Consider the following 84,906-nt stretch of genomic DNA (forward strand, 5'->3'; position numbering starts at 1 on the left):
AAGTACAAAAATTCACAGCACCAGATAAAAAGCGCTGTCCTACGCCTTTTTCTTGTATCCCCTGTTTAACCAGATACGCAAGCACCCTAGGATCTATAGGCTCGCACATATCTCCACTTTCATAGTGCTTTTCAATGCCTTCGATCACTTTGTTTAGCTGCATTAAATCCCAGCTTTGTTCCGCATCTTGCTGATAAAAACGGGCTAAAAGCGCACGCAACAACATGGCTTTTTCACTTAGATTTGTGGTTTGCAGTAGTTGTGTCTTAGCATCGGTAAGCGCCTCAATAAAAGCAATTAATTTACTTAAAATATGAATGGCCATGCCTTCAACTAAATCAGCAGGGTATATGCCGTTAAACGCCCCTTCTTCATTTTCTGAGGCAACGCCAAGCAATAATCGATTTAAACCATGTAGCCATGTGTTAAGAGAGATTTCTGGTAACCCATGCTCAGATTTGTTCTGTGCATCTAAACCCCACTTAATAACAACTTGGTCTAGCCAATATTTTATCTGCTCAAATTCCGTCGCTTCTAATTCAAAGCGACTCGATATAGATTCAACAGCTAATAAATCTAAAATATCTGTTACGCCAAAACGGCTAAAGGGCAAGTTAACTAAAATCACAAACGATGATAAAACAGGCTTTTCTTGCTCAATAGCCATATCTGCGAGGGCATATGGCATATACCGTTTGCCTTGTGCGCTGCCAAATACCGCTTCAATATAAGGGCTATACGCACCTACATCTGGCATCATGACAATGATATCTTTAGGTGTTAAATCTGGATTTCGATTAAATAAATTAAGTAAATGATCATGCAAACACTCAACTTCTCTCAAAGCTGTATGGCAATCTTGTAAAAAAATACTATCGTCACCCTGTTGAACTTGCAGTTTCCCCTCTTCGCTCACAAACCAATTGGGATCAGCTTGTAAGGATTCACCTTTAAATGCCAACTGATAGATTTCACTTTGGATTTTTGACAACAAGGAGTTATTAAAATCTTCCACAAAGCCATCAAGCCAGCGAGCATCTAATTGCAATAACTGCTCTAGATAATCTCTGCCAAGCTTACCCCAAGAGGACAGCAATGGATTCCCAACATTGAAGTAATCGTTTTCCTCATCAAGACTTGCCTCAATTTCTGGGCGCTTTGCATATTTAGCTTGGATTTTTGCCTGTGTTTTTTCATCTACCAAGTCACCCCAATAATGCTCACTTGGATTGAAAAAAAACAGCAACACTTCGGTTTTACTGGCCAGCGCTTGAAACACTTCTAATTGACTTGTGGGCATCGCAGATAAGCCAAAAATTGAAATACGCTCAGGTAATTGATGACTGTGAGCATTTTCTAGAGCAGCCAATAACTGTTCATGCATATTGGCACGATTATAAGGGCTTTGCTCTAATTGATTTGTGTACTCGACCAAAGTACGCCATAAGTCAGGCTGCCAAGGCGCAATGGCGACATCGACATCAGGTAGCGCATCGGTGCCAGATTCCCAGTAGGCTAACCAATCTGGTCGGTACATCAGATATTGATCGTATACATCCGCAATTTTCTCGCATAAGGTAAATAGCTTTAAGCCATCTAAATCCCCCTGTTCTGCTGCTTCAGGATTATCAGCATATAAATAATTTGCTAACGGTATATACAAATCATGGTCCAGCTTGGATGGCAGTAAACTGTATAACTTCCAAGCCATATTGCCTTTATTATAAGGAGACTCTGCTGGGACATCTGGCAAAAACTGTTGATACAAACGCCAAATGAAGCTCAGCGGCAACGGGAAGTCGACCTGAGCTGCAACACCAATGTGTTTACTGAGTCCATTTTTCAACCACTGTGACATACCTGGCGACTGAACAAGAACGGTTTCTTGTACAAATGGGTCACTTAAGGGGGCTGTTTGCATTACAGTATTAAACTGCGCTTGCAAAGCTTCCATTCGATTAGATTGAATTATATGCAACATGTGAAATTAGCTGAAAATCAATTAGATTGAACAGTTTAAGAGAAATACACAGGGTATGACAGAAAAAAGTTCACAGACTCGTTTACAAGGCTTAGTTTCAGTACTCCTCAGTAGTTAACCAATTACTAAAACAAGTCTATATCACTGCTTTCTATGTGATCCTTTATTTGCTTGCGAGAAATAAGGTCCTCATAAAATCCGACCTGATCTCGCCCATGCTCTTTGGCAAAATAAAGTGCTTTATCCGCGTTTTCTAACACATTAATGGGAAAGTCATAAGGGCTAATGCGCGCAAGACCAACACTCACAGTTAACTTTTTGATAAAAGGAAAAGATGTTTGTCTCACAAGCTCTAAAAACGAGTTCATACGTTGCTTAATCGATTCATAATCTGCGGGTTCAAATACAATGACAAACTCTTCGCCGCCAAATCGAAACAACAAATCTGTGCTTCGAAAGAAATCCTGCATCCGCTGCGCCAATATCAACAATACCTCGTCGCCACAAACATGGCCGTAGGTATCGTTAACACTTTTGAAGTGATCAATATCCAACATAGCAAGCCAAGACGTTGCACCTTGATGTAAAGTCCGCAAGTCAGACCCATCTCGAATGGCACGGTTTTGCTCTAACATTTGCTTTTCAAGAAGCTGCTTTAGCTTTTTATCGAACGTTTGACGATTCAGTAGCCCTGTCAGCTTGTCACGCTCATTCTCACGCAATATCGTCAGATAGTTTTCATAGATACGAATAAAAGCATTCAGCATTACTTGCTGTGCACTATCCAAACCCTGACATTGCACTTCTATTGCGCCAACAGGTTTATCATGGATCACGATAGGTAGCCAACGCCTTTCTGCGCCCGCCGCGTCTTGCATAGTGATACTACATGCTGACTGCAAACAAGAACTCAGCTCTGCGTGAGGGTTGTCTAAAATCACCCTATCTAACCATTCATACTCTCCGACATCATGCACCATTAGCGCAAGACTGCGCTCCACAGTACATGGCCCATGCCCTTGAATAGTTTTGAACACTGAAATACGCTGACAATTTATAAACTCCTGTATTGTCGACAACAAACTATATTCCAATGAATCGATATCACGTGTTTTCGTTATTTTTATAACCGAATTTAATAGTTCTTCTTGCATCGCTTGCCTGTTCTATCTGTTCAGTTATATACCTTCATGATTTTCTTGCGTGAAGGTGTACTCGTACTAGACCCACCACAATTAAGTATTGGTCAGAAAGTGAGGAACAGCAATGTCACCAAGCAAATTACTCTAAATTACTCATCAAAATAATCCCCCCAGTACTACTTTCCCCGCTCAAGACAAGGTCATCTAGTGGCCCATTCGAATACATGGTCTATATGAACGCTAAAGCAAGCGGGCCCGTGTAATAGCATGTAATAAAGTATTCTTCTATTCTCATATTTACCCAAAGGGCAAGTAAATACTTGCATATGGCTCGACTTAAATAAATATAAAGGACATTACAAATGAACGATGTGATAAACGAGCTCAACCTAGAGCTGAAAAATAGTGATGAAGCCCAGTATTCGGGTTCTATTTTTGACTTCAGCGCGCAATTCAATCCGCAGAAAAGTGCAGACCAAGCAGTGATCACATTCGACCCTTCAACACCACAAAATGAAGCAATCAACTACGCCAATAACCCGTTTGAAGTAAAACTAAATGAAGATCAGTACCAATATGGCATTGCAGTGAACTTTTTGTATAAATTAGTTGATGATACAGCAAAAAATTACATCATTAGTGCAGCCAATATTAAACAGCTAGATCATGTAGAAAGTTTCAGTACAAGTATTCTCAACAACAGCACAAGTGGATTCAGCAAAAGTGTACTTAAGCTAGCCGTGATAGTACCAAAAGACCTCACATTAGATATCAAAACAGAGCTAAAATTCGATATCGTATTAGCTGACAGGGTATCAAGCACTCAACTTAACCCTAATTTGCCAACAGACACTGCAAACTTAATCATTGACCCGATACTCATCATTGGTCGCCCTATTCCGCCCAAATAGGCACAAATCCTCATGTGATGATTTAAATTGCGGGTACTTGCATAGTGGCGTAAACCAAGGCAAGTTAAACCAATTAGATGAATATCCACCTTTTATCGTCTCATGATAGTGGAGTAGCGCAGAGTGATGATCACCTGTGAGTGTAAAAATCACCGTTGCTCCATACGCGTATTCTATTTTGTCTGAGGTGAGCTTTATTACTTTATATAAATACTGTAGAGCATCGCTGTAGCGCTCTAGATGAGCCATTGCCTGGCCTGCAGCAATTAATTCATTGATAGACATATCTTCGCGCACACCATTGATTATCTGGTTGTATTGCTCTACAGCTAACTCGTTTTGCTCACCCAGTAATAACAAATCTGCATAGTTAAGTCTCATCGCAAGGTTTTCAGGACTTAGCTCCGTCGCTTGCTTTGCAGCAGACAATGCCATTTCAATTTCCCCAGAGTACAAATAAGCGAGAGAAAGGTTATTATAATCCTCAGAGCTTTTACTATTTTCTAAAACTGCTAGGTAACCTGCGGCGGCAGCCTGCCAGTGTCCATCAAACATATTAATATTTGCAATAAGCCGATGTGCCCTCGTAAAATCAGGGAATGTCTGAACAACTTCATGTAACAATGATTTAGATTCAATAACTTGACCATTATTAAGATACATGACGGCCAAATTATATTTATTGTTTAAATCAGGTTTGAGTAACACAGACTTCAAATACATCTCTATTGCTTTATCTATTTGATGTCGTCTATAGAAATAATAACCTTTTAGCTGATAACTCGATGCTGTCTCACCATAGACAGACAAACGGCGAAATAAATCGTCCGCGAGTTCTTGCTGCTGACTTTCAATTGCCAGCACAATCCTGTCAACCAGATAAGGCTTAGATGATTTGTAGCGCTTTGGTGCTGTGTCGAGTAGCACTGCTAACCTATCAATGTACTGCTGCTCTCTATCAATATGATAGCGCTCCAGCAATAAATCTCTTACAAGGCTATACAGTGGTAAATAGTTAGGGTCCTGCTCAATCAAATCAAGCGCACGAGACAAGTTGGAATGAGAAAGATCTCCTTTGATATTAACTTCATGATAAACAGTGAGGTATTCCTCAAAGAAGGCCGTCTCTGTAGAGATAACGCTTTGCCTTTCATCCTGCTGAGGCTGGCCAAGTAATTTAGTTGCAAACCGTTCATAGATTGAGTGAATAACAAAGTAATTATCTTTGCTCGTTTGCGTATTCAGTTCTCCCAAAACTAATTGGCTATCTCCACTGAGTAAGGAAAGGCGAACATTGCACTGAGTATGTTCGCACTTAACTTCAGGAAGAAATACCGCTGTCGCGCCGGTTGCCTTTGCCAAATCACCTACATCCTTGATATCACTATACTCTTTATGATTAATCAACTCCGCATTAGTCGCAGTTATAATGACTTGTCGAATTGCGCTATCAATTGTAGCGTGCAACAAATTAGCGCCAACTCTCTCACTATGGTCGCTAACTGTTATTTGCGGCTCAAGCACCAAGGCATAATGAAGCTCGCTTTTTGGCTTTAAAAAAGACCACCCTAAATACACAATTAAGCACAACACACTCAACACAAAACCACTATAAACATATTTTACTCGTATTGGCATCTTGAGCTCATGCCCCGGTTCTTGTGTAGTTGACAATATCGCCGTATCGTCCGCATCGGTTACTTCGAGTAACGCCAACGTTCTGCCAAGCACCGAGCACACTTCTCTCGCTGATGGACGTGACTCAGGCGATTTAGACAACATATTGCGTAGTAATTGAGTAAATTCAACGGGGGTATCAGGCGTTAAACTGCTAGGTTCAATAAACGCGGTGTGTTTGATGCACTCAGCCAGTTCAGAGCCTTTCGTTGTACCAAAAGGGTGGCAGCCAAAGAGAAACTCAAAGCAAAGCACGCCAAAAGAAAATACGTCCGTCGACTGTTCAACGGGCCTTCCTTCAAGTTGCTCTGGTGACATCGTACTTATACTGCCGAAACTCGCACCTAAGGGCTGATCTGATTTGTTGCTCTGTATCGAGTTTGCAATGCCAAAGTCAGACAGTTTTACCTCTGAGGTGTTGGAAATAAGGATATTGCTCGCTTTAATATCACAGTGAATAAGCCCTTGCTGGTGAATATAGCAAAGACCATTGGCTACCTTTTCCAACAACGCGAACTTATCAGCTACGGTTAGTAGCTTTTGCTTCATGTACTTAGCTAATGTTTGACCAGGTACGTATTCCAGTACCAGTAATAGTTCTGAGCCAACTTCAAGAATATCGTACAATTGAACAACATTTGGGTGATTAGCTTTGGCCATTAAACGCGCTTCGTAAAGCGCTCGCTCTCTCATTTTGAGGTCGTCTGATTGATTGCTTAACTTAATTCTTTTAACTGCAACTTGTCTATTTAGGCGAGTGTCATTGGCAAGAAACACATCTCCCATCCCACCCGATGCAATGTGCTTGATTGGCGCTAAGTATGTATCAGAAAAGCATTCTTCACTGCGCATGTATTCTACCTGCCTTGGCTCAAAACTATATGAGAACGTCTAATATTCTACCCTAACAATGAATTTAATAGTAAACATTGTAGACAAAAGGTCAGTTTTTTAACCTAGAGGTACAGTTGCATAAAATCAAAAAACAAACAACGCATGCTTTTAAAGTCTATTTTTACAATGAATCTATACAGTAGGTATCAAAAAGATTTTCTAACTTAGAAAATTGTATAAAAATCAAAACCACAGAAAGATACTAAGTGTTCAAAAGGAGTTGATTGACTAGGTTACAATTATGAAAAAATATAAGAAAGGGGAATTAATTTTTACTTTTTAGGTAAAGAAATGGCGGAGAGGGAGGGATTCGAACCCTCGATAGGGGTTAACCTATACACGAGTTCCAGTCGTGCGCCTTCAGCCACTCAGCCACCTCTCCGCACTGAAAGCGGGCGTAATACTATGAAAACCCCCGCCTTTTAGCAAGTATTTTTTTTGTAATCTGTGTTAACTGCACAGATTACAAACAAACTTGTTATTAACGCTTTAAACTCGCTGAGAAATCAAGCATACGATTAAGTGAGCGTAATGCACCTTCACGTAGCTCCATATCAACAAATACTTCTTTGCCTTCAGGGTTGATAAGTGCTTCTTCAATCGCCTGTAAGCCATTCATTGCCATCCACGGGCAATGTGCACAACTACGACATGTTGCACCTTCACCTGCTGTTGGCGCTTCGAAGAACTCTTTCTCAGGGCAAAGCTGCTGCATCTTGTAAAAGATACCGCGATCGGTCGCCACGATAAACTTTTTGTTATCCATATCCTGCGCAGCTTTAATAAGTTGGCTAGTTGAGCCCACTGCATCAGCTAAGTCAACAATTTCAGCTGGCGACTCAGGGTGAACAAGCACTGCCGCATCTGGGTGAAGCGCTTTCATGTCTTTCAGCGCTTGCGTCTTGAATTCATCATGGACGATACAAGCACCGTTCCACATGATCATATCAGCGCCAGTTTTCTTCTGAATGTAAGAGCCTAAGTGCTTATCAGGGCCCCAAATAATGGTTTCCCCTTCAGAATCCAAATGCTCCACGATTTCAAGAGCACATGAAGATGTGACAATCCAATCTGCGCGCGCCTTTACCGCGGTAGACGTGTTTGCATATACAACAACCTTTCTTTCAGGGTGCTGATCACAAAACTTAGAAAACTCGTCTATTGGACAACCCACATCTAATGAGCAAGTTGCTGCCAATGTTGGCATCACAACGGTTTTCTCCGGCGTTAAGATTTTCGCTGTTTCACCCATGAAACGAACACCGGCGACGATAATAATATCTGCATCTTCTTGCTTAGCACCAAAACGTGCCATTTCTAATGAATCTGCAACACAACCCCCTGTTTCCTCTGCAAGCGCTTGGATCACAGGATCTGTGTAATAATGGGCAACCAATACCGCGTTTTTCTCTTTTAACAATGACTTGATACGAGCTTTATACTGCTCTTTCTCTTCGTCATTTAACGGTGCTGGCTTTGGAGGAAATATATAATCCTCAGGCATGATTTGTTCTGCTAGACTCATTCTCTCGACCACATAGTCCACATTGCATAATTGCCGCGAATTATACGAAAAATACGGAGATAATCCTAGTAATAGACGATATTCACAAAGAATATTTAAGAATAAATGAATCGAAAAGATAATGGTGGGTCATGATGGACTCGAACCATCGACCAATGGATTAAAAGTCCACTGCTCTACCAACTGAGCTAATGACCCGCTCGAGGAGATTTTAAATCTTGAATGGTGGGTCATGATGGACTCGAACCATCGACCAATGGATTAAAAGTCCACTGCTCTACCAACTGAGCTAATGACCCGCTCGGGAAGTTTTAGACTTGAATGGTGGGTCATGATGGACTCGAACCATCGACCAATGGATTAAAAGTCCACTGCTCTACCAACTGAGCTAATGACCCGCTCAAGAAATTTTTTTAGCTTAATAATGGTGGGTCATGATGGACTCGAACCATCGACCAATGGATTAAAAGTCCACTGCTCTACCAACTGAGCTAATGACCCGCTCGGGAAATTGTTTAAGCTTAAATGGTGGGTCATGATGGACTCGAACCATCGACCAATGGATTAAAAGTCCACTGCTCTACCAACTGAGCTAATGACCCGCTCGGGAAATTTTAAGCTTAATGGTGGGTCATGATGGACTCGAACCATCGACCAATGGATTAAAAGTCCACTGCTCTACCAACTGAGCTAATGACCCGCTCTGATATCCAGGGTTAAGCTAATGGTGGGTCATGATGGACTCGAACCATCGACCAATGGATTAAAAGTCCACTGCTCTACCAACTGAGCTAATGACCCGCTCTGGATATGGATGTGCTTAAATGGTGGGTCATGATGGACTCGAACCATCGACCAATGGATTAAAAGTCCACTGCTCTACCAACTGAGCTAATGACCCGCTCGGGGATATGAATAACACTTAAAATGGTGGGTCATGATGGACTCGAACCATCGACCAATGGATTAAAAGTCCACTGCTCTACCAACTGAGCTAATGACCCGCTCGGGATATTTTAAGCTTAATGGTGGGTCATGATGGACTCGAACCATCGACCAATGGATTAAAAGTCCACTGCTCTACCAACTGAGCTAATGACCCGCTCATATCAAAATTAAGCAAAAGTGGTGGGTCATGATGGACTCGAACCATCGACCAATGGATTAAAAGTCCACTGCTCTACCAACTGAGCTAATGACCCACTCATTACAGCAAGATGTTTATAACGTATCGCCTGCTGCGGGCGCTTATAATACTTATTTAAAATTCTAGTGCAACTGAATTACGCTGTTTTTTTTAAATTTTATGCCTAAGCGCCTATTTTTACACCACAGTGTTCACAAAGCAGCTTATTACAGCTTAGATAAACGCTCTGTTGCCAATTTTGCAGCAGTGGTGCTTGGGTATTCTTTTATCAACGCATTAAACAATTGTGTCGCTTTTGCCTTGTCTCCAGCATTTGCAGCCAATGTGCCAAGCTTCAACATCGCATCAGGACGCTTGTTTGAGTCAGGGAACTGCTCAACAACAATGGTAAAGTGCTTAATCGCTTCGGCAGGCTTGCTTTTTATAGATTGTAGCTGGCCTAACCAATAATGCGCATTCGGAATATATACTGACTCTGGGAATTGTTGCAAAAAGCTTTGAAACTCAGGAATTGCCGCATCATAGCGCTTATCCTTCATGATCAGGGCAACCGCGCGATCATAAGCTTCATTCTCAGAGAGGTTAGAGCTCACCGCTTGTTCACCGACAGTAGGAATAGCCGTCGCAGCAATGTCAGATTTGGTTTGCTCATAAACTTGGCTAACGCGGTTTTCAATTTCTTGATAAAGCTCACGTTGGCGCTGCAATACTTTTTCCAGTTTATAGCTTTGCTCGTCGGTAAATCCACGAACTTGGCTGACTTCGTCTTGCAATTGCTGCAACTGTAATTGTAGGTCTGCCTGCACTCGATTTCGATTTGTCATCATTTTTTCAAGTTCGGCAACGCGCTGTTCAAGCGACTTTTGATTATTTGCAGCATCATAAACAGTAGCGGGAGCTGCCAAAACCTGGGAGCTCCCGCTAAGAAAGATGATGGCTGCCAAAATAGTTTTCGGCTTCATAACATCTCTTGTCTAAATTAGTATACCAATACCGCGCGACGGTTCTTAGCAAAAGCTTCTTCTGTGCGCGACTTAACCATTGGCTTTTCTTCACCATAACTCACTACAGAGATTTGGCTTTCAGAAACACCTAGGCTCTCAAGGTATTTAGCAACTGACTTACCACGGCTTTCACCTAGTGCGATGTTGTACTCAGGTGTACCACGCTCATCCGCGTGACCTTCAACAAGTACTTTTACACTTGGGTTTTTCACTAGGAAGTCTGCGTGTGCTTGTAGTAACTCAACATATTCGCTACGTACTGTAGAGCGGTCAAAATCGAAGTATACGATTTGCTCTTGACGCAAAGCTTCATACTTCTCTTGAAGTTTCTCTTCAGCAGTCTTTTGACGATCGATAGTATTTACATCTACCTTGTCATTGCTGTTTGAAGAAGCATTTGTCTGCTGGCTATCACCACCATCAACATTACCAGATGATGAGCTACATGCAGCTAAAGTCATTACAGGCAACGCTACCAATAAAGCCTTTAAAGTTTTGTTAAGTTGCATCGAGTATATTCCTATATCTTTATAAGTCTAACCAGTAAATATTACTGTAAAAACGGCGACCAGGCCGGTGCCTTCACTTGCCCGTCAAGTACTGGCAATCTCGCTTTAAAGCGACCGTCCATCGACACCAGGGCCAAAACCTGCTTATTATTATGCAGGGTACTGTAAATAATCATAGAGCCGTTCGGCGCAATACTCGGTGATTCATCGAGTCTCGTACGAGTTAACACCTGAAACAGCCCTGAATCAAATTCTTTCTTTGCTATATGGTACTGACCTAAAGTGCGATTTACCATTACTAATTGCTTACCATCTGGCGTTATTGAACCTGCTAAGTTCATATCGCCATCGAAAGTGACACGTCTAGATCTACCAGTATCTAAATTTAACTTATAAATCTGGGCATTACCACCCCTTTCAGACGTATACACAATTTCACGGCCATTTGGGTGCCAACTTGGCTCAGTATCTATACTTCTGTGCTTAGTTAAGCGCTTTTCGACGCGTGTTTCTAAGTCAATCAAGTACACCTCTGTCGCACCGCCTTTGTCTTTAGATAATACAACCAGCATTTGTGACCCATCTGGCGAGAACTGTGGTGCACCATTGATGCCAGGGTAGCTGGTTAACTTTTCACGTTTACCAGTGTATATATCTTGAACATAGACCTGAGATTGGCGGTTTTCAAAGGTAACATACGCTAATTTATTGCCATCAGGTGACCATGCAGGTGACATCAGTGGCTCTTTTGAGCGCAGTAATACTTGCTCATTAAAGCCGTCATAATCAGCAACCACAAGCTGATAAGGCTTATCTTGCTCTTCTCGCACAATCACATACGCAATTTTAGTTCTAAATGCGCCGCGCTCGCCAGTAAGGGCCTCATATACCACGTCACTTATCTGATGTGAGTAGTATCTAAATGAATCACTGTCAATCACACTCTGACGGCTTTCCAAGATATGATCTTGGCTTTTCATTAATTTGCCGTTACTCATCATACGCGTTTCGCCGCCTGTGATCTGCGCACGTAAAACATCAATCAATTCATATTTTACTAAATAGCGATTCGCTGGCTGTTGAGTAATAGTACCCACAATAATCGCTTCAACACCCAAGTTGACCCAGGCGTCATAGTCGACTTCTTCATCTGTGGTTGGCAGTTGCGGCATCTGCTCTTCAGACACCGCTTTAAACTTACCACTGCGCATCAAATCTGCTGCAACAACCGAACTAATCTCTGAAGGGGCTTCACCGTTACCTATGTATTTAAATGGCACCACCCCTAACGGGCGTGCACTGTCAACGCCTTCAGTGATGACAATTTCCAACGCCGCATGGGCAAGTGTTGTCATACCGAAAGCAAAAACCAGAACTATGTTTTTTAAATGCTTTAACATGGTTTTCCTTTAAAGATTGGGTTTAATCGTTAAATTAATATTCTTAAGTTGTTCAAACACATCTTTGTCTTTTGAAACAGGCAGTGTATCTGCCATACGAACCGCACGAAGTGCCGCTTCACACACTAACTTATCTCCACCTAACGAATTAGCTTGTGTAACCAAGCCATTGAAGCCTAAACGAATGTTCAAACGACACTGCTTACCCTTCATTTTTTCGTCTATTAATAGGTTAGACTGAATACGCTGCATGATCAGGGCTTTATATTTGTCCACTTCGCCAAGTACTTGTTGCTGCCTCACTTTCGCACGTGCAGCCTGCTCTTGTGCTAACTGCTCTTGCAAAAGCTGCTCTTGCAATGCTTTTTGACGTGCTTGCTCAGCGGCTTCTGCTTTGCGCTTCGCCTCTTCTTCTTGACGCTTACGTTGGGCTTCAGCTTGTCTTAAACGATCCTCTTCAGATTTACGTTTCTCGGCTGCCGCTTTTGCAGCTTGCTCAGCTTGTAGCCTTTCTTTTCTGGCCTTTTCTGCATCAGCGCGCTGCTTTTGCTCGACCTCACGGGCTTTTTTCGCTTGCGCTTCAGCTTTGCGTTTTTCAGCCAGCTTAGCTTGACGTTGCTGTTCAAGCTTTTTAATGCGCCTTGCTTCCGCTTCACGATCTTTGCGTGCTTGCACCGCGCGACGCTCTAAATCACGGATACGTTTTTCTTCTGCACGCTTTTGAGCATCTTCAGCTTGCTTGAGCTCTGCAATTTTGCGCTCGACTGCACGCTGGTCCACAGAAATCGCTGAAACCGCTTTTTCCTGCTCTTCTTGCATAACTGGATTTAATTGCACCTGCATTACCGTGGGCTTAGACATTTGCAAATTAGCTGAAGCAAACAACATACCCGCTAACGCGATGTGAAGCAGAAACGACTTGATAATTCCGCTTGTTAACGCATCCATTAAATATCCTCAAACGATTTAGTCATCAGGCCAACAGAAGGCACACCGGCATTTTTCAAAAAGTCCATAAGTAATAAAACTTCTTGATATGAAACTCGGCCAGAACCTTTAATCATCACTGGTGTATCCGGATTTTGTTGCAACTTTAATTTAATTACCGCCGCAACTTCAACTGCATCCATTGGCGCTTCAGGGTCGGTACCGACAGACACATAATAACGGCCTTCTGCATCGATACTGGCAATAATCGGCGGTGCATCTTTAGTCTCAACTAAATCAGACTCTTGCATTTGCGGTAAATCCACTTTTACACCATGGGTAATAAGTGGTGCTGTCGCCATAAAAATGATCAGCAACACAAGCATGACATCAATGTAGGGAACAACATTGATCTCTGCAACCGGTCTTCTTTTTTTAGGCTGATACATTGGCTTTTGTCTCCACTAATGTGGCAGCTTGACGATGCAAGATATTTGCAAACTCTTCCATAAAGTTGGCGTAGTTTACTTCAAGCTTTTCAACGTGTTTTGCGAATCGGTTATATGCCATTACCGCAGGTATCGCTGCAAATAAACCCATCGCTGTTGCAATCAGTGCCTCAGCAATACCTGGCGCGACCATTTGTAGCGTTGCTTGCTGAACATTACCCAAAGCGATAAATGCAGTCATAATACCCCAAACCGTACCGAATAGACCGATGTAAGGACTAATGGAGCCAACAGTAGCTAGAAATGACAAACTAGTTTCTAGTTTTTCTACTTCACGGGATAAAGCAACACGCATAGAACGATGCGTGCCATCTAAAATCATGTTCGCCGAGCCTGTATTATTCTTTTTATGTCTTGCAAATTCTTTGAATCCTGCAACGAACAGTGCTTCTAACCCTTTAGAACTCCCTGAGCGAGCAGTGATTTCATTGTATAATTTGCCTAAGTCCATACCTGACCAAAACTGTTGTTCAAACTTTCGAGCTTCGCTTTGCGCTTCTGCTATCACCGAACGGCGCTGGAATATAATCGCCCATGACGCGATGGACATACCAACGAGTGTCAACATAACAAGTTGAACCAACACACTGGCTTCTAAAATTAGATCGATGAAATTTAAACCCGATTCCACGTTTTAACACTCCTAATAATATTGTGTACCCGGCATGGCGCCTTTAAACAGATAGACTTCAAGCACGACAAAAGGTTCAGGTAGTTTAACCACACAAATAAGGCCTTACAACGACAAAGCTATAAAATTAGCTTAAATGTCGATAAATAACACAATGTCTAAGTTAGCAAGACTTTTATAACCCCATATGTTTGTTTCAGTATTTAAATCATTTTATTTTCCGTTTTCACCGGTTAATTAACATTTTTATTCCTAACCATCAGAGCGAGCGTAATTATTTACTCAGACTGCATAAAGTAAGGGATTTATTCACTTTGCACGAATAAATGCTCAAAACACCATTGGTAATACCAATTAACAACAAATTATCTAATATTCACATTTTGAGTATAAATAGTACAAGTCGAATTAAATCAACCAGATACAGATTCCCATATCGTCACAATTTACTAATGTAAAAAATGGTAAATAACATTCGGATTAGTTATTTTTATTTGAAAGATATAATTTTTCTAGTTTGATAATAATCCATAAGATCTCTAATATACACCCTGTACTGAGCGCACTGCTTAACGCAATGCAAAGCCAGTTACCGAGTGATAGAGTTCTGATTTACTCTGTTGCTTTTGATGAGAAACTTTTGGATAAAACCTTAACAGACTCATCAGTTCCCTGGATTACTTCCTTCAACTTGTTGTTTTCGCCCGCACATATGTGCGGGCTTTTTTTTGCCTGAAGTTTAAGTTCAGATTGAAGAATTAGTACATTAAGATAAATACCATTAAAAAAGCCATCGTGAATACGATGGCTTAATCGACGTTATTCTTTAGAAAGGTCAAAATGTAGGTATGCCCTGTCGGATACTATCCGCCCTCTCGGCGTACGTTGTATAAAGCCTTGTTGAATAAGATAAGGCTCTATTACATCCTCTATCGTCTCTTTTTCCTCACCAATTGCCGCAGCAAGGTTATCAAGACCCACAGGTCCACCTGTAAACTTCTCTATAATGGCCAGCAAGTACTTTCTGTCCATATAATCAAAACCACATTTATCGACATCAACCATATCTAATGCTTGGTTAGCAATGGTTTTATCAACGCTGCCATCTCCTTTTACATCAGCAAAATCACGGACACGGCGTAACAAACGGTTTGCGATCCTCGGCGTACCGCGTGCTCTTTTGGCAACTTCACGGGCACCTTCTTCGGTTGTTTCTAAATTTAAAAAATGTGCAGAGCGGCTGACAATTTGTGACAAGTCATCCACTGAGTAAAACTCAAGCCTTTGCACAATACCAAAACGATCTCTGAGAGGTGAAGTCAACGATCCTGCTCTGGTGGTCGCACCGACCAATGTAAATGGCGGTAAATCCAACTTAATAGAACGTGCAGCAGGCCCTTCTCCAATCATGATATCTAACTGATAGTCTTCCATTGCGGGATATAAAATCTCTTCCACTTGCGGGCTAAGACGATGGATCTCATCAATGAATAACACATCACCTTCTTCAAGATTAGTCAACATAGCAGCCAAATCACCCGCTTTTTCGAGTACAGGGCCTGATGTTGTTTTAATATTCACGCCTAGCTCATTAGCAACAATATTCGCAAGGGTTGTTTTACCTAATCCTGGCGGGCCAAAAATCAACAAGTGATCCAGCGCCTCTTCACGTGTGCGCGCAGCTTCAATGAAAATCTCCATTTGCTGCTTTACATGAGGTTGACCTGTGTAGTCACTCAGTAGCTTTGGGCGAATCGCTCTATCAATTTGTTCTTCGTTACCCTGAACTTCGGGTTCGATTAGTCTGTCAGCTTCTATCATAATTACATCATAGACCTAAGCGCTTCTTTAATAATGGTTTCAGTATCTAAACCATCGCCTTTTACTGCTTTAACTGCTTTTTGTGCCTGAGCAGCCTTATAGCCCAGGGCCAGCAGCGCCGCAATGGCATCATCAGCCGGTAAATTACCCACAGTAGGATCGTCCTGTGGCGGGATAACGGCATTATCACTAAATGGCGTAAACAAATCATGACCAAAGTCTTTTAACTTGTCTTTCATTTCTAAGACTAGACGCTCCGCAGTTTTTTTGCCCACACCTGGGATTTTCACTAATGTGGATGCATCACCATGATTTACACACTGCACAAATTGCTCAGCTGACATACCTGACAAAATAGCGAGCGCGAGTTTAGGGCCTACACCATTTGCTTTAATCAACTCTCTAAATAAAGCTCGCTCAGTTTTGTTATTAAAACCAAATAATAGCTGTGCGTCTTCACGGACAACAAAGTGTGTGAAAATAGCTGCTGGCTGACCAGCACTTGGCAGCTCGTAGAAACAAGTCATCGGCATTTGTACTTCATAGCCTACCCCATTTACATCAATGAGAATTTCTGGCGGCTGCTTTTCTAATAAAGTACCACTGAGTTTACCTATCATAATTATCTTAACCTTCCACGAACTGTCTTTTTAGCATTACCTGCTAAGCGAATTAAGTTTTGTTCAGAGTGTGCATGACAAATTGCAATTGCCAATGCATCAGCAGCATCTGCTTGTGGGGTGCCCGGTAATTTTAAAATGCGTTTTACCATTTCTTGCACCTGAGACTTATTTGCTCCACCGGTGCCCACCACAGCCTGTTTGATCTGCCTTGCCGAATATTCATGTACAACCACATTTTGCATGGTTGCTGCGACAATGGCGGCACCTCTAGCTTGTCCAAGCTTCAATGCTGAGTCTGGGTTATGTGCCATAAATACTTGCTCTATCGCAAAGCTGTCTGGAGAAAACTGCTCTATCAACTGACTAATGCCTTGAAAGATCATTTTCAATCGAGTCGGAAAATCATGCTCTCCAACTTTAATGCAGCCGCTACCCAAGTATTTAAATTTTGCACCTTGGTGCTCAATAACACCATAACCTGTAAATCTCGAACCAGGGTCTATGCCCAAAATAACTGCCAAGGCACTGCCCTCTTTGCTTTTTTCAACATCATGCCAAAATACTGTATGGATTTCCAGTTGTTAAACAAAAAAGGCGGCTATAAAAGCCGCCTTTTCGAAGTAAGTCAGTGATTACTGCTCTTCACTTTGTTCTTGCTGTGCTTGTACTGCAATTGCAAGCTCAGTCAGTGCATCCGGGTTTGCAACACTTGGTGCATTCGTCATCAAACAAGACGCTTGAGTTGTTTTAGGGAATGCAATCACGTCACGAATGTTATCTGTACCACATAGAAGCATTACTAGACGGTCAAGACCAAACGCTAAACCAGCATGTGGTGGTGTACCATACTTCAATGCATCAAGTAAGAAACCAAACTTATCTTGCTGCTCTTGCTCTTCAATACCTAAGATTCTGAATGCTGCTTGCTGCATTTCATTATTGTGGATACGAACAGAACCGCCACCGACTTCATAGCCGTTAAGCACCATATCGTACGCATCAGAAATCGCCACCGCTGGGTTTGCTTCTAACTCTTGTGCACTGATGTCCTTAGGTGCTGTGAACGGATGGTGTACCGCGTGCAAGTTACCTTCGTCATCTTCTTCAAACATTGGGAAGTCAACAACCCAAAGTGGCGCCCATTTATTCAGATCAGTGATCTCTCTGTCTAAACCGACTTTCAGACGCAGTGCACCCATCGCTTCGTTTACCACGTTGCGCTTGTCTGCACCAAATAGAATGATGTCACCTGTTTGCGCGTTAGTACGCTCTAGTAGTGCACTGATCACATCTTCGTTTAGGAATTTAGCGATAGGTGATTGCACACCTTCCATACCTGCGTCACGGTCATTAACCTTCATCCAAGCAAGACCTTTCGCGCCGTAAATACCAACAAACTTAGTATACTCGTCGATTTGCTTACGAGATAACTCAGCACCACCTGGTACTGTTAATACTGCAACACGACCTTTTTCATCGTTAGCAGGACCTGCTAGTACTTTGAACTCTACATCTTTAACAATATCAGCAACGTCGACAAGCTCTAATGGGTTACGTAAGTCAGGCTTGTCTGAACCAAATCGGCGCATCGCTTCGGCATATGGCATAGTTGGGAACTCACCAAGATCAACGTTCAGCAGCTCTTGCCACATTTCACGGATCATACGCTCAGTTACTTCACGCACTTGATCAGAACTCATGAATGACGTTTCTAAATCGATTTGAGTGAACTCTGGCTGTCTATCAGCACGTAAATCTTCATCACGGAAGCATTTTACGATTTGATAGTAACGGTCGAATCCAGACATCATTAGCAACTGCTTGAACAGCTGTGGTGATTGAGGCAATGCGTAGAAGCTACCTTTGTGTACACGGCTTGGTACTAAATAGTCACGCGCACCTTCAGGTGTTGCTTTAGTCAGTACTGGTGTCTCGATGTCTAAGAAATCATTGTTATCTAAGAAACGACGCACGAAGCTTGATGCTTTTGCACGTAGCTTAATACGATCGCTCATCTCTAAACGGCGAAGGTCTAAATAACGGTACTTTAGACGACGCTCTTCTGAGTTTTGTTGGTTAAAGTCCAACGGCAAAGGCTCAGAACGGTTAATGATCTCAAGGCCAGTGCCCAAGATTTCAACTTCACCAGTTGCCATGTCTTTGTTAACTTGGCTGTCAGGTCTTGCACGAACACTACCTGTCACTTTCACACAAAACTCTTGACGCAGCGTATTTGCAACGTCCATCAAGCCTTCAACTTCTGGGTCAAAAACAACTTGAACCAAGCCTTCACGGTCTCTTAAGTCGACGAAAATTAATCCACCTAAGTCACGGCGCTTATTGATCCAACCACATAATTCGACTTCTTGACCTACGTGGTCCTTATTTAAATTTCCGCAGTATATAGAGCGCATATCGTTCCTATTTGCTTAGGCTTGCATGAAAAAGTGCTATCCAGCCTATAGCTATCGTAATTAACAAAAATAATCGCCAATTATATAAAACTGGGGGGCTTTGTCATCCTTATAAAGCAAGGAATCTTCGCAAAGTTGATTTTTTTAGGTACTCTCAATTTGTTAAACTCAAAAAAAACACTAATGAAGAGAACTATGTTGTATTTAGGTTGCCCACAATGGAGCTCATCGCACTGGAAAGGGCGTTTTTTTAGTCAGCACTGTAGTAATGCCAATATGCTCAGTGAATATGCCACCATGTTTAATAGTGTTGAGGGCAATACAACGTTTTACGCTAACCCAAAACCTGACACTGTTTTACAATGGAAAAATGCCGTCTCAGATGACTTTAGGTTTACTTTTAAGCTACCTAAACAAATATCTCATGAATTAGCTTTGCAAAATTGTCACAAAGAGCTAGAAACATGGTTAACCCTATTTGCGCCACTATTCGAAAAAATAGCTATGGTCATGCTGCAACTACCTGCGAGTTGTGGACCAGAGCATCTCCCAAGGATGCAAAACTTTGTGGCTCAATTACCCAGTGAACTTTGTCTAGGTATAGAAGTACGCAACTTAGCATTTTTTCGTAAAGACGATAATGAAAAGCGCTTAAACCAATTTTTAATGAGTAAAGGTATTAATCGCATCATGATGGATACGCGCCCTTTATTTAGCGAAGCGCCAAGCACACCGGCGATTGAAGATGCACAGCGTAAAAAGCCCCGAGTCCCTGTCAACGTCATTGCTACCGGGGAGCGACCTATGTTGCGTTTTGTTGGTTGCTCTGCGCTAGAAAATAATCGTCCTTTTTATCAGCCTTGGATCAAAAAGATCCATGCTTGGCTCGCAGAAGGTAAAGAGCCCATCGTATTTTTTCACACTGCGGACAATTACGACGCGCCGTTGTTAGCGCGGCAATTTATTCAAGACTTAGGAGTTGACCACAAGGTGCTGCTGCCTTTCCCTGCGGAAAAACAACCGCAACAACAAACATTATTGTGAAATTTGACAGTGCAAACCTAAGATGGCATGTTGAACTTGATTATAATAAAAATAGTGAAGGATTAACCATGCTACTAAAACTACAAAAAAAACGAGTAAAAACTTTATCCTATGACAAAGCCAATTTGCCTAAAGCGCAAACCCATGATATTGCGGGCGGAAAGTCTGGTGGTAATTCACGCGCCTCGGACTGTTGTCAGGTCATCTTTGCTTTGCCAGGAGGCAACTCACGTGCCTCAGACTGTTGCACGTTAGAAACGGATTAATGCTATATGGTGAGTGCCTCGCACTCACCTATAATACAAAGCTACCTAAACGATTTCACTTCAAATCATTCAGTCATTGTGCTACCAATGATCTAGCATTTATCATAAAGTGCCCCCCTTTCCTTTTGAGCTGTAACGCTCAATTTATATCTGCCTATGATTTTCTCTTCATGCGCCCCGGTTCAAATTCTTCATAGTGTGGGATTTGGGCATTTATTTGATCCCAATTTGCTTTTGAAGCCATAAAATTATGGGATGCAGGTCGTTCATTAATGTCAGAATCGAGGATCCCGAGTCGGATCCGTAGCTTTTCGGGTAAATCCACATTAGAGCTAAACAAAGGAGATGCACAGTTACGACAAAAATGTCTCAACCTACCGGGTTTAAATGCGTAAGCATTTACCAACTCTTGGCCTGTAACAATTTTCAACGAGGATGTATCAATAAACCCATTTGTCGCATAAGCCGTACCACTTGATTTACGACATAAGGAACAGTGACAATGAATAATATTATCAATAGACCCATTAATCTCTAACTGTACACCCTTGCATAGACAGCTTGCTTTATACATTTGCATTATCCTTGCGCTATAATTCTGCGCTAGATTACCTATTAGAAGACAAAAAGCAAAATACAAAATGCAACAATTAAAGTATTTTCAGCACTATCCCGACAACTTACAAGCACAAATTGCATCTTTGATTAAAGAGCATAAATTACAAAACTATTTTAAAAATAAATATCCTTGTGGCCATCAACTGCAAAATCAGCAAGTGCTGTATCAATACTGTACTGATATTAAACAACGCTTTTTGAAAAATACTCCAAGATTAAACAATGTCAGTTTTACCAAACATACAGACATGATGAAGGGGACGCTTGGCACACACACTCACAAACAGCATCGCCACGGTCAAAAACTCAAAGCGCGTTACGACATAGCTTTAAACAACCAACTAAAATATGCGCCCGAAGCCATATTACGTGCACTCATTGTTCACGAATTAGCGCACTTTAAACATGCCGAACATGACAAAGCATTTTATAAACTGTGCTGCAACATGGAGCCCGATTATCATCAATTGGAGCTAGATCTACGCCTTTTTATCGTCTTAGATGAGTTAGCACTTAATTTTTATAAATTATCTTAAGCAAAGAAATCCTGTGCTAACTCAATGTAGCCTTACACACGGCACTGTGGGCTAAACCCCTTTTGTTTGGCAGTTCTGTACAAGGTGTTTGCCTCAGCCATTTTGCTGTTGAGCTTTTCGATCCGGTTATCCGGCGATGGGTGTGTAGATAAAAACTCCATTGGCCTGTCTCCACCTAGTTTTTCCATATTTTGCCAAAGCTCAACGGCCCCAATAGGTTTAAAGCCCGCCTTAGCCATCAGATCTAGCCCTATCACATCTGCTTCACTTTCATGTGCACGACCAAAAGGTAAGGTTAAACCCACTTGTGCACCTACACCAAGCCCTTGCATTATGGCGTTACGCGACTGAACGTTATTCATTTCCATCACGGTATTACTCAGTTGCAAGCCAGCCTGCACTAACCCACTTTGTGTCATTCGCTCATTGGCATGCTGCGCAATTACATGTCCTACCTCATGACCCATTACCGCTGCAAGTTGATGTTGGTCTTGCGCTACTTTTAATAAACCTGTGTGAACACCTATTTTGCCACCGGGCAGTGCAAATGCGTTTGCACTGTCATCTTTGAATACCACCACTTCCCAACTTTGTTCTGCATATTTGTTAGGTAATTGAGCAATTAGTGCATCGGCTATACATTTTACATACTGATTAGTCTTAGGGTCCGCTTCTACCGCCTGCTCAGCTTTTATTTGCTCAAAGCCCGCTGACCCTAACTCATTCATTTTTTGTTCTGAATGCAGCATAATCTGGGTTCTTCCGGTCGGAGATGTTTTACAGCCCGCTAAAAACATCACTGCAATAACACAAGCAACAACTCGTTTCATATTACTTCCTACTCATTTCTTTTATCGCTACTCTATCTTGTCAAATTGCATATCAATAAGACAATGCCCTCGACCAAAATAAAATAACTCTATTGCTGTTCCATTAATGATAAAGCACATTGGATTTAAGGTGAAAAAATTCCAATAAAAAAGCCCGCTTGATGCGGGCTTCTTTGGATCAAGGTACGGTTTATTCAGCCGCTTTTGATACCATAACCATGGCAGGGCGAAGTAAACGACCATTCAACGTATAGCCTTTTTGCATAACAGCTAGTACAGTATTTGGCGCGACATCGTTACTTGGCTGCATAGACATTGCTTGGTGGAATTCAGGTGAGAAAGCTTCGCCTTGCGGGTTAACTTCTTCAACGCCAAACTTACCAAGTGCGTCAGAAAAACTCTTCAGCGTCATTTCAATACCTTCAAGAATTGACTTCGTTGCTTCGTTGTCTTTATCAGCAAATTCGATAGCACGCTCAAGGTTATCGATCACAGGCAATAGTTCATTTGAAAACTTCTCTAGTGCAAACTTATGTGCTTTTTCAACATCCTGTGCCGCACGACGACGCATATTTTCTACTTCTGCTGCAGCGCGAACTACGCCATCTTTTTGGCCTTCAATCGTTTGCTTTGCAGCTTCAAGCTCAGCGTATAAACCAGCAATTTCTTCTTCAGGGCTTATTTCGCCTTGTTCAGACTGTGGCGCTTCTTCCTGTGCTTGCGCTTCAGCAGCTTGTTCTACTACTTCTTCTTGTGCAGTTTCTAGTTCCTGCTCTGGTGCTTTTGTCTGCTCAGACATGAAAGTTACTCTCCGATTCTTTACAACTGCCGTAATTATGGGGATTGATTTTTTAGTTTCAAGAGTCTTTTTGCTCTAACCGACTAAATTCGTCAATTATTGCTTCAATTGGTGCCTCAGCTGGACACACGACACAAAATCGACTTTGATATTCTTGGTCCATAAAATAGGGTACACTTAAAATAACGTACCGTGATAAATTATCCGCATCAACTTCGCTGCCAAGAATGACAGATAACCCATTACGAAAAGCCAACTTGTCCTCTATTTGATGTAAAAAAGGTACCCCTAAGCTAATCTCATTACTCTTGCCGAGCCGGTTGTAGATATGCCGCTCTCCAACCACAATGCTATTATCAGTCCCCAATTGTAAACTGAGCTCGCGAGTCCACTGTGTTAGTAACGCTCGACAATCTGGCATCGCTGTATTGGCCATTGCACGCATGCGATGTAGTCCCTCTTTTAGCGTATGCTGACTAAATACAGTGTTCATCCAAAGCGCAAATTGATAACGCATTTCATCAGAGTTGTCTGTAGGCTTGTTAATACAAATATTTTGTGACTGTCCAGCTTTATCTATAAGCAGCACTAACCAATGCTTGCGGTCAAAATCCAACACTTCAACACGAAACACCTGTTGGCTACTAACTTGAGGTAAACCGACCACACAACATACTTGATAATGCTGGCTCAATGAGTGCGCTAAGGTGACTAAATGTTCTTGCTCTGGCTGCCAATAGGTCGCTATGTTATCGAGCTCAAAATATTCTTGTAGCCAATACTTAATGCCAACATCTGATGGCACACGCCCCGCCGATGTATGGGGAGAGAAGAGTAGTCCATGGTTTTCTAGGCGCGCCATCGCATTGCGCACCGTTGCCGAGCAAATGGCCATGCCTTTCATTTTTGCAATTTTACTCGACGCGACAGGTAACCCCTCACCATTGCAGTAAAGCGTCATAACCGCGGAGAAAACTTGTTTATCACGAGCACTTAATTTCATAATTCTTTATGTTGGGACGAATTTCAAAGTTTCAAGCGCTTCAATTTTAAGATAATCTTGGAGGGAGTTTACACACCAAGGATTTGCGTTAAAAATGAGCACTCCATTTAACACCATCGGCCTTATTGGCAAACCGAATCATGACGGCGCGGCTCAGACCTTACATCGCCTTTATACATTTTTGCAAGCACTAGGCTATGAAGTTTTTGTAGAGCGTCGAGCAGGCAAACAACTGGACGCTCTGCAAGATGAACAGTTACTCGATCTGGTCGAACTTGGAGAGAAGTGTGACCTTGCTGTTGTTGTTGGTGGGGACGGTAACATGCTTGGCGCTGCGCGAGTGCTGGCTCGCTTTGATGTTGCAGTGATCGGTGTGAACCGCGGAAATTTAGGTTTTCTAACCGATTTAAATCCACATGATTTCGAACCGGCACTTGAACAAGTACTCAGTGGTAAGTTTGTTGAGGAGCATCGCTTTTTGCTAGAAGTTGAAGTGTATCGGCATGCACAACTAAAAAGTGCTAATTTGGCAGTCAATGAAGCTGTACTCCATGCCGATAAAGTTGCACATATGATCGAGTTTGAAGCTTTTATTGATGAGCAATTTGTTTTCTCACAGCGCTCAGACGGATTAATAGTAACCACTCCTACAGGTTCTACTGCATATTCATTATCTGGTGGCGGGCCCATCCTGACACCAGAGCTCAATGCGGTTGCCTTAGTACCCATGTTTCCGCATACACTATCCAGCCGACCTTTGGTCGTGGATGCGAATAAGCAAATAAAACTTAAGCTCAGCCCTGAAAATACCGCCAGTTTACAGGTCAGTTGTGACAGTCATGTAGTTTTAGCACTACTGCCTGGAGATGAAGTGGTGATTAAAAAAGCAGCACAAAAACTGAGGCTTATTCATCCAACTAGCTATTCCTACTACCATGTTCTTAGAGAAAAACTAAATTGGGGCAGTAGGCTTTACTAAAGTGAATTTGTTAAGCAAAATAGGACAGATTTATTTTCTAATTTAGGGAAAAGTAAGACAACATGACTTACATAGTGTTTGTATCGATAGTATTGCTCATCACTATCCTCGGCGTATACATGGTCATTGAAAACAATCGACAAAAAGCCCGTGACGCTGAGAAAAAAATTTTTAATGAGCGCGTAAAAGACATTACCTCTTTGTATAAAAGAAAAATAGCGGAGTATGTTGACTGTAAGCTGATTAGACCCAAGCATGCACCGAAATTTAATGCCATCGTTGGCAACTTTTTTGTTGTTCAAGCGCACAATGAAGAAAACTTGGCACGCCTAGAAAGGGTCAGTGAGCACTTATTAAGCCAAGTTGGTTCAGAGCTAAACAAATGCCGTAGCAATGACACCGTAGATTTACTAACCGAGCAACTATTTTTGTTTGCTGCTGAATTGCCATCAGCTGGCATTGCTTACAATAAAAACTTTTACACAGAAATTCTGCCAGCGTTGATTTCTCGCATACAGACACCTGATTCATACGAAACAACACATCCTGTCGTAGAACCAGAAGAACATGACAACACTGAAGACGCTGCCAACGACGATGCAGAACAATCTCAACTTCACCAAAGACAAGCAGACGCCATCAATTAAAAGTTGCTTTTTAAAGAGATGCTGTATAAATTAACAGTAAAATACTGTTTGGATATACAGCATGCTTACTAGTTTGCAAATTAAAAACTTTGCCATAGTCAGTGAACTAAACATCGATTGGCGTTCTGGCATGACAGCAATTACTGGCGAAACAGGTGCTGGTAAGTCGATAGCAATAGATGCCCTATCCCTTTGTCTTGGCGAGCGTGCTGATGCAAATGCGATCCGCCCAGAAAGTAGTAAAGCAGAAATTTCTGCGCAATTTGATATTCGCAAGTTACCTCAAGCACAAAAATTCCTTTCTGAGTTATTGCTCGACGATGAAGAACAAAACTGTATTTTACGTCGCGTGATCACACGAAATGGTCGCAGTAAAAGCTTTATTAATGGCTCCTCAGTAACGGCCGCTCAACTTAAAGAGCTGGGCCAAATGTTGATAGCCATTCACGGACAACACGCCCACCAATTGTTGTTAAAGCCCGAGCATCAGCTTGGCTTACTCGATGCGTATGCGGGTCACCATAACTTACTAAGCGCGGTTAAAACCCAATATAACCATTATCACAAGCTTCAAAAAGAACACGCTAGCTTGTTAAAGCAGCAGCATGCACAAGCAGCAAAAAAACAATTACTTGAATATCAAGTTGAAGAGCTCGATGAATTTGCGCTTCAAGAAGGTGAATTTGAGCAAATTGAAGCTGAGCATAACAGACTCAGCCACGCACAAACTTTGGTAGAGAGTTCGCAGCGTGAGCTAATGAGCCTGTATGAACAAGATGACCAAACAGTACTTGGTCAACTTCAACACAGTGTGCAAACTTTTAATGAGCTGAGTACGTTAGATAAATCTTTAGAAGGCATATCTCAAATGCTCAGCGAAGCGGCTGTACAACTAGAAGAAGCCTGTCGAGAGATCCGTAGCTATGGTGAAAGCGTTGAGCAAGATCCTATCCGTTTACAAGAAATCGAAGAGCGGATCACGCAAGCGATGGCACTTTCAAGAAAACACCAAATTCAACCAGATCAGCTCGCTGCTCACCACTTTGCTTTAAAACAAGAGCTAGATAACATCTGTTCAGATAACGCGCGTATCGACGACTTAGAGCATGAAATTGCAGAAGCATTACACGCTTATCACATTTCTGCTAGCCAACTCAGTGAAAGCCGTGCCGTTGCTGCGAGCACACTCAACACGCTAATCACAGACAGTATGCACGAACTTTCTATGGAAAATGGCCGCTTTGCCATTGAGCTCAGCAAAGAGACAAATAAACGCCCCAATGAACTTGGTATGGATAATATTGAGTTTTTGGTATCGACCAACCCGGGTCAACCGATGCAGGCACTCGCTAAAGTTGCTTCAGGTGGTGAATTGTCAAGAATAAGCTTAGCAATTCAAGTAATTATCGCAAATAAAGTCACCACACCAACTTTGATTTTCGATGAAGTAGATGTAGGTATCTCTGGCCCTACGGCGTCTCAGGTAGGAAAGCAATTGCGTTTATTAGGTAAATCGACACAAGTCATTTGTGTAACGCACTTGCCGCAAGTTGCCTGCAGTGGTCATCAACAGTTTTTTGTGCAAAAAGCAGTTGAAAATGCGCAAACTTACACCTCTATGGTACCGCTAAACGAGCAAAAACGAGTAGATGAAATAGCCCGCTTACTCGGTGGTGATAGCGTTAGTGATACCACGCGAGCCAGTGCCAAAGAGCTCCTCAGTGTACAGGGCTGTTAAGCCACTGTAGAAAAGCAAAGAGGTATCAAGATTGATACCTCTTATAAAATAATTAGGGTGCGCTTGAGGTCATTTTTTTAAGGGTGCGATCTTTTTTCACAAAATGATGGAACAATGCAGCACCAGCATGCCCGACAATCAATATCCACATAAGCCATGCACCTAATATTTCTTTATGAATAAAATCAATCGGCTTTTCAAACTCTTTGAAAGTCAGCCCCCAACTTTCAACTACAATATATTGAAACAGCACTGTATCAGAAAACTTTGGTATATCGAATAAAAAGAAAAACTCAGTATGCACCCCCGTTCCAATATACCCGGTGATCGGCGCAATAATCATGATTACATAGAGGGCGTAATGACCTAAATGCGCTGCTAAATGCTCCAAGTTAGTACCCGGCTCAGGCTTTGGTGATTTATTCATTGCTCGCCACACTAATCTCAGCAGCACAATAGCCATAATGGATACACCAAATGATAAGTGTAATTGCAATGCCGTCCAGTTCTCGGGGGTTTTAGCCTCTGTAAACCACTGGCGATAATATACGCTCACATATGCTGCTAAAAATAACATCGCCATGAGCCAATGGATCCACTTGGCAATACTGCCATAGTCTGTATCACTATTTTTAAACGCCATAGATACCTCAATCATTTTGCTACTTAAGTTTAATCTTAAAGCTTATGATAATGCTAAAAACAACCTCTGTATTGTGGTTAATTATGAACAAGTTATCCAAAAAATTAGAACGTAAGGCGAATGACCAGATTTTAACGTTCCTAAAAAAGCCCCATCATTGAAATGACGGGGCTTTAAGCAAAGTACTAAGTTATCTTAAATTTTGGTTATACTTCAAGGTAATCTAAAATACCTTCAGCGGCGTTCCTGCCTTCAAAAATTGCTGTAACAACCAGATCAGAGCCTCTTACTGCATCACCACCAGCGAAAATCTTGGGATTGCTCGTTTGATGTGTAAAGGCCCCCTGCTCTGGTGCGACGATCCCGCCCCAGTGATTAATTTCGACATCATACTGAGCGAGCCAATCGAGGTTGTGTGGTTTAAAACCAAACGCAAGAATGACTGCATCTGCATCAATGATATGCTCTGAACCAACGACTTCCTGAGCTCGTCTACGACCATTACTGTCGGGCTCGCCTAGCTCTGTTTTGACCATCTGTACACCAGTCACATTGCCCAGCTCATTTAATACTATGCCCTTAGGCTGCACATTGAATTGAAAGTTAACCCCTTCCTCTTTTGCATTTTTAACTTCACGCTTAGAGCCAGGCATATTTTCTTCATCACGACGATAAGCACATACCACTGATTTGGCTTTTTGACGCACAGAAGTTCTAACGCAGTCCATAGCAGTATCACCACCCCCCAAAACCACTACGCGCTTGTCAGCCATACTAATATAAGCTTGCTGAGACTCGTCATAACCCATCACGCGGTTTGTATTACCAATTAAAAATGGTAAGGCATCATACACCTGTTTAGCATCCTCATTCTCCAGGCCTCCGCGCATGTATTGATAAGTACCCACACCGACAAACACAGCATCATACTGGGAGATTAACTCATCCATTGTCACGTCTTTACCAACTTCCGTATTTAACTGAAACTCCACACCCATTTCAGTGAAGATCTCACGGCGCTTTTCCATCACCGTTTTTTCCAACTTAAAAGAGGGAATACCAAACGTAAGTAAACCGCCGATCTCAGGGTTTCTATCATAGACAACCGCTTTAACGCCATTTCTGACTAAAATATCCGCGCAGCCAAGTCCTGCCGGTCCAGCTCCAATAATGGCAACCTTTTTGTCTGTCCAAGTAACATACGAAAGATCAGGTTTCCAACCTTGGGCAAAGGCCGTATCGGTAATGTACTTTTCGATATTACCGATGGTCACTGCACCAAACTCATCATTTAAAGTACAAGACCCTTCACAAAGTCTATCTTGTGGGCATACTCGTCCGCATACCTCGGGTAAGCTATTTGTGCGATGAGATAGCTCTGCAGCTTCAAAAATCCGCCCGGTGCGGATCAGTTTTAGCCACTGTGGAATATAGTTGTGTACCGGACACTTCCATTCACAATATGGATTTCCGCAATCTAAGCAACGGTCTGCTTGTGAGTCGACCTGCTGCCCTGAAAAAGGCTCGTAAATCTCAACAAAAGAACTCTTGCGTGTTGATATTGGCTTTTTTCTTGGGTCAACGCGCTGAACATCGATAAATTGATAAACGTTTTCGCTCATAACTCCTCCTTTACTGCGCCTGCACTCTAAGTTCCGCACTACTGCGCGCTCGATGTCCAAGTAAGCTCTTTACATCACTTGACTTAGGTTTCACTAACTTAAACATAGGAACATATAATTCAAAGTTAGCAAGTACTTGCTCCGCTCTATCAGAACCAGTGCACTCCAAATGCTCAGCAATCATGCCTCTTAAATGCTCTTGATGAGAAGGCAAGTTATCTAACGTTAATACCTCTACCAATTCAGGATTAAAGCGTTTATCCATATCGTTTTCTTCATCTAAAACGTAGGCAAAGCCCCCTGTCATACCGGCACCAAAGTTCACACCAATTTGGCCAAGTACACACACTACGCCGCCTGTCATATACTCGCAGCCGTTATCACCTAAGCCTTCAACGACAGCATGTACACCAGAGTTACGTACAGCGAAGCGCTCACCGACTTTTCCAGCAGCAAATAATTTTCCGCCCGTTGCACCGTATAAACAGGTATTTCCAGCAATCGTCGCTTGATGAGACTTGAAGCTAGAACCAAGTGGTGGTCTGATTACCAACTTTCCACCTGCCATGCCCTTGCCAACATAATCATTTGCATCACCAACAAGAGTTAACTCCAAACCACCAGCATTCCAAACACCGAATGACTGCCCAGCAGTACCGTGTAGCTCAATTGCCACTGGATCTGCTGCCATTCCTTGGTTTCCGTATAAGTTAGCAATATAGCCTGACAGCATCGCACCCACAGATCGATCTGTGTTCTTAATCCGGCTGACTAGCGATGTGCCACTCTTGTCGTCGATGGCTTGCTGTGCCTTATTGAGCAAAGATTCATTTAACTCACCTCGATAGTGCGAGGTATTTTCTGCACTACAGTACAAGGTTTGATTACTTGGGTTATTCGGCGTGGCCAAAATTGGCGATAAATCTAGCTTTTGCTGCTTACTCGTCTTGCCTTCAAGTACTTCCAGTAAATCGGTGCGGCCAATTAAGTCCGTAAGTTTAGTCACACCTAAGCTAGCCATTAATTCTCTCGCTTCCTGTGCAATAAACTTGAAGTAATTCATCGCCATCTCTGGTAAGCCATGATAGTGACGCTGACGCAGCGTATCATCTTGTGTTGCAACACCTGTCGCACAATTATTTAAGTGGCAAATACGTAAGTACTTACAACCTAGTGCAACCATAGGGCCAGTGCCAAAACCAAAACTCTCTGCACCTAAAATAGCGGCTTTGATGATGTCTAAGCCCGTTTTTAAACCTCCATCAGTCTGCAAACGGATCCGATGACGTAACCCGTTTTCAACCAGTGCTTGCTGCGTTTCTGCAAGACCTAGCTCCCACGGACAACCCGCATATTTAACTGATGTAAGAGGGCTTGCACCTGTACCTCCGTCATAGCCAGCAATGGTGATCAGGTCAGCATAAGCTTTAGCTACCCCTGTTGCTATGGTGCCTACACCTGGTTCTGACACTAACTTCACCGAGATCATCGCCTTAGGATTAACCTGCTTCAAATCAAAAATAAGCTGAGCTAAATCTTCGATGGAATAAATATCATGATGAGGGGGAGGTGAAATCAAAGTAACACCCGGTACTGAATACCTAAGTTTTGCTATATATGGCGTGACTTTTTCACCGGGTAATTGCCCACCCTCACCAGGTTTTGCACCCTGTGCTACCTTAATCTGAATCACATCGGCACTTTGTAAATAGTGAGGTGTGACGCCAAACCGACCTGACGCAACCTGTTTGATACGAGAATTTTTTTCGTTACCAAATCGTAGCTTATCCTCGCCACCTTCTCCTGAGTTTGAAAAACCACCTAAACGGTTCATCGCTATTGCCAGCGCCTCGTGCGCCTCTGGAGAAAGCGCGCCAATACTCATCGCTGCAGAGTCAAATCGCTTATACAAAGCCTCTGCTGGCTCCACGTCTTCGATTGAAACCGCGTTATGTGCTGGTTTTAATTTCAATAAATCTCTTAGATTGGTGACTGGACGATTATTAACAATCTCTGCGTATTTTAGATAATCTTCATATTTCCCTGACTTAACAGCGACTTGTAATGATTGCACCACGTCAGGATTGTAAGCATGATATTCTCCACCGTGAACAAATTTAAGTAATCCACCATGACTTAATAGTTTACGTTTACTAAACGCCAATTGGTTTAATAGCTTGCTCTCAGCTTCAAAATCACTAAAGTCTGCGCCTTTTATGCGGCTCACCACACCTTTAAAGCACAGCTCCACAACATCATCAGCAAGACCTACCGCTTCAAACAACATAGAGCAACGATATGACGCAATGGTGCTAATGCCCATTTTCGACATGATTTTATACAGGCCTTTGTTTATTGCATTGCGATAAGCAAGCGTCACATCTCGATATGATTTTTTAATCACACCTTTATCACACAAGGAAACGAGCGTTTCATAGGCTAAGTAAGGGTAAATTGCTGTAGCGCCAAAACCGAGTAGTACAGCAAATTGATGCGGATCACGCGCACTACCCGTCTCCACAATAATATTAGAGTCACAGCGCAGGTTTTCATTCACTAAACGCTGTTGAATAGCACCTACCGCCATGGCCGCCGGTATTGGCAACTGGCCTTTAGCAATATCTCTGTCGCTCACTACAATCATCACACAGCCATTTGCAGCTTTTTGCTGAGCTTCATCACACACTCGCACAATGGCATTTTGCAAGCCTTCGTCTGGTGCATAATTAAGATTCACTTTACCAGCTTGATAGTGAGCGTCATCAGCTTCTGTAAGTTGCTTGATATCTGAATATGTCAAGATGGGTGAATCAAACTGCAATCGCTTAGCGTGACCTGTGGTCTCATTAAATACGTTTTGCTCACGACCGATGCATGTCGCCAATGACATCACGTGATTTTCACGCAAAGGATCAATTGGCGGGTTAGTTACTTGCGCGAACTTCTGCCTAAAATAGTCATAAATTGAGCGAGTCCCTTGTGATAATACAGCAAATGGAGTGTCATCGCCCATTGAGCCAGTAGCCTCTTGACCATTAGCGCCCATTACGCTTATCACCTGCTCAACTTCTTCATTACTGTAGCCAAATTGCTTTTGATAGGTCAGTAATGTTTCTTCAGAAAAGTCCCTTTGCCCTGCATCTTTTTCATCGAGCTGCTCAAATGGCGTTAAGCGCTGAACGTTTTGTTCGAGCCAAGCTCTATATGGATGTCTCGCTTTAAGATCTTGATCAATCTCTGAAGATTGCCAAATTTTACCATGAAGCGTATCAACGACCAGTAGCTCACCAGGCCCTACTCGACCTTTTTCAACCACCTCATCTGCTTCATAGTCCCAGATCCCAATCTCTGAAGCGACTGTGATAAAACCATCTTGTGTAACCACATAGCGCGCAGGCCGTAAACCATTTCTGTCAAGATTACATGCTGCAAAGCGCCCATCTGACATCACGATACCCGCTGGTCCATCCCAAGGCTCCATGTGCATTGAATTAAAATCATAAAATGCACGAAGGTCATCATCCATGGCGCGGTTTTTTTGCCATGCAGGCGGTACTAACATACGCATAGCACGAAAAATATCCATACCACCCGCTAAGAATAGCTCTAAAATATTATCTAAGCTGGATGAATCAGAACCGGCTTCATTAACAAAAGGCGCAGCCAGTTGCAGATCTGGTAATAGAGGCGATGAGAATTTGTACGCTCGTGCACGTGCCCACTGCCGGTTACCCATTATAGTGTTAATCTCACCATTGTGTGCCAAATATCTAAATGGTTGTGCTAGTGGCCACTTAGGTTGAGTATTTGTTGAAAATCGTTGGTGAAAAACACAAATGGCGCTAGTCATGCGCAGATCGGCCAAATCTAAATAGAAGTTTGGTAAATCAGCGGGCATCATCAGCCCTTTATACACAGTGACAAGACCAGACAGACTAGCAATGTAAAACTGCTCATCCGATGTAATGCGCTTTTCAATTCGCCGTCTTGCAATATATAAGCGGCGTTCTAAATCTTTTGGTCGCCAGCCTTCAGGCGCACTGACAAAAACTTGTTCAAATTGCGGTAATTGTGACTTAGCTATTGGTCCCAACATATCTGGTTGAGTAGGCACAACTCGCCATCCGACTATACTCAGCGTTTCTTTTTCTAATTCTTCATTAATAATGCGTTTAGCAGACTGCGCCAATGCATCATCAGCGTTTAGGAAAATCATACCAACTGCATAGTTTTTGCCTAATCGCCATTCGTTTTCGGCTGCTATAGCACGAAAAAAACTATCTGGCTTTTGCAATAGTAAACCGCAGCCATCACCTGTTTTACCATCTGCAGCTATCCCGCCTCGGTGCTGCATACGATCAAGACCCGTGATCGCTGTACGTATTAATTTATGGCTTGCTTGGCCTTGTGTATGTGCAATCAGACCAAACCCGCAGTTATCTTTTTCTAATGCCGAGTCGTATAACATAGACCCCTCCCCTTGCTACACCTGCCAGCTTGATTGACTTCGACGATTTACTGGCAGATATTCAAAACTAGCGCTGAAATCAAAGTGAGTCAACAAGATATCGAATAAATATTCACTACATTGAATATTTTTCAACGACCCCATAACGTAACCAAAATTTAATATAATGCACTAAACGGGCTTTTTAAGTTCCTTAAAAAGAATTGACACCGGTATCAAATGTTAAACTTTTGATTCAAAGAAAAGAAAACAGAGCAGTTTACGTAAACGTAAAGAAATGAAATATTGAATAAATATTCATTAAAACAATATTTGATATTTCTTCAACATATAGGGAGGAAAACAAGGTTGATTGAGTTTATAGATTGAAAAGTGAATACTGCAGACACAAAAAAGCCCGAAATAAATTCGGGCTCTTCAGAAATAACAACATGATTACTCAGCGGCTTCTTCTTTATATTTAGCAGCTGTCTCAGTGATCAGTGGTTGAAGTTCACCTTTTTGGAACATTTCAATGATGATGTCACAGCCACCGATTAACTCGCCTTCTACCCAAAGCTGTGGGAATGTTGGCCAGTTTGCGTAATGTGGTAACTCTGCACGGATATCTGGGTTTAAAAGGATATCTACATACGCAAATTGCTCTCCACATGCCATCAACGCCTGTGAAGCTTGAGAAGAAAAACCACAGTTAGGTAACTTAGGAGATCCCTTCATATATAGAAGAATTGGGTTTTCTGCAATTTGCTGTTTGATCTTATCAATGGTTTCCATATATACCTCAAATGACGATATTAACTGTTCGTACGCAACATTTTGCTCAAAATTAACGCATACGAAAAATTCACACTACAAGTCTTGGCCTCGGGCATTGCTGTTTACCAAAACTTGAGTAAAATACTCAGGAATTATAGTATCACTATATAGCACTAAAACGTACTTAAAAGTGCCCTAGCAATGGCATCTTTTTAACTGTTTAGAGTATCCAACATAAAAATGGAGATTAAAATGGCTTTTGAACTACCGTCACTTCCTTATGCTATCGATGCATTAGAGCCACATATTTCTAAAGAAACTTTAGAATTCCACCATGGCAAACACCACAACACATACGTTGTTAAGCTAAATGGCCTAGTAGAAGGTACTGACTTTGCAAACAAAACTTTAGAAGAAGTTATTGTTAGCTCTGAAGGCGGCGTTTTTAATAACGCAGCACAAATCTGGAACCACACTTTCTACTGGCACAGCCTTGCACCAAATGGTGGTGGCGAAGCTAAAGGTAAAGTAGCAGAACTGATTGACGCAAAATGGGGCTCATTTGCGGCATTCCAAGACGCTTTCAACGACAAAGCAGTAAATAACTTCGGTTCAAGCTGGACTTGGTTAGTTCAACTAGCTGATGGTTCTTTGGACATCATTAATACATCAAATGCAGAAACTCCGTTGACACAAGATGGTGTTACACCACTTATTACTGTTGACCTTTGGGAGCATGCTTACTATATCGATTACCGCAATGTTCGCCCTGAATACTTAAAGGGTTTCTGGTCGCTTGTAAACTGGGATTTTGCTAACCAAAATCTAGCTTAATTACAACAGTATAACTGTACCAATTTAAGCAATAAACAAGGCGCATAAGCGCCTTTTTTGACTCCCCTTAAAAACCTCTATCACATTAAATTCTCATATTTTTTAAGCAAATATCCAAGAACCTGACTAAGCTTTAAGTACGCCTAGCATTTTAGCCCACGCATTTTATTTAACAGGTTATTGGAGTTTGATATGACAATATTTGAGCATTACCAATCCCGATACGAAGCAGCAAAAGAAGAAGAATTCACAATTGCTGAATTTCTTGAAATCTGTAAAGAGGATAAGGCTGCTTACGCCAGTGCGCCTGAACGGTTGCTCATGGCGATCGGTGAGCCAGAAATGATCGACACGTCAACAGATGCAAGACTGAGTCGACTCTTTTCAAACCGTGTGATAGCACGTTATCCTGCTTTTAACGAATTTTATGGCATGGAGGATGCCATTGAACAAATCGTTTCATACTTAAAGCACGCCGCTCAAGGTCTAGAAGAGTGCAAACAAGTGTTGTATTTGCTCGGCCCCGTGGGCGGTGGTAAATCATCTATCGCTGAAAAGCTAAAGTATCTAATGCAGCAGGTGCCTGTTTATGCAATTAAAGATTCACCTGTTAACGATCATCCCTTGAGTTTGTTCAACCCTCAAGAGGATGGTGAGTTACTAGAAAAAGAATACGGAATTTCGAAACGTTACCTTAAAACGGTTATGTCTCCTTGGGCTACCAAGCGGTTACACGAATACAACGGCGACATCAGTAAGTTCAAAGTTGTCAAACGCTACCCTTCAATTCTTGACCAAGTTGCGATTGCCAAAACAGAGCCAGGTGATGAAAATAATCAGGATATTTCTGCACTGGTAGGTAAAGTGGACATCCGTAAACTTGAACATTTTGCCCAAAATGATCCAGATGCTTATGCCTATTCTGGGGCGCTATGTCTAGCAAACCAAGGCCTAATGGAATTTGTTGAGATGTTCAAAGCACCTATTAAAGTGCTGCACCCACTATTAACTGCAACACAAGAAGGTAACTACAACGGTACTGAGGGCATATCCGCATTACCATTTAATGGCATTATTCTCGCGCACTCCAACGAATCTGAGTGGCAGACCTTTAAAAACAACAAAAACAATGAAGCATTTTTGGACAGGGTATTTATCGTAAAAGTACCTTATTGTCTGAGAGTGTCTGAAGAAGTGAAAATTTATAAAAAGCTGCTTGAAAACAGTGAGCTTAAAGAAGCTCAATGCGCCCCAGGCACGTTAGAAACACTAGCTAAGTTTTCATCTTTGTCACGCATTAAAGAGCCTGAAAACTCTAGCATTTACTCAAAAATGCGCGTCTACGATGGTGAGAGCTTAAAAGATACCGATCCGAAAGCGAAATCTTATCAAGAATATCGTGACTATGCAGGTGTTGATGAAGGTATGAATGGCCTCTCTACACGTTTTGCATTTAAGATTTTATCTCGCGTGTTTAACTTTGATCACGCAGAAGTCGCCGCTAACCCAGTGCATTTATTCTATGTGCTAGAGCAGCAGATTGAACGAGAACAATTTAGCGCAGAAGTACAAGAGCGATATTTGAGCCACCTGAAAGGCTACTTAATCCCGCAATACGTCGAGTTTATTGGGAAAGAGTTGCAAACCGCATACCTTGAGTCTTATTCTGAGTATGGCCAAAATATTTTTGACCGCTATGTCACATATGCAGACTTTTGGATCCAAGACCAAGAATATCGCGACCCAGATACTGGTCAACTTTTCGATAGAGCAGCACTTAACGCAGAACTTGAGAAAATTGAAAAACCAGCAGGCATTTCAAACCCGAAAGACTTCCGAAATGAAATCGTCAATTTTGTCCTAAGAGCACGAGCACACCATAATGGCGATAACCCTGTGTGGACGAGCTACGAAAAACTTAGAACAGTCATTGAGAAGAAAATGTTCTCAAACACCGAAGACTTGCTGCCTGTTATTTCCTTCAACGCTAAAACATCGGCAGAAGATCAGAAAAAACATGAGGACTTTGTTAACCGGATGATGGAGAAAGGATACACCCAGAAGCAAGTACGTTTGCTTTCTGAATGGTATTTAAGAGTTCGGAAGTCACAGTAATCTAACGATTGGAGGGTGGTCAATGGCACATTTCATCGATCGAAGATTGAACGGTAAAAATAAAAGTACGCCAAATAGGCAACGCTTCATTAGACGCTATAAAAAGCAAATTAAAGAAGCAGTGTCAGATGCTATTAATAAACGCAGTGTGACGGATATTAGTAGCGGCGAGAGTATATCGATACCGCAACGTGATATTAGTGAACCTGTGTTCCATCAAGGTAAAGGTGGAAACCGTGAGCATATACACCCTGGTAACGATCAGTTTAGTACTGGCGACAAAATACAGCGCCCTCCCTCTGGCCAAGGGGGAGGTGCTGGAGAGGGCAATGCCAGTGATCAAGGTGAAGGCCAAGATGATTTTGTCTTTTCAATTTCTAAAGATGAATATCTTGATCTGTTGTTTGAAGATTTGGAGTTACCCAACTTACAAAAGAGTCAACTTGATAAACTGGTACAAATGAAAACGCACCGAGCTGGGTTTTGCAACGATGGCATGCCCAGCAATCTGGATATTGTTCGCTCGTTAAAAGGCTCTATTGCAAGACGAATAGCAATGACAGCTAGTAAGCGTAACAAGCTAAAGGAGCTCGAAGAAGAGCTTGAAGCATTATTGGCTGAGCCGGTGCCACCACAGCACAAAATAGAGACGCTTGAAGCAGAGATAGAGATCTTGAGAAGGCGCATTGCCGCTGTGCCTTTCATTGATAATTACGATCTCAGATTTAGAAACTATGAAAAACGCCCACATCCCACCAGCAAAGCCGTTATGTTTTGTTTGATGGATGTATCAGGCTCGATGGACCAAGCAACTAAAGACATGGCAAAGCGTTTTTATATTTTGCTTTATCAGTTCTTGACTCGAACCTACAAAGACATTGAGGTTGTGTATATTCGTCACCATACACAAGCAAAAGAAGTGGACGAGCAAGAGTTCTTTTACTCTCAGGAAACAGGCGGCACCATAGTATCCAGCGCATTAAAATTAATGGATGAAATCGTCGCTGAGAGGTATTCCCAAGGTGATTGGAACATTTATGCAGCACAAGCATCTGATGGGGACAATTGGGCAGATGACTCTCCTCACTGTACTGATATTCTTGCAAATAAGCTCCTTAAAGTAGTGCGTTATTACGCCTACATCGAGATAACAACAAGAGCACATCAGAGCCTTTGGAGAGAGTATCAAGGGTTATCTGCAGCCTACAACAATTTTGCTATGCAGCACATACGCTCCGTGGAAGATATCTACCCTATCTTTAGAGAGCTCTTTAAAAAGAACCGCCAAAAACAGCAGGGTGCAGCATAAACAGGAGGGGAAGCGCTAATGACCTATAACCCTTTGAATGATGGTCCAGATTGGACTTTTGAAAGGTTAGAAGTGTATCAAGCCGAGATTGCTCGTGTTGCAGAGCATTATCGACTTGATACCTACCCTAATCAAATCGAGGTAATCACCGCTGAGCAAATGATGGATGCCTACTCCAGTGTAGGAATGCCAATCGGTTACGCACATTGGTCTTATGGCAAAAAGTTCATTCAAACTGAGCAAAATTACAAACGTGGTCAAATGGGGCTTGCGTATGAAATTGTCATTAATTCTGATCCCTGTATTGCATACTTGATGGAAGAAAACACCATGCCAATGCAGGCATTGGTGATGGCGCATGCTTGCTATGGCCACAACTCTTTTTTCAAAGGCAACTATCTATTTAAAACTTGGACTGATGCCTCTTCAATAATTGACTATTTAGTATTTGCCAAAAACTACGTCGCAGAGTGTGAGCAAAAGTATGGCATTGAGGAAGTCGAAAATTTACTAGATTCATGTCACGCACTAATGAATTATGGTGTTGATAGGTACAAACGCCCACAGCAAATTTCATTGTTTGAAGAACAGAAGCGGCAAAAAGAACGTGAAGATTATCTGCAATCCCAGGTTAATGAGCTATGGAAAACAATTCCAAAAAGCAAGCAAGAGGATACCGAAGATTTACCTCAGTTCCCTTCTGAGCCTCAAGAAAATATACTGTACTTCATAGAGAAAAATGCACCTTTACTTGAATCTTGGCAGCGAGAGATCATTAGGATCGTAAGAAAGATCTCACAATACTTTTACCCGCAAAGACAAACGCAAGTCATGAATGAAGGCTGGGCTACTTTTTGGCACTACACCATTCTTAATCACTTATATGACGAGGGTAAGTTAAGTGATGCATTTATGTTGGAGTTTTTGCAAAGCCATACTAATGTCGTCTATCAACCGCCCTACAATAGTAAGTTTTATTCGGGTATAAACCCCTATGCCCTTGGCTTCAATATGATGGTTGATATCAGACGCATTTGCGAAAACCCAACAGCAGAAGACAAAGAGTGGTTTCCTGAGTTTGCAGGTAAAGACTGGCTAGACACACTACATTTTGCGATGGAAAACTTTAAAGACGAAAGCTTCGTTAGCCAGTTTTTATCGCCGAAGATCATTCGTGACTTCAAGCTATTTACAATATTAGACAAAGAGTCATCTCCTCACTTAGAGGTGAAAGCAATCCATGATGAGGCTGGCTATCAGAAAGTAAGAAATAGTCTATCTGCGCATTATAACCTCAGTAATAATGAGCCTAATATTCAAGTATATAAAGTTGATGTCCGCGGGGATAGATCTTTAACTTTAAGATATGTCCCTCAAGATAAAATCCCGCTAGCAGAATCGAAAATGGAAGTGCTCAAGCACCTATATAGACTCTGGGGCTTTGAGGTTAGGCTTGAACAAGTAGAGGATGATGGCAGTATTAATACGCTTGGTCAATGCCCACCAGCAAGCACTGACAGCGATTAAATCAAAATGGACTTACGATACAACTGTATTGTAAGTCCACTTACAACAAGTTTATAAAGCACTTCTCTAAAAATTATTTATATAATGTCTTTCCTACGCACTTCGGCGCTGAACTTAACAACTTCTAAAGACATTAGATGAGGATCGGACTAGAAAACAGTTTTGTGTTCATAGTTCAAGCGTTGTCCCACTAGTCTAGTATTGTGAATCCGACCCCGTTGCCATAAAGTTAAAGAAAGGAAAGAACTAGTATCATACCATTGAATATTAAAACTTTTCGATCGTCGTAGTTTTGTAAAATAAAACTACGACGTAATCTCGTTAAATATTAACTAAGTTATAATGCTTAAAAATATTTAACTACTGTGACATGCTAGGGTCATACACAGTGACTTTATTTCTACCAGTCTCCTTTGACTGATACAATGCGGTATCCGTTGCTTCAATCCACTGCTCATGCTTTTCAAACGCATCATCATAACAAGCAATACCCAAGCTTACGGTCAACTTGATTTCCTTATTATCATAATAAATGACAGAGTTTTCTATCATGCTACGAAGTCGCTCTGCAAAAATCAATGCACCATCAGCATCAGTATCAACAAGTGTCACGGCGAATTCCTCGCCACCATACCTACCAGCAACATCGGTTTCACGTAATGTCTTTTTCAACAGATCAGAAATATGCCGTATCGCCTCATCACCGCCACTATGACCGTATGCATCGTTAATTTTTTTAAAAAAGTCGATATCAAACATAAGCAGGCAACTTGTACCATGATTACGCTTTAATCGCTTGAATTCAGTTCTTGAGCATTCTTCCCAATATCCTCGATTGGATAACTTCGTCAAAGCATCTGTACGACTCATTTCCTCTAATGTCTTATTTGCTTTTTCTAACTCAAGCTTATTCATCGCTTCGTCAGTAACATCATACAGAATCACACAGATATGCCCCACTTCCCCAGTCAAAGTGGTAAGAGGAATAAATGTTGCATTTTGGTACATATATTCGGCTTTGCCTGTTATTGGCCGATAATTTTTAAACTTGAAGATATAAGGTTGCTGCTCCCAAATAGTAAATGAGCGATTTTTCAGTACAAATACAGGCTCGGCTTTTCCGCGAAACCACGATTCGTCGATACTAGGAAATAAATCAAATACATCTTTGTCTTTTACTGCGCTAGGCAACAAACCCGAGTGATTCTCCATAAAGCCGTTCCAGACACACACCCGATAGTCTCTGTCTAAAACAACTAACCCAACATCTACCGTGTTAAACATATCCATTAACCAATGGATTTCATTCATATCAAAATCAGATGCAGGCATAATTCTAATCTTCTAATAAGTATGCGACTTTGTATCTCAACGTCTTCAGAGAGTCTTCTGTGAACAACAACATCAAATCGCAGTTAATATTATGGTGTTCAATTCCGTAGCTAATTTCTATTGCCAATGTCCTCTGCCACCTTGATTTGTTGGCTTTAACCAACTCAGATACTTCACAGTGCTGGCCAAGAACGACAGGATGCCCTTGGCTAAAGGGCATGTCTAATTGCTTAGACAATCCCGTAAGAATGGCACCAATAAGGATATTACTAATATCCATTAGTAATTCCAGCTCAACTTTCTGGTTTAACTCCCCATCATATTTCATCAAAGATGCAATTTCTTTGAAGCTAGAGTCATTTAACAGCAGCAGCGCCTCTCCTGAAACCCCTCCGCCAATAAAGCCTTGGCAAACGCCGGATGTAGAAGCGTTTGCATCTATGGCTTGCAATGCCATATGCAATTCATTGACCTCAAGAACGTTTACATTCGGTATTGGCAGTTCAACGAACACATTGAGCAATCTGGCAAGTAAATCCCCAGCCTGCCCCATCGCGACATTCGCTATTTCTTGGTAAATGTCGCGCAATTCAGGTTCAACTTGCTCGCCTAATTTATGGACTAAACTTTCTCGGATCGCCTTATCTTTGATGCCATGTTGTGTGATTATTTCTTCTAACTTTTTAGCATCGCAAGGCTTTCTAATAAAATCTATAGCACCGAGTTCCATGACTCGCTGATGGGCGTTAGGTTGAATATCTCCTGATACCACAACAGTTAGTACATTTAAGTCTTGCTCTTGAATTGCTTGCAGTACTTCATAACCATCCATATGTGGCATATTGAGGTCTAAAAATAATATTTCAGGCGAGATCTGTTTAATTTTTTCAATACAATCCAATCCATGTTCTGCAAATTCTACTTTGATGTCCCAATCGTCAGGTAAAGAACGCGCGAGCTGCCTTCTTGCAAGTTTGGAATCATCACAGATTAGGACGGGTGTAGACATAAAAGCTCTCTATCTATTGGGTGCACTACCCAAAATTCTAATTATAGTTATCAAACAGCAGTGTTCAGATTAAATATGTTAATCAATGCATGATTAATTTACAATCCAAATTACTACCAAAGCTTGGTTATATAAAATCAGTATAATACACTGTCGTGAATTGCGAAAAATTTAAAAAGGAATACGTTATGCGTAAAGTCCCCTTTATTACTACAACCATATTCGCACTGAGCTGCTTTTCTGCCAGTGCATCCCTTGATGAGAACCAACTTGATAAGGGCAAAGTCACAGCTGGCGGCAAACCTGTAACCCTGCTTGGTTCTGGTGTAGAAATTGGTGATCAAGCGCCTAATTTTAAAGTCGTCAATGCTGACTTTACGCCCGTTGCGCTTTCTCAATTTGAAGGACAAGCAATTTTAATCAGTGTTGTACCAAGCTTAGATACGGGCATTTGCAGCCTACAAACTAAGTACTTTAATGAAAAAGTTGCAAGTGACTATCCGAATATTGCAATGCTCACAATAAGCACAGATTTGCCTTTTGCTCAAAAACGCTTTTGTAAACAAGAAGGTGTCGATAAAGTCCAAACGCTTTCTGATGCTGTATGGCGCAATTTCGGGGAGCAGTATGGTTTATTGATTAAAGATATGGGCTTATTAAGCAGAGCCGTATTTATCCTCGATAAAAAGCACAAAGTAAAATATAAACAACTGATAAGTAATCTCGCTTCTGAACCAGATTACCAAGAAGTGATAGACACGTTGAAAACACTCTAGTTCAAGCGTTTTTAATACCAAATAAAAGAGCCAGCATTTGCTGGCTCTTTTATTTTTAGCTGTTAGGGCTAACTAACCCCTATAATTAAAAAGCACACTTTCAATTTAAGGCATGCTTTCTAAAATTCAGCTCTTTATCTCTATTTACTTAGGTCTAGCATTAATTTGTTCAAGCGAGTTACAAACCCTACTGGGTCTTTCAAACTACCACGCTCTGCTAACAATGCTTGATCAAGCAGTACTTCAGACCACTGAGCAAATTTATCTTCATCTTGCTCATCGTTCAAATGCTTAACCAATTGATGTTCAGGGTTAAGTTCAAAGATAGGCTTGCTCTCTGGTGCAGACTGACCGATTGATTCCATCAATTTTTGCATTTGAGAGCTCATATCATGATCATCAACCACCACACATGCTGGTGAATCAGTTAGGCGATGAGTGAATCGGACTTCTTTTACCTTATCGCCTAGTGACGCAGTGATACGTTCAACAAGACCTTCAACCTCTTTTTCACTCTCCTCTTGCGCTTTTTTAGATTCCTCGTCTTCTAAATTACCTAAATCTAAATCACCGCGAGTAATTGACTGGAACTGCTTGCCATCAAATTCAGTAAGGTGGCCCATCATCCATTCGTCAACTCGGTCTGACATAAGAAGGACTTCAATGCCTTTCTTACGGAAAATTTCTAGATGCGGAGAGCTCTTTGCTGTTGCAAAACTATCTGCAACAACATAATAGATCTTATCTTGACCTTCTTGCATGCGTTCAATGTACTGTGCCAAAGATACGTTTTGTGTACTCTCGTCCGTATGAGTTGAACTAAAGCGAAGTAATTTTGCGATAGCTTCTTTATTTGCAGCATCTTCAGCTGGGCCTTCTTTGATAACTTGACCAAACTCGTTCCAGAACGTTTGATATTCATCAGCTTTGTTCTTACCCATTCTGTCTAGCATTTTAAGTACGCGAGATGTACAGCCTTTGCGGATAGCTTGCGTGATCTTATTATCTTGAAGAATTTCTCGAGATACATTGAGTGGCAGGTCGTTAGAATCAAGTAGACCTTTTACAAATCTTAAATAACTTGGCATGAACTGCTCAGCATCATCCATAATAAAGACACGCTGAACATAAAGTTTTAAACCAGTTTGACGGTCTCTATTCCAAAGGTCAAAAGGCGCTTTTTTAGGGATGTAAAGTAAGCTTGTATACTCAGTCTTGCCTTCTACTTTGTTGTGGGCCCAAGTCAAAGGTTCTTCCCAATCATGGCCTACGTGCTTATAAAACTCTTTATATTCTTCTTCAGAAACTTCTGACTTGTCACGCGTCCAAAGAGCTGTCGCTTTATTGATCGCTTCCCACTCACCTGGTTGTGCTTCAATTTTTTCACCGTCAGGACCTTCTGACTCAGGTACCGGCGCTTTGAACATTTCAACAGGAATAGAAATATGATCTGAATACTTAGTAATGATTGAACGCAAGCGGAACTCATCTAAAAACTCGCTTTCGTCTTCACGGAGATGCAATACAATTTCAGTACCACGCTCTGCTTTTTCAATTTCGACTAGGCTGTACTCACCCTCACCTTTAGATTGCCATTCAATCGCAGACTGCTCTCCAGCTTTGCGAGTACGAACAGTTACTTCATCAGCTACAATAAATGCGGAGTAAAAACCAACACCAAATTGACCAATTAACTGAGAGTCTTTAGCTTGATCGCCGGTTAAATTTTGGAAAAACTCAGCAGTACCTGACTTCGCAATTGTTCCTAAAGAATTGATCACTTCATCACGAGTCATACCGATACCATTATCAGAAATAGTAACCGTATTAGCATCTTTATCAGCACTAACTCTTACTTTAAGGTCTGCATCCCCTTCATACAAATCGCCATTTTGCAGGGCCAAATAACGTAACTTATCAGCCGCATCAGAAGCATTAGACACTAACTCACGTAAGAATATCTCTTTATTTGAGTATAAAGAGTGGATCATAAGGTTTAATAGTTTACCTACATCTGTTCCAAACTGATGGTTTTCTTTGTTTTTAATATCAGACATCGACTATATCCTAATCTATTTAGTACTCAGGGCTTAACCTGTTAATCGTAATATGAAAAGATATATTGTGCTGTGAAGTTATATTTCAAGAGTGGAAAGTAGATTTTTTTTTGATAATTCTGTTTGCTCAACAAGTTAAGCAAGCATATTTTGATACTGCACTCGCTCTTTGCAAGTACAGTACACAAATTCATAATGAGTCAGGGAAATTTAAGCGCTTCTCTTGTCCGCAAATGTGTTGCTTTGCACATCACACTGGTCGAGTAGCATTAAGAAGTTAGGCTTGCCGAATAGCATCATAACATCTAAAAGCTGAGATGCTGACAGCTCTGTTTTACCCGACTCCCAATTAGAAATGGTTGCCTGATCAACAGGTGTTACTAAACTCTTACCCAACTGCGCTTGAGTTAAGTTCATGTCTTGACGCATTCTACGTATCGTCATTTGAATGTAGCGCTTTGCATCTTGTGTCTGGGCTCTGCGAGAGCGTTCATTTCTAGAGATTATACTCATAACATATCCATATTATTACATCACTACACTGACAAATTGCTAAACAATGCTTGATTTCCTTACAAGCTAAAAGAGAGAGCATATGTCAGAAAAAATGATTAAAATTAACCCCGACCCAATTAGACAACTTGTTACATTTAATGTAGGCTATCTGGGTCAACTGAGTAAATAATTGATCGGATTGGGTTATATGTCAACATCTTTTGCAACAAGATTGAAACAACTAAGGGTGTCTTTAGAGGAATCTCAAATCAGCTTTTCTGAAGTATTAGAGATACCTACAGCCTCATATCGTAAGTATGAGAAGGGAGAAAGAGAACCAACCCTATCGGTAATTGAAAAGTTTTTCTCACACCCATTAACAGAGAACCATGCTCACTGGTTAATTACTGGAGAGCAGCGACCCAATGCGACCACATCTAATCAAGGTTCAACCCCCGAAAATGTAACCCAATCGTATAACAAAAGCTTTGAAGCTGAGTTTATTAAAACAGCTAAAGAAAGCCTACTATTCATATGTCATTTGGGTTGGTTCAAAAGAGGAAAGGAAGTTAATTTTGAAAGTTGTGGAAAAATTTTACTGCGGGACTTAGAACCATTTCTTAATAAGCAATTGAATACTCAGAATAAGAAAACGGGATAGAAATATAACTTAAAAGCAATGCAAAAAAGCCGATAACACTTATTTTATCACTTTTAACTTTGTTTTTGGTTTAACATGCTCAGCTGGATTCAAATGATATTCCTTAGATTCCCCCCTAAACCCCTCAACACGTTTTAATGCAGACTGCACTGCATCGTGCTTTGTCATATCGTTGTCTATCTCTAACGCCTTTCCTAAGTCCATTACAATCTCATACGCTTCATCATACAGCTCATCAGGCACTCCCTCTTCAGCATTAGGCTTAATAAAGAGGCTTCTTATTTTTTCTTCAAACTTATTTAGATTGTGGCCATTAATAATCGCAGCCAAAATAAAGCAAATAACAAGACAATGTATCAACAGGATGACAATCAGAAATGGCATACTAATATTCCTTTGCGTATTTTTTCTGCATAAAGAAATTAAACGGATATTTTGCAATTAATAAGCTTTGTGCTGTGCTAAGTACTAATATGGAAAGCGTATAGTAAGAAGAGAACCAATCAATATCTAAATAGCCATGAAGAACAAGTTGCAGCGTTTTTATAACCATGGCCGAAAACGAAAGGTAACAGGCGTATCTGGCATCCCTTGAGAAAGTACACTCTCTTATTGCATGCAATAAAGTCAACGCAATAATAAAAGATGCACTTCCGCACGCAGCAATAAAGTAAAATATCTGCCTTCTGACCATTTTATCAATTTGTAAATCCAGCAAAAAATCCAATAGCTGCTGAAACAAAATAAAACTGACAACGGTAGTAAATGCGGTTAAAAAGCACGAATGCAAATCATGGTCAGATTTACTTTTTAAACTGTTGTTACCAGCAAAAACAAGCTGCATCCAACGATCTTTAAAAAGATAAAGGAAAAACAATACTACAAAACAGCCAAATCCAATTGAGATCCAAGCGGCTATACTTATCAATTCATTCATAAAGTCAAATTATTGTTTTTAAGTACTCAAATGCAAGCATTGCCAACAAGCCACAACAGCATAACTAAGCTTGACTTCTACCTGAACCAGTTACATATATATTTAATCTCATGAAGAACTTCATTTATGCAACAGAGTTTGGTGCTACAGTACATAATTAGAGCGCTACTTCACCACCCATAAGCTAGCTTTCTTTTCACTGGGTAATTTGTTCGTTATATCACATAACGAATCTTGCTTTTGCACACTATCCTGTTTTTGGTCTCTAAACGCCTCAACACGCTTAAATACACTCTTGACGCCATTGTATTTAACCATGTCATTATCACACTCTAATACAACGGCAAGATCATCAATTATCTCATATGCCTGATGGTAATCCTTTTCAGAAATTTTTTTGTCCACTGAAGTGTTATTTTTTACAACCGCATTTTTTATTTTTCTTTCAATAAAGTTCAATCTATGGCCTTTAATTATCACTAAAAGACAAATAGCGATAACAATAATATAAAGCAATGTAGCGGCAATGAGCATTATCACAATGAAAACCTTATATATCTAGACAAGATAGAGAAGTAGATGTGCCTTGTTTGATTGTTTTTAACAGCTCAATATCTATAAAAACCATATAGATAACGTCTAATAACAAGCTTTTAGCCATCTAATCATGTAAAAACTATCAGTTCCTCGATAATAAATTTCTCTATACCTAATTGCAACTTTTAATTTTACAACTTTTAAACAAACCTAACTGAAAGGCGGTATTTGATATATTACGGTTCAAGTGTATGTCTACATTAAGCAAAGGATTAACAAAAGTAGTATGATTTACAGCAGCTTCCTACCTGAAAAAGCATGCATCAATGTCATTCCATCAACCAGATCAAGCTCTCCACCAACAGGCATACCATGTGCAATTCGAGAAGCTTTTATATTTGAATTATTACACAGTTCAGCGATGTAATGAGCGGTCGCCTCTCCCTCTACAGTTGGGTTCGTAGCAAGAATAACCTCTTCTATATTTCCCTTTTGCAAAGTCTGTTGTAATTTATCGAGGCCAATTTCTTGTGGGCCAATGCCATCTAGAGGTGACAAGTGTCCCATTAAAACAAAATACAAACCGGTGTACTGGCCTGTTTGTTCGATAGCTAAGACATCTGTTGGAGACTCGACAATACAAAGTAAGCCTGTATCTTGACGCTTTACATTATTACAGATATCACAAATAGGCGTTTCAGAGAAAGTACGGCAAGACTCACAATGACCAATATCTTGCATCGCTTGTGTTAGACAATTACCTAATTGAGAACCACCATCTCTGTCTCTTTCCAACAAATGAAACGCAATTCGTTGAGCTGATTTTGGACCGATCCCCGGCAAACATCTCAGCGCCTCAACTAAAGCTGATAATTTAGGTGATAATTGCATATATCCTCAAGTTAGGTGTTAAACACCAGTTACTTTTATCTTTAAAACGCGATAATAAGGCATCACGCCCTTGATTGAAAGTTATCAAAGTAGAGTCACTGTCAACCGTTCAAAAATCATCATTGAGTGGTTACTCTTTATTCTATGGCGTTTTAAGATGATGATTTTTTACTTCTTAGATCTTAATAAATAAGCTGTCACCCCTCCACTGGCAAAGCCAAATAAGTGACTTTCACTACTTATATTTTCAGAAAAGTTAAATAATGTACCTAGCAAATTTATATTTGCATAATAAGTTGCCACAGCTAATAAAATTAAACTTATTACACTCAACAAATTTCTTTGAAAAACCGCAACGCCAATCAGAAAGCCATAGTATCCCATTACAATGCCTGAAGCGCCAATGTGATTACCACTACCTGCAAACAACCAAACAAGCATGCCAGTTAACGTAATAATAGCCATACTAGCCGTCTTAAAATTGGGTAACCGACTCGCTAAGTAACCACAAATAATTAAGCCCACTAAATTTCCACCTAAATGCGACCAAGAGTCATGTACAAAAGGTGCTGTTACAATGCCCGTAATGTGATATTTGCTTAAAGGAATAATACCTAACCTATCAATAGGAACTCCAAAGGAGCTTGCTAACATCAAGACAGTCATTGCCAAAGATGCATAAAGAACATATTTAAAGTTGTTTGGAAAAAGGAAATTTGAGATGCGCATTCCAATTTATCTTACTGCTTGATGTAATTGGAATAATATAGTGGCTTGAAGAAGAAGTCTTTATAAAAATAAAGTCACCGCAAAGTTGGGGGAAAGACATGTTCCGAACCAACCTAGCGATAACTTAAGCTTTTGTTTTTAAGTAGGTAAACCCTTAAAATGGCATTTTAAACCCTGGCGGCATTTGCATTCCACCAGTCACGTCTGACATGCGTTTTTGAGTTTCTTCACCTACACGGCGAACTGCGTCGTTTACTGCAGCTGCTAAAAGATCTTCGATCATGTCTTTGTCGTCTTCCATTAGGCTTTCATCAATTTCTACACGACGAACATTGTGGCTTCCAAGCATAGTTACTTTTACAAGACCAGCACCAGCTTCACCAGTTACTTCTAAGCTTTTAATTTCTTCTTGGGCTTTTTCCATGCGCTCTTGCATTTGCTGAGCTTGCTTCATGATATTGCCCATTCCACCTTTAAACATAGTGTACTCTCTTACTTCAATAATTTAATTGGCTAAAAGATAAAGTCTATTGCAGTCAATTACAATGCCTTTACCGATTTTTCATTTACCACCGCGTCAAACTCAGCCACCATAGTCTGAATTATGGGATCTGAGTTTACTGCGTCAACGGCTTCTAAGTACCGTTTTTGATCAATATCTTGTTGAATTAAAAATGGCGTTGATTGCACCTGCTCAACAAATTCCATTTGCAACTCTACTGGCTCGTTTAAAGCTAGTGTAAATGATTGCTGCAATTTGTCCCTTAGCATAGGAGAGTCCAAATGTTGCTGACTCTGCTCAGCTTTCAAAACACATGTATTACCCTGCTTTTCAAACATGGCATGCAAAGCAAACTGCCTTACACGACCACTCAAACCCATTTTCTCTATCAAGCTTGCCCAATCATCTTTTTCATGTGCAAATTTCAAGCTACTAATTGGGCTAGTAAAGTTCTCAGGTATGGGGATTTCAATAATATGCTCTTGTACATCGGCCTTGGCAGGTGCTGGTGACAATTGTTCAAGCAATTCCGGTGCTAATTTACTTTCATCCTTTTTGAAGCGCTCCGTAATTTCTTTCTTTTTAGTGCGAGGCAATGATGCACGATGAGCTACTGTAGCAGCATGTGTATTAGGTTGCTCAATACTCTGAGGCTCCATTGCGGTGGTAGCCGACACTTGATTATGCGCAGGCATGCTAGCCGTACTCACTGCTGGGGTGTGAGACTGTATACTGCCTTGATTAGTTTCAGGCTTTTTTGGTTCTTCAGTGCCTCCCAGTAGCTTTCCTGCACCAGATATTTGTCTGTTTTGTAATATCTTTGCTATCGCAGATTGCGCTTGGCCTTGCTTTTGCGAGTAAACTTGGCTTGCCGAAGGAGTACTCTGCGCACTGGCTTGCGGTGCCGTCTGGGCTGGGACCGAAAGATCGTCTGACGTACTTGATTCATTAAAGCCCTGCGCAGTCGCTTGAGCCATTATATCGTTATACTGTTGGTCAAACTCCGAAGGACCTGAAGCAGGGTGCCCAGCGTCACTCTGTGGTGCCGAAGGTTGTTGCACAGGCATAGCCTGTTGTGGCCTAGAGCTATTTTGCTCAAATGCCGCTTGCGGTGTCTGTATTTGTGGCTGCTCAAGCATAGTTTGCTGAGATGCCGCCTGCGGTGCCTGCATACTCGGCTGCTGAAGCATAGTTTGCTCAGATACCGCCTGTGGTGCCTGCATATTTGGCTGCTGAAGCGTAGCTTGTTCAGATGCCGCCTGCGGTGCCTGCATATGTGACTGCTGAGGCGCACCCTGTGCTATTGTATTTGAAACATTAGCTATACTCGGTTCAGGTGTATTTTGGATTGTTTTTTTTTGGTTATGATTCAGTATATCGCGCAGTGCACCGGCCCTAGATTTTTTAGTTTCAGCTTGATTTGAAGAGGCTGAACCTAACGCCATGTTGGTTTGTGAGAAATCAGTGCCTTCAAAAGCAAGTAACCTCAACATCACCATTTCAAAACCTAGCTTGGCATCCGGTGCCCAGCTTAAATCTTTTTTACCACTTAAGAGTAGTTGATATAGCAGCTGTGCTGTTTGAGGGGATAATTGTTCAGCAAGTGTTTTAACTTGCAGCTGGTCAAATTGACCTATATGTGCAGCTTGTGGCACCAACTGAGTCAATTGAATAACATGTAATAACGCAATTAAATCATCGATTACACTGACAAAGTTTCCATTTTTGAGTGCGATATTTTCAACTTCTGCCATCATAGCATTGCCATCTTGGCACAATACTGCACTCATCAATAACATCGCATGACTGCTATCCATCAATCCAAGCATCTGTTGCACTGCTGTGACTGTCAAATTACCATTTGTTTGCGCAATCGCTTGATCAGTCAAACTCAACGCATCACGCATACTACCATCAGCAGCTTTCGCCAAAATGATAAGCGCGTCTTCTTCAAACTGAAAGTTTTCTTGCGGCAATATTTTAGCTAGCTGTTCAACAATTTGACCTTTTGCCATTGCGTTAAGGTTAAACTGTAAGCAGCGCGATAAAATCGTAATAGGGAGCTTTTGAGGATCAGTTGTCGCCAGTAAAAACTTTACATGCTCCGGCGGCTCTTCCAATGTTTTAAGCAAAGCATTAAAGCTGTGCTTGGACAACATGTGTACTTCATCAATGAGGTACACTTTATAACGTCCACGAGTGGGGGCATACTGGACATTATCCAAGATCTCTCTTGTGTCCTCGACTTTAGTTCTTGATGCCGCATCAATCTCAATCAAGTCAATAAATTTGCCTGATTCTATTTCAACACATGTACTACATTGACCACAAGGTGTCGATGATATGCCCTCTTCGCAATTTAAGCTTTTCGCGAAGATCCTAGCAATAGTCGTTTTACCCACACCTCGGGTACCTGTAAACAAATAAGCATGGTGTAACCTTTGCTCATTTAAGGCATTTATCAGTGCCTGTTTTACATGTTCCTGCCCCATCATTTCATGAAATGACTGAGGACGCCACTTTCTTGCTAAGACCTGATAGCTCATTGATACTACTCGCCGTCGAACTCTACTAATTTAAGAATATTAATGCCCAATGCAGCAACTCGCTCTTCACCACCTAGCTCTGGCAGTGAAATAACAAAAGCAGCATCTGTCGCTTGACCACCTAAGCGAGACACTAATTGCGCTGTCGCTTCAATTGTTCCACCAGTTGCCAATAAGTCGTCAACCAGCAATACTTTATCACCTTCTACTACTGCATCAGTATGAAGCTCTAATGTATCTTCGCCATATTCTAGCTGATAAGACTGACTGATCACTTCCCTAGGCAGTTTACCCGGCTTGCGCACAGGAATAAATGGAATACCAAGGGCTAAAGCTAACGGCGCGCCAAAAATAAACCCGCGAGACTCTGTACCAATAATTTTATCAAAACCTTGGTCCTTATAGGCTGCAACAAATGCGTCCACTGTCGCTTGGAATGCTTTTGGATTAGCAAGTAATGTTGTTACGTCTCTGAACATGATCCCCGCTTTTGGGTAATCAGGAACTGATGCGATGCTATCTTTGATCAAAGACAAGTTTTGTTGTGTCATAATCGTTCGTTTTTCAGGTTTATTTTAGAAAGAAAGTGATTATAACAAGAAAGGATCGACTTTAAACTGGAATGGAGAAAAATCGAAGAAAAAACGAGTAAAGGTTCAATAAATGGGCCAAACTCGGTGAATAAGTAGCCCATTAAATCTCACTAATTTTTCATCACAGCGTGTCTAGAAGTTTAGCCGCCTAAAAAAATCCATCCAAGGATAGCATTTAAACATCCAACTACAAAAAAGGATGCAAGAAAGGCTAAAAAATAGGAGAAGTTGAATGGATCTTTACGTTCAGAATTAGACATGAGGGCTACCTTTATTTAAAAGCCTAGGACCTATATTAGGAATTTCAAGGCATTAGCACAAATCGCGCTCACATCTTAGTAGAACTCATGACACGAATAAAGAAGAATTGCTGATTTTATCAACAACGATCCCAAGTTGAGCAAACTGCTGTAACGTTTGCAATGCACCTATTGACAGCTGAGAAGCTGTATACCCAGGTATTTGTTTAGCTATGTGCTCACATATCTGCAAGACACTCATCCCAGGTTGCTGTTCCACACTCGCCAGCAACAAACTCGTCATTGGGTTCAGAGCGATAAACTGAGTATCTTCATCTTGGTCGCGATAAACTACAAAACTATATGGCCCATCTAGTGGTGCTTCTGGTTGATAATCGATTTGGATTTGATGAACAGGAAACGAGTACTGCACACACTGAGCAACACTAGAAAGATATAGTAGTTGATTTTCGTCAATTTCAGAATCAAATAACACGTCATTTTTATCACGTTGCAATATTGATACGTTCAGTTCCACCCATTCATAATGAGCCAATTCAAACATAAAAATAGGGTCTGTCTCTTTAGGACGGTAACTTTGATCTAAATATTGTAAAAACTCCTGACTGATCTCCAAAAAGTATGGACTTTTACACTCATGCTCAGCAAAAAACTGCCTCACTAATTCTTCCCAGTGTTTCTCATCATAAAGACTTTTTAAAACTGGAAACGCTGATGCAATAAACCCTTCAACATTATTGAAAAACAGCTCCCTGTAGATTTTCATTCTACGATCTTCAATGTCACTGGGTTTATTGATATTTTCTGGGTCTTTAATATGGGCAACAAAAGCAGCTTGTACTTCTTGAAATGACATTAAGCAATCCCTCTTTGCAGCTTCTGATGCAATGCTTGAGCTTGATGTATTTGTTGTACTTCAGTGAGCAGTAAATTTAAAGGTGGAATATTAAAGTCGCGCTCCAATAGCGTTGGAAACAGCCCGTGTACCTCATACGCTTTTTGCAGTAACGCCCAAACAGGGTCGCATACATCCGCTCCATGTGTATCTACCAACAAATCTTTAGCTTCTTCATAATGACCAGCAATATGGCCATACACAATTCGTTCTGTCGGCATTGCCGCTAGAAACGACATAGCATCGTAGCTATGGTTAATTGAATTTACATAGATGTTATTAATATCCAATAACAAATCACAATCAGCTTCTTGTAGAACTGCAAGCGTGAAATCCAGCTCAGACATTTCTTGCCCTGGTGCTGCATAGTAGGAAACATTTTCAACAGCAATACGCCTGTCAAGACGCTCTTGAACCTCAGCAATCCGCTTGGCTGTATGCTTGACAGCTTCTTCAGTAAACGGAATGGGCATTAAATCATACATATGCCCATTGCCTGAACAATAACTGAGATGTTCGCTGTAGCACTTCACATTATGCTGCTTAAAAAAAGTCTTTAAATCAGCAATAAACTTGGTGTCTAGCGGATCAGAAGAACCAAGTGATAACGATAAACCATGGCAGACGAAGTCATGTTGTTCAGTTAATTGCGCAAACTGTTTAGCAAACCGACCACCTAATGTCATCCAATTTTCCGGTGCAACCTCGTAAAAGTCCACCGTATTTGGAGCACAATTGAGAATGTCATCTAACATTTCTCTGCGCAAACCAAGCCCAACATGGCCGAAACTCTCGTTCATTATCACTTCATAACTTCCTAATTTACACACCACACAACGCTATTGATTAGTGGCTGCCACCGCATTTGCCTTCACCACATTTGCCTTCTTTACTTTTTGTACTGCCACCGCATTTACCTTCCCCGCATTTGCCTTCTTTACTTTTGGCTGCGCCACCGCATTTACCTTCCCCGCATTTGCCTTCTTTACTTTTTGCTGCGCCACCACATTTACCTTCGCCGCATTTGCCTTCTTTGCTTTTGGCACCGCCGCACTTACCTTCACCACACTTACCTTCTTTGCTCTTTGCATCGCCACCGCATTTGCCTTCACCACACTTCCCTTCACTTGCGTCGACTTGATAACCCGATGTCATCACCTCATAAGAAAATGGATTTGCAGAGGCTTCTCCTGAAGCCAGAGCTGCAGAACTCACAACTGCAGCACTTAAAGTTAACGCCAAAGAATTTTTCTTTACTGTATTCATAATTTTTTCTCTCAATCATTAATTCGGGTTCATTTAATAGACCCAACTACCTTAAAACAAATTTCAAAGTTTTTCTTTTTTGAGTGCACAGTCACACACTGTGGGTATTTAGAGTATGAGGAACAGATAAGATTTATATTAATAATTCGCTCCATCTCATATAGAATAGCCCGAATTTTAATTTGGTGCAGTACTGATGAAACTTATATTGGCCCCAATGGAGGGCGTTGTCGACTTTAAAATGCGTGAGTTACTCACAGATATCGGCGGCTTTGATCTGTGTGTCACAGAATTTGTTCGTGTTGTTGACTTAACTTTACCTAGGCGCGTATTTGTTCGTTACTGTCCTGAATTGCTCAATGGGGGCTTAACGAGAGCGGGGACTCCAGTCAGAATACAGTTATTAGGCCAAGTGCCTCATGTACTCGCAGCCAACGCACGTAAAGCTGTAAAACTTGGCTCCCATGGTATTGACCTCAATTTTGGTTGCCCAGCTAAAACTGTTAATAAAAGTAAAGGCGGTGCAGTACTACTCAAAGAACCAGAGCAAATCTATCAAATCATTAAAGCTGTAAGAGAAGCTGTACCCGAAGAACACGTCGTGAGTGCAAAAATCCGTCTAGGGTTTGATGATGATTCAAACAGCTGTGAAATAGTTGATGCTGTGCAAAGTGCTGGTGCGTCCAGTTTAGCTATTCATGCGAGAACCAAACGTGACGGCTATCGCCCTCCTGCTTATTGGGAAAAAATCCCTCCTTTACTTAACCAGCTCACAATACCAGTCGTAGCCAATGGAGAAATATGGCAAGTAGAAGATGCGATCAGGTGCCAACAACAAAGCCAATGTGAAGATTTAATGTTAGGCCGAGGTGCGCTTGCCACTCCTGACTTAGCAGCAAAGATCAAGGCATACGTAAATAAACTAGATTACAAGCCGCTCGAATGGCAGGAAGTGGTATACCATATCGTTCATTCCTCCATGCATCAGGACGAAAATGTTAGTGAGAAGTATTTTTCCGCTAGAACGAAACAGTGGCTTGGTTACTTAAAGCTACAATATCCGCAAGCTCACAGTTTGTTCGAAGAAATAAAACGTTTAAAAGCGAAGTCTGAAGTCGTTAACGTATTACAGAAATACGCAAAATCTCCGTCTCTTGATTCAAATCATAACGTCTAAGTTACTCTCCAATAGATAATGGGCATTCAGAGGAGAACCTGCCCATGAATGAAAATCTACTAAAGCAATGTCAAGAAAAGTTAAGGGAAGAGCTTGCTCATACACGAGCAAGCTTTGTGCTAGATTTAAAAGCAAACACAAACCCCGTCATATTAGCGTTAGCCGAATTATTAGAAAATACAGCACCATCAGATTGGATTGATAGTATTAATGAGAAAATATGTCCAAGCCAGTTTCCAAACTATCAAAGATTGGTACAACTCGAAGCGGCTTTGTGTCAAATTGATATTGGCCAATTTGGTTTTTGTTGTGACTGTGAACAAGAAATCGAAGATTCCTTATTGATAAAGGATCCTGCGACACAAAGGTGCTCTCAATGTTGTCCTGTTGTCGTAATTAAAGAAATTTAAGCTGCTCTAGCAATACAAAAATTGTAGCTGGGTAAAATACTATATTTTTCAGTAAGGCATAGGCTTGCGCCTCATCTAGAGCTAATTTTGATTGTAGCCTATGCATTGCTTGCTGTTGTGACCATGAAAATGCATGCACACCCAAATCAACTTCAGCAATAATAGCCGCAATATATAATCTGTCTTTTCCCAAATGATGCGAGCAACTGAGTACCGTTTTACGAATATCAATAAAGTGATCTCGCCAATTCAAACCTTCCTCATATTGACATTGCTTTCCTAGCAACGCCAATACAAATGGTCTTTTAGATACTGTAAAACGCCACTCAAATTCAGGGGTTGAAAAACCCTCACTTTTGTCATGTTGTATTATTTGCAGTAAGTCATGAGGAGCACTGACTGTGCCAGCATAATAGTTTAGTTTGCTCTGATACCACTCAGTGCCATTAGGAAGTTGAGATAATCCAATACCTGAACGCGTTTTATATTGTTCAAGAAATACCTTGAGAGCCGAAGACGCATCACTTTGATGCTCAGAAACAGACAAGTACTCAATAAGTTGGCTTTTTTCAATTCTAGAAAGGTTGATATTACTTTCAATACCATCTTCTAGCCTACTTTTCACACTCAGTAACCACGAATCTATTTCTTGCATTGAGAAATATGCAGGCGAAGAAGCTAATACATTTGTTTGTACCGGCCAGCTTAGATAGCGTTCTGGATATCGCTGTTGGATCTTTAAATACGTAATTGTGCTAGCATCGGCTTGGGATAACTCATGAATATCAACTGAGTCAAGCAACTCATGCCTAAGTAACAAATAATGCTCATCAAAAGGCATTACCTTTTCAATATCGCTCTCTTGAGAACCGGAAATAAACCAATTCAATGCATGAAGCTTACGAGTGAAGTCCGCTAAATTAAAAGGCGTTTTAGATTCGCTGCACGCACCTAAAATAAATACAGTTGTTAAAACGGCTGTAAATATACGACTTTTTGACATTTTCTCTCCAAACAAATGGTTTTCTAATCGCTTATATTTAACGTGCTGCATTCCAGTATAACTGTAAGTTTGTTCCAACACGGCAAGGGGTGGTACACCGAGACTTTGCTCCTAAATACAGAGCTTGCTAGTTTACTTAAAAAATAAATTGAGGATGTGTTTTGAATCAAACTTTAATTCAGACAATAAAAAAGCCCCTTTCGGGGCTTTTAAATTAAAGACTGATGCCTTTGCGCTGTGCTTTCTCTTTTATAAAAGCAGCCCAGCTACGAGCAAATCTGCGAGTCTTAGGATCTTCTTGAGCCTTAGTAATCGCACGATAAGCTTGCTTATACTTTTCTTGATAAAGATAAGCTTCGGCTAAATCAGAGTAGATTGTACCCTTCTTCTTGGAGCCTAGCTCAAGCGCTTTGTTCAAACGAACAACAGCGGCTGCATATTGAAGGTCTTGCAGCAACAAGCTACCTGCCTTTCTATACATCTCTGCATCGTTATCAAACTTAGCTGCTTCTTCGTAGTACTTCGCTGCTTTGTCAATATTCTTCGCTTGATGGAAGTAACTTGCCGTCGCAGTCACATTTTGCTTTGTACGCTCAATGTTTTTGTCTTTAATCGCCTTTTCAAACGTAATAGCCGCTTTATAAGGGATCTCATTCAAAGAATAGTAACTACCAAGAATCTTATAGTGATTCTCTTTATCAAAATAGCCTTTTTCATATGCAACTTCCATTACAGTTTGACCTTTACGGTACTGTTCTGTTTGCATATAGAAAGAACCAAGTTGAGTCCACACTTGCTTATCTTCAGGGAAGATTTTAACAAGAGTCTCAGCAACACTAACTGCATTCTGATATTGTTTAAGTTCAAAATATGAACCAATTTTCAGCATGTAGAAAGATTTATTAGGCTCTTCTTTGTTCAGGGCAATCGCTTGGTCAGCAGGCTCTATTACGTCAGCAAACTTTTTAAGTTCATAGTTTGCCTGAGCAATACGACCATACACTTTTGCGTCTTTCTCGCCAGTAAAGTCCATCCAGTCATAGTAAGCTTTTTTAGCTCCTTCATACTGCTCAGTACCTATTAAAAGGTCTCCAAGTAACTTAATTAGATCAGCATGATCTTTAAAGTTAAGTACGTCAGGTGCTACTGCTTGACGAATGTACTTGATAGCCGTTTTATACTCTTCTTTTTGAGCATAAAGGTTACCTAAGTAGCGATTAACAGTGGCTTTATCAAAATCGTCAGATGCATCGATTTCAAGAAGTAAAGTGATAGCTTCGTCAACTTTATCTTCGTTGTAAAGGTCAAATGCTTTGATAACCTTTTTACCAACACGCTCACCCATGACTTTGGTCTTTGCATTTTTACGCTGTTCGATCTTTGCTGGATCAGGCGCTGCAACTGCTACGGTGCTAAGTGCACCGCCAGCAAGCGACATCATCAGAGCAAGAGCTGTTGCTTTTGACATTTGCTTCATATCTTACTCCTTAGTCCTGGTTAAGGTTGAAATCAAGTTGAACCTGAATACCAAATTGCTTCTGAGGCTTGCCATCAACAATCTTTGGTCTGTACTTCCACTTACGAAGTGCACGTTGCGCTTCACGGTTGAAAATACGCTTAGGTTCAGCTGCGATAATCTTAATATCTTCTACACCACCTAGCTCGTTGATTGTAAATTCAAGCTGTACCCAGCCTTCTTTACCATCACGCGCAGCTTGCGGCGGGTATTTAGGTTCAATACGAACGATAGGTGTTGCTTCACCATCACGACCGAAATCACCCGGGCCACTCAAACCACCTGCCGTACCACCAATACTGATGCTAGGCATGTTAAAACCAATTGCACCAGCAGCAGGATTTGACGTCTCTGGCTGTGGCGGCTGCGGCTTAGGCGGCTGCTTTGGCGGTGGAGGAGGAGGAGGCGGTACACGCTTCCTCTCCTGCACATCAGATTCAGGCGGATTCGACATAATCTCGACTATTATCTCTTCCTTCTGGTTGTCTGCCCTTTCAGCTCCACCGGAGATGAGGTAAGACATGAAGAAAAATAAGCCGAAAGTTACTGCCCCACCTGCGAGAAGTGAAAACAGAAATCGAATCATTACTTAGCTCCAGCTATTGAAATCTTCAGTGCATCATCAGTTGCCTTAATTTGGTCCATTACCTTAACAACAACACCGTGTTTAGCGCCTTTATCCGCTTGGATAATGACAGTTTCAGTTTGTTGCTCAGCTAAAAGATTTTCAAGGTTCGCGCTTACACGCTCAACATCTACTTGACGCTTGTCCATCCAAATCTCACCGTTCTCACGGATACCGATAAAGATGTTTGCATTTTTCTTAGTTTGAGCCTGTGCAGCTTTTGGCTTTTTAACTTCAATGCCTGCCTCTTTAACAAAAGAGGTAGTTACGATGAAGAAGATCAACATGATGAATACGATGTCTAGCATCGGCGTCATATCTACTGCTGCTTCTTCCTCTTCACGAAAACGCTGTTTACGTGCCATATTTATATCTCTCTCTAGTGATGTGGCAAGCTATCGATTAGTTTTTCTTTAGCCATTTTTGCTCTCGCTTCAAGACGAGTACTAAAGAATACACCTGATAGTGCCGCAACCATTCCAGCCATTGTTGGTATCGTTGCCATTGAAATGCCTGACGCCATCAAACGCGGATTACCTGTACCTTGTGTAGCCATGGTTTCAAATACTGAAATCATACCCGTTACTGTACCTAGTAGACCGATTAATGGACACATTGCAACCAATGTCTTGATAATCAACATACGCTCATCTAATTTTTCAGACGCTTCAGAAACCCATGCTTCACGGATTCTGTGTGCGTACCAAGATGTAGTATCTTGGCGGGCATCCCATTTAGCTACAATCCCCTTATGCATTCTAGGGAATTCAACTAATAGGAACCAATAGCGCTCAATCATTAATACCCACATAAGAAAGAGTGCCATTGCGACAACGAACAGTACGTCGCCGCCTGTAGCAACAAAATCCCTGATAGATTCCCACGTCTCCACCAGGACTAGCATTATGCTTTCTCCTTCTCCGCGTGCGCAGCAACGATACCCGCGCTTTGCTCGTCAAGAATGTGTAGGATTGATTTGCTACGACCTGCAACGATTGCGTGAAGTAGGATTAATGGTAGTGCAGCAATTAGACCAAGTGCTGTAGTAACAAGTGCTAGAGAGATGTTACCTGCCATGATCTTCGGATCACCAGTACCGAATAGTGTGATTGACTCGAACGTCAAGATCATACCAACAACCGTACCTAGTAGACCTAGTAATGGTGCGATAGCTGCAAGGATCTTGATGATGTTGATACCAGCTTCGATGCGAGGCGTTTCACGTAAAATTGCTTCGTCAAGTTTAAGCTCAAGGTTCTCAACGTCTTGATTCTTGTTGTCATGGTAAACTTTCAAGATACGACCAAGTGGATTGTTGTCACTTGGGTTACTAGCATTCTTGATTTGAGATTTGATTTTTGCACCAACAAGCATTAGGTCAACAAAACGTACCAAAGCGATTAGAGCACCTAGTGCTAGTAATGCTGTGATGATGTAACCTACTGTGTCACCTTGGTGCCAACGCTCTTCAACACTTGCTTTTTGCGTGTTTAGACGAAGGATAGCGCCACGAGTTGGATCAACTACGAAAGGAACATAACCAGTTGCAGGTGTGTTCAGTAGATCACCAATTGTAGAAACAACGTTTGAAGCAGGCTGCTTACCTAGAGGTACAATTGCTTTGTTCTCTGCATCGTATACAACATAACCATCTTGAGTGATTAGGTTGAAGTTACCAATACGAGTAACAGACTTAACGTTGATGTCACCGCTTAGCTCAGCTACTTCAGCTTCGAAAGTAGACGTCTTTGCAGATTCAGTCATTTCAGTTTGGAATGCAATCCAAAGGTCTTCTAGTTCACGTGTAGTTGGTAGCTCTTTAGCAGCAGCTAGTGAACGAAGAACTTCTGCACGTCCTGGCTTTTCAGCACTTACGATTGACGCTTCGATTGAACCGATTGCATCTGCAGCTGAACGACGAACAACACCGAACATCTCACCAAGAGTACCTTGAGCATTTACCAACTCAGTCTCTTTCTCAGCAAGTGTAACTTCGTTTTGCTTGAACTGTTTGTTAAGACGCTCACCACGTGCTTTCTCAGCAGCAAGGTCACGCTTAGCTTTGTTCAGAAGAGCTTGCTTATCAGCACGATCAGATAAGAACTCTTGCTCACGAGCTTTGTTAATTTTACCTTCAGAGATACGGTTTTGCTTAACTTGCTCAAGGATCTGATCTAGTGCTTCCGTGTTTGCGTGTGCATTCAACGCGGCACCAGCAGAAACTGTTAATGCTGCAGCAACTGCAAAACCTTTAAATAGTTTCTTCATGTTTTATTACTCCGCGCCGAAAATAGGAAGTTTAACTAGTTCAGGGGCAGCCTGACCACGTGCAATACGGATCATGTCTTTAACAGGCTTAAGGTACTCTTCACCTAGCGATTGCCACTGTTTTGCACTGTTGTCCCATACCCATGCATTCTTTTGATCGAACGACTGAGCAACATATGCAATACGACCTAGACGTGCAAAGTCTACGTTGATGTTCTTACCGTTGATTTCCAGTGAACCTTGAGAAGCAGTCATCGCAGTACCGTAAGCAGTTTCAACTGTGTATGCTTCAAGTACTTGACGGAATTTCTCAGAAGTAGTTACTTTTGCGTTAGAAAGTGTTACGCGTAGTCTTTCAACACGCTCTAAACGCTTTTCTGTATCAAACGGGACGTCCGCTTTGATGAATTGCTCGAGTGTATCAATCATGCGATACATCAAAGGCACAACGTCTTGCTTAGTTTTATCAACTGTTGCGATCTGACGCTCTAAAGACTCAATGTTTGCATTTTGGTCCGCTACCAAACGTGCAACGTGGTCGTTATATACTTTAAGAAGCTCTGTTTCATCTACAGTCGTACGATAATCAGCAATCATGTCGATTGACTGACTGTAAATGTTATCAACTTTTTCTTGAGACTTTTGAGCAGCCTTTTGAGTTTGCTGACCTACTTTCTGTATGTCATTCAAAGGATCTGCCATCACATTGCTGCTTGCAAATGCTGCCGCGCCAAATAACGCTGAAGCTACAAGACTCTTTCTGATTTTAACAGACATAGTTCCCAACCAATTAAGTAATGTTACTTTTATAATTTTTGCACTCTACTAAAGAAGAGTACCCCGGATACCTTTTTAGAAGTATCAACCGTGCAATAATGCTAAATGCATTTGCCCATGTCAACTTCATGTTCAAAACTAATTTTGCATCACCACTTTTAATAAATTGAAATAAAACATTGCATTAACAACAAAACAAAGAAAAAAAACTTAAATCACTTACTTTTCATACACAAAGCAACTTAATTAACAATTTATTACAGTTAAAAATTAACCAAAACCCGCTTGCAAATAAAATTTAAAATGCTGTTTTGGCTTTATAATTCATTGCTTTAGGACAATTTTACAGTAAAAAAGAATTGCATATAACACAATATTATCAACTCTGAAAATTATTTTTACTTAGTAAGTATCCGCATAATGCAATGATCTTAAGAGAAAACTCATTTAAAAACAGTGATAAATGATAACCGTCAACTAAACCATGGTGTACCTCTATCGATACAGGTAAACGATTTTCTTCTATATTAAATTTTCCAAAAACAACCTTAGGTATGCCTAAATTATCCCCTTTATGTCTAGCATGTTTAAATCCAGAGATGTCAAACCAAGGTAAAATAGAAACAAATACCAAATTAGCATCGCCACTGTAAGATAAAAAATCATCACTCAAAAGTGACTTGCTGAGCCCCCGCTGTTTCTTCAGTTTATTTTTTGCGACAAACTCATCAATTGAGTCGGCGTTCTCTAACAAAATAAAACGAAACGTTTTATCCTCTGCTAAAAATGTACTACTTATCGCTACTTTTTCAACATCTACCGGTAACTGATCCACAATCCGAAAGCGCATAAAGTCACAGGATTGAAGGGCTTGACTCAAGCAATAGAGATAACAATCGGTAAAAGAAATATTGGCAGCTTTAGCGTTTGCGTAAAGCGTATGGGTATCAACAGAAGTGACAAGATTGAAATTAGGGTCTTCAAAATGCTGATAGAATTTAAAGTGTTCAGCACGTTCCCACTTAGATAGATCTATTGTTTTCATAGGTTACTGAAATAAAAAAGGGCGTAAAACGCCCTTAATTATAGCTGTAATCTAGTTAGATTATAGCCCATTTTCTATGATTTCTTGCGCAAGCTCATCCGCAATTATATGCGTAGACTTTTGCTCTTCATCAGAACGCTTAAAAATTTCAGCCAAAGTGTCATAGATGCCTTCTACATGTTTTGTAGAAAGTGCTTCATCATAGCCTTCTGGTTTAGTCTCGTAGTATACATTAATAATACCACCAGCATTGATCACATAGTCCGGTGCGTACAGTACACCCTTTTCACGCAGCACATCACCATGTCTTGGCTCTGCTAATTGATTGTTAGCACAACCAGCAATAATGGAAGCTTTTATGCGTGGAATTGTCTCATCATTAATTGTCGCACCCAATGCACAAGGTGCATAAACATCAACATCTAAGTCATAAATCTCATCGATTGCAACCGCAGTTGCGCCAAAGTCATTTACTACACGTGCTACTGATTCTTCATTAATATCAGTAACAAATAACTCTGCACCCGCTTCATGAAGGTATTTACATAACGTATAAGCCACAGCACCAAGGCCTTGAACAGATACTTTTACGCCAGATAAGTCTTGATGGCCAAACTTATGCTGATACGCAGCTTTCACACCTAAGAAAGTACCGAGTGCTGTAAATGGTGATGGGTTACCACTTTTACCCTCTAAACCAAGTACATAGTTTGTTTCCTTATGCATCATCATAACATCGCCAGTTGTGATGTTTACATCTTCTGCAGAGTAGTAGCTACCACCCAACCTTTCTAAATGCTTACCAAATGCTCTAAATAGCGCTTCTGATTTAACTGTTTTTGCATCGCCAATAATGACTGATTTACCACCACCAAATGGCAAACGCGCAACAGCATTTTTATACGTCATACCTTTTGATAAACGTAATACGTCATATACTGCATCTTGATCTTCTGCATAGTCCCAAAGACGACAGCCACCTACTGCGGGGCCCAGTTTAGTACTATGAACCGCGATAATTGCTTTTAAACCCGACTCTTTATCTGAGCAAAATACAACTTGCTCATGGTTATCAAATTCAACTTGGTTAAATACAGCCACTTTGATTATTCTCCGATTTTTGTCTGACATCGTCAGATAGCGCTGAAATTGCGCCTGACTCTACCATTAACCATTTAGGCAATCCAGCAAATGAGATGATCTAAGCTAACATACGCACCGCGGCGCATAAACAAACCACAAAAAATGATATTTTTAATTAATTATTTCGAACACGGTCAAATATGAAACATGTTTAATTAAAAATATCTCTATTTTTTATAGTATCTGTTTACGTAAACGTAAAGCATGATACTCTTGTAAGTATAAATTTACATTTTAGACTTTACAAAAATATTACCTAAAAAAGTTACAAGTAAAAATGCCAACACCTCACCACTTTTTTCTTGACGCAACCACTATTTCAATAAAAAAGAATAAAAAAAAACGGGCCTTCAATAGCCCGTTTTTAGTGACGTATTTTAAATTAGCTTAACTTAGCATCAAGCTCTTCAATTTTTGCTTTCCAAATTGCAGGGCCCTGCGTATGTGCATTTGCACCTTCACTATCCACAGCAACTGTTACTGGCATGTCCTCTACTTCAAACTCATAGATAGCTTCCATACCTAAATCTTCAAATGCAACAACTCGAGACTTCTTAATTGCTTTAGCGACTAAGTATGCCGCACCGCCAACAGCCATTAGATAAACGGCTTTATTCTGCTTAATAGATTCAACAGTTGCAGGACCACGTTCCGCCTTACCTATCATACCAACAAGGCCTGTTTTCTCTAACATCAAGTCGGTAAACTTATCCATACGTGTTGATGTAGTTGGGCCAGCAGGACCTACAACTTCATCACCCACTGCATCAACAGGACCAACGTAATAGATAAACTTGTTGGTAAAGTCCACGCCTTCAGGCAAACCTTCTCCTGAATTAATCATTTCTTGCAGACGCTTATGAGCAGCATCACGACCCGTTAAAATTTTACCGGATAGCAATACAGTTTCACCCATCTTCCAATCCTGGATGTCATCTTTAGTCAACGTGTCTAAGTTCACACGACGCGTGTCTTCGCCCACTTCCCACGTTACTTCTGGCCAATCTTCTAGTTTTGGTGCTTTAAGATCTGCAGGGCCAGATCCATCAAGCGTGAAATGTACGTGACGAGTAGCGGCACAGTTCGGGATCATTACAACAGGCTTTGATGCTGCGTGAGTAGGTGCTGTTTTAATTTTAACATCAACAACTGTCGTCAAACCACCAAGGCCTTGGGCACCAATACCTAATTTGTTTGCTCTTTCAAAAATTTCTAAACGCAGCTTTTCTTCTGCAGTCTCTGCACCGCGCTCTTGAAGGTCATGAATATCCACCGGGTCCATCAAAGACTCTTTTGCCAACACAGCGGCTTTTTCAGCAGTACCACCGATACCAATCCCGATCATGCCAGGCGGACACCAGCCCGCGCCCATTGTCGGTAGTGTCTTTTCAACCCAAGCTGCTACATCATCAGATGGGTTAAGCATCGCCATCTTAGTTTTATTTTCAGAACCGCCCCCTTTAGCAGCAATCATCACTTCAACTTCAGCACCAGGTACCAAGTCTACATGCACAACAGATGGCGTATTGTCTTTGGTATTCTTTCGGCTACCAGCAGGATCCGCAACAATTGAAGCACGAAGTGGATTATCTGGGTTTGTGTATGCACGACGAGTACCTTCGTCTACCATCTGTTGCACTGTTAGATCTGTCTTATCCCACTTAACATCCATACCAACTTTAACGAAACATGTAACAATACCTGTATCCTGACATAGTGGACGCTTGCCTTCTGCCGACATACGCGAATTGATTAATATCTGTGCAATCGCATCTTTTGCAGCCTTGCTCTGTTCATTGTTATAAGCTTTTTCTAATGCTTGAACAAAATCGAGCGGGTGGTAGAAAGAGATATATTGTAATGCATCTTCAATGCTATCAATAAAGTCTTGTTGACGGATAATACTCATGACGGTTCCTTTAGTAACCATTAACTTTATAAATGGTGTGTTCTTACTCAGTCGAAAAATGCTGACCTTACCACTCTAATACTAGTTAATCGCAAAATGATTTTTTTGCCCCCATTTTGCTGAAACTAATCACTTAGTCATTGTGGTTATTGGTTATCACTCCTCGACTCTATAGATTCATTTCTAATTATGATAACCTCCTCGCCCGTTTCGGGCTAGTTTTCAGGGTCAAGTAAATGATAAATGCACAGAATAATTGCATTGCCGTTGACATTTCACTCTCTACAGTTGAAGTTTTCGAGAAAATTTCAATACAAGATCACGCTATTCTTCTAGATTCTAGTGACGCTACACATGAAAATAGTCGCTACGACATCATCAGTTTTGCGCCAGCGCATGTGTTAGAAGCCAAAAATGGACAAGTCTTCTTAGATAACATTGCACAAGACAAAAATGTTTTTGAGATATTGCATCAAGAATTAAAGCAATTATGCCCCAAGCGTACAGAGGCAGTGCCGTTTTGTGGTGGCTGGCTAGGTTACTTTGGCTATGACTTAGGGCGTTACATTGAATCATTGCCTCAGAATGCGATATCAGATATCCCATTGCCAGATACTGTCGTTGGCCTATATCTAGATGCCTTGATTTACGATAACAAACAAAGCCAGTGGTATTATGTATCTCAGCCTCAAGTGGAGCGCCTAAACGACTACCTCCAGCTTATAGAAAAAACGAATACCGTCTCCCACCAATTTGAATTACATAGCAATTGGCAATCCAACATGACTGAGCAGGAGTACCAAGCTAAATTTCAACGCATTCAGGATTATTTACTGAGCGGAGATTGTTACCAAATCAACCTCGCACAACGCTTTAGTGCCAATTACTATGGCTCCCCTTGGGCTGCTTACAAAAAGCTACGGCAACATAATCGCGCGCCCTTCTCTGCTTTTTACAATTTAGGCAACAACGCAGCGATTGTGTCGGTTTCACCAGAACGCTTTATTTCTGTGCGCCAAAAACAAGTAGAAACCAAGCCAATTAAGGGGACTTTACCGCGATTATCAGACGAAAGCTTAGACTCTGAGCAAGCAAAAAAACTACAAAATAGCAGCAAAGACCGTGCAGAAAACGTCATGATCGTAGATCTGTTACGCAACGACCTTGGTAAAGTTGCTGAATCTGGCTCAGTCTCAGTACCCAAGTTATTTGAAATTGAAAGCTTCCCCGCTGTGCATCACCTTGTGAGCACCGTCACAAGTAAATTAGCAAAGGGAAAGAACGCCGTAGACCAACTTGAAGCAGCTTTTCCCGGTGGTTCAATAACCGGAGCTCCAAAAATCAGAGCGATGGAAATTATAGAGGAACTTGAACCTCACCGCCGAAGTGCGTACTGTGGATCTATGGGTTATCTCAGTGCCTGTGGCGATATGGATACATCCATTACGATCCGTACACTAGTTTGTGAAAACAATAAGATACACTGTTGGGCTGGCGGCGGTATTGTCGCTGACTCTAAAGTAGATGCGGAGTATCAAGAAACCTATCATAAGGTCAATAAGATTTTGCCTATATTGCAATGAAGCTTGAACATGTAATAAGCCGTTTTAGACTCGCTCACAGTCCTACTCCCAATAATATCTTACAGGGAGTAGAAAGCGCAGTCTTAGTGCCACTGATTGAGGTTGATAAATGTACACATATTTTACTGTGTAAACGAGATGCCAGCTTAAGGTCTCATCCAAGCCAAATTTGTTTTCCCGGTGGCAAAGCAGAGCTAAGTGATCGCTCCGCTATCGACACCGCCCTACGGGAAACCTACGAGGAAATTAGCTTGTGCAGGAAACATATTACTGCACTTGGTCAATTACCAATTCACAGCACCTTGAGCGGATTTCATATTACACCGGTTGTAGGGAAAGTTCAGGAATATGCAACTTGGGCACAAAGAAGTGACGAAGTAGAGAGTGTATTTACCATTCCTTTAACTGCCCTAATGGACCCCATTCAGTGGCAAAGCTACCCATGCAGATATCGCGGCAAGCCCATTATTATCAAAGGATTCATGACTTCTCATGGGCTTTTATGGGGCGCTACAGCTAGCATTATCAAAAAATTAACTGACACACTTTCTTAATCTTCTTGCATTTGTCAATTTTCCGTTCAATAACGGGTTACTTCTGCAATAATTAACGTTATTATGTGCGCCCGTTCAGAGGCAATGATGAGTAAATTTTATGATTAGTGCATTCGATATGTTCAGCATAGGTATAGGACCTTCGTCTTCTCATACTGTTGGACCAATGCGCGCTTCGCGTCTTTTCGTCAAAGATTTACAAGAAAGTAAGTTAATTGATGATGTCACTTCTGTAAAAGTTGAACTGTTTGGCTCACTTGGACAAACAGGTATTGGCCATGGTTCTGGCAAGGCAGTTATTCTAGGCCTTGCGGGTCACGATCCAGAGACAATAGATGCTGACCTTGTTCCAGAAATCCTAGAAAAAATTGAACAAGAACAAGTTATTTATCTTGATCAGAAACATAAAGCCGACTTCCCAAAACAAGGAGCTGTGGTATTCCATCGTCGTAAGACTCTGCCTAAACATTCCAATGCAATGGAAATTCAGGCTTATAAAGGAGATGACCTGCTTCACAGCCAAATTTATTATTCGATTGGCGGCGGTTTTATTGTAACCGATCAAGATTTTGAAGCCGAAAAGCAAGCTGCACTTGACGTTAGAGAACAAAACCCAGCACCTTATTTATTTGATACAGCAGAAGAGTTACTGCAAATTTGTAAAGACACTGGACTTAGTGTATCGGCCCTGATGATGGCCAATGAAAAAACGCTGCGCAGTGAAAAAGAAATCAAAGCAGAACTATTTAACATTTGGCAAGTAATGAAAGCATGTATTGAGCGAGGTATGCGTACTGAAGGGATACTGCCAGGTGGTCTAAAAGTAAAACGACGAGCACCAAGCCTTTACTTGAAGCTCAATGTTGAAAATAGTAATGACCCACTTCGCGCGATGGATTGGGTAGACTTATTTGCACTTGCGGTAAATGAAGAAAATGCTGCGGGTGGTCGCGTAGTTACGGCACCCACTAACGGTGCGGCAGGCATTTTACCATCAGTACTCATGTATTATCATACGTTTATCAAAGAAGTGGATGAAGAGATTGCAACCAAATACTTACTAACCGCAGCGGCTATCGGTATTCTTTACAAAAAGAACGCTTCAATATCTGGGGCTGAGGTAGGATGCCAAGGTGAGGTAGGCGTCGCCTGCTCTATGGCTGCAGGTGCATTGACTGAAATCATGGGTGGCAATGTTGTACACGTTGAAAATGCCGCAGAAATTGGTATGGAGCATAATCTGGGTTTAACTTGTGATCCTGTTGGTGGGTTAGTTCAAGTGCCCTGTATTGAACGCAATGCTATGGGCGCAGTAAAAGCAATCAATGCTTCAAGACTGGCATTAAGAGGTACAGGCGAACAAAAAGTGTCTCTCGATAAAGTTATCAAAACCATGTTAGATACTGGTAATGATATGAAGACCAAATATAAGGAAACCGCTCGCGGTGGCCTTGCCGTCAATATTATCGAATGCTAATACAAAAAAACCCAACTCACGTTGGGTTTTTTATGCCGCTATCTTACTTATGACTTTTTATTTTACAGGCAATGTCACTTTTGCAAACAGAGCATCAACATCATCTTGATTTCTCATAAGGCTTGCTTTTTCTACCACATCTTTTGTTAGGTGAGGCGCAAAACGCTCAATGAAATCATACATGTAGCCACGTAAAAAACTTCCTTTTCTAAACCCGATTTTTGTGGTGCTCGCTTCAAATAAGTGACTAGCATCTATACAGACTAAATCTTTATCAGCAATATCATCTACAGCCATTGTTGCCAAGACACCTACGCCTAAGCCCAGTCTTACGTATGTCTTAATGACATCAGCATCTGTTGCTGTAAATACAATATGAGGCTCTAAACCATGTGCGTTAAACGCCTTATCCAGTTCTGAACGACCTGTAAAGCCAAACACATAAGTGATCAGCGGATATTTAGCTACATCCTGTACCGTAATGTTTTTACCGAGTTGCGCTAGAGGATGGTCTTTCGTTACCACAATACTTCGATTCCAGTGGTAACAAGGAAGCATTATCAAGTCTCCATATAAATGTAGTGCTTCTGTTGCAATCGCAAAGTCAGCATCGCCTCTTGCTGCAGCATCCGAAATCTGTTGCGGTGTACCTTGGTGCATATGCAATGATACAGCAGGGTATTTTTGCATGAACCCTTGAATAACTGGCGGAAGTGCGTATCTGGCCTGCGTATGGGTCGTCGCAATATTCAACTTACCTTGATCTGGCAAAGTGTGCTCATTGGCAACTGCTTTTATACCCTCTACCTTTGAAAGGATCTCTCTGGCAATATTAATAATTTCATTACCAGCACTGGTGACATGCGTGAGGTGCTTACCACTACGACCAAAAATCTGCACACCTAATTCATCTTCTAGCATTCGTACTTGTTTTGAAATACCTGGCTGAGAGGTATACAGGCTCTCGGCAGTGGCAGATACATTCAAATTATGATTGAGTACTTCTACTATGTATTTCAATTGTTGTAATTTCATAACATTGTTTATTTTTTTAGTTGTTATCCAATAAGTGACTAGGTTTACGCTGAGCGCTGAGTCGGATCTTTTGTAAGACTAGCATAGTTATTGTTTGCCTGATAGTAATTGTAACATTTACGCAATCATATAAGAAAAACGAATTAGAAACGTCTATACTGAAAAATGGTGTATTTAAAATCATTTACATACACCTTGTTATTAAAACTATCCAATATACAATTGTTTGATGTAATATAAAAAATTATCGCCTTGGGTAGTTTTCGTAGAGAATCGGGTATGTTTGTTTACATAATAGTATTGTTGATTGTTGCTTTGGTTATAATTGCAGTGTGGGTTAGTGCAATTCAACAACACAAAGAAAAACAAGAAGCAGAAAGACGTAAAGAGCTCGCAAAGCAAAAGCGGATCATTGAAGAATCCGAGGATGTTCTAGTAAATAGTTCGAATATACCTATGTCCAGTGAAATGCTCCGGGTGATCCAAAAAAGAGTGCATAATGCCCTAGCCACTATGGTTGAGCTTTCCCCTACTTCACGAGAGTTGAAAAACCGTCTGCATGAGTCTACTGAGCGAATGAACTCAGAGCCCGCCAATCTCAGCGACAGTGATAACGTCGCTTTACCTGATAACGACAAACAGCTAATTGCACTTGTGCAAGGTATAAAAAAGCTTCGTCAACTCCTTCGTTCAGAGCACAGTAAAGGCAAAGTTGATACGCAAGTTTTCGTCAAAGAAGACCGCCGCCTGGAAAAAATTCAATTAAGGATCAATGTAGAAAGCCAAATCAAACGAGGGCTCTCTGCAAAAACAGCCAATATGGTTGGTTCTGCTAGACAATACTTTGAAAAAGCTTATGCAACCATTATGGCAGTGACTTACAGCGACGAATATGTAACAGAAAAAAAGAACCAGTTAGAAGGTTATCTCAATGAGATCAGTACTGAGCTCAAAGCGTCTAATGCTTCAGCTGTGAAGAAAAAAGCAGAAAAAGAAAAGGACGACTTGGACGTCCTTTTCGCACCGAAAAAGAAATGGTGATCAGCTTAGTGCAAATTTAACGATAAATAATATTGTCAGTACCCAAACACTAATAGATATTTCTTCCTTTTTATTGCATGCAAGCTTCACAGCGGTGTATGCAATAAAGCCTAAGGCAATGCCATGCGCAATTGAAAAGGTGAGCGGTGTCATCAATAGTACAACGCTCACGGGAATTGCATCAGTCATATCATCCCAGTTCACCAACTTTAGATTTTGCAGCATTAATACAGATACGTACAGAATTGCTCCTGCCGTTGCATAAGCTGGTACCATTTTAGCCAATGGTGCAAAAAACATCATTAATAAGAAGCAGAACCCTACTACGACCGCAGTCAAACCAGTACGTCCACCAACAGAAACCCCTGAAACAGATTCAATATAAGACGTTGTCGTTGACGTACCTAAGAAAGAGCCTGCTACTGTGGCTGAACTGTCTGCAGACAAGGCACGTCCTAATCGAGGCATATTGCCTTTGTCATCTGCGATACCCGCTTTTTGTGTCACTGCAACCAAGGTTCCACTCGTATCAAAGAGATCAACAAATAAGAATGCAAAGACCACACTTAGCATTGAGATTTCCAAAGCCCCGGCAATATCTAATTGGCCAAGTGTTGGCTCAATGCTAGGAGGAGTAGACACTATGCCTTGATACTCAACTAAACCGAGTCCCCAAGCAATTACAGTTACCAACAAAATGCTGATCAACACCCCACTTTTCCACTCTCTATACATCAATGCGGTGATCACAAACAAACTAAAAATCGCCAATAAAGGACCTGGACTGGTGATGTCACCTAACTGAACAAGCGTTGCTGGACTTGCGACAATAATACCCGCATTTTTAAGCGCGATGAGTGCCAAGAATGCACCAATACCTGTTGCGATTGCTCGCTTTAGCACAACTGGAATTGCCTGTATAACCCACTCTCTGACTTTAAAGAGGCTTAATAGTAAAAATAGACACCCAGATAAGAACACAGCTCCCAACGCAGTTTGCCAGCTATGACCCATACCAAGTACAACACCATAAGTAAAAAATGCGTTTAAGCCCATACCTGGCGCTAAAGCAAGCGGATAATTAGCAACAAACCCCATGATGAAACAACCAATTGCTGCAGCCAAGCAGGTAGCAACAAATGCTGCTCCATGATCTATCCCGGCCTCTGCGAGCATTGCTGGATTAACAAATACAATATAAACCATGGTGATAAACGTAGTGAGTCCCGCTACAACTTCAGTTTTTACATCCGTGTGTAACGCCTTAAGCGAAAATAATTTTTCTAGCATGTCTTTGTATTTTAAATGGAAACGAGGTCGGCGATTTTACCACAAATCATCACCATAAACGGACAAATAAAGCAAAAATCAGCTACAATGAAGACTAAGTTGTAATAAGTGAAGTGAGTATGAAAAGCAATCAATCGACAAAAGCGCATGGTGGTGACCTAGAGCAACAATTACTCAATGTGCTCGAGTTTGTGACGCAAGAGCCCGATCCGAAACACAGCTGGCCAAAACAGCAGGATCCCGAACAAGCTTACAAGAAAGGCCTTTATTACATCAAAGAAAAGCAATACCCACTAGCCGCAAAGTGGATGAGGTTAGCAGCCATGTCTGGTGATAACAAAGCACAGTTTTATTTAGGGCTACTATTTATCAAAGGGCAAGGAGTACCAAAAAGTGCTTTTCATGGCGTTGCTTGGTTGAGCCTAGCCCAAAGTCAAGGTAATAGCGCGGCACAAAGCACATTAAACGAAGTTCGGCCACACCTAACTACTAAGCGCTACATTGATGCACAATGTTATGCCGCTACTTTGTTTGAGCAAATTCATCAGCAAATGCATTTTGGTTCAAATAATTAATTAACAACCGAGTTTCGAACAATAAAAGTACAAAAAAACACCAAACAATACTTGATTAATACCACTGTATGAAATACTGTATATATACTGTATAGATAATCAGTGGTCTAATCATGTTGCACATATCAGCAAATTTAAATACGTATTCAGAAAACGTTAATCACTATCAAAGTTTTAATGTCTTGGATGCAATTGACGAGCAAAGCATCAATGATATGCTCTTACAAATTTTATACCGTTGTAATTCAAAAGCAGGTTGGACTTTACTCATAGCGCCTAACCATGTGCTTAATAAATCTATGCTAGATAGCTATGACATAGATGCGAACAAGTTACTGGTGCTTAAACAAAGGGATCTGATAAACTTAGAGCATACTCTGGATAGCGCTTTGTCTAATGGTAATTTTGCTGCGGTCATCACATGGCCAGGGATCCTATCGCATAAGCAAATTGAGCATAGAAGTCTTAGTAAATCTAAAACGACACTATATTGCTTCAAAAATTCAGCTAAATTGCCATTATCAAAGTTTGCACACTAATTATGTAGGTCACTTATGTGTTTTTGTGGTAACACACAAACTTTTGAGCAATGTTGTCAGCCTTTTATTACTGGGGTAGCAACCCCCAAAACAGCAGAGCAATTGATGCGCTCTCGCTTCAGTGCGTACTGCACACACGCTGGAGAGTATATTTTAAAAACATATGCTTCCAAAACGCGCACTGAACATACCGTTGAGGACATTTTATTATTTGCCAAACAAGTTGATTTCGTTCACTTAGATGTTATTCAAACAGAGCAAGATGAACAGTATCAATATGTTGAGTTTAAAGCTGCATATATTGAAGGCGCTGTATTGAGCGCACTACATGAACGCTCGCGGTTTATTCAAGAAAATGGCGCTTGGCTATATCTTGATGGTGAACTATATCCAACCGATAGTAAAAAAGTAAGCCGCAACGATCCTTGTCCGTGCTTAAGTGGGAAAAAGTTTAAAAAGTGTCACGGCAAATAATAATACGCTTACGCTTCCTGTGGCTTAGTCAAAATACTAATGCCACACAAAACACGACAATGCTTCAAACTTCTATTGCTTGTTAAACAGCAACATTTAACTGAGATTGCATCTCTCCACTTGCAATCTGATCATAAAAAGCAGCGGCATCCATCTCTTTTTCTTGAATATCAATTTCTGGGTTTTTCTGACGATATAATTTTGCTCTGACAGCAGGTTCCAAATTTTCGATTACATTTAGAGGTATGTGTGCTTTATCATCGCGAATATGAAATGGCTCAGGATCTAAGCATTCGTTTAATTTTATATCTTCGAGACCACCATCTTTTACAAAATAACGGTTGTACTGTCCGATTAAAAAATCAAATTCATCCGGCGCTAATGGCTGTTTGGGACCAACTTGCAGTTCTTTGCGAAGTGCTTCTTCAGATTTATCAGCTTCATCCAATGCACTACGCGGTAAATCAAATTGACTAAAATCCAATGCATCTTGAGAAAGTGCGCTTAGCAATAGTGCAAAGTCACCTCTTCTTGATTCATGAACACTCAAACTCAATGCATTACCTAATTGAGCTTCCTTGAGTAACAATTGTTCTATCTGCATGGATTTTCGCCAAAAAATATTAATTCTGAAAATTTATCGGCATTTTTTAAAAAAACTTTAGGACATTTCTTTACTTCGTCAAAAACTTTGTTATTATCAGCGCCGTTGTTGAGGAGGGGTTCCCGAGCGGCCAAAGGGATCAGACTGTAAATCTGACGGCTCAGCCTTCGCTGGTTCGAATCCAGCTCCCTCCACCATCAACGACAACAAAGTACAATTGGAGGGGTTCCCGAGCGGCCAAAGGGATCAGACTGTAAATCTGACGGCTCAGCCTTCGCTGGTTCGAATCCAGCTCCCTCCACCACTTTGTACTTGAAAATCTGTTATGGAGGGGTTCCCGAGCGGCCAAAGGGATCAGACTGTAAATCTGACGGCTCAGCCTTCGCTGGTTCGAATCCAGCTCCCTCCACCACTTTCTTTTTCTTCATTTTATTTTCAATTAATACTTTTCATCATTTTATTAAATGTGACGCATTTCATTTTTTAAATAATACTTTGCTTTTTCAAACTCAGGGAAAAAACGCGCTACTATTTGCCAAAACGCATGGTTGTGTGCCATCACATAATAATGTGCTAGCTCATGCACTATCACATAATCGATCACCCATTTTGGCGCGCCAAGCAAAGCACTATTAAAAGCCAATACACCTTTACTTGATAAACTCCCCCAACGACGTTTATAAAAGCGTACTTTAAGTACCTTGTATTTGGAACCCATGCAGGATTGAAAATAAGGTAAACGCCCTTGTAGGTAATTCGTCAATTCAACTTGAAAGAGCTGGTTAAGCTCAACAATGTGACTATCTTTACTCCCTTCGCTAAATGCCGTCAAATAAATACTTTTATTAGCGTGATCAATAAAGTGAGACTCTGAATCAAAAATCAATTTATAAGACTCGCCATAGACATTAACAGATTTTAACGGTTCAAGGCCCTGCTCTGTTTTTTTAGCGACTATATCTAGCTTTTTCTCAACCCACTCCTGCTTTGTTTCTAACCATGCATTTAGCCACTTGTGACAAATACCATGAGGGGCATAAACAACAACGCCTTGAGGTTTAACAGTAATAGCGACCGTTTTTCTGCGGCGGCTTAATTTGAGTTGGTAATTGAAATTCATAGTAAATTTATTGCTTTTTCATATATCAATCTAAATTGCTGCTAACCTTTATACTTATTACGGAAAAAACAGGCTGCCATGAATAGCAAACCTAAATGTCAGTACACGTCACCTGATGGACACAAATGCCAAGAAATAGACATGGGGTCAGGGTATTGTTTTTGGCATGACGCTAAGTTCGATAAAAGTGGATTAGAGCTATCTCATAAACTCGAACGTTATGCCAAAAAAGGAGGGCTACTGCAAGGCCTTGAGCTAAAGCGAGCCAATTTAGAAGGATTGAACCTTGTTAAATTCAATGACCACAATGGCTATGACCTCTCTTACAGTAACTTTTACCGCGCTAACTTGCATGGCGCTCACCTGTTTAATAGTACGATCCGTAATGCCTCGCTCATGAAGGCAGATTTAAGAGATGCAAACTTACACTGCTGTAAGATCGAAAATACCAATATATTAGGTGTAAAACTCAATGCAACCAGAATAGATAACTTGGTACTCGGAGACAAACTTCTGCAAGAAAGCCAAGCGATTGAAGCAGCAAAGCAAAAAAAGACCGATGACGCGCAAGATTTATACTTGCAGAGTGAAGAAATTTATCGCCTTCTCAGAAAAGGAGCAGAACAACAGGGGTTGTTCGAAATGGCTGGAAAGTACACTTACAGTGAACTTCGCATGCGCCATGCACAATATCCAAAATATTCAAAAAAGCGACTCGTTTCAAGTTTTATAGATATGTTATGCGGCTATGGAGAAAAGCCAGAAAATGTCATCCGCTTTAGCCTTGGCATGATTTTACTCTGTGCACTGTGCTATTTTATGCTTGGTATAAACTACAATGGCGACGTCATCCAGTTTGCCGCCAATGCGCCTCTAAAGCAAAATTTACACTCCATGCTCAATTGCTTTTATTTTAGCGTCGTAACTTTTACAACCTTAGGCTATGGCGATATTACTCCCGTCGGGATCACCCGGCTCATCGCCACCATAGAAGCATTTATTGGCAGCTTTTCTCTTGCATTGTTCGTCGTGGTCTTCGTCAAGAGAATGACGAGGTAATCATGCTTCGTTAGATATTTCCCGCCCTAATTCATCTAAGAATAAGCGCATGAACTCAGTGCGCTTTTTCGCTTCCTTTTGTGCCGCCTGCGTGTGCATTTGTGACTCTATATGCAGTAGCTTTACAAAAAAGTGATCTATGGTGTAGTTTTTATCATTAGGCTCTCGAGTGCGACAGAATGGATCTTCAGTATGGTAAAGATGTCTGGCAATTGCGCCACCTACTTTCATACAACGACTGACACCAATTGCACCAAGTGCATCCATGCGGTCCGCATCCTGTACTATTTTGGCTTCCAATGTCGTCGGGGTCACGTTAGCACTGAAGCTATGAGCCACTATGGCATGGTGGATCCCTTCCAGCTTATCCTGCGGATAACCTATTTCTATTAAAAATCGCTCAGCTTTATCCGCTGCCATTTTCGAAGCGAGTGCTCTGTCTGGATGATTTTTTGCAACAGCAACGCAGTCATGTAACCAAGCGGCAGGTATAACAATATCTAAGTCCGCACTTTCTGCTATCGCAAGCTGTTTTGCAGTTTTAACCACCCGTTGTATGTGAGAAAGGTCATGCGCGGTATCGGCAAAAGGCGTATCGAGCATAAACTCCTTAAATGCTTCTTCAAACTGTTTCATATTTTCCATCATTTTTACGTAAACCTTATGCTTTAGATTGTATGTTGGAACCCCCTTCACTAAAATGACAGGATTCTACTTAGTAAGGAATTTATATGTCTTGCGCGCTGTATTTACAACCCGGCCGAGAAAAATCTCTTAAAAGAAAACACCCTTGGATATTCTCTAAAGCAATTAAAAAAATCAAAGGTAAGCCAGGACTGGGCGATATTGTTAAAATATACAGTCACGATGGTCAATACTTGGCAACAGCGGCGTACAGCCCGAGCTCTCAGATCAGAGCAAGGATCTGGAGTTTTGATGAAAACGAACAAATTGATCAAGCTTTCTTTAAGCGTCGTTTGGCCCGTGCCTTTGCAGTCAGAGAATATGCGATCTCAGAAGGTGGGCTAACTGGTTTTAGGCTCTCTGCTGCAGAGTCTGATGGCTTGCCGGGAATTACCATTGATAAGTTTGATAACTACCTTGTGTGTCAATTGTTAAGCGCAGGTGCAGAACGCCACAAAGGTGAAATTGTTGCCGCATTACGTGAGCTGTTCCCAGATTGCCATGTATATGAGCGTTCAGACGTTGATGTTCGCAAAAAAGAAGGCCTAGAGAAAATCTCAGGTGTATTGCATGGTGACGCACCAACAGAACCTGTAATCATTGAGGAAAACGGCTTAAAATTAGAAGTTGATATTATTGGCGGTCATAAAACTGGGTTTTATCTAGACCAAAGAGACAGCCGTGCCGCATTGGAGCGTTTTTCAAAAGGAAAAAGTGTTCTAAACTGTTTTTGCTACACTGGCACATTCAGCTTATATGCACTTAGAGGCGGATGTGATGAAGTCATCAATGTCGATGTATCTCAACCCGCTTTAGATACTGCAAAAAGAAATGTCGAGCATAATAATTTAGATTTGAGCAAAGTCGATTTTGTCAAAAAAGATGTCTTCAAGTTACTTCGTGAATACCGAGACGAAGGGCGTAAATTTGATACCATCGTCATGGATCCACCTAAGTTTGCAGAAAGCAAAGCCCAGTTAACAGGTGCATGTCGAGGCTACAAGGATATTAATATGCTTGCAATGCAACTATTAAAGCCAGGTGGTACTTTACTGACTTTCTCATGTTCAGGGTTAATGGATCAAAACCTATTCCAAAAAGTCGTCGCAGATGCAGCGCTGGATGCAGGTAAAGACCTGATGATAATGGAGAGACTAAATCAAGCAGCTGATCACCCGATTGCAGGCTTCTACCCTGAAGGGTTTTATCTTAAGGGCCTTATCTGTAAAGTATATTAAAATAAAGGGAGCTTCGGCTCCCTTTATTTTCTCACTTAGAAGCTACCTGTTAAAGTAACTCCTGAATACGCATTATAGCCACGTAACATAATGTGGTAAGTCGCATCTGCACCAGAATTAGTCAAGCTGCAAGTTTCCGAGTTACCACTGCGATATGGTCTACAGTCGTAAGTGCTAGTTGTCGGTGCCGCTCCCTTTCTAACATATAAATCCGCATCACCAGAGCCACCTGATATTTGTACACTTAATGTCGCGTTAGCTGGTACATCTATTGTATAGGCAACTTCACTGCCAGATGCGCCTGAAATGTTTGTAACAGGGACTCCATTGCTTAAGCAGTTATCACCACAACCGCCACTACCTGAAGTGCTTGCTACTAAGCTCGCTCCAGAGTAGGCACTATAACCATGCAACATAATATACCAGTCACCCGCTGCTGGGTTATTGAAAGTACAAACTTCATCGTTGCCATTTTTATATGGACGACAAGAGTAACTGCTTTGAGTTGGTTGTTGGCCTTGTTGAACGTAAAGATCGGCATCCCCTGTACCACCAGATAGCTTAACTGTTAATGTTGCTTTGCCTGCTGGTACCTTAAATACATAGTTTGACTCTTCTCCTGCAGCGCCGCTAGCACTGACAGCTACACCATCATCTAATTCTGGTAATGTCGGTGGTGGAGGTGGTGGCGTTGAGTCAGCTAATGCAAATAACAGCTCATTTGGAGAACCAGACTTGGCATCACTCACTTTGTTCTTGGAACTGCGAGAACTTAATAGCGTATCAATCTGGCTTGGAGTAAGAGATGGATTTTCATCAAGGTATAGTGCAACCACCCCAGCAACATGAGGCGCTGCCATTGATGTACCGCTGATTGTATTTGTCGCAGAGTCTGAGTTGTACCATGCTGACTTAATGCTTGAACCTGGCGCATAAATATCTAGACAATTACCATAGTTTGAGAAACTTGAACGCGCATCTGAACTGGTAGTAGAACCTACAGTCACAGCATCAGCAGCCCTAGCAGGAGAGTAATTACACGCACTGCTGTTATCGTTACCCGCAGCTACAACAAATGTTACACCTGATGCTACTGCTGCATTTACCGCATCATCAACTGCTTGTGATACACCACCACCTAAACTCATATTGGCAACAGAAGGGCCTGATGCATTATTCTTAACCCAGTTGATACCAGAAATAACGCCTGAATACGAGCCTGAACCATTACATCCTAAAACACGAACACCCACTACGTTGACATTTTTAGCAACGCCATAAGCACCGCCACCAATTGTGCCCGCCACGTGCGTACCATGGCCATTACAATCGCTTGAGTCGGCGTCATTATCTACAAAGTCATAACCGTGACTTGCACGTCCACCAAACTCAGCATGTGTAACACGTACACCCGTATCAATTACATAAGCTGTTACGCCACTACCGTCGAAGTCATAATGATAGTTACTATTTAGCGGCAGATCTCTTTGATCAACTCTATCTAAACCCCAAATTGCGTTACCTTGATCTGCATTCGCATCAACCATAGGCGTCACTGTGACGATTTGGTCTTGCTCAATGTAGTCGATGCTAGGATTGCTCAACAGTTCTTTTACTTGTTTCTTTGACGCATTAACCACAACCCCATTTAAAACACCTTCGAATTGCTTGGATACTTGCACATTATGCTTTGTTGTTAACGCTCTCGCTTGATCAGCGGCGTAGCTTGCAATTGCATCACTACTTGCTGCATTCATAACTGTAGGTGTTTTAAAGACTACGATATACTGATCTTCAATCGCACTAGTTTGGTCAACAGTCATTAGCTGAGCTTGCGCTAAACAGCTTCCTGAAAGACCTGCCAAGACCGCAAATGCTAGTGTGTTTAATTTACGCATACTTGTTCCTTTATTATGTCATTTGGTTAATTTCCAATCAAAATGTAGCTCAAATGTAGAAATAATAAACAATATTTTTAACTAAAAATTAACTAAAAAAACAACAGTTTGTAAGCATAAATTTACAATAGAAAGTTTTATTCATTAATTTCAATTCTTAAACAAACTTAATTCAAGTTGAGTGGTTGATGCGACTAAAACACAATAAAGAAGTCAAAAAATTTATGAGTTTAAGGAGGTATTTCAGATAGTTAAGATATTTCATAGATGTGAGAACATGGAATTTATATCCTTATAATTTATAGCAATATTGCAAAAAATTTATGCCATGTCTAAGTTAGATACATTTCAAATTATATCTCGATGATTTAATCTCATATTGAGTTTGTTGATTTATTCTAATTACAGAAGAATAATGCGTACCCATAAGCATGTTGGATTCAAATTTGACCTACAGACAGAAGCTTTTCAAAAAAAGTCTGGCATTTATTTATTTCCTTAAAGCAATTTGCTTCATTTCGCTAATATACCTGTTAACTCAATATGACTAGCTCGTCGTATTTGAATAGAAATAATGTCTTTTAATAGCAACCTATTCACCATTAACCACAAAAACAACATCATTAGTAGTAGAGCAAACAACTTTGAAAGCAGCGAGCCATTGGGTATTTTATCGTTGGTTAAAGCCAATTGCCGCTTTACCTTACACTATCGTGCGAAAAGCGCGAAGCGCTGACATTCTTTTCGTGAAAAAGGCTAGCGACAGTGAACGGAGTGAATCCGCTCTTTTTACGTAAGTGAAACAAGCAGTTTTAACGAGAGGTAATCAATACACCGCTATAAACGCAGCAACCAACTCAAAATAAGCAAAGCATGGTTCCTGAAACGATATATGGTGCAAAAGGTTAGCGACAGCAAACGCAGTGAGTACGCTCTTTTTGCGCAAGGTGAATATCGTGCAAAAGGCTAGCGACAGCGAACGAAGTGAGAGCGCTCTTTTTGCGCAAGGTGAAATGAGCCGTTTTAACCGCTGCTGAGGGACTATATTTAAAAGGAGTAAAGGGCAAAACCTGTGAAGGTTGCTCCCCTTCACCTTGCGCTATCGTGCAAAAGGTTAGCGACAACGAACGCAGTGAGTACGCTCTTTTTGTGCAAGGTGAAATGAGCCGCTTTAATCGCTGCTAAGGGACTTAAACGCAAAAAAGCCCGACTCTTTCGAATCGGGCTTTCTCTTATTTGGCGCTTTTGGTGCGCTACGCAGTAGAATGTCCTACTTTCACATGGGAAAGACTCGCCGTCCGCCCCACACACTATCATCGGCGCTATCGTGCAAAAGGTTAGCGACAGCGAACGCAGTGAGTACGCTCTTTTTGTGCAAGGTGAAATGAGCTATTTTAGTTGTTGCCAAGGGACTTAAACGCAAAAAAGCCCGACTCTTTCGAATCGGGCTTTCTTTTATTTGGCGCTTGGCAATGTCCTACTTTCACATGGGAAACCCCACACTATCATCGGCGCTATTTCGTTTCA

77 protein-coding genes and 15 tRNA genes (1 of these 92 only partly in view) are annotated in these 84,906 nt (G+C 41.2%); 27 read left to right on the forward strand and 65 right to left on the reverse strand.

Annotated elements, in window-relative coordinates; all coding sequences use genetic code 11:
- Positions 1 to 1,981: the 5' portion of an exodeoxyribonuclease V subunit gamma gene (gene recC, locus QNM16_RS22550; protein ID WP_284022518.1), read on the reverse strand. 1,310 nt of this gene lie to the left of the window's left edge; 1,981 of the gene's 3,291 nt are visible here — the first part of the coding sequence; it begins with the start codon at positions 1,979 to 1,981; its stop codon lies beyond the left edge, outside the window.
- Positions 1,982 to 2,106: 125 nt separating this feature from the next.
- Positions 2,107 to 3,135, reverse strand: a complete 1,029-nt coding sequence (locus QNM16_RS22555) for a GGDEF domain-containing protein (protein WP_237139572.1) — start codon at positions 3,133 to 3,135, stop codon at positions 2,107 to 2,109.
- 350 nt (positions 3,136 to 3,485) lie between these two features.
- Here QNM16_RS22555 and QNM16_RS22560 point away from each other — a divergent pair, with 350 nt between their 5' ends.
- Complete coding sequence (locus QNM16_RS22560) at positions 3,486 to 4,034, forward strand: hypothetical protein (protein ID WP_284022519.1); 549 nt, start codon at positions 3,486 to 3,488, stop codon at positions 4,032 to 4,034.
- Here QNM16_RS22560 and QNM16_RS22565 read toward each other — a convergent pair.
- From QNM16_RS22565 to aspS, 24 genes are all read right to left on the reverse strand, one after another.
- Complete coding sequence (locus QNM16_RS22565; protein ID WP_284022520.1) at positions 3,984 to 6,563, reverse strand: protein kinase domain-containing protein; 2,580 nt, start codon at positions 6,561 to 6,563, stop codon at positions 3,984 to 3,986. The genes QNM16_RS22560 and QNM16_RS22565 overlap by 51 nt on opposite strands.
- A gap of 334 nt (positions 6,564 to 6,897) precedes the next feature.
- Positions 6,898 to 6,987, reverse strand: a tRNA-Ser gene (locus tag QNM16_RS22570).
- 99 nt (positions 6,988 to 7,086) lie between these two features.
- Complete coding sequence (gene nadA / locus QNM16_RS22575; protein WP_046356080.1) at positions 7,087 to 8,130, reverse strand: quinolinate synthase NadA; 1,044 nt, start codon at positions 8,128 to 8,130, stop codon at positions 7,087 to 7,089.
- A gap of 122 nt (positions 8,131 to 8,252) precedes the next feature.
- Positions 8,253 to 8,328, reverse strand: a tRNA-Lys gene (locus QNM16_RS22580).
- A 25-nt stretch (positions 8,329 to 8,353) separates the two neighbouring features.
- A tRNA-Lys gene (locus QNM16_RS22585) sits at positions 8,354 to 8,429 on the reverse strand.
- 23 nt (positions 8,430 to 8,452) lie between these two features.
- Positions 8,453 to 8,528, reverse strand: a tRNA-Lys gene (locus QNM16_RS22590).
- Between the two features lie 27 nt (positions 8,529 to 8,555).
- A tRNA-Lys gene (locus QNM16_RS22595) sits at positions 8,556 to 8,631 on the reverse strand.
- A 25-nt stretch (positions 8,632 to 8,656) separates the two neighbouring features.
- Positions 8,657 to 8,732: transfer RNA gene (locus QNM16_RS22600), tRNA-Lys, on the reverse strand.
- Between the two features lie 22 nt (positions 8,733 to 8,754).
- Positions 8,755 to 8,830, reverse strand: a tRNA-Lys gene (locus QNM16_RS22605).
- Between the two features lie 25 nt (positions 8,831 to 8,855).
- Positions 8,856 to 8,931 (reverse strand) — tRNA-Lys (locus QNM16_RS22610).
- Positions 8,932 to 8,955: 24 nt separating this feature from the next.
- Positions 8,956 to 9,031: transfer RNA gene (locus QNM16_RS22615), tRNA-Lys, on the reverse strand.
- Between the two features lie 27 nt (positions 9,032 to 9,058).
- A tRNA-Lys gene (locus tag QNM16_RS22620) sits at positions 9,059 to 9,134 on the reverse strand.
- A gap of 22 nt (positions 9,135 to 9,156) precedes the next feature.
- Positions 9,157 to 9,232: transfer RNA gene (locus QNM16_RS22625), tRNA-Lys, on the reverse strand.
- A gap of 24 nt (positions 9,233 to 9,256) precedes the next feature.
- Positions 9,257 to 9,332: transfer RNA gene (locus QNM16_RS22630), tRNA-Lys, on the reverse strand.
- 151 nt (positions 9,333 to 9,483) lie between these two features.
- The gene (ybgF, locus tag QNM16_RS22635) at positions 9,484 to 10,239 is read right to left on the reverse strand and encodes a tol-pal system protein YbgF (protein ID WP_046356432.1); all 756 of its coding nucleotides are present in this window, start codon (positions 10,237 to 10,239) and stop codon (positions 9,484 to 9,486) included.
- Positions 10,240 to 10,256: 17 nt separating this feature from the next.
- Complete coding sequence (gene pal, locus QNM16_RS22640; protein ID WP_284022521.1) at positions 10,257 to 10,790, reverse strand: peptidoglycan-associated lipoprotein Pal; 534 nt, start codon at positions 10,788 to 10,790, stop codon at positions 10,257 to 10,259.
- A gap of 41 nt (positions 10,791 to 10,831) precedes the next feature.
- On the reverse strand, positions 10,832 to 12,190 hold the full coding sequence (tolB, locus tag QNM16_RS22645) for a Tol-Pal system beta propeller repeat protein TolB (protein WP_417710509.1): 1,359 nt from the start codon (positions 12,188 to 12,190) through the stop codon (positions 10,832 to 10,834).
- Positions 12,191 to 12,199: 9 nt separating this feature from the next.
- A complete protein-coding gene (gene tolA, locus QNM16_RS22650; protein WP_237139407.1) occupies positions 12,200 to 13,138 on the reverse strand; it encodes a cell envelope integrity protein TolA in 939 nt (312 codons plus the stop codon).
- Positions 13,138 to 13,566: a protein TolR gene (gene tolR / locus QNM16_RS22655; protein WP_284022522.1), complete on the reverse strand. Its 429-nt coding sequence runs from the start codon at positions 13,564 to 13,566 to the stop codon at positions 13,138 to 13,140. The genes tolA and tolR overlap by 1 nt, the downstream gene beginning before the upstream one ends.
- Positions 13,553 to 14,257, reverse strand: a complete 705-nt coding sequence (gene tolQ / locus QNM16_RS22660) for a protein TolQ (protein ID WP_039607801.1) — start codon at positions 14,255 to 14,257, stop codon at positions 13,553 to 13,555. Before tolQ ends, tolR begins: the two co-directional genes overlap by 14 nt.
- An 819-nt stretch (positions 14,258 to 15,076) precedes the next feature.
- A complete protein-coding gene (gene ruvB / locus QNM16_RS22665; RefSeq protein WP_046356427.1) occupies positions 15,077 to 16,078 on the reverse strand; it encodes a Holliday junction branch migration DNA helicase RuvB in 1,002 nt (333 codons plus the stop codon).
- A gap of 2 nt (positions 16,079 to 16,080) precedes the next feature.
- Positions 16,081 to 16,698 (reverse strand): Holliday junction branch migration protein RuvA, encoded by a 618-nt coding sequence (gene ruvA / locus QNM16_RS22670; RefSeq protein WP_284022523.1) that lies wholly within the window; start codon positions 16,696 to 16,698, stop codon positions 16,081 to 16,083.
- 2 nt (positions 16,699 to 16,700) lie between these two features.
- Positions 16,701 to 17,222, reverse strand: a complete 522-nt coding sequence (ruvC, locus tag QNM16_RS22675; protein ID WP_284022524.1) for a crossover junction endodeoxyribonuclease RuvC — start codon at positions 17,220 to 17,222, stop codon at positions 16,701 to 16,703.
- A 111-nt stretch (positions 17,223 to 17,333) separates the two neighbouring features.
- Entirely contained in the window at positions 17,334 to 19,115 is a 1,782-nt protein-coding gene (gene aspS, locus QNM16_RS22680) for an aspartate--tRNA ligase (RefSeq protein WP_284022525.1), read from the reverse strand.
- Positions 19,116 to 19,310: 195 nt separating this feature from the next.
- On the opposite strand from aspS, the gene QNM16_RS22685 reads away from it, so the two are divergent.
- Together QNM16_RS22685 and QNM16_RS22690 are read left to right on the forward strand one after the other, a co-directional pair.
- On the forward strand, positions 19,311 to 20,159 hold the full coding sequence (locus QNM16_RS22685) for a DUF72 domain-containing protein (protein ID WP_284022526.1): 849 nt from the start codon (positions 19,311 to 19,313) through the stop codon (positions 20,157 to 20,159).
- Positions 20,160 to 20,227: 68 nt separating this feature from the next.
- Positions 20,228 to 20,425 carry a hypothetical protein gene (locus QNM16_RS22690; RefSeq protein ID WP_284022527.1) on the forward strand — a complete coding sequence of 66 codons (198 nt, stop codon included), beginning with the start codon at positions 20,228 to 20,230 and terminating at the stop codon, positions 20,423 to 20,425.
- A 154-nt stretch (positions 20,426 to 20,579) separates the two neighbouring features.
- Here the strand turns inward: QNM16_RS22690 and QNM16_RS22695 are convergent, their stop codons facing one another.
- Complete coding sequence (locus QNM16_RS22695) at positions 20,580 to 20,999, reverse strand: GFA family protein (RefSeq protein ID WP_284022528.1); 420 nt, start codon at positions 20,997 to 20,999, stop codon at positions 20,580 to 20,582.
- Positions 21,000 to 21,066: 67 nt separating this feature from the next.
- On the opposite strand from QNM16_RS22695, the gene QNM16_RS22700 reads away from it, so the two are divergent.
- Positions 21,067 to 21,579, forward strand: coding sequence for a M48 metallopeptidase family protein (locus tag QNM16_RS22700; RefSeq protein WP_284022529.1), 513 nt, complete (start codon positions 21,067 to 21,069; stop codon positions 21,577 to 21,579).
- Between the two features lie 32 nt (positions 21,580 to 21,611).
- Here QNM16_RS22700 and QNM16_RS22705 read toward each other — a convergent pair whose 3' ends face one another.
- From QNM16_RS22705 to QNM16_RS22715, 3 genes are all read right to left on the reverse strand, one after another.
- On the reverse strand, positions 21,612 to 22,409 hold the full coding sequence (locus QNM16_RS22705; RefSeq protein WP_284022530.1) for a M48 family metallopeptidase: 798 nt from the start codon (positions 22,407 to 22,409) through the stop codon (positions 21,612 to 21,614).
- 190 nt (positions 22,410 to 22,599) lie between these two features.
- Entirely contained in the window at positions 22,600 to 23,208 is a 609-nt protein-coding gene (gene grpE / locus QNM16_RS22710) for a nucleotide exchange factor GrpE (protein WP_284022531.1), read from the reverse strand.
- 58 nt (positions 23,209 to 23,266) lie between these two features.
- Positions 23,267 to 24,211 carry an HrcA family transcriptional regulator gene (locus tag QNM16_RS22715; protein ID WP_284022532.1) on the reverse strand — a complete coding sequence of 315 codons (945 nt, stop codon included), beginning with the start codon at positions 24,209 to 24,211 and terminating at the stop codon, positions 23,267 to 23,269.
- A 94-nt stretch (positions 24,212 to 24,305) separates the two neighbouring features.
- Between QNM16_RS22715 and nadK the strand changes: the two genes are divergently transcribed.
- The 3 genes from nadK to recN all read left to right on the forward strand — a co-directional run bounded on the left by nadK (position 24,306) and on the right by recN (position 27,575).
- Positions 24,306 to 25,190 carry an NAD(+) kinase gene (nadK, locus tag QNM16_RS22720; RefSeq protein WP_284022533.1) on the forward strand — a complete coding sequence of 295 codons (885 nt, stop codon included), beginning with the start codon at positions 24,306 to 24,308 and terminating at the stop codon, positions 25,188 to 25,190.
- Between the two features lie 62 nt (positions 25,191 to 25,252).
- The gene (locus QNM16_RS22725) at positions 25,253 to 25,837 is read left to right on the forward strand and encodes a hypothetical protein (protein WP_284022534.1); all 585 of its coding nucleotides are present in this window, start codon (positions 25,253 to 25,255) and stop codon (positions 25,835 to 25,837) included.
- A 61-nt stretch (positions 25,838 to 25,898) separates the two neighbouring features.
- Positions 25,899 to 27,575, forward strand: coding sequence for a DNA repair protein RecN (gene recN / locus QNM16_RS22730; RefSeq protein WP_284022535.1), 1,677 nt, complete (start codon positions 25,899 to 25,901; stop codon positions 27,573 to 27,575).
- 52 nt (positions 27,576 to 27,627) lie between these two features.
- Here recN and QNM16_RS22735 read toward each other — a convergent pair whose 3' ends face one another.
- The 4 genes from QNM16_RS22735 to QNM16_RS22750 all read right to left on the reverse strand — a co-directional run bounded on the left by QNM16_RS22735 (position 27,628) and on the right by QNM16_RS22750 (position 35,082).
- Positions 27,628 to 28,233 (reverse strand): cytochrome b, encoded by a 606-nt coding sequence (locus QNM16_RS22735; protein ID WP_284022536.1) that lies wholly within the window; start codon positions 28,231 to 28,233, stop codon positions 27,628 to 27,630.
- Positions 28,234 to 28,424: 191 nt separating this feature from the next.
- Positions 28,425 to 29,840 (reverse strand): FAD-dependent oxidoreductase, encoded by a 1,416-nt coding sequence (locus tag QNM16_RS22740; protein ID WP_284022537.1) that lies wholly within the window; start codon positions 29,838 to 29,840, stop codon positions 28,425 to 28,427.
- 10 nt (positions 29,841 to 29,850) lie between these two features.
- On the reverse strand, positions 29,851 to 34,308 hold the full coding sequence (gltB, locus tag QNM16_RS22745; RefSeq protein WP_284022538.1) for a glutamate synthase large subunit: 4,458 nt from the start codon (positions 34,306 to 34,308) through the stop codon (positions 29,851 to 29,853).
- Positions 34,309 to 34,743: 435 nt separating this feature from the next.
- Positions 34,744 to 35,082: a Grx4 family monothiol glutaredoxin gene (locus QNM16_RS22750; RefSeq protein ID WP_023402222.1), complete on the reverse strand. Its 339-nt coding sequence runs from the start codon at positions 35,080 to 35,082 to the stop codon at positions 34,744 to 34,746.
- A gap of 234 nt (positions 35,083 to 35,316) precedes the next feature.
- Between QNM16_RS22750 and QNM16_RS22755 the strand changes: the two genes are divergently transcribed.
- The 4 genes from QNM16_RS22755 to QNM16_RS22770 all read left to right on the forward strand — a co-directional run bounded on the left by QNM16_RS22755 (position 35,317) and on the right by QNM16_RS22770 (position 40,849).
- Complete coding sequence (locus tag QNM16_RS22755) at positions 35,317 to 35,898, forward strand: Fe-Mn family superoxide dismutase (RefSeq protein ID WP_063361989.1); 582 nt, start codon at positions 35,317 to 35,319, stop codon at positions 35,896 to 35,898.
- Between the two features lie 192 nt (positions 35,899 to 36,090).
- Positions 36,091 to 38,013, forward strand: a complete 1,923-nt coding sequence (locus QNM16_RS22760; protein WP_063361990.1) for a PrkA family serine protein kinase — start codon at positions 36,091 to 36,093, stop codon at positions 38,011 to 38,013.
- A gap of 22 nt (positions 38,014 to 38,035) precedes the next feature.
- On the forward strand, positions 38,036 to 39,322 hold the full coding sequence (locus tag QNM16_RS22765) for a YeaH/YhbH family protein (protein WP_284022539.1): 1,287 nt from the start codon (positions 38,036 to 38,038) through the stop codon (positions 39,320 to 39,322).
- Positions 39,323 to 39,340: 18 nt separating this feature from the next.
- A complete protein-coding gene (locus tag QNM16_RS22770; protein WP_284022540.1) occupies positions 39,341 to 40,849 on the forward strand; it encodes a SpoVR family protein in 1,509 nt (502 codons plus the stop codon).
- A 360-nt stretch (positions 40,850 to 41,209) separates the two neighbouring features.
- On the opposite strand, the gene QNM16_RS22775 is transcribed toward QNM16_RS22770, so the two are convergent.
- Together QNM16_RS22775 and QNM16_RS22780 are read right to left on the reverse strand one after the other, a co-directional pair.
- Positions 41,210 to 42,181, reverse strand: coding sequence for a sensor domain-containing diguanylate cyclase (locus tag QNM16_RS22775; RefSeq protein WP_284022541.1), 972 nt, complete (start codon positions 42,179 to 42,181; stop codon positions 41,210 to 41,212).
- A 4-nt stretch (positions 42,182 to 42,185) separates the two neighbouring features.
- Positions 42,186 to 43,190, reverse strand: coding sequence for a response regulator (locus QNM16_RS22780; RefSeq protein WP_237139388.1), 1,005 nt, complete (start codon positions 43,188 to 43,190; stop codon positions 42,186 to 42,188).
- A 188-nt stretch (positions 43,191 to 43,378) separates the two neighbouring features.
- On the opposite strand from QNM16_RS22780, the gene tpx reads away from it, so the two are divergent.
- Positions 43,379 to 43,966, forward strand: coding sequence for a thiol peroxidase (gene tpx / locus QNM16_RS22785; protein ID WP_284022542.1), 588 nt, complete (start codon positions 43,379 to 43,381; stop codon positions 43,964 to 43,966).
- Between the two features lie 140 nt (positions 43,967 to 44,106).
- Here the strand turns inward: tpx and htpG are convergent, their stop codons facing one another.
- Positions 44,107 to 46,023 carry a molecular chaperone HtpG gene (htpG, locus tag QNM16_RS22790; protein ID WP_284022543.1) on the reverse strand — a complete coding sequence of 639 codons (1,917 nt, stop codon included), beginning with the start codon at positions 46,021 to 46,023 and terminating at the stop codon, positions 44,107 to 44,109.
- Between the two features lie 210 nt (positions 46,024 to 46,233).
- Entirely contained in the window at positions 46,234 to 46,536 is a 303-nt protein-coding gene (locus tag QNM16_RS22795) for a helix-turn-helix transcriptional regulator (RefSeq protein WP_284022544.1), read from the reverse strand.
- Between the two features lie 190 nt (positions 46,537 to 46,726).
- Between QNM16_RS22795 and QNM16_RS22800 the strand changes: the two genes are divergently transcribed.
- Positions 46,727 to 47,179 (forward strand): helix-turn-helix domain-containing protein, encoded by a 453-nt coding sequence (locus QNM16_RS22800; protein WP_284022545.1) that lies wholly within the window; start codon positions 46,727 to 46,729, stop codon positions 47,177 to 47,179.
- Positions 47,180 to 47,218: 39 nt separating this feature from the next.
- Here the strand turns inward: QNM16_RS22800 and QNM16_RS22805 are convergent, their stop codons facing one another.
- The 11 genes from QNM16_RS22805 to QNM16_RS22855 form a co-directional block, all read right to left on the reverse strand.
- Positions 47,219 to 47,563 carry a hypothetical protein gene (locus tag QNM16_RS22805; protein ID WP_284022546.1) on the reverse strand — a complete coding sequence of 115 codons (345 nt, stop codon included), beginning with the start codon at positions 47,561 to 47,563 and terminating at the stop codon, positions 47,219 to 47,221.
- 1 nt (position 47,564) lies between these two features.
- Complete coding sequence (locus QNM16_RS22810) at positions 47,565 to 48,116, reverse strand: hypothetical protein (protein WP_284022547.1); 552 nt, start codon at positions 48,114 to 48,116, stop codon at positions 47,565 to 47,567.
- Between the two features lie 165 nt (positions 48,117 to 48,281).
- The gene (locus QNM16_RS22815; protein WP_284022548.1) at positions 48,282 to 48,656 is read right to left on the reverse strand and encodes a hypothetical protein; all 375 of its coding nucleotides are present in this window, start codon (positions 48,654 to 48,656) and stop codon (positions 48,282 to 48,284) included.
- A gap of 288 nt (positions 48,657 to 48,944) precedes the next feature.
- Positions 48,945 to 49,544 carry a recombination mediator RecR gene (gene recR / locus QNM16_RS22820; RefSeq protein WP_284022549.1) on the reverse strand — a complete coding sequence of 200 codons (600 nt, stop codon included), beginning with the start codon at positions 49,542 to 49,544 and terminating at the stop codon, positions 48,945 to 48,947.
- A gap of 168 nt (positions 49,545 to 49,712) precedes the next feature.
- Positions 49,713 to 50,273, reverse strand: a complete 561-nt coding sequence (locus QNM16_RS22825; protein WP_284022550.1) for a rhomboid family intramembrane serine protease — start codon at positions 50,271 to 50,273, stop codon at positions 49,713 to 49,715.
- 154 nt (positions 50,274 to 50,427) lie between these two features.
- Entirely contained in the window at positions 50,428 to 50,754 is a 327-nt protein-coding gene (locus QNM16_RS22830) for a YbaB/EbfC family nucleoid-associated protein (RefSeq protein ID WP_039607771.1), read from the reverse strand.
- A gap of 59 nt (positions 50,755 to 50,813) precedes the next feature.
- A complete protein-coding gene (dnaX, locus tag QNM16_RS22835; RefSeq protein WP_284022551.1) occupies positions 50,814 to 53,321 on the reverse strand; it encodes a DNA polymerase III subunit gamma/tau in 2,508 nt (835 codons plus the stop codon).
- A gap of 5 nt (positions 53,322 to 53,326) precedes the next feature.
- Positions 53,327 to 53,872 (reverse strand): adenine phosphoribosyltransferase, encoded by a 546-nt coding sequence (gene apt / locus QNM16_RS22840; protein WP_284022552.1) that lies wholly within the window; start codon positions 53,870 to 53,872, stop codon positions 53,327 to 53,329.
- A 387-nt stretch (positions 53,873 to 54,259) separates the two neighbouring features.
- Positions 54,260 to 55,030 carry an HvfC family RiPP maturation protein gene (locus QNM16_RS22845; protein ID WP_284022553.1) on the reverse strand — a complete coding sequence of 257 codons (771 nt, stop codon included), beginning with the start codon at positions 55,028 to 55,030 and terminating at the stop codon, positions 54,260 to 54,262.
- Complete coding sequence (locus QNM16_RS22850) at positions 55,030 to 55,869, reverse strand: HvfB family MNIO-type RiPP peptide maturase (RefSeq protein WP_284022554.1); 840 nt, start codon at positions 55,867 to 55,869, stop codon at positions 55,030 to 55,032. The genes QNM16_RS22845 and QNM16_RS22850 overlap by 1 nt, the downstream gene beginning before the upstream one ends.
- A gap of 46 nt (positions 55,870 to 55,915) precedes the next feature.
- The gene (locus QNM16_RS22855; RefSeq protein WP_063362034.1) at positions 55,916 to 56,335 is read right to left on the reverse strand and encodes an HvfA family oxazolone/thioamide-modified RiPP metallophore; all 420 of its coding nucleotides are present in this window, start codon (positions 56,333 to 56,335) and stop codon (positions 55,916 to 55,918) included.
- Positions 56,336 to 56,531: 196 nt separating this feature from the next.
- On the opposite strand from QNM16_RS22855, the gene QNM16_RS22860 reads away from it, so the two are divergent.
- Complete coding sequence (locus QNM16_RS22860; RefSeq protein WP_284022555.1) at positions 56,532 to 57,512, forward strand: tRNA-dihydrouridine synthase; 981 nt, start codon at positions 56,532 to 56,534, stop codon at positions 57,510 to 57,512.
- 44 nt (positions 57,513 to 57,556) lie between these two features.
- Positions 57,557 to 57,922, forward strand: a complete 366-nt coding sequence (locus tag QNM16_RS22865; RefSeq protein ID WP_284022556.1) for a conjugal transfer protein TraR — start codon at positions 57,557 to 57,559, stop codon at positions 57,920 to 57,922.
- On the opposite strand, the gene QNM16_RS22870 is transcribed toward QNM16_RS22865, so the two are convergent.
- The 10 genes from QNM16_RS22870 to QNM16_RS22915 form a co-directional block, all read right to left on the reverse strand.
- Positions 57,909 to 58,925 carry a hypothetical protein gene (locus QNM16_RS22870; protein ID WP_284022557.1) on the reverse strand — a complete coding sequence of 339 codons (1,017 nt, stop codon included), beginning with the start codon at positions 58,923 to 58,925 and terminating at the stop codon, positions 57,909 to 57,911. The genes QNM16_RS22865 and QNM16_RS22870 overlap by 14 nt on opposite strands.
- Before the next feature lie 214 nt (positions 58,926 to 59,139).
- Positions 59,140 to 60,402: a hypothetical protein gene (locus QNM16_RS22875; RefSeq protein WP_284022558.1), complete on the reverse strand. Its 1,263-nt coding sequence runs from the start codon at positions 60,400 to 60,402 to the stop codon at positions 59,140 to 59,142.
- Positions 60,403 to 60,412: 10 nt separating this feature from the next.
- Positions 60,413 to 61,027, reverse strand: coding sequence for an energy transducer TonB (locus tag QNM16_RS22880; RefSeq protein ID WP_023402249.1), 615 nt, complete (start codon positions 61,025 to 61,027; stop codon positions 60,413 to 60,415).
- Complete coding sequence (locus tag QNM16_RS22885; protein WP_284022559.1) at positions 61,027 to 61,431, reverse strand: ExbD/TolR family protein; 405 nt, start codon at positions 61,429 to 61,431, stop codon at positions 61,027 to 61,029. The genes QNM16_RS22880 and QNM16_RS22885 overlap by 1 nt, the downstream gene beginning before the upstream one ends.
- A gap of 14 nt (positions 61,432 to 61,445) precedes the next feature.
- The gene (locus QNM16_RS22890; protein ID WP_023402251.1) at positions 61,446 to 61,970 is read right to left on the reverse strand and encodes a MotA/TolQ/ExbB proton channel family protein; all 525 of its coding nucleotides are present in this window, start codon (positions 61,968 to 61,970) and stop codon (positions 61,446 to 61,448) included.
- On the reverse strand, positions 61,970 to 63,334 hold the full coding sequence (locus tag QNM16_RS22895) for a MotA/TolQ/ExbB proton channel family protein (RefSeq protein ID WP_284022560.1): 1,365 nt from the start codon (positions 63,332 to 63,334) through the stop codon (positions 61,970 to 61,972). The genes QNM16_RS22890 and QNM16_RS22895 overlap by 1 nt, the downstream gene beginning before the upstream one ends.
- Positions 63,335 to 63,340: 6 nt before the next feature.
- Positions 63,341 to 64,111, reverse strand: coding sequence for a DUF3450 domain-containing protein (locus tag QNM16_RS22900; RefSeq protein WP_063362015.1), 771 nt, complete (start codon positions 64,109 to 64,111; stop codon positions 63,341 to 63,343).
- A gap of 379 nt (positions 64,112 to 64,490) precedes the next feature.
- Entirely contained in the window at positions 64,491 to 65,156 is a 666-nt protein-coding gene (locus tag QNM16_RS22905) for a CatA-like O-acetyltransferase (protein ID WP_284022561.1), read from the reverse strand.
- Between the two features lie 60 nt (positions 65,157 to 65,216).
- The gene (locus QNM16_RS22910) at positions 65,217 to 66,257 is read right to left on the reverse strand and encodes a Leu/Phe/Val dehydrogenase (protein ID WP_237138997.1); all 1,041 of its coding nucleotides are present in this window, start codon (positions 66,255 to 66,257) and stop codon (positions 65,217 to 65,219) included.
- A 424-nt stretch (positions 66,258 to 66,681) separates the two neighbouring features.
- The gene (locus QNM16_RS22915) at positions 66,682 to 68,208 is read right to left on the reverse strand and encodes a fumarate hydratase (protein ID WP_046356382.1); all 1,527 of its coding nucleotides are present in this window, start codon (positions 68,206 to 68,208) and stop codon (positions 66,682 to 66,684) included.
- Positions 68,209 to 68,444: 236 nt separating this feature from the next.
- Here QNM16_RS22915 and pabB point away from each other — a divergent pair, with 236 nt between their 5' ends.
- The 3 genes from pabB to QNM16_RS22930 all read left to right on the forward strand — a co-directional run bounded on the left by pabB (position 68,445) and on the right by QNM16_RS22930 (position 71,822).
- A complete protein-coding gene (pabB, locus tag QNM16_RS22920) occupies positions 68,445 to 69,791 on the forward strand; it encodes an aminodeoxychorismate synthase component I (RefSeq protein ID WP_284022562.1) in 1,347 nt (448 codons plus the stop codon).
- Positions 69,788 to 70,345 carry a CoA pyrophosphatase gene (locus QNM16_RS22925; RefSeq protein WP_284022563.1) on the forward strand — a complete coding sequence of 186 codons (558 nt, stop codon included), beginning with the start codon at positions 69,788 to 69,790 and terminating at the stop codon, positions 70,343 to 70,345. The genes pabB and QNM16_RS22925 overlap by 4 nt, the downstream gene beginning before the upstream one ends.
- Positions 70,346 to 70,445: 100 nt before the next feature.
- Positions 70,446 to 71,822, forward strand: coding sequence for an L-serine ammonia-lyase (locus tag QNM16_RS22930; protein ID WP_284022564.1), 1,377 nt, complete (start codon positions 70,446 to 70,448; stop codon positions 71,820 to 71,822).
- 57 nt (positions 71,823 to 71,879) lie between these two features.
- Here the strand turns inward: QNM16_RS22930 and cysB are convergent, their stop codons facing one another.
- Positions 71,880 to 72,857: an HTH-type transcriptional regulator CysB gene (cysB, locus tag QNM16_RS22935; RefSeq protein WP_023402261.1), complete on the reverse strand. Its 978-nt coding sequence runs from the start codon at positions 72,855 to 72,857 to the stop codon at positions 71,880 to 71,882.
- 279 nt (positions 72,858 to 73,136) lie between these two features.
- Between cysB and QNM16_RS22940 the strand changes: the two genes are divergently transcribed.
- Positions 73,137 to 73,898, forward strand: coding sequence for a hypothetical protein (locus tag QNM16_RS22940; RefSeq protein WP_237139001.1), 762 nt, complete (start codon positions 73,137 to 73,139; stop codon positions 73,896 to 73,898).
- On the opposite strand, the gene QNM16_RS22945 is transcribed toward QNM16_RS22940, so the two are convergent.
- A complete protein-coding gene (locus tag QNM16_RS22945) occupies positions 73,899 to 75,188 on the reverse strand; it encodes an NCS2 family permease (protein WP_284022565.1) in 1,290 nt (429 codons plus the stop codon). It abuts the gene before it with no gap.
- Between the two features lie 119 nt (positions 75,189 to 75,307).
- Between QNM16_RS22945 and QNM16_RS22950 the strand changes: the two genes are divergently transcribed.
- From QNM16_RS22950 to QNM16_RS22960, 3 genes are all read left to right on the forward strand, one after another.
- Positions 75,308 to 75,763, forward strand: a complete 456-nt coding sequence (locus QNM16_RS22950; protein WP_237139003.1) for a tetratricopeptide repeat protein — start codon at positions 75,308 to 75,310, stop codon at positions 75,761 to 75,763.
- Positions 75,764 to 75,876: 113 nt separating this feature from the next.
- The gene (locus QNM16_RS22955) at positions 75,877 to 76,302 is read left to right on the forward strand and encodes a SulA-like leucine-rich domain-containing protein (RefSeq protein WP_284022566.1); all 426 of its coding nucleotides are present in this window, start codon (positions 75,877 to 75,879) and stop codon (positions 76,300 to 76,302) included.
- A 15-nt stretch (positions 76,303 to 76,317) separates the two neighbouring features.
- On the forward strand, positions 76,318 to 76,776 hold the full coding sequence (locus tag QNM16_RS22960) for a YchJ family protein (RefSeq protein WP_284022567.1): 459 nt from the start codon (positions 76,318 to 76,320) through the stop codon (positions 76,774 to 76,776).
- An 82-nt stretch (positions 76,777 to 76,858) separates the two neighbouring features.
- On the opposite strand, the gene QNM16_RS22965 is transcribed toward QNM16_RS22960, so the two are convergent.
- The gene (locus tag QNM16_RS22965; protein WP_284022568.1) at positions 76,859 to 77,380 is read right to left on the reverse strand and encodes a VC2046/SO_2500 family protein; all 522 of its coding nucleotides are present in this window, start codon (positions 77,378 to 77,380) and stop codon (positions 76,859 to 76,861) included.
- A gap of 112 nt (positions 77,381 to 77,492) precedes the next feature.
- On the opposite strand from QNM16_RS22965, the gene QNM16_RS22970 reads away from it, so the two are divergent.
- From QNM16_RS22970 to QNM16_RS22980, 3 genes are all read left to right on the forward strand, one after another.
- Positions 77,493 to 77,577, forward strand: a tRNA-Tyr gene (locus QNM16_RS22970).
- A gap of 22 nt (positions 77,578 to 77,599) precedes the next feature.
- Positions 77,600 to 77,684 (forward strand) — tRNA-Tyr (locus QNM16_RS22975).
- A 23-nt stretch (positions 77,685 to 77,707) separates the two neighbouring features.
- A tRNA-Tyr gene (locus QNM16_RS22980) sits at positions 77,708 to 77,792 on the forward strand.
- A 48-nt stretch (positions 77,793 to 77,840) separates the two neighbouring features.
- On the opposite strand, the gene QNM16_RS22985 is transcribed toward QNM16_RS22980, so the two are convergent.
- Positions 77,841 to 78,500 carry a M48 family metallopeptidase gene (locus QNM16_RS22985; protein ID WP_284022569.1) on the reverse strand — a complete coding sequence of 220 codons (660 nt, stop codon included), beginning with the start codon at positions 78,498 to 78,500 and terminating at the stop codon, positions 77,841 to 77,843.
- A 78-nt stretch (positions 78,501 to 78,578) separates the two neighbouring features.
- Here QNM16_RS22985 and QNM16_RS22990 point away from each other — a divergent pair, with 78 nt between their 5' ends.
- Entirely contained in the window at positions 78,579 to 79,559 is a 981-nt protein-coding gene (locus QNM16_RS22990; RefSeq protein WP_063362030.1) for an ion channel, read from the forward strand.
- On the opposite strand, the gene QNM16_RS22995 is transcribed toward QNM16_RS22990, so the two are convergent.
- Positions 79,560 to 80,195: an HD domain-containing protein gene (locus QNM16_RS22995; RefSeq protein ID WP_284022570.1), complete on the reverse strand. Its 636-nt coding sequence runs from the start codon at positions 80,193 to 80,195 to the stop codon at positions 79,560 to 79,562.
- Between the two features lie 95 nt (positions 80,196 to 80,290).
- Here QNM16_RS22995 and QNM16_RS23000 point away from each other — a divergent pair, with 95 nt between their 5' ends.
- Entirely contained in the window at positions 80,291 to 81,481 is a 1,191-nt protein-coding gene (locus tag QNM16_RS23000; protein ID WP_284022571.1) for a class I SAM-dependent methyltransferase, read from the forward strand.
- 35 nt (positions 81,482 to 81,516) lie between these two features.
- On the opposite strand, the gene QNM16_RS23005 is transcribed toward QNM16_RS23000, so the two are convergent.
- A complete protein-coding gene (locus tag QNM16_RS23005; protein ID WP_284022572.1) occupies positions 81,517 to 83,379 on the reverse strand; it encodes a S8 family peptidase in 1,863 nt (620 codons plus the stop codon).
- Positions 83,380 to 84,906: the final 1,527 nt, after the last annotated feature.

The sequence above is a fragment of the Pseudoalteromonas umbrosa genome, assembly GCF_030125375.1.
In the GTDB taxonomy this organism is placed as follows: Bacteria; Pseudomonadota; Gammaproteobacteria; order Enterobacterales; family Alteromonadaceae; genus Pseudoalteromonas; species Pseudoalteromonas umbrosa.

What these genes read in the sequence shown, in the direction of transcription:
- QNM16_RS22555 (WP_237139572.1), bottom strand. Translation starts at nt 3,135, where the DNA reads ATGCAAGAAGAACTATTAAATTCGGTTATAAAAATAACGAAAACACGT.
- QNM16_RS22560 (WP_284022519.1), top strand. Translation starts at nt 3,486, where the DNA reads ATGAACGATGTGATAAACGAGCTCAACCTAGAGCTGAAAAATAGTGAT.
- QNM16_RS22565 (WP_284022520.1), bottom strand. Translation starts at nt 6,563, where the DNA reads ATGCGCAGTGAAGAATGCTTTTCTGATACATACTTAGCGCCAATCAAG.
- nadA (WP_046356080.1), bottom strand. Translation starts at nt 8,130, where the DNA reads ATGAGTCTAGCAGAACAAATCATGCCTGAGGATTATATATTTCCTCCA.
- ybgF (WP_046356432.1), bottom strand. Translation starts at nt 10,239, where the DNA reads ATGAAGCCGAAAACTATTTTGGCAGCCATCATCTTTCTTAGCGGGAGC.
- pal (WP_284022521.1), bottom strand. Translation starts at nt 10,790, where the DNA reads ATGCAACTTAACAAAACTTTAAAGGCTTTATTGGTAGCGTTGCCTGTA.
- tolB (WP_417710509.1), bottom strand. Translation starts at nt 12,190, where the DNA reads ATGTTAAAGCATTTAAAAAACATAGTTCTGGTTTTTGCTTTCGGTATG.
- tolA (WP_237139407.1), bottom strand. Translation starts at nt 13,138, where the DNA reads ATGGATGCGTTAACAAGCGGAATTATCAAGTCGTTTCTGCTTCACATC.
- tolR (WP_284022522.1), bottom strand. Translation starts at nt 13,566, where the DNA reads ATGTATCAGCCTAAAAAAAGAAGACCGGTTGCAGAGATCAATGTTGTT.
- ruvB (WP_046356427.1), bottom strand. Translation starts at nt 16,078, where the DNA reads ATGATAGAAGCTGACAGACTAATCGAACCCGAAGTTCAGGGTAACGAA.
- ruvA (WP_284022523.1), bottom strand. Translation starts at nt 16,698, where the DNA reads ATGATAGGTAAACTCAGTGGTACTTTATTAGAAAAGCAGCCGCCAGAA.
- aspS (WP_284022525.1), bottom strand. Translation starts at nt 19,115, where the DNA reads ATGCGCTCTATATACTGCGGAAATTTAAATAAGGACCACGTAGGTCAA.
- QNM16_RS22685 (WP_284022526.1), top strand. Translation starts at nt 19,311, where the DNA reads ATGTTGTATTTAGGTTGCCCACAATGGAGCTCATCGCACTGGAAAGGG.
- QNM16_RS22690 (WP_284022527.1), top strand. Translation starts at nt 20,228, where the DNA reads ATGCTACTAAAACTACAAAAAAAACGAGTAAAAACTTTATCCTATGAC.
- QNM16_RS22695 (WP_284022528.1), bottom strand. Translation starts at nt 20,999, where the DNA reads ATGTATAAAGCAAGCTGTCTATGCAAGGGTGTACAGTTAGAGATTAAT.
- QNM16_RS22700 (WP_284022529.1), top strand. Translation starts at nt 21,067, where the DNA reads ATGCAACAATTAAAGTATTTTCAGCACTATCCCGACAACTTACAAGCA.
- QNM16_RS22705 (WP_284022530.1), bottom strand. Translation starts at nt 22,409, where the DNA reads ATGAAACGAGTTGTTGCTTGTGTTATTGCAGTGATGTTTTTAGCGGGC.
- grpE (WP_284022531.1), bottom strand. Translation starts at nt 23,208, where the DNA reads ATGTCTGAGCAGACAAAAGCACCAGAGCAGGAACTAGAAACTGCACAA.
- QNM16_RS22715 (WP_284022532.1), bottom strand. Translation starts at nt 24,211, where the DNA reads ATGAAATTAAGTGCTCGTGATAAACAAGTTTTCTCCGCGGTTATGACG.
- nadK (WP_284022533.1), top strand. Translation starts at nt 24,306, where the DNA reads ATGAGCACTCCATTTAACACCATCGGCCTTATTGGCAAACCGAATCAT.
- QNM16_RS22725 (WP_284022534.1), top strand. Translation starts at nt 25,253, where the DNA reads ATGACTTACATAGTGTTTGTATCGATAGTATTGCTCATCACTATCCTC.
- recN (WP_284022535.1), top strand. Translation starts at nt 25,899, where the DNA reads ATGCTTACTAGTTTGCAAATTAAAAACTTTGCCATAGTCAGTGAACTA.
- QNM16_RS22735 (WP_284022536.1), bottom strand. Translation starts at nt 28,233, where the DNA reads ATGATTGAGGTATCTATGGCGTTTAAAAATAGTGATACAGACTATGGC.
- QNM16_RS22740 (WP_284022537.1), bottom strand. Translation starts at nt 29,840, where the DNA reads ATGAGCGAAAACGTTTATCAATTTATCGATGTTCAGCGCGTTGACCCA.
- gltB (WP_284022538.1), bottom strand. Translation starts at nt 34,308, where the DNA reads ATGTTATACGACTCGGCATTAGAAAAAGATAACTGCGGGTTTGGTCTG.
- QNM16_RS22750 (WP_023402222.1), bottom strand. Translation starts at nt 35,082, where the DNA reads ATGGAAACCATTGATAAGATCAAACAGCAAATTGCAGAAAACCCAATT.
- QNM16_RS22755 (WP_063361989.1), top strand. Translation starts at nt 35,317, where the DNA reads ATGGCTTTTGAACTACCGTCACTTCCTTATGCTATCGATGCATTAGAG.
- QNM16_RS22760 (WP_063361990.1), top strand. Translation starts at nt 36,091, where the DNA reads ATGACAATATTTGAGCATTACCAATCCCGATACGAAGCAGCAAAAGAA.
- QNM16_RS22765 (WP_284022539.1), top strand. Translation starts at nt 38,036, where the DNA reads ATGGCACATTTCATCGATCGAAGATTGAACGGTAAAAATAAAAGTACG.
- QNM16_RS22770 (WP_284022540.1), top strand. Translation starts at nt 39,341, where the DNA reads ATGACCTATAACCCTTTGAATGATGGTCCAGATTGGACTTTTGAAAGG.
- QNM16_RS22775 (WP_284022541.1), bottom strand. Translation starts at nt 42,181, where the DNA reads ATGCCTGCATCTGATTTTGATATGAATGAAATCCATTGGTTAATGGAT.
- QNM16_RS22780 (WP_237139388.1), bottom strand. Translation starts at nt 43,190, where the DNA reads ATGTCTACACCCGTCCTAATCTGTGATGATTCCAAACTTGCAAGAAGG.
- tpx (WP_284022542.1), top strand. Translation starts at nt 43,379, where the DNA reads ATGCGTAAAGTCCCCTTTATTACTACAACCATATTCGCACTGAGCTGC.
- htpG (WP_284022543.1), bottom strand. Translation starts at nt 46,023, where the DNA reads ATGTCTGATATTAAAAACAAAGAAAACCATCAGTTTGGAACAGATGTA.
- QNM16_RS22795 (WP_284022544.1), bottom strand. Translation starts at nt 46,536, where the DNA reads ATGAGTATAATCTCTAGAAATGAACGCTCTCGCAGAGCCCAGACACAA.
- QNM16_RS22800 (WP_284022545.1), top strand. Translation starts at nt 46,727, where the DNA reads ATGTCAACATCTTTTGCAACAAGATTGAAACAACTAAGGGTGTCTTTA.
- QNM16_RS22805 (WP_284022546.1), bottom strand. Translation starts at nt 47,563, where the DNA reads ATGCCATTTCTGATTGTCATCCTGTTGATACATTGTCTTGTTATTTGC.
- QNM16_RS22810 (WP_284022547.1), bottom strand. Translation starts at nt 48,116, where the DNA reads ATGAATGAATTGATAAGTATAGCCGCTTGGATCTCAATTGGATTTGGC.
- recR (WP_284022549.1), bottom strand. Translation starts at nt 49,544, where the DNA reads ATGCAATTATCACCTAAATTATCAGCTTTAGTTGAGGCGCTGAGATGT.
- QNM16_RS22825 (WP_284022550.1), bottom strand. Translation starts at nt 50,273, where the DNA reads ATGCGCATCTCAAATTTCCTTTTTCCAAACAACTTTAAATATGTTCTT.
- QNM16_RS22830 (WP_039607771.1), bottom strand. Translation starts at nt 50,754, where the DNA reads ATGTTTAAAGGTGGAATGGGCAATATCATGAAGCAAGCTCAGCAAATG.
- dnaX (WP_284022551.1), bottom strand. Translation starts at nt 53,321, where the DNA reads ATGAGCTATCAGGTCTTAGCAAGAAAGTGGCGTCCTCAGTCATTTCAT.
- apt (WP_284022552.1), bottom strand. Translation starts at nt 53,872, where the DNA reads ATGACACAACAAAACTTGTCTTTGATCAAAGATAGCATCGCATCAGTT.
- QNM16_RS22845 (WP_284022553.1), bottom strand. Translation starts at nt 55,030, where the DNA reads ATGTCATTTCAAGAAGTACAAGCTGCTTTTGTTGCCCATATTAAAGAC.
- QNM16_RS22850 (WP_284022554.1), bottom strand. Translation starts at nt 55,869, where the DNA reads ATGAACGAGAGTTTCGGCCATGTTGGGCTTGGTTTGCGCAGAGAAATG.
- QNM16_RS22855 (WP_063362034.1), bottom strand. Translation starts at nt 56,335, where the DNA reads ATGAATACAGTAAAGAAAAATTCTTTGGCGTTAACTTTAAGTGCTGCA.
- QNM16_RS22860 (WP_284022555.1), top strand. Translation starts at nt 56,532, where the DNA reads ATGAAACTTATATTGGCCCCAATGGAGGGCGTTGTCGACTTTAAAATG.
- QNM16_RS22865 (WP_284022556.1), top strand. Translation starts at nt 57,557, where the DNA reads ATGAATGAAAATCTACTAAAGCAATGTCAAGAAAAGTTAAGGGAAGAG.
- QNM16_RS22870 (WP_284022557.1), bottom strand. Translation starts at nt 58,925, where the DNA reads ATGTCAAAAAGTCGTATATTTACAGCCGTTTTAACAACTGTATTTATT.
- QNM16_RS22875 (WP_284022558.1), bottom strand. Translation starts at nt 60,402, where the DNA reads ATGAAGCAAATGTCAAAAGCAACAGCTCTTGCTCTGATGATGTCGCTT.
- QNM16_RS22880 (WP_023402249.1), bottom strand. Translation starts at nt 61,027, where the DNA reads ATGATTCGATTTCTGTTTTCACTTCTCGCAGGTGGGGCAGTAACTTTC.
- QNM16_RS22885 (WP_284022559.1), bottom strand. Translation starts at nt 61,431, where the DNA reads ATGGCACGTAAACAGCGTTTTCGTGAAGAGGAAGAAGCAGCAGTAGAT.
- QNM16_RS22890 (WP_023402251.1), bottom strand. Translation starts at nt 61,970, where the DNA reads ATGCTAGTCCTGGTGGAGACGTGGGAATCTATCAGGGATTTTGTTGCT.
- QNM16_RS22895 (WP_284022560.1), bottom strand. Translation starts at nt 63,334, where the DNA reads ATGAAGAAACTATTTAAAGGTTTTGCAGTTGCTGCAGCATTAACAGTT.
- QNM16_RS22900 (WP_063362015.1), bottom strand. Translation starts at nt 64,111, where the DNA reads ATGTCTGTTAAAATCAGAAAGAGTCTTGTAGCTTCAGCGTTATTTGGC.
- QNM16_RS22905 (WP_284022561.1), bottom strand. Translation starts at nt 65,156, where the DNA reads ATGAAAACAATAGATCTATCTAAGTGGGAACGTGCTGAACACTTTAAA.
- QNM16_RS22915 (WP_046356382.1), bottom strand. Translation starts at nt 68,208, where the DNA reads ATGAGTATTATCCGTCAACAAGACTTTATTGATAGCATTGAAGATGCA.
- pabB (WP_284022562.1), top strand. Translation starts at nt 68,445, where the DNA reads ATGATAAATGCACAGAATAATTGCATTGCCGTTGACATTTCACTCTCT.
- QNM16_RS22925 (WP_284022563.1), top strand. Translation starts at nt 69,788, where the DNA reads ATGAAGCTTGAACATGTAATAAGCCGTTTTAGACTCGCTCACAGTCCT.
- QNM16_RS22930 (WP_284022564.1), top strand. Translation starts at nt 70,446, where the DNA reads ATGATTAGTGCATTCGATATGTTCAGCATAGGTATAGGACCTTCGTCT.
- cysB (WP_023402261.1), bottom strand. Translation starts at nt 72,857, where the DNA reads ATGAAATTACAACAATTGAAATACATAGTAGAAGTACTCAATCATAAT.
- QNM16_RS22940 (WP_237139001.1), top strand. Translation starts at nt 73,137, where the DNA reads ATGTTTGTTTACATAATAGTATTGTTGATTGTTGCTTTGGTTATAATT.
- QNM16_RS22945 (WP_284022565.1), bottom strand. Translation starts at nt 75,188, where the DNA reads ATGCTAGAAAAATTATTTTCGCTTAAGGCGTTACACACGGATGTAAAA.
- QNM16_RS22950 (WP_237139003.1), top strand. Translation starts at nt 75,308, where the DNA reads ATGAAAAGCAATCAATCGACAAAAGCGCATGGTGGTGACCTAGAGCAA.
- QNM16_RS22955 (WP_284022566.1), top strand. Translation starts at nt 75,877, where the DNA reads ATGTTGCACATATCAGCAAATTTAAATACGTATTCAGAAAACGTTAAT.
- QNM16_RS22960 (WP_284022567.1), top strand. Translation starts at nt 76,318, where the DNA reads ATGTGTTTTTGTGGTAACACACAAACTTTTGAGCAATGTTGTCAGCCT.
- QNM16_RS22965 (WP_284022568.1), bottom strand. Translation starts at nt 77,380, where the DNA reads ATGCAGATAGAACAATTGTTACTCAAGGAAGCTCAATTAGGTAATGCA.
- QNM16_RS22985 (WP_284022569.1), bottom strand. Translation starts at nt 78,500, where the DNA reads ATGAATTTCAATTACCAACTCAAATTAAGCCGCCGCAGAAAAACGGTC.
- QNM16_RS22990 (WP_063362030.1), top strand. Translation starts at nt 78,579, where the DNA reads ATGAATAGCAAACCTAAATGTCAGTACACGTCACCTGATGGACACAAA.
- QNM16_RS22995 (WP_284022570.1), bottom strand. Translation starts at nt 80,195, where the DNA reads ATGAAACAGTTTGAAGAAGCATTTAAGGAGTTTATGCTCGATACGCCT.
- QNM16_RS23000 (WP_284022571.1), top strand. Translation starts at nt 80,291, where the DNA reads ATGTCTTGCGCGCTGTATTTACAACCCGGCCGAGAAAAATCTCTTAAA.
- QNM16_RS23005 (WP_284022572.1), bottom strand. Translation starts at nt 83,379, where the DNA reads ATGCGTAAATTAAACACACTAGCATTTGCGGTCTTGGCAGGTCTTTCA.